Annotated in this window: 119 protein-coding genes (2 of these 119 only partly in view); 6 read left to right on the top strand and 113 right to left on the bottom strand. The window is 48.8% G+C overall.

All coding sequences use genetic code 11. From position 1 onward, the window contains the following. The 23 genes from metF to spoIIIAA all read right to left on the bottom strand — a co-directional run. Positions 1-674 carry the 5' portion of a methylenetetrahydrofolate reductase [NAD(P)H] gene (gene metF / locus HDCHBGLK_RS15595; protein WP_039909492.1) on the bottom strand. Its footprint begins 196 nt before the window's first position, so 674 of the gene's 870 nt are visible here — the first part of the coding sequence; its start codon is at positions 672-674; the stop codon falls past the left edge of the window. Between the two features lie 41 nt (positions 675-715). After that, the gene (gene glgA, locus HDCHBGLK_RS15600) at positions 716-2,152 is read right to left on the bottom strand and encodes a glycogen synthase GlgA (protein ID WP_009248492.1); all 1,437 of its coding nucleotides are present in this window, start codon (positions 2,150-2,152) and stop codon (positions 716-718) included. Between the two features lie 64 nt (positions 2,153-2,216). Continuing rightward, positions 2,217-3,008: a sporulation transcription factor Spo0A gene (gene spo0A, locus HDCHBGLK_RS15605; protein ID WP_004605987.1), complete on the bottom strand. Its 792-nt coding sequence runs from the start codon at positions 3,006-3,008 to the stop codon at positions 2,217-2,219. Between the two features lie 113 nt (positions 3,009-3,121). Continuing rightward, on the bottom strand, positions 3,122-4,192 hold the full coding sequence (spoIVB, locus tag HDCHBGLK_RS15610) for a SpoIVB peptidase (RefSeq protein WP_004605986.1): 1,071 nt from the start codon (positions 4,190-4,192) through the stop codon (positions 3,122-3,124). An 85-nt stretch (positions 4,193-4,277) separates the two neighbouring features. Further along, complete coding sequence (recN, locus tag HDCHBGLK_RS15615; protein WP_004605985.1) at positions 4,278-5,951, bottom strand: DNA repair protein RecN; 1,674 nt, start codon at positions 5,949-5,951, stop codon at positions 4,278-4,280. Between the two features lie 8 nt (positions 5,952-5,959). Beyond that, entirely contained in the window at positions 5,960-6,409 is a 450-nt protein-coding gene (gene argR / locus HDCHBGLK_RS15620) for an arginine repressor (RefSeq protein WP_004605984.1), read from the bottom strand. Positions 6,410-6,413: 4 nt separating this feature from the next. Next, positions 6,414-7,247, bottom strand: a complete 834-nt coding sequence (locus HDCHBGLK_RS15625; RefSeq protein WP_039909557.1) for an NAD(+)/NADH kinase — start codon at positions 7,245-7,247, stop codon at positions 6,414-6,416. A gap of 17 nt (positions 7,248-7,264) precedes the next feature. Continuing rightward, on the bottom strand, positions 7,265-8,074 hold the full coding sequence (locus HDCHBGLK_RS15630) for a TlyA family RNA methyltransferase (protein ID WP_004605982.1): 810 nt from the start codon (positions 8,072-8,074) through the stop codon (positions 7,265-7,267). A gap of 8 nt (positions 8,075-8,082) precedes the next feature. After that, positions 8,083-9,945, bottom strand: a complete 1,863-nt coding sequence (dxs, locus tag HDCHBGLK_RS15635; protein ID WP_004605981.1) for a 1-deoxy-D-xylulose-5-phosphate synthase — start codon at positions 9,943-9,945, stop codon at positions 8,083-8,085. Between the two features lie 14 nt (positions 9,946-9,959). Continuing rightward, a complete protein-coding gene (locus HDCHBGLK_RS15640) occupies positions 9,960-10,844 on the bottom strand; it encodes a polyprenyl synthetase family protein (RefSeq protein ID WP_050755135.1) in 885 nt (294 codons plus the stop codon). 49 nt (positions 10,845-10,893) lie between these two features. Beyond that, positions 10,894-11,118, bottom strand: a complete 225-nt coding sequence (xseB, locus tag HDCHBGLK_RS15645; protein WP_004605979.1) for an exodeoxyribonuclease VII small subunit — start codon at positions 11,116-11,118, stop codon at positions 10,894-10,896. Next, positions 11,111-12,322, bottom strand: coding sequence for an exodeoxyribonuclease VII large subunit (gene xseA / locus HDCHBGLK_RS15650; protein WP_004605978.1), 1,212 nt, complete (start codon positions 12,320-12,322; stop codon positions 11,111-11,113). The genes xseB and xseA overlap by 8 nt, the downstream gene beginning before the upstream one ends. 13 nt (positions 12,323-12,335) lie before the next feature. Continuing rightward, positions 12,336-12,734: a transcription antitermination factor NusB gene (nusB, locus tag HDCHBGLK_RS15655; protein WP_004605977.1), complete on the bottom strand. Its 399-nt coding sequence runs from the start codon at positions 12,732-12,734 to the stop codon at positions 12,336-12,338. Next, a complete protein-coding gene (locus tag HDCHBGLK_RS15660; RefSeq protein ID WP_004605976.1) occupies positions 12,735-13,118 on the bottom strand; it encodes an Asp23/Gls24 family envelope stress response protein in 384 nt (127 codons plus the stop codon). It lies immediately after the preceding gene. Between the two features lie 68 nt (positions 13,119-13,186). Beyond that, positions 13,187-14,788 carry a peptide chain release factor 3 gene (locus tag HDCHBGLK_RS15665; protein ID WP_004605975.1) on the bottom strand — a complete coding sequence of 534 codons (1,602 nt, stop codon included), beginning with the start codon at positions 14,786-14,788 and terminating at the stop codon, positions 13,187-13,189. 380 nt (positions 14,789-15,168) lie between these two features. Next, entirely contained in the window at positions 15,169-15,804 is a 636-nt protein-coding gene (locus HDCHBGLK_RS15670) for a SpoIIIAH-like family protein (RefSeq protein WP_004605974.1), read from the bottom strand. Positions 15,805-15,832: 28 nt separating this feature from the next. Further along, a complete protein-coding gene (locus tag HDCHBGLK_RS15675; RefSeq protein WP_004605973.1) occupies positions 15,833-16,435 on the bottom strand; it encodes a hypothetical protein in 603 nt (200 codons plus the stop codon). Next, complete coding sequence (locus HDCHBGLK_RS15680) at positions 16,425-16,775, bottom strand: stage III sporulation protein AF (RefSeq protein ID WP_004605972.1); 351 nt, start codon at positions 16,773-16,775, stop codon at positions 16,425-16,427. Before HDCHBGLK_RS15680 ends, HDCHBGLK_RS15675 begins: the two co-directional genes overlap by 11 nt. A 9-nt stretch (positions 16,776-16,784) precedes the next feature. After that, positions 16,785-17,969 carry a stage III sporulation protein AE gene (locus HDCHBGLK_RS15685; protein ID WP_004605971.1) on the bottom strand — a complete coding sequence of 395 codons (1,185 nt, stop codon included), beginning with the start codon at positions 17,967-17,969 and terminating at the stop codon, positions 16,785-16,787. Continuing rightward, positions 17,966-18,352 (bottom strand): SpoIIIAC/SpoIIIAD family protein, encoded by a 387-nt coding sequence (locus HDCHBGLK_RS15690; RefSeq protein ID WP_009248485.1) that lies wholly within the window; start codon positions 18,350-18,352, stop codon positions 17,966-17,968. The genes HDCHBGLK_RS15685 and HDCHBGLK_RS15690 overlap by 4 nt, the downstream gene beginning before the upstream one ends. A 15-nt stretch (positions 18,353-18,367) precedes the next feature. Further along, positions 18,368-18,562 (bottom strand): stage III sporulation protein AC, encoded by a 195-nt coding sequence (gene spoIIIAC / locus HDCHBGLK_RS15695; protein WP_004605969.1) that lies wholly within the window; start codon positions 18,560-18,562, stop codon positions 18,368-18,370. Between the two features lie 11 nt (positions 18,563-18,573). Then, positions 18,574-19,101, bottom strand: coding sequence for a stage III sporulation protein AB (locus tag HDCHBGLK_RS15700; protein ID WP_004605968.1), 528 nt, complete (start codon positions 19,099-19,101; stop codon positions 18,574-18,576). Continuing rightward, positions 19,098-20,036: a stage III sporulation protein AA gene (gene spoIIIAA, locus HDCHBGLK_RS15705; RefSeq protein WP_004605967.1), complete on the bottom strand. Its 939-nt coding sequence runs from the start codon at positions 20,034-20,036 to the stop codon at positions 19,098-19,100. Before spoIIIAA ends, HDCHBGLK_RS15700 begins: the two co-directional genes overlap by 4 nt. A 110-nt stretch (positions 20,037-20,146) precedes the next feature. Here spoIIIAA and HDCHBGLK_RS15710 point away from each other — a divergent pair, with 110 nt between their 5' ends. Beyond that, positions 20,147-21,331: a metallophosphoesterase gene (locus HDCHBGLK_RS15710; RefSeq protein WP_039909486.1), complete on the top strand. Its 1,185-nt coding sequence runs from the start codon at positions 20,147-20,149 to the stop codon at positions 21,329-21,331. A gap of 396 nt (positions 21,332-21,727) precedes the next feature. On the opposite strand, the gene HDCHBGLK_RS15715 is transcribed toward HDCHBGLK_RS15710, so the two are convergent. From HDCHBGLK_RS15715 to gpr, 17 genes are all read right to left on the bottom strand, one after another. Beyond that, positions 21,728-23,815: a polyribonucleotide nucleotidyltransferase gene (locus HDCHBGLK_RS15715; protein ID WP_004605965.1), complete on the bottom strand. Its 2,088-nt coding sequence runs from the start codon at positions 23,813-23,815 to the stop codon at positions 21,728-21,730. A gap of 223 nt (positions 23,816-24,038) precedes the next feature. Next, complete coding sequence (gene rpsO, locus HDCHBGLK_RS15720) at positions 24,039-24,305, bottom strand: 30S ribosomal protein S15 (RefSeq protein ID WP_009248481.1); 267 nt, start codon at positions 24,303-24,305, stop codon at positions 24,039-24,041. A 130-nt stretch (positions 24,306-24,435) separates the two neighbouring features. After that, positions 24,436-26,085 carry a Na/Pi cotransporter family protein gene (locus HDCHBGLK_RS15725; protein ID WP_004605963.1) on the bottom strand — a complete coding sequence of 550 codons (1,650 nt, stop codon included), beginning with the start codon at positions 26,083-26,085 and terminating at the stop codon, positions 24,436-24,438. A gap of 12 nt (positions 26,086-26,097) precedes the next feature. Next, entirely contained in the window at positions 26,098-27,024 is a 927-nt protein-coding gene (gene ribF / locus HDCHBGLK_RS15730) for a riboflavin biosynthesis protein RibF (RefSeq protein WP_004605962.1), read from the bottom strand. Positions 27,025-27,042: 18 nt separating this feature from the next. Next, positions 27,043-27,954 carry a tRNA pseudouridine(55) synthase TruB gene (gene truB, locus HDCHBGLK_RS15735; RefSeq protein WP_004605961.1) on the bottom strand — a complete coding sequence of 304 codons (912 nt, stop codon included), beginning with the start codon at positions 27,952-27,954 and terminating at the stop codon, positions 27,043-27,045. 14 nt (positions 27,955-27,968) lie between these two features. Continuing rightward, the gene (locus HDCHBGLK_RS15740; RefSeq protein ID WP_009248478.1) at positions 27,969-28,928 is read right to left on the bottom strand and encodes a DHH family phosphoesterase; all 960 of its coding nucleotides are present in this window, start codon (positions 28,926-28,928) and stop codon (positions 27,969-27,971) included. After that, positions 28,918-29,301 (bottom strand): 30S ribosome-binding factor RbfA, encoded by a 384-nt coding sequence (rbfA, locus tag HDCHBGLK_RS15745; RefSeq protein WP_004605959.1) that lies wholly within the window; start codon positions 29,299-29,301, stop codon positions 28,918-28,920. Before rbfA ends, HDCHBGLK_RS15740 begins: the two co-directional genes overlap by 11 nt. A 42-nt stretch (positions 29,302-29,343) precedes the next feature. Further along, the gene (gene infB / locus HDCHBGLK_RS15750; protein ID WP_004605958.1) at positions 29,344-32,046 is read right to left on the bottom strand and encodes a translation initiation factor IF-2; all 2,703 of its coding nucleotides are present in this window, start codon (positions 32,044-32,046) and stop codon (positions 29,344-29,346) included. A gap of 14 nt (positions 32,047-32,060) precedes the next feature. After that, positions 32,061-32,384 carry a L7Ae/L30e/S12e/Gadd45 family ribosomal protein gene (locus tag HDCHBGLK_RS15755; RefSeq protein WP_004605957.1) on the bottom strand — a complete coding sequence of 108 codons (324 nt, stop codon included), beginning with the start codon at positions 32,382-32,384 and terminating at the stop codon, positions 32,061-32,063. After that, positions 32,371-32,625 (bottom strand): RNase P modulator RnpM, encoded by a 255-nt coding sequence (gene rnpM / locus HDCHBGLK_RS15760; RefSeq protein WP_004605956.1) that lies wholly within the window; start codon positions 32,623-32,625, stop codon positions 32,371-32,373. Before rnpM ends, HDCHBGLK_RS15755 begins: the two co-directional genes overlap by 14 nt. 32 nt (positions 32,626-32,657) lie before the next feature. Next, positions 32,658-33,854 carry a transcription termination factor NusA gene (gene nusA / locus HDCHBGLK_RS15765; RefSeq protein WP_004605955.1) on the bottom strand — a complete coding sequence of 399 codons (1,197 nt, stop codon included), beginning with the start codon at positions 33,852-33,854 and terminating at the stop codon, positions 32,658-32,660. A gap of 18 nt (positions 33,855-33,872) precedes the next feature. After that, the gene (locus tag HDCHBGLK_RS15770) at positions 33,873-34,340 is read right to left on the bottom strand and encodes a ribosome maturation factor RimP (protein ID WP_004605954.1); all 468 of its coding nucleotides are present in this window, start codon (positions 34,338-34,340) and stop codon (positions 33,873-33,875) included. Between the two features lie 136 nt (positions 34,341-34,476). Next, positions 34,477-35,346 (bottom strand): NAD(+) diphosphatase, encoded by an 870-nt coding sequence (gene nudC / locus HDCHBGLK_RS15775; RefSeq protein WP_004605953.1) that lies wholly within the window; start codon positions 35,344-35,346, stop codon positions 34,477-34,479. Positions 35,347-35,369: 23 nt separating this feature from the next. Then, positions 35,370-37,607, bottom strand: coding sequence for a DNA gyrase/topoisomerase IV subunit A (locus tag HDCHBGLK_RS15780; RefSeq protein WP_004605952.1), 2,238 nt, complete (start codon positions 37,605-37,607; stop codon positions 35,370-35,372). 20 nt (positions 37,608-37,627) lie between these two features. Then, entirely contained in the window at positions 37,628-39,550 is a 1,923-nt protein-coding gene (locus HDCHBGLK_RS15785; protein ID WP_009248473.1) for a DNA gyrase/topoisomerase IV subunit B, read from the bottom strand. Between the two features lie 123 nt (positions 39,551-39,673). Beyond that, the gene (locus HDCHBGLK_RS15790) at positions 39,674-40,855 is read right to left on the bottom strand and encodes a stage II sporulation protein P (RefSeq protein WP_009248472.1); all 1,182 of its coding nucleotides are present in this window, start codon (positions 40,853-40,855) and stop codon (positions 39,674-39,676) included. A 76-nt stretch (positions 40,856-40,931) separates the two neighbouring features. Next, complete coding sequence (gpr, locus tag HDCHBGLK_RS15795) at positions 40,932-41,921, bottom strand: GPR endopeptidase (protein WP_004605949.1); 990 nt, start codon at positions 41,919-41,921, stop codon at positions 40,932-40,934. Positions 41,922-42,105: 184 nt separating this feature from the next. Between gpr and rpsT the strand changes: the two genes are divergently transcribed. Next, complete coding sequence (rpsT, locus tag HDCHBGLK_RS15800; protein WP_009248471.1) at positions 42,106-42,369, top strand: 30S ribosomal protein S20; 264 nt, start codon at positions 42,106-42,108, stop codon at positions 42,367-42,369. Positions 42,370-42,455: 86 nt separating this feature from the next. On the opposite strand, the gene HDCHBGLK_RS15805 is transcribed toward rpsT, so the two are convergent. The 8 genes from HDCHBGLK_RS15805 to HDCHBGLK_RS15840 form a co-directional block, all read right to left on the bottom strand. Beyond that, positions 42,456-43,106 carry a phosphoribosyltransferase gene (locus HDCHBGLK_RS15805; RefSeq protein ID WP_004605947.1) on the bottom strand — a complete coding sequence of 217 codons (651 nt, stop codon included), beginning with the start codon at positions 43,104-43,106 and terminating at the stop codon, positions 42,456-42,458. A gap of 56 nt (positions 43,107-43,162) precedes the next feature. Further along, complete coding sequence (locus HDCHBGLK_RS15810) at positions 43,163-43,804, bottom strand: phosphoribosyltransferase (protein ID WP_004605946.1); 642 nt, start codon at positions 43,802-43,804, stop codon at positions 43,163-43,165. A 192-nt stretch (positions 43,805-43,996) separates the two neighbouring features. Next, positions 43,997-45,016: a ketol-acid reductoisomerase gene (gene ilvC, locus HDCHBGLK_RS15815; protein WP_004605945.1), complete on the bottom strand. Its 1,020-nt coding sequence runs from the start codon at positions 45,014-45,016 to the stop codon at positions 43,997-43,999. Between the two features lie 88 nt (positions 45,017-45,104). Beyond that, positions 45,105-45,602: an acetolactate synthase small subunit gene (gene ilvN / locus HDCHBGLK_RS15820; RefSeq protein ID WP_039909481.1), complete on the bottom strand. Its 498-nt coding sequence runs from the start codon at positions 45,600-45,602 to the stop codon at positions 45,105-45,107. A 99-nt stretch (positions 45,603-45,701) separates the two neighbouring features. Continuing rightward, positions 45,702-46,352, bottom strand: a complete 651-nt coding sequence (locus HDCHBGLK_RS15825) for an HAD family hydrolase (RefSeq protein ID WP_009248468.1) — start codon at positions 46,350-46,352, stop codon at positions 45,702-45,704. A gap of 146 nt (positions 46,353-46,498) precedes the next feature. Next, positions 46,499-47,029 (bottom strand): hypothetical protein, encoded by a 531-nt coding sequence (locus HDCHBGLK_RS15830; protein ID WP_004605942.1) that lies wholly within the window; start codon positions 47,027-47,029, stop codon positions 46,499-46,501. Then, positions 47,019-47,501, bottom strand: coding sequence for an RNA polymerase sigma factor (locus HDCHBGLK_RS15835; RefSeq protein WP_230104398.1), 483 nt, complete (start codon positions 47,499-47,501; stop codon positions 47,019-47,021). The genes HDCHBGLK_RS15830 and HDCHBGLK_RS15835 overlap by 11 nt, the downstream gene beginning before the upstream one ends. A 112-nt stretch (positions 47,502-47,613) precedes the next feature. Next, positions 47,614-48,528, bottom strand: a complete 915-nt coding sequence (locus HDCHBGLK_RS15840) for a hypothetical protein (RefSeq protein ID WP_004605940.1) — start codon at positions 48,526-48,528, stop codon at positions 47,614-47,616. A gap of 46 nt (positions 48,529-48,574) precedes the next feature. Here HDCHBGLK_RS15840 and tnpA point away from each other — a divergent pair, with 46 nt between their 5' ends. After that, the gene (gene tnpA, locus HDCHBGLK_RS15845) at positions 48,575-49,003 is read left to right on the top strand and encodes an IS200/IS605 family transposase (RefSeq protein ID WP_004605464.1); all 429 of its coding nucleotides are present in this window, start codon (positions 48,575-48,577) and stop codon (positions 49,001-49,003) included. Positions 49,004-49,298: 295 nt separating this feature from the next. Here the strand turns inward: tnpA and HDCHBGLK_RS15855 are convergent, their stop codons facing one another. The 16 genes from HDCHBGLK_RS15855 to HDCHBGLK_RS15930 all read right to left on the bottom strand — a co-directional run bounded on the left by HDCHBGLK_RS15855 (position 49,299) and on the right by HDCHBGLK_RS15930 (position 65,260). Next, positions 49,299-49,769, bottom strand: coding sequence for an RNA polymerase sigma factor (locus HDCHBGLK_RS15855; RefSeq protein ID WP_004606778.1), 471 nt, complete (start codon positions 49,767-49,769; stop codon positions 49,299-49,301). Between the two features lie 138 nt (positions 49,770-49,907). Continuing rightward, positions 49,908-50,744 carry a CPBP family intramembrane glutamic endopeptidase gene (locus HDCHBGLK_RS15860; RefSeq protein ID WP_004606777.1) on the bottom strand — a complete coding sequence of 279 codons (837 nt, stop codon included), beginning with the start codon at positions 50,742-50,744 and terminating at the stop codon, positions 49,908-49,910. Between the two features lie 3 nt (positions 50,745-50,747). Continuing rightward, positions 50,748-52,811 (bottom strand): ABC transporter permease, encoded by a 2,064-nt coding sequence (locus HDCHBGLK_RS15865; protein WP_004606776.1) that lies wholly within the window; start codon positions 52,809-52,811, stop codon positions 50,748-50,750. Then, positions 52,801-53,568, bottom strand: a complete 768-nt coding sequence (locus HDCHBGLK_RS15870; protein ID WP_004606775.1) for an ABC transporter ATP-binding protein — start codon at positions 53,566-53,568, stop codon at positions 52,801-52,803. Before HDCHBGLK_RS15870 ends, HDCHBGLK_RS15865 begins: the two co-directional genes overlap by 11 nt. A gap of 82 nt (positions 53,569-53,650) precedes the next feature. Beyond that, the gene (locus tag HDCHBGLK_RS15875) at positions 53,651-54,661 is read right to left on the bottom strand and encodes a sensor histidine kinase (protein WP_004606774.1); all 1,011 of its coding nucleotides are present in this window, start codon (positions 54,659-54,661) and stop codon (positions 53,651-53,653) included. Beyond that, positions 54,658-55,326, bottom strand: a complete 669-nt coding sequence (locus HDCHBGLK_RS15880; protein ID WP_004606773.1) for a response regulator transcription factor — start codon at positions 55,324-55,326, stop codon at positions 54,658-54,660. Before HDCHBGLK_RS15880 ends, HDCHBGLK_RS15875 begins: the two co-directional genes overlap by 4 nt. A gap of 126 nt (positions 55,327-55,452) precedes the next feature. Further along, positions 55,453-56,988 carry a 2,3-bisphosphoglycerate-independent phosphoglycerate mutase gene (gene gpmI, locus HDCHBGLK_RS15885; RefSeq protein WP_004606772.1) on the bottom strand — a complete coding sequence of 512 codons (1,536 nt, stop codon included), beginning with the start codon at positions 56,986-56,988 and terminating at the stop codon, positions 55,453-55,455. A gap of 24 nt (positions 56,989-57,012) precedes the next feature. Further along, positions 57,013-57,843 carry an alpha/beta hydrolase gene (locus HDCHBGLK_RS15890; RefSeq protein WP_039909665.1) on the bottom strand — a complete coding sequence of 277 codons (831 nt, stop codon included), beginning with the start codon at positions 57,841-57,843 and terminating at the stop codon, positions 57,013-57,015. A 70-nt stretch (positions 57,844-57,913) separates the two neighbouring features. Next, positions 57,914-58,663, bottom strand: coding sequence for a triose-phosphate isomerase (tpiA, locus tag HDCHBGLK_RS15895; RefSeq protein WP_009248458.1), 750 nt, complete (start codon positions 58,661-58,663; stop codon positions 57,914-57,916). Positions 58,664-58,726: 63 nt separating this feature from the next. Next, the gene (locus tag HDCHBGLK_RS15900; protein WP_004606769.1) at positions 58,727-59,920 is read right to left on the bottom strand and encodes a phosphoglycerate kinase; all 1,194 of its coding nucleotides are present in this window, start codon (positions 59,918-59,920) and stop codon (positions 58,727-58,729) included. Between the two features lie 134 nt (positions 59,921-60,054). Then, positions 60,055-61,068, bottom strand: a complete 1,014-nt coding sequence (gene gap, locus HDCHBGLK_RS15905; protein WP_004606768.1) for a type I glyceraldehyde-3-phosphate dehydrogenase — start codon at positions 61,066-61,068, stop codon at positions 60,055-60,057. Between the two features lie 138 nt (positions 61,069-61,206). After that, positions 61,207-61,992 (bottom strand): histidinol-phosphatase HisJ family protein, encoded by a 786-nt coding sequence (locus HDCHBGLK_RS15910; protein ID WP_004606767.1) that lies wholly within the window; start codon positions 61,990-61,992, stop codon positions 61,207-61,209. A 24-nt stretch (positions 61,993-62,016) separates the two neighbouring features. Then, entirely contained in the window at positions 62,017-63,102 is a 1,086-nt protein-coding gene (gene mnmA / locus HDCHBGLK_RS15915; RefSeq protein WP_004606766.1) for a tRNA 2-thiouridine(34) synthase MnmA, read from the bottom strand. Positions 63,103-63,117: 15 nt separating this feature from the next. Continuing rightward, positions 63,118-63,561: a Fe-S cluster assembly scaffold protein NifU gene (gene nifU / locus HDCHBGLK_RS15920; protein ID WP_004606765.1), complete on the bottom strand. Its 444-nt coding sequence runs from the start codon at positions 63,559-63,561 to the stop codon at positions 63,118-63,120. 25 nt (positions 63,562-63,586) lie between these two features. Next, on the bottom strand, positions 63,587-64,771 hold the full coding sequence (nifS, locus tag HDCHBGLK_RS15925) for a cysteine desulfurase NifS (RefSeq protein ID WP_004606764.1): 1,185 nt from the start codon (positions 64,769-64,771) through the stop codon (positions 63,587-63,589). A gap of 30 nt (positions 64,772-64,801) precedes the next feature. Beyond that, positions 64,802-65,260 (bottom strand): RrF2 family transcriptional regulator, encoded by a 459-nt coding sequence (locus tag HDCHBGLK_RS15930; protein WP_009248455.1) that lies wholly within the window; start codon positions 65,258-65,260, stop codon positions 64,802-64,804. A 128-nt stretch (positions 65,261-65,388) separates the two neighbouring features. On the opposite strand from HDCHBGLK_RS15930, the gene HDCHBGLK_RS15935 reads away from it, so the two are divergent. Beyond that, positions 65,389-66,717 carry a polysaccharide biosynthesis protein gene (locus tag HDCHBGLK_RS15935; RefSeq protein WP_004606762.1) on the top strand — a complete coding sequence of 443 codons (1,329 nt, stop codon included), beginning with the start codon at positions 65,389-65,391 and terminating at the stop codon, positions 66,715-66,717. 23 nt (positions 66,718-66,740) lie between these two features. Here HDCHBGLK_RS15935 and HDCHBGLK_RS15940 read toward each other — a convergent pair whose 3' ends face one another. The 29 genes from HDCHBGLK_RS15940 to HDCHBGLK_RS16070 all read right to left on the bottom strand — a co-directional run bounded on the left by HDCHBGLK_RS15940 (position 66,741) and on the right by HDCHBGLK_RS16070 (position 93,388). After that, positions 66,741-67,280: a stage II sporulation protein M gene (locus HDCHBGLK_RS15940; RefSeq protein ID WP_230104399.1), complete on the bottom strand. Its 540-nt coding sequence runs from the start codon at positions 67,278-67,280 to the stop codon at positions 66,741-66,743. A 56-nt stretch (positions 67,281-67,336) separates the two neighbouring features. Then, complete coding sequence (locus tag HDCHBGLK_RS15945; protein WP_004606760.1) at positions 67,337-67,882, bottom strand: NUDIX domain-containing protein; 546 nt, start codon at positions 67,880-67,882, stop codon at positions 67,337-67,339. Positions 67,883-67,915: 33 nt separating this feature from the next. Continuing rightward, entirely contained in the window at positions 67,916-69,112 is a 1,197-nt protein-coding gene (locus tag HDCHBGLK_RS15950) for a pyridoxal phosphate-dependent aminotransferase (protein WP_174722018.1), read from the bottom strand. Between the two features lie 271 nt (positions 69,113-69,383). After that, on the bottom strand, positions 69,384-70,937 hold the full coding sequence (gene rny, locus HDCHBGLK_RS15955; protein ID WP_004606757.1) for a ribonuclease Y: 1,554 nt from the start codon (positions 70,935-70,937) through the stop codon (positions 69,384-69,386). Positions 70,938-71,009: 72 nt separating this feature from the next. After that, a complete protein-coding gene (locus HDCHBGLK_RS15960) occupies positions 71,010-71,624 on the bottom strand; it encodes a regulatory protein RecX (protein WP_004606756.1) in 615 nt (204 codons plus the stop codon). Between the two features lie 2 nt (positions 71,625-71,626). After that, positions 71,627-72,700 (bottom strand): recombinase RecA, encoded by a 1,074-nt coding sequence (gene recA, locus HDCHBGLK_RS15965; RefSeq protein ID WP_004606755.1) that lies wholly within the window; start codon positions 72,698-72,700, stop codon positions 71,627-71,629. A 213-nt stretch (positions 72,701-72,913) separates the two neighbouring features. Further along, positions 72,914-73,054, bottom strand: a complete 141-nt coding sequence (locus HDCHBGLK_RS19055; RefSeq protein WP_004606754.1) for a hypothetical protein — start codon at positions 73,052-73,054, stop codon at positions 72,914-72,916. 161 nt (positions 73,055-73,215) lie between these two features. Next, a complete protein-coding gene (locus HDCHBGLK_RS15970; RefSeq protein ID WP_004606753.1) occupies positions 73,216-74,436 on the bottom strand; it encodes a D-alanyl-D-alanine carboxypeptidase family protein in 1,221 nt (406 codons plus the stop codon). A 58-nt stretch (positions 74,437-74,494) separates the two neighbouring features. Beyond that, on the bottom strand, positions 74,495-75,073 hold the full coding sequence (gene scpB, locus HDCHBGLK_RS15975) for an SMC-Scp complex subunit ScpB (protein ID WP_009248450.1): 579 nt from the start codon (positions 75,071-75,073) through the stop codon (positions 74,495-74,497). A 16-nt stretch (positions 75,074-75,089) separates the two neighbouring features. Beyond that, the gene (locus tag HDCHBGLK_RS15980; RefSeq protein WP_004606751.1) at positions 75,090-75,839 is read right to left on the bottom strand and encodes a segregation and condensation protein A; all 750 of its coding nucleotides are present in this window, start codon (positions 75,837-75,839) and stop codon (positions 75,090-75,092) included. A 74-nt stretch (positions 75,840-75,913) separates the two neighbouring features. Next, the gene (locus tag HDCHBGLK_RS15985; RefSeq protein WP_004606750.1) at positions 75,914-76,813 is read right to left on the bottom strand and encodes a metallophosphoesterase; all 900 of its coding nucleotides are present in this window, start codon (positions 76,811-76,813) and stop codon (positions 75,914-75,916) included. A gap of 97 nt (positions 76,814-76,910) precedes the next feature. Further along, positions 76,911-78,218 carry a D-alanyl-D-alanine carboxypeptidase family protein gene (locus tag HDCHBGLK_RS15990; RefSeq protein ID WP_004606749.1) on the bottom strand — a complete coding sequence of 436 codons (1,308 nt, stop codon included), beginning with the start codon at positions 78,216-78,218 and terminating at the stop codon, positions 76,911-76,913. Positions 78,219-78,444: 226 nt separating this feature from the next. After that, entirely contained in the window at positions 78,445-78,651 is a 207-nt protein-coding gene (locus HDCHBGLK_RS15995) for an alpha/beta-type small acid-soluble spore protein (RefSeq protein WP_009248447.1), read from the bottom strand. 70 nt (positions 78,652-78,721) lie between these two features. Then, positions 78,722-80,752, bottom strand: a complete 2,031-nt coding sequence (gene recG, locus HDCHBGLK_RS16000) for an ATP-dependent DNA helicase RecG (protein WP_004606747.1) — start codon at positions 80,750-80,752, stop codon at positions 78,722-78,724. 106 nt (positions 80,753-80,858) lie between these two features. After that, on the bottom strand, positions 80,859-82,541 hold the full coding sequence (locus HDCHBGLK_RS16005; protein WP_004606746.1) for a DAK2 domain-containing protein: 1,683 nt from the start codon (positions 82,539-82,541) through the stop codon (positions 80,859-80,861). 19 nt (positions 82,542-82,560) lie between these two features. Continuing rightward, positions 82,561-82,920, bottom strand: a complete 360-nt coding sequence (locus HDCHBGLK_RS16010; RefSeq protein WP_004606745.1) for an Asp23/Gls24 family envelope stress response protein — start codon at positions 82,918-82,920, stop codon at positions 82,561-82,563. A 158-nt stretch (positions 82,921-83,078) separates the two neighbouring features. Then, entirely contained in the window at positions 83,079-83,267 is a 189-nt protein-coding gene (rpmB, locus tag HDCHBGLK_RS16015) for a 50S ribosomal protein L28 (RefSeq protein ID WP_009248444.1), read from the bottom strand. A 107-nt stretch (positions 83,268-83,374) separates the two neighbouring features. Beyond that, positions 83,375-83,512, bottom strand: a complete 138-nt coding sequence (locus tag HDCHBGLK_RS19060; protein ID WP_004606744.1) for a hypothetical protein — start codon at positions 83,510-83,512, stop codon at positions 83,375-83,377. 61 nt (positions 83,513-83,573) lie between these two features. Beyond that, positions 83,574-83,975, bottom strand: coding sequence for a GerW family sporulation protein (locus HDCHBGLK_RS16020; RefSeq protein WP_004606743.1), 402 nt, complete (start codon positions 83,973-83,975; stop codon positions 83,574-83,576). A 21-nt stretch (positions 83,976-83,996) separates the two neighbouring features. After that, a complete protein-coding gene (locus tag HDCHBGLK_RS16025) occupies positions 83,997-84,992 on the bottom strand; it encodes a DUF2953 domain-containing protein (RefSeq protein ID WP_004606742.1) in 996 nt (331 codons plus the stop codon). 1 nt (position 84,993) lies between these two features. Beyond that, positions 84,994-85,317, bottom strand: a complete 324-nt coding sequence (locus HDCHBGLK_RS16030; RefSeq protein ID WP_004606741.1) for a hypothetical protein — start codon at positions 85,315-85,317, stop codon at positions 84,994-84,996. Between the two features lie 17 nt (positions 85,318-85,334). Continuing rightward, entirely contained in the window at positions 85,335-86,666 is a 1,332-nt protein-coding gene (locus tag HDCHBGLK_RS16035; protein WP_004606740.1) for a peptidoglycan D,D-transpeptidase FtsI family protein, read from the bottom strand. 37 nt (positions 86,667-86,703) lie between these two features. Continuing rightward, positions 86,704-88,176 carry an FtsW/RodA/SpoVE family cell cycle protein gene (locus tag HDCHBGLK_RS16040; RefSeq protein ID WP_004606739.1) on the bottom strand — a complete coding sequence of 491 codons (1,473 nt, stop codon included), beginning with the start codon at positions 88,174-88,176 and terminating at the stop codon, positions 86,704-86,706. A gap of 8 nt (positions 88,177-88,184) precedes the next feature. Next, positions 88,185-90,350 carry a U32 family peptidase gene (locus HDCHBGLK_RS16045; protein WP_004606738.1) on the bottom strand — a complete coding sequence of 722 codons (2,166 nt, stop codon included), beginning with the start codon at positions 90,348-90,350 and terminating at the stop codon, positions 88,185-88,187. A gap of 38 nt (positions 90,351-90,388) precedes the next feature. Then, positions 90,389-90,802: a cell division protein ZapA gene (zapA, locus tag HDCHBGLK_RS16050; RefSeq protein WP_004606737.1), complete on the bottom strand. Its 414-nt coding sequence runs from the start codon at positions 90,800-90,802 to the stop codon at positions 90,389-90,391. Between the two features lie 66 nt (positions 90,803-90,868). Continuing rightward, positions 90,869-91,876: a Holliday junction branch migration DNA helicase RuvB gene (ruvB, locus tag HDCHBGLK_RS16055; RefSeq protein ID WP_004606736.1), complete on the bottom strand. Its 1,008-nt coding sequence runs from the start codon at positions 91,874-91,876 to the stop codon at positions 90,869-90,871. Positions 91,877-91,891: 15 nt separating this feature from the next. Next, complete coding sequence (gene ruvA, locus HDCHBGLK_RS16060) at positions 91,892-92,503, bottom strand: Holliday junction branch migration protein RuvA (protein WP_004606735.1); 612 nt, start codon at positions 92,501-92,503, stop codon at positions 91,892-91,894. Positions 92,504-92,511: 8 nt separating this feature from the next. Continuing rightward, on the bottom strand, positions 92,512-93,003 hold the full coding sequence (locus tag HDCHBGLK_RS16065; RefSeq protein ID WP_039909660.1) for a Gx transporter family protein: 492 nt from the start codon (positions 93,001-93,003) through the stop codon (positions 92,512-92,514). 13 nt (positions 93,004-93,016) lie between these two features. Beyond that, positions 93,017-93,388: a NusG domain II-containing protein gene (locus tag HDCHBGLK_RS16070; protein WP_004606733.1), complete on the bottom strand. Its 372-nt coding sequence runs from the start codon at positions 93,386-93,388 to the stop codon at positions 93,017-93,019. Between the two features lie 138 nt (positions 93,389-93,526). Here HDCHBGLK_RS16070 and HDCHBGLK_RS16075 point away from each other — a divergent pair, with 138 nt between their 5' ends. Continuing rightward, complete coding sequence (locus tag HDCHBGLK_RS16075; RefSeq protein WP_004606731.1) at positions 93,527-94,513, top strand: FAD:protein FMN transferase; 987 nt, start codon at positions 93,527-93,529, stop codon at positions 94,511-94,513. Positions 94,514-94,562: 49 nt separating this feature from the next. On the opposite strand, the gene HDCHBGLK_RS16080 is transcribed toward HDCHBGLK_RS16075, so the two are convergent. The 18 genes from HDCHBGLK_RS16080 to HDCHBGLK_RS16165 form a co-directional block, all read right to left on the bottom strand. Continuing rightward, positions 94,563-95,039, bottom strand: a complete 477-nt coding sequence (locus HDCHBGLK_RS16080) for a hypothetical protein (RefSeq protein WP_009249284.1) — start codon at positions 95,037-95,039, stop codon at positions 94,563-94,565. 61 nt (positions 95,040-95,100) lie between these two features. Next, positions 95,101-95,565 (bottom strand): DUF2752 domain-containing protein, encoded by a 465-nt coding sequence (locus HDCHBGLK_RS16085; RefSeq protein ID WP_004606729.1) that lies wholly within the window; start codon positions 95,563-95,565, stop codon positions 95,101-95,103. 24 nt (positions 95,566-95,589) lie between these two features. Further along, positions 95,590-96,381, bottom strand: coding sequence for an RnfABCDGE type electron transport complex subunit B (locus HDCHBGLK_RS16090; RefSeq protein ID WP_004606728.1), 792 nt, complete (start codon positions 96,379-96,381; stop codon positions 95,590-95,592). A 13-nt stretch (positions 96,382-96,394) separates the two neighbouring features. After that, a complete protein-coding gene (gene rsxA, locus HDCHBGLK_RS16095) occupies positions 96,395-96,970 on the bottom strand; it encodes an electron transport complex subunit RsxA (protein ID WP_004606727.1) in 576 nt (191 codons plus the stop codon). Between the two features lie 13 nt (positions 96,971-96,983). Beyond that, positions 96,984-97,709 carry an electron transport complex subunit RsxE gene (gene rsxE, locus HDCHBGLK_RS16100; RefSeq protein ID WP_004606726.1) on the bottom strand — a complete coding sequence of 242 codons (726 nt, stop codon included), beginning with the start codon at positions 97,707-97,709 and terminating at the stop codon, positions 96,984-96,986. Between the two features lie 12 nt (positions 97,710-97,721). Beyond that, positions 97,722-98,300 carry an RnfABCDGE type electron transport complex subunit G gene (locus HDCHBGLK_RS16105; RefSeq protein ID WP_004606725.1) on the bottom strand — a complete coding sequence of 193 codons (579 nt, stop codon included), beginning with the start codon at positions 98,298-98,300 and terminating at the stop codon, positions 97,722-97,724. Beyond that, a complete protein-coding gene (locus HDCHBGLK_RS16110) occupies positions 98,300-99,181 on the bottom strand; it encodes an RnfABCDGE type electron transport complex subunit D (protein ID WP_004606724.1) in 882 nt (293 codons plus the stop codon). The genes HDCHBGLK_RS16105 and HDCHBGLK_RS16110 overlap by 1 nt, the downstream gene beginning before the upstream one ends. A gap of 101 nt (positions 99,182-99,282) precedes the next feature. Further along, entirely contained in the window at positions 99,283-100,605 is a 1,323-nt protein-coding gene (gene rsxC, locus HDCHBGLK_RS16115; RefSeq protein ID WP_004606723.1) for an electron transport complex subunit RsxC, read from the bottom strand. Positions 100,606-100,786: 181 nt separating this feature from the next. Then, the gene (gene rpsA / locus HDCHBGLK_RS16120) at positions 100,787-101,908 is read right to left on the bottom strand and encodes a 30S ribosomal protein S1 (RefSeq protein WP_004606722.1); all 1,122 of its coding nucleotides are present in this window, start codon (positions 101,906-101,908) and stop codon (positions 100,787-100,789) included. Beyond that, positions 101,889-102,746 (bottom strand): 4-hydroxy-3-methylbut-2-enyl diphosphate reductase, encoded by an 858-nt coding sequence (gene ispH, locus HDCHBGLK_RS16125; protein ID WP_004606721.1) that lies wholly within the window; start codon positions 102,744-102,746, stop codon positions 101,889-101,891. Before ispH ends, rpsA begins: the two co-directional genes overlap by 20 nt. A gap of 31 nt (positions 102,747-102,777) precedes the next feature. Beyond that, the gene (gene cmk, locus HDCHBGLK_RS16130; RefSeq protein WP_004606720.1) at positions 102,778-103,434 is read right to left on the bottom strand and encodes a (d)CMP kinase; all 657 of its coding nucleotides are present in this window, start codon (positions 103,432-103,434) and stop codon (positions 102,778-102,780) included. A gap of 20 nt (positions 103,435-103,454) precedes the next feature. Next, complete coding sequence (locus HDCHBGLK_RS16135; protein ID WP_009249288.1) at positions 103,455-104,684, bottom strand: BaiN/RdsA family NAD(P)/FAD-dependent oxidoreductase; 1,230 nt, start codon at positions 104,682-104,684, stop codon at positions 103,455-103,457. Next, positions 104,677-105,609 carry a MurR/RpiR family transcriptional regulator gene (locus HDCHBGLK_RS16140; protein WP_004606718.1) on the bottom strand — a complete coding sequence of 311 codons (933 nt, stop codon included), beginning with the start codon at positions 105,607-105,609 and terminating at the stop codon, positions 104,677-104,679. The genes HDCHBGLK_RS16135 and HDCHBGLK_RS16140 overlap by 8 nt, the downstream gene beginning before the upstream one ends. A 159-nt stretch (positions 105,610-105,768) precedes the next feature. After that, positions 105,769-107,184 (bottom strand): oxaloacetate decarboxylase subunit alpha, encoded by a 1,416-nt coding sequence (locus HDCHBGLK_RS16145; RefSeq protein ID WP_004606717.1) that lies wholly within the window; start codon positions 107,182-107,184, stop codon positions 105,769-105,771. 30 nt (positions 107,185-107,214) lie between these two features. Beyond that, positions 107,215-108,369, bottom strand: a complete 1,155-nt coding sequence (locus HDCHBGLK_RS16150) for a sodium ion-translocating decarboxylase subunit beta (protein WP_004606716.1) — start codon at positions 108,367-108,369, stop codon at positions 107,215-107,217. A 45-nt stretch (positions 108,370-108,414) separates the two neighbouring features. Beyond that, positions 108,415-108,792, bottom strand: a complete 378-nt coding sequence (locus tag HDCHBGLK_RS16155) for a biotin/lipoyl-containing protein (RefSeq protein WP_004606715.1) — start codon at positions 108,790-108,792, stop codon at positions 108,415-108,417. 22 nt (positions 108,793-108,814) lie between these two features. Continuing rightward, positions 108,815-109,591 carry an OadG family transporter subunit gene (locus HDCHBGLK_RS16160; protein ID WP_039909659.1) on the bottom strand — a complete coding sequence of 259 codons (777 nt, stop codon included), beginning with the start codon at positions 109,589-109,591 and terminating at the stop codon, positions 108,815-108,817. Positions 109,592-109,605: 14 nt separating this feature from the next. Beyond that, complete coding sequence (locus HDCHBGLK_RS16165) at positions 109,606-111,045, bottom strand: acyl-CoA carboxylase subunit beta (protein WP_004606713.1); 1,440 nt, start codon at positions 111,043-111,045, stop codon at positions 109,606-109,608. A gap of 491 nt (positions 111,046-111,536) precedes the next feature. Here HDCHBGLK_RS16165 and HDCHBGLK_RS16170 point away from each other — a divergent pair, with 491 nt between their 5' ends. Continuing rightward, positions 111,537-111,800 carry a hypothetical protein gene (locus tag HDCHBGLK_RS16170; RefSeq protein ID WP_004606711.1) on the top strand — a complete coding sequence of 88 codons (264 nt, stop codon included), beginning with the start codon at positions 111,537-111,539 and terminating at the stop codon, positions 111,798-111,800. 56 nt (positions 111,801-111,856) lie between these two features. On the opposite strand, the gene HDCHBGLK_RS16175 is transcribed toward HDCHBGLK_RS16170, so the two are convergent. Together HDCHBGLK_RS16175 and HDCHBGLK_RS16180 are read right to left on the bottom strand one after the other, a co-directional pair. Further along, a complete protein-coding gene (locus HDCHBGLK_RS16175) occupies positions 111,857-113,845 on the bottom strand; it encodes a 2-isopropylmalate synthase (RefSeq protein WP_009249292.1) in 1,989 nt (662 codons plus the stop codon). A 156-nt stretch (positions 113,846-114,001) separates the two neighbouring features. After that, positions 114,002-115,343: the 3' portion of a sodium:solute symporter family transporter gene (locus tag HDCHBGLK_RS16180; RefSeq protein ID WP_039909671.1), read on the bottom strand. It continues 188 nt past the right edge of the window; 1,342 of the gene's 1,530 nt are visible here — the last part of the coding sequence; its start codon lies beyond the right edge, outside the window — the gene reads right to left on this strand; it ends in the stop codon at positions 114,002-114,004.

A 115,343-nucleotide genomic window follows, 5' to 3' on the forward strand; every position in this document is an offset into this window, starting at 1 on the left:
GGCAGGACGGTACCGGACAGATCGCAGATGCGCTTCATCTGCTTTGCACTGGTAACCGGCATGATGCCTGGAAGCACCGGAACCGTGATCCCTTTTTCCCGGATCCGGTATAAGAAATTATACAGGATATTATTGTCGAAAAACATCTGTGTCGTGAGGAAATCCACCCCGCAGTCCACCTTGTGCTTCAGATTCATAATATCGTCTTTCTTATGAGCCGCCTCAACATGTCCTTCCGGATAGCATGCCGCTCCAATGCAGAAATCCCCCTGGCTCTTAATATCCTCTACCAGCTCGCAGGCGTATCTGTAATGGTTTGGCAGAGGGAACTCCCCGTCCGCCGGAATATCGCCCCTAAGTGCCAGAATATTCTCAATGCCCTGCTCTTTTAACTGCCCGATCACCCCGTGCACCTCATCCTTGGTGGACGATACGCAGGTAAGATGGGCCAGGCTTGTAACGCCAAGGTCGTTCTTGATCTGCGAGGCAATCCTAACCGTATTTCTGCTGGTGCCTCCGCCCGCTCCATAAGTCACGCTTATGAAAGAGGGCCTAAGCGCCGCGATCTTCTCCGTTGCCGCTCTCACTCCTTCATAGCCGGCATCCGTCTTAGGCGGAAATACCTCGAAGGATACATGGGGAGAGTTATCTTTCAGTATATCTCTTATCTTCATGTCAATGCTCCTCTTTTCGTATCTTTCTAATCCCATACTTCTTAAATGCCATCGTATAATTCCTCATATTGCTTTGCGGAATTCTTCCATGAGAAATCCTGATTCATGCCGCGTTCCACAATCTTGTTCCAGTCACGCTTCTTATCATAGTAAATGCGCTCCGCATAGCGGATCGTTGCCAGCATCTCATGGGCATTATAGTTCATGAAACTGAATCCTGTGCCGGTCTTTTCATATTCATTGTATGGCTCTACCGTATCCTTGAGCCCGCCGGTCTCCCTGACGATCGGCACGGTGCCGTAACGAAGGCTCATCAATTGGCTTAAGCCGCAAGGCTCGAACAGAGACGGCATCAGGAATGCGTCGCAGGAAGCGTATATCTTATGGGACAAAGCCTCTGAATAATAGATATTCGCCGATACCTTGCCCGGATATTTCCATGCAAAATGCCGGAACATATTTTCGTACTTTTCATCTCCTGTTCCAAGCGCCACGATCTGAACTGCATCCTGGCAAAGTTCATCCATCACATAGGCGATCAGGTCAAACCCCTTCTGATCCGTGAGCCTGGACACGATTCCAAGCATTATAATGTGATGATCCTGCTCCAGGTTCAATTCCTTTTGAAGCGCGATCTTATTCTTTATCTTCTCCCTCCGGAAACTGTCACATGTATAGTTTTTCTCGATGTGGGTATCCGTGGCAGGGTCGTAATCTTCATAGTCAATTCCGTTCACAATGCCGGACAGGCAGTTCGAGCGGGCATTCATAAGGCCCTCCAGTTTCTCCCCGTAGAACGGAGTCTTTATCTCTTCTGCATAGGAGTTGCTCACCGTGGTGATCCGGTCCGCATACACGATGCCGCCCTTCAGGTAATTGGCATCCTTGTACGCTTCCAGCTTGTCAGGCGCAAAATAATACTGCGGAAGTCCCGTAATATCTCTTACCCTCTTGGTATCCCATGTCCCCTGGAACTTCAGGTTATGTATGGTCATGATCGTCTTGATCCCCCGGTAATACTCATCCCCATAGCGGAAATTATCCAGATATACCGGTATTAGTCCTGCCTGCCAGTCATGGCAGTGAATGATGTCCGGCCGAAAGCCGATTACCGGGAGGGCGCTCAAAACCGCTTTTGAGAAGAACGCGAACTTCTCGATATCCGCGTACATATCGCCATATGGCGCAAATCCATTAAAATAGTATTCATTATCTATAAAATAGAACGTAATTCCATCGTACTCTAATTCCAAAATTCCTACGTATTGTTTTCTCCAATTTAAATCCATATAAAAATGCGTATGGTAACTCAGTTTTTCTTTCCATTCTTCCTTCATGCACATGTACTTAGGCAGCATAACCCGTACATCATATTTTTCTTTGTCGAAATATTTTGGTAAAGAACCAACAACGTCGGCAAGTCCTCCTGTCTTTATAAACGGAACCGCCTCCGAAGCCGCAAAAAGTATTTTTTTCATTGCTTTTCCTCCCAACCCTTCAATATACACCTATTATAGCGTATTTTTTTTAAGAAGAAAAGTATTATCTGTTTTTATATTCCAATCTGATCGTATCTGCAATCAATGCGATAAACTCCGAATTCGTCGGCTTTCCTTTGCCATTGCTGACCGTGTAGCCAAACAGGTCATCCAGGGTATCCAGCTTCCCACGGCTCCAGGCCACCTCAATGGCATGCCTGATGGCCCGCTCTACCCTGCTTGCCGTAGTCTGATGCATCTTTGCCACCGTAGGATAGAGTACCTTCGTGATCGCATTGAGCACATCCATGTCCTCCACTGCCATGATAATGGCATCCCTTAGATAGTGGTATCCCTTAATGTGCGCCGGAATGCCAATCTCGTGGATCATATCCGTCACCCGGTTCTCCAGATTCACCTCGGGCGCTTCTTCCATCTTAAGCCCCTGGGCGGATTGCGTCTTCATCTCATGGCGTATCAGGTGATTGGCGTTCTTAATCCGGTTCAAGACCATCTCGTTGTTGAATGGCTTCATGATGTAATAGCTGGCGCCTTTCCTGAACGCATCTTCTGTGATCCGCTCCTGCCCGACTGCCGTGACGACAATAAAGTCCGGCTGTTTCTTCAAGTCTTTATCACCTCCTACCATTTCCATCACGCTTAATCCGTCCATCTTCGGCATAATCAGATCCAGCAGTACGACATCCGGCTGCTTTTCTTTTATCAGATGGTACGCATCCTCTCCATTGTTCGCCTTTCCGACCAGATTTAATTCTTTATCGCTGCTGATAATTTCGCCAAGCAAATCTAGAATTCTCTCATTGTCGTCGGCTATTGCTACGTTTATCTCTCCCATTTTTACGTATTGCCTCCCTTCCTTACATGAAAACCGTCGATTTAAATTATATAATTTGACATATTGCAAAGCAAGAAATTGCTGTCGTAAAAACTTGACCCGAATCGACAAATTTATGACAAAGTGACATTTTTCAACATATTTTCAATAAAAATGCCATATCCCTTCGTAGAGTCCTGGACGAAAACATGCGTAACCGCGCCCACGATTTTCCCATTCTGCATGATTGGGCTTCCGCTCATGCCTTGTACGATTCCGCCTGTAACTTCAAGGAGTTTCTTGTCCGTGACTTCTATGACGAGCCCTTTGTTGAGCTCATCTGTATGCTTGTCGACTTTTGTAATATGAATCTCATAATCCTTCACTTCTCCTTCAACGGCGCAACGAATTGTCGCAGGCCCTTCCTCGATCTCGTCTGTGGATGCCGTCTCCATAGGCGTCTGGTCTGTAAACAGTGCGTCAATGCGGTCGATCTTTCCGAAGATGCCGCAGTCCGTATTCTTGGTTATGCTTCCAAGCACATTATAATTGTTATAGACTATGATTCCTTCCATCCCTCCCGGCGTGCCGTTTACGCCCTTCTGGATATCTTTGATGCTGGTCTCGTACACGGTGCCGTCGTTAATCTCCAGCAGCGTATTGGTATCCACATCATGAATCCCATGTCCCAGCGCCCCGAACTGGCTGTCCGCATTCAGGAATGTAATGGTGCCAAGTCCCTGGGCATTGTCCCTGACCCATATGCCCAACTTGTAATCTTTGGAACTGCATCTGACCGGCTTTAGCTTGATGTCGATCAGATCCTCTGAGCGGCGCACCTTGAGTACTACTTCATCTTTGTCAATCTTCTTCATTGCATCCACTAATTGCGACTTGCTGCTGATTTCTTCCTCATCCAGGCCCACGATGTAATCCCCTGCCTTAACCAGGTGGGAGGCAGGCTCATACTCCATGCCGTCCATGGCTGTCACCGCGTCCGTGCCAAGCACCATGACGCCCTGAGTCTCCAAATATATGCCGATGGGCATGCCTCCTGGGATCACCATATTTCTGGATGATGTCCCGGCGCTTACTTCCTGTCGCAGCTGGCTGTGCTTGGCTTCAATCAGGTAGTAGCCTCCTCCCACTGCAACCGTAAATGTAACGATCATGATCAAGATTCTCCGGTACCAGTATTTCCTCATGCTTCAAAACCTCCAAGAAAAAGATAGATACCCATTCTCGGGTATCTATCTTATTATGTGGCAATTCTTTATAAATTACTCTGGTTTATTTTGTCTGTTTCGCAAGTTCCTTCATCTCCACGGCGCTTTGTACCACTGTATCCGTAATTCTTGCGCCGCCCAGTATCCTTGCCAGTTCCTCGATGGAACGCTTCTCATCCAGCAGTTCTATGCTGGTCTTTGTGTCGCCTTTCTTCGTCGACTTCTCGATCATGTAGTGATGGTCTGCCATGGCAGCGATCTGGGCAAGGTGCGTAATACAGATGACCTGATGCTTCGTTCCGATAAACGCCATCTTTTCCGAGACTTTCTGCGCGGTCCTGCCGCTGATCCCTACATCAATCTCATCAAAGATCAGCGTCTCGATTTCATCCCGCTTTGCCATCACCGCCTTGATGGCCAGCATGATTCGCGACAGTTCTCCTCCGCTTGCCACGCCTGCCAGCGGCTTCACCGGCTGACCCGGATTCAAAGAGATCATGAATTCGATATCATCCATGCCTTCAGCCGTATAGTCCTTCGTGGATTCAAACTGTATCCGGAACTTCACATTTTCAAAATTCAGGTCTTTCAGCCCCTCTTCAATCGCCTGTTCCAGTATCTTGGCCTGCTTCTTTCGAATCTTCGTAAGCCTGGCTGTTGACTGCCTTAGCGCCTCTTCGGCCTTGGCACATTGGTCTTTCAGCCGCAGGATATAATTGTCGTAATCTTCCAGTATCCCGATCCGTTCTTCCTGGCTGGCACAATAATCCAGTATTTTTTCCACTGTATCTCCATATTTTGTCTTAAGATGGTTGATTTCATTCAGACGGTTTTCCGTCTCATAGAATTCTTCATCGGAAAATTCGCAGGTCTTGCTGTAATCCGCAAGTTCCCGGTTGAAGTCGTTCAACAGGCTGTCCACTTCCACCAGCTGGTCATAAAGCTGCGCGGCCCTGTCATCATATTCGGATGCCTCGGATAACGCGCGGATGGCGCGGCTTAAGGCCTCGCTTGCATTGCCGCCTCCCTCGCTGGTATAAAGATACGCCTCGTTTACGCTGTCCGCGATCTTCTTGCTGTTCGTCATCCGGCGATACAGGGATTCCAGTTCCTCATCCTCCCCGGGAAGCAGATGAGCTTCCTGAATCTCGGACACCTCAAACTTTAAGAAGGATAATTCCTTGGCCCGCTGGGATTCATCCGCCATGGCCTCTTTCAGTTCTTTTTCGCAGGCTTTGTATGCTTTGTAAGCCTGTGCCGCCTTTTTCTTGTCTTCTGCCAGATATTCCCTTGCAAATGCGTCCACGATGCCAAGATGATTCTTCTTGTACAGCAGAGACTGATGCTCATGCTGCCCATGAATATCAATCAAAATAGATGACACCTCCTTAAGAAGCCCCATCTGCACCGTCTCTCCATTGATCCTGCTTACGCTTCTTCCGGCCATCAGCCGCCTTGAGAGCGTAACCATTCCTTCTTCCGGATAGATATCCATTTCTTTTAATTTCTTCTGCTGGCTTTCATTTTCCACCAGAAATGTCAGTTCCACGAATCCATACTCCGCGCCCTGGCGCAGAATATCCTTGGTATAGCGTCCGCCAAGGGCAAGGCTTATAGAACCCAGGATAATGGACTTACCCGCCCCGGTCTCCCCGGTCAGGATGTTAAGCCCATCCTTGAATTCCACCTCGATCTCGTCGATTAATGCCAGATTCTTCACATGTAAATTCTGTAACATACTGCCTCCTACAAGACAATCTTGCTAATCTTATCCATTACCTTTACCGTATCGTCCACGCTTCGGATGGCACACATGATCGTATCATCGCCCGCGATGCTTCCCACTACTTCATTCCACTGCATGGCATCGATCGCCGCGCAGACTGCCATTGCCATTCCCGCTACCGTCTTGATGACCAGAATGTTCTGTGCCATATCCATAGAGACATAGCCATCCCTTAACACCCGGATATACTTCTCGCTCATGCCGTTCTCTGCGCTCTGATGCACCGCATAGCGCTGCTTCCCGTTCTCATAAGGGACTTTTGTAAGCTTTAAGTCCCGGATATCCCTGGACACGGTGGCCTGGGTTACCTTGAACCCTTCCTGGTTCAGGTATTCAGCCAGTTCTTCCTGCGTCTCGATGTGGTGCTTATTGATCAGTTCAATAATCTTTGCGTGTCTGTTTACTTTCATGATGTTAATTTCCTTTCATCTTTCTACGTAGCGTTTCTAAAAAGCTGACTTTGCTTAACTTCATAATCTTGGTGGACGCCTCAGATCTGCGCACCGTTACTTTATCGCCCGTGGTCAGTACCACCGTATCCGCGCCGTCAAAGGTGGTGAATACTTCCTCCTTAGACTCATGGCGCCCCATGCCAATCTCGATCCCAATCTCATCATCCGAAGACAGGACGATGCTGCTTGTATTCAGCGCATGGGAACAGATGGGGGTAATCACGATCAAGGATGCCGTAGGCTCCACGATCGGCCCGCCTGCCGACAGATTATAAGCCGTGGATCCGGTGGGCGTGGAGATGATAATGCCATCTGCCTCATAGGAATTGAGCAGTTCCCCATTCACATACAGCTGGAAATGAATGACCCGAAGTTCTCCTTTCCTGGAAATCACGATATCATTCAGAGACACGTCCTTGGAACCGTCCTCAAAGATTCCTTCCAGCATCATCCGGTCCTCAAATGTATAGTCATTGCTTACGATCTGGCCGATGGCTTCCTCGATATTGCCGACTTCCACCTCTGTAAGATAGCCAAGGGTTCCCATATTGATTCCCAGAATAGGCACATCCCTCTCCCACAAAAGCCTTGCCACTTCGATCAGGCTTCCGTCTCCGCCGATAACGATGGCGCATTCTATATCCTCCGGTATGGATTCTTTTATGATATTCTTCTTTTCATCCTTCTGGCATAAGACGCATTTCTTTCCTTCTGTCTCCAGAAGCCCCTTTACCTTCCTGGTAATGATGTGATCTACATCTTTGCCGTCATTGGTAACGATTAAAAACCTGTCCATATTGTCCTGCATTCCTTTTAATTTTTTGCCAGCGTGCAAAATGCCTCTTCCACCGTCTTTTCTTCTTCGATTCCTTCTGCTATCCTGGCATCCTCCCCGCATTTTTCCAGATGGATCAGATATTCGATATTGCCTTCTGGTCCTTTGATTGGCGAAAACTCCAGATTCAGGATGGAAAATCCTATGGATAAGGCATATTGAATTACCATAGAGATGACTTCCATATGCGTGCGCTTATCCCGTACTACGCCTTTCTTGCCGACTTTTTCCCTGCCTGCCTCGAACTGCGGCTTGATAAGCGCCACGATCTGTCCCTTATCTTTCAGATAATTATGAATCGGCAGCAGCACTTTCGTAAGCGAGATAAAGGAGACGTCGATGGAAGAAAAATCTACCGGCTCTCCGATGTCTTCCGGCGTCACATACCGGATGTTGGTCTTTTCCATACAGACGACCCGCTCATCCTGCCTTAATTTCCAGTCCAGCTGGCCTCTTCCCACATCAATGGCATAGACCTTCCTGGCCCCATTCTGGAGCATGCAGTCTGTAAATCCCCCTGTGGATGAGCCAACGTCGGTGCACACCTTTCCATCCACCGTCACATCGAAGTTCCGAAGCGCCTTTTCCAATTTCAGCCCTCCGCGGCTTACATAAGGAAGCGTATGTCCCCTCACCTCGATTGCAGCCTTCTCCGGAAATGTGGCCCCGGCCTTGTCCTCTCTCTGCCCGTCAACAAAGACGCTGCCCGACATTATGATTGCCTTGGCCTTCTCCCGGGAAGCGGCAAGGTTTCTTTTTACCAGTAATATATCCAAACGTTCTTTCATATTAACTCCTATAATTTGCCATAAGCGTCCTTTATTCTTCTTATAATGGATTCCACGTCGATTCCGGTCTCCTTACGCAGCACGCCGATATTCCCATGCTCTACATAGTCATCCGGCAAAGCCAGCGTCAGTACTTTCACGCCCAGATCCTTCCTGCACGCATATTCCAGCACATGCTCGCCGTATCCGCCGGTCTGCACGTTTTCTTCCACCGTCACGATCAGCCGGTGATTCCGGCACAAGGACGCGATTATCGCTTCATCTATAGGCTTTACAAATCTGGCATTGACGAGAGTGCAGCTGTATCCGCTCTCCTTCAGGCGCTCTCTCGCCTGAAGGGCGCTTTCAAACATGTGGCCAACGCTCAGGATCGCGATATCCTTTTCTTCATAGAGCATCTCGCTTTTGCCGTATACGACCGGCGCGCGGAATTGCCTGTACGCATCGAACGCGCTCCCTCTTGGATAGCGGATCGCCACAGGCCCATCATAAGACAGGGCAAAGCGCAGCATATCCGCCAATTCCCATTTATGCTTCGGAGTCATAACGACCATATTCGGTATGCTGCTCAGATAAGACAGGTCAAAGATTCCTTGATGGGTCTCTCCGTCGCTTCCTACCAGGCCTGCCCGGTCTATTGCAAGCACGACCGGAAGATTCTGAAGTGCCACATCATGGATCAGCTGGTCATAGGCCCTCTGAAGGAAGGAAGAATATACCGCAAACACCGGCTTCATCCCTCCTGCCGAAAGGCCTGCCGCGAAGGTCACCCCGTGCTCTTCGGCGATTCCCACGTCAAAAAACCGGTTCGGGTACATCTGCCGGAATCTGGTAAGCCCCGTCCCGTCTGCCATGGCTGCGGTAATGGCTACAACATCAGGATTCCTTCCCGCCTCATCGCACAGGACTTTGCCGAATACATCCGTATAAGTATCCTTGTCTTTTGGCGTTTCCAGTTCGCCTGTCTCCACCTGGAACGGACCTACGCCGTGGAATTTATCCGGCTTAAGTTCCGCAGGCTCATAGCCTTTTCCCTTTTTTGTCATCACATGCAGCAGCACAGGACCATTGATCTTCCTGGCTTCTTTAAATGCCTTGCAAAGAAGCCCGATATTATGCCCCGGCACAGGTCCCAGATAAGTAATTCCCATATCCTCAAAGAACATTCCCGGAACCACCAGCTGCTTGATGCTGCTTTTGGTCCTGCGGATGTGCTCGATCAAGGAATCTCCTACTAAGGGAACCTTCTCCAGCGCATTGGTAACGCCTTTTTTCAGTCCTGTATATATGTCCGCCGTGCGAAGTTCTGCCAGATACTTAGACATGCCTCCTACATTCTCTGAGATAGACATATGGTTATCGTTCAATACGATAATAAAATTCGTCTTAAGAGAAGAAGCATTATTAAGGGCTTCATAGGCCATGCCTCCGGTTAGAGAACCGTCCCCGATTACGGAAACGACGCTGTAGTCTTCTCCTTTCAAATCTCTGGCCTGCACATATCCAAGACCGGCGGAGATGGAAGTCGAACTGTGGCCTGTATCAAACGCATCACAGGCACTCTCCTTACGCTTTGGAAATCCACTCATCCCGCCATATTTGCGAAGTTCGTCAAAGCCTGCCTTCCTGCCGGTCAGCAGTTTATGGGTATAAGCCTGATGACCCACGTCCCAGATGATCTTATCTTCCGGAAGATGGAACATCAGATGCATGGCCATGGTAAGTTCCACCACGCCCAGATTGGACGCAAGATGCCCGCCGGTCTTGCTGATCTTCTCGACCAGGAATTCCCGGATCTCCAAAGCCAGTTCCTCCAGTTCTTCCAGGTTCAGTTCCTTAATATCATTTTCCTTCTGTATACGCTCTAACATAATCAGTTACCCCGCTATTTCTCCCTGTGAATCAACTGGAGCAGCAGCTGTTCCAGGAATTCGTTTTCTTCTGATAACTGATGCAGGAGGCTTACTGCCTGATCTGATAGTTCTTCTACCATTCTCCCTGCCTCAGCAGTCCCCATCAAGGTGACATACGTAGTCTTCTCGTTCTTTTCATCGCTGTGGGTCGGCTTGCCAAGCACCTCCTTGGTGCTGGTCACATCCAGGATATCATCCTGGATCTGGAACGCGATTCCTACATATCTTGCAATCTTTTCTATGATCTTTACTTCCTCCTCGGAAGCGCCTCCAAGAATTGCCCCGACCATCATGGATGCCTCGATCAGCGCGGAAGTCTTTAATTCATAGATCGTATCCAGTACTTCCTTCGGTATGGAATGCCCGGTCTCTTTGACGTCAATGACTTGTCCCCCAATCATTCCGTAGATGCCGGCCTTTTCCCCCAGCACTCCCAACGCCCTTCCGATGAGAAGGCTCTCTTCCGGCTCCATGACAAACGCCTTGAAAGCCGTCTCAAAGGCATAGTTAAGCAGCGCGTCGCCTGCCAGGATTCCCATGTCTTCCCCATATACGATATGGGTGGTCTTACGTCCGCGGCGATACTCGTCATTATCCATTGCCGGCAGGTCATCATGGACCAGGGAGTATGTATGAATCATCTCGATGGCTGCCATGAATGGGCGGATCAGCGGGCTTTCCCCGCCAAACAGCCTGTAAGTCTCATTCATAAGCATCGGACGCAGGCGCTTTCCTCCGGCCAGAAGGCTGTAGTTCATAGCCTCCATGATGATGCTCTGGAATCCTTCTTGCCTGGGCAGGTACTCCGTAAGGATTCCTTCAATCTTTTCCACCTTATGCTTCATCTGTGCCTGCATACAATACCCATTCGCGCATCCTGTATTGCCATCATTCGATAATGTATATTTAGAATTCATGTGCATCTCCCTCTTCATCTAATACCAGCATTTTCTTCTCTACCTTATCTATCTTTTCATTGCACAGCTTCAGCATATCCATTCCCTTGTGGTACAGGCTGAAAGAATCTTCCAGGGAGATGTCTTCCTTCTCCATCTTGCGGATCGCATCTTCCAACTGTACAAACAGTTCTTCCAGGGTTGCATTCTCCTGAATCTTTTTGTCCTTATCCATGCTGCTCCTCCTTCACATCCTCCACAGTTGCCTGTAGGATCCCATCCGTCACATATATGGACAGCCTGTCCTGATTCCGGACCTGCCTGATACTCTTGATGGCCTTCTTGTCTCTTCCTTCCACGTAAGCGTATCCGTGGCTGAGTTTCTGAAGCGGCGACAGCCCCTTCATCACTTCCACGTATAACGCCATCCTATGCCTCGCATCCCTTACCTTCCCCTCCATCAGCATCTTCATCCTGTCTTCCATCTCAGATAGCCTCTGCTGCTGTTCCTGCAGTTTGAGCCGGGGATGAAGATATTTCAGGCGGGTGTGGTATTCCCGCAGTTTCAGGCGGGCTACCTGTATCTTCTGATTCAGCAGCCGGTTCATCCGCAAGCGGTACTCCTGCATACCCATCTGCACCTGCCGGTAATCATAGACGGCCAGTTCCGCGGCTGCCGACGGCGTAGGCGCCCGAAGGTCGGCTGCGTAATCGGCAATGGTGGTATCCGTCTCATGTCCCACCGCTGAGATTACCGGAACGCTGCATTCGAAAATCGCCCGGGCCACTTCTTCTTCGTTAAAGGCCCACAGGTCTTCAATGGAACCGCCTCCGCGCCCCACGATCATCACATCTACTCCGTATGCTTCCAGCATCCGGATTCCACGCACGATGCTCTCCTTCGCGCCTTCCCCCTGCACCTGGGCAGGATAAAGGATCAGCTGGACATAGGGATTGCGGCGTCCGGCGATATTCATGATGTCCCTCACCGCCGCTCCGGTGGGCGCGGTGACAACGCCGATTCTGCTTGCAAAGGATGGGATCGGCTTTTTGTATTCCGGCGCAAACATCCCCATCTCTTCCAGTTCTTTTTTCAGCATCTGGAATCTCTCATAGAGAAGTCCATCTCCATCCAGCCGTATCTCTTTGGCGTACAGCTGGTAGGAGCCGCTTCGCTCATACACATTTACAGAGCCCAGGACCACGATCTGCTGGCCCTCGCTCATACGAAAAGAGAGTCCGCCTCGCTGCCCGGCAAACATAACGCAGGCAATCGTTCCGGACTCATCTTTTAATGAAAAATATATATGTCCCGATGTGTGATACTTACAATTAGAAACCTCGCCCTTGACGTAAATGCGGTTCAGCATGTAGTCCTGGGTAAACATATTCTTAATGTAGGCATTCACCTGTTTAACCGTATATACATTCCGAGTCATAACCTACCTCTGATTAATCTACAAGTTTTGCAAGCACGCCATTGACAAATGAGGGACCGTCCTCGCTGCTGTACTTCTTCGCTAGTTCCACAGCCTCGTCGATGGCCACGCCTGTAGGAACATCCTCGTCCCATCTCATCTCATATACTGCCAGCCTCAGGATCGTCAGATCCACCTTGTTCATCCGGCTCGTCTTCCACCTGGTCGTATGCTCGTTAATCAGCGCGTCAATCTCTTCTACCTTCGACGCGATCTTCTGTACCTTTTCCCTGATATAGTCAAGGTCCTTTTCACCCGCACCCTCCAGCTGGCCGAAGTAGAGTTCCAGCTGCTCCGGCATATCCCCGCCAGCGTTGAATTCCACTCCGAACAGCATCTTGAAGATGTGCTCTCTTTGCTCTGTCCTCTTCACTTATGCTTCCTCCGGCACGTCTACTCCGGCGATTCGGATATTCACATCGGCAACATCGAGGCCTGTCATATTCTCGATTGCCGCCTTAACCTTCTCCTGCACCTTCGTAGTAATCTCTTTGATACTGTAGCCATACTTCAGATTCAGTGCCAAGGATACCGTCACGATCCCATCCAGCACATCAACTTTGACGCCTTTGGACAAAGACTTCATGCCCAGTTTGCCAATCAGTTCCCTTGTCGCGTTTCCCGCCATGGAAGAGACGCCGTCCACTTCCATAGCAGCAAGGCCTGCAATAATCGCCACTACTTCGTCCGCAATCTTCACCTCGCCGAGATTCTCATCGCCCTTTATTGTATACGTATTTCTTTCTTCTCTACTCATTACCTGAACCTCCTGTCTGGTTTTACACTTCTAGTAATTATATCAAATTTACCTACGTTTGCAAAGTCTTATCTGCCGAATTCGGATAACTCAAGCCCATCGTTGCGCTCTATGGTCATGCGGATGCTCCATTCATTGATGAACAGAAGCAGCGGACGGCCCTTCAAGTCTTTCACCTTCTTCATGTCGGATGTGCCTGTCAGTTTATCCAGGTCAATCTCCGTATTCTCGATCCAGCGGATATGCTCGTATGGAAGAGTGTCCATGCGTATCTCCACATTATACTCGTTTTCCAGCCTGTATTTGAGCACGTCAAACTGCAGGACGCCCACGACGCCCACGATGATCTCTTCCATTCCAGTGTTGTATTCCTGGAAGATCTGGATCGCGCCTTCCTGGGCAATCTGGTTGATTCCTTTAATGAACTGCTTCCGCTTCATCGTGTCTACCTGGCGCACTCTTGCAAAATGCTCCGGCGCGAATGTAGGGATGCCTTCGTAGACGAATTTATCACCGGCATTGGTAAGGGTATCTCCGATCGAGAAGATACCCGGATCAAAGACTCCGATAATGTCTCCCCCATAGGCTTTCTCTATCATCTTCCTCTCGCTTGCCATCATCTGCTGGGGCTGCGACAGGCGCACCTTCTTGCCGCCCTGTATATGGAAGACATCCATGCCTGCCTCGAATTCGCCGGAACAGATGCGCATGAAGGCGATCCGGTCCCGGTGAGCCTTATTCATGTTGGCCTGAATCTTGAACACGAAGGCAGAAAAGTCACCCTCTTCCATGGGATCGATCAGGCCCCTGTCAGATTTTCTTGGAAGCGGGGACGAGGTCATCTTAAGGAAATGTTTTAGAAACGTTTCCACACCGAAGTTCGTAAGGGCTGAGCCAAAGAATACCGGCGAGAGTTCGCCCTTGCTCACCAGTTCCTGGTCAAACTGAGCCCCGGCTCCATCCTGAAGTTCGATTTCCTCTTCCAGCTGCACTCTCTGGGAGTCTCTGATAAGCCATGCGATCTCCGGATCGGCGATATCTACCTTCTTCACCTCTCCCTGGGTAGTGCCCTTGCGGGTGTCAGAAAACAGTTCTACCTTCTTCGTCTCCCTGTCATAGACCCCTTTGAATTCCTTGCCTGAGCCGATCGGCCAGTTTATCGGGCAGGTGGCGATTCCCAGTTCATTCTCGATATCATCCAGAAGTTCAAAGGTATCCATTGCCTCCCTGTCCATCTTATTGATAAAGGTAAAGATCGGGATGTGGCGCATGGTACATACCTTGAAAAGTTTCCTGGTCTGCGCCTCCACGCCCTTGGACGCATCGATTACCATCACCGCGGAGTCCGCCGCCATCAGCGTACGGTACGTATCCTCCGAGAAATCCTGATGGCCCGGCGTATCCAGGATGTTGATGCAGTAGCCGTCAAAATTAAACTGAAGGACTGAGGAGGTGACCGAGATACCTCTTTCCTTCTCGATCTCCATCCAGTCGGACACCGCATGCTTAGCCGTGGCCTTTCCCTTGACGCTTCCCGCCTGGTTGATGGCTCCCCCGTACAGGAGGAACTTCTCCGTAAGCGTAGTCTTGCCGGCATCCGGGTGGGAGATGATGGCAAAGGTCCTTCTCTTTTTTATCTGCTCTTTTACTTGATTATTTATCTGTGACATAGATTCAAACACTCCTACAAATAGTATATCCGCATATAGACGCTATTAGACAGTATAACACACCTGGAATCAATCCTCAATTGGGAATTTTGTTTATTAGGGGACAGGTGATTGGCGTGTAACGCGCGGCGGACGGATGGGAGCGGGCTTTAGGATACGCCGTTCGCCGGAACAGATAAAAGCCAGCCTATATAAGAAGCATAATTGCCTCCTATTAGACTGGCCTGCAAACTGGTTTATGTAGTTTTATGTATAGTCTGCGGGTGATAAGCCGCTATCGGCGACTCTTTCGCGGGCTTACAGATCAGTGCAAGAGATGCAGGCGCCAAAGCGTCGCAGGAATCACCGCCCCAGCCTCGCGGGCGGGTCGCCAATCCCCCCTACTTTCCTTCGGAATACACCGGCGTAATCACGATGTTTTGTGCCGCCACGCCAGTCTTACGGGTAATGATGTCTTCGATCTGCGCCCGGTTGGCGTCGCTTAATTCTGCCGCATTCACGACTACGTCTGCCGCATCCTGGGTCAGGCTTACTACGGCCTCGCTGAAGCCTTTGGATGCCAGAAGCGTCTCGGCTGCAGCTTCTTTTTCCGCAATATCCGTCATTGCCACCATCTGGTTCACCGCGTCCTGTTTCTGCTCATCGCTTAAGTTCTCGTTGTCGATGATTTCCATCAGGGACTCTTTGTTCTTGGCTCTTACTTGTTCCCTGGTCACCTTTGCTTCTGCAACCACGGCGCTTGCCTCGCCGCTTGTTAGTACAGCCTCTCCCGGCGTCCCGTCCACGCTTCCGTCGCTGTCGGTGCCGTCCTGGCTCTTGATATCATCGGACGCGCTTGTCGTCACATCCTCCTCAGATATGTCCAGAAGTTCCTTATTTGCAAGTTCTGCATTCGTCTTTTCTGCCGTATCCTTATCCCCGAATAATTTTCCGGAGTAATTCAGATATCCTGCCGCCGCAATCATTACGGCCAATGCTGCAATAATAATCTGGTTCTTTTTAAAGATTCGTTTCACTGTTCATCCTCCTACCTTGCCACATCGTTTATGAATTCTTCTTCATTATCCTAATCTTATGCGTGTCTATCCCAAATAATGCTTGAACTGCTTCAGTAATATTCTGTTTTACCACTGCATTATCTCCTCCGGAGGCTATGACTACCACTCCTTCTACCTGAGGGCTCAGTTCCTTGCTGATATAAGGCGCCTGCCCCTGGGATCCATCTCCGTCATATACGGTGGACTCTCCATGGCTGCTGTTCTGGGTCGTGCGCGTCCCTCCCTGGCTGTCTGACTCCGTAACCGTCTCGCTTTGTGCCTCCACATCCTTCTCCACCACTTTCTCGGCTGAGGATTTTAAAGTTATCATGACGGTCACATCCCCGACCCCGGCCATCTGTGACAGCACGCCCTCAAGGTGCCCTTCCATATAAGAAGCGTAATTGCCATACGCCGCCTCTCCTCCTCCCTCTGCCGCCGTGCTGCTCCCTGCATCTTTGGAAGCAGCATCCTTCCCCTTCCCTGTGGGAATGGCGATTACGACCAGCAATATTCCCACCAGAAGCAGAATCAGCAGCTGGTCCTTTTTTAACTTTTTAATCGAAAAATTCTTCGGAATTTCAAATCGTTTCTTTTTCTTAACGTCCAATCTCTATCTCCTCCACCTCTATCCCGGTTTCCTCATCTTCCGGTTCCTGCCCGGCATCGTCCGGATAGCCTTCTGGCAGCGTCTCGCCAAGATACTTGGATTCTTCCTCTATCTTTTTCATCTGCTCCTGATACTCTTTGCTGTCATACAGACTCCCCAGCGGATGCTCCATGCCGAATATCTTAAGTAAAGGCGTGGCAAGCATGACGACCAGCACCATTCCGGTAAAGAACCGAATATACTTTTTATAATCCGAATTCGGAAGGATATGGATGACCGCCGTAATAAGCACCATATAAAACGCAATATTCTTCATCCATTCATATAAATATTCAAACATAGCCACACCTCAGACATTACTGGTTACTGCAGATACAATGGCAATGGTCAGAAGGAACAGAAGGCCCGTAGTAAATACCACCCGCATAAGAAGCTGGCATCCGTCTCCCACTGTCTCAACACAGCCTACGATACGCTTGTCGGATACCGGCTGTATGATTGCCGCCGCCAGCTTATATAAAAAGGCGATGCAGGCAATCTGAGCCAGCGGCACCACGCACAGGGCGATGCAGATGAGAGCCCCTGTCATCCCGATTCCATTCTTCACCAGCACCGCCGTGCCAAGAGCCACCTCCGCCACGCCGCCTATGGCATCCCCGATGCCAGGGATAGCTTCCGCGCCTCTGGCGATGGCGCTTCTTTTCACAGAATCAATGGCCGGGCTTATCATTCCCTGGATCACGTTCAGCCCGATGATGCAGGCCAGCAGCGTCTTTAATATCCACGACACTGAAACCTGTATCAGTTCCGCAAACTTGCTTAGATATTCCTCAGAGGAAAGGTAATTCAGCACCCGTACCATCATATAGATATGGATCACGGGCAGAAGGAAGCTGGTGATCAGAAGTTCTACAAGAAAGATTAAAAACAGCACCAGATTATAAAACGCAATGGAAGTAACGCTGCCTTTTGCAATTGCCACTGCCAGGAAATATAAGGGGCAGAATACGCCCATGAATGAGGTCAGGCTGTCTATCCCCTGGCCTACCCACTCCACCACCACCTGGAATGAACTTAATGCCAATGCAATCAGAAGCAGATACAGGGCGTAAAAACTGATTTCCGATATCTGGCGGCTCTGGAATACGTTTGAAAAATTGCTGAATACGGCCGCAATGACCGCGATCAGAAGGATATGTACCAGATTGTCCTTGCAGCTTCTAAACGCATATCCCAGCTGATCCGATACCAGCCGGTTCAGCAGCTGGGCGGAAAATGTCAGATCCCCGGAAATGACTCCCATAAGCGTTTCCTTAAAGTCCAGCTTCTCTTCCGGAAAGAGTTCCTTTAAGGAATCGTCAATCTCCCCAAAATCGAACTCCCCGATCAAATCCTCCTGCATCCCGGAACTCTCTGCCTTATCCTCATTAGTTCCCGACTGCCTGGCCTCTTTGGCCTGTGCCGGCAGCGGGGAAAATATTAGGAGCAGGATAACCCACAGGATGGCTGCCTGTACCATTTTTCGCCGCCTCATGACAGAAAGTCCTTTATGGTATTTAAAAGCGCCATCAGAACCGGCATGCTCAATACCAGAACCGCCAGCTTGCCGAATATCTCTATCTGCAGCGCGATGGTCTGATAGCCCGCGTCCTTGCAGATGCCCGCGGAAAATTCGGCCACATAGGTAATCCCCAGCATCTTTATCAGCGTCCCGATATAGGCGGTATCCATATTGATATAATTGGCGATGGTTCTCAAGGCATCGATGATCACTTCCAGCCGGCCGATAATGGCAAAGAAGATGACCAGGCTGAGTGCCACGCTGATATAGATGCCATACTCAGACTTTCCGCTTTTAAACTGTACGGCCAGCAGGGTGCCGGCGACCCCGATGATCCCGATCTGTATCATATTCATGGGCATTCCTTCTTTCTACAGCGAAAATAAATGCTGGATGGATTCAAACAGGTCATAGATGTATGGCACGATCCAGAACAGCACCAGCAGAAGCCCCGCAAGGCTTGTAAGGAACGCCTGCTCTTCCCTTCCGCTGTGCTTTAAGACCTGGCTTAAGACGGAGACCAGGATTCCCACCGCAGCTATTTTAAATATTAGATTTACACTCATGCACGCCTCCTCTATATTAACAGGACGGTAATAAATATCCCGCTCATCACACCCAGGCAGTGGCATAATCTCACCTTTGCCTTCATCCCGCCCCGCATCTCTTCCATGGAAAGGCTCATTTCCTCCAGGTAGAGGTCGAGAGTCTTTACCTGCATCTCAATATCCGCGACCCCCAGCTGGCCTCCAAGATTTATCAGTTTGTCCAGTTCCTCATCCGGAAGGCCTGATGCCCCCAGATATTCTCTTACCGTATCTTCCCATATATCCGCCAGCGTTCCCCTGTTCTTATGCTCCAGCCTGTCGTATATTTCCAGAATCCATCCTTTATACGGCTCCCTGGAAGATGTCCCAATGTGACGAAACGCTTCCCCCAGATAAGACCTGGCATACCGTATCTCGCTTCTTAACTGGTAGATCAGCTTCTTGAGATACTGCATCTGGACATACTGGTCGTTGATACGGTCTGCCGCCCGGATGCCCCATAAAGAGGTGGCTCCTATGATCAGGACAGCCCCGAAGGTCTTTACCATTGCCGTCATCTGACATCTTCCCTGTACAGAAGGCTGCCCCGGTGATCGAAGATGCCATCGATCTGCCCCACGTGCGCGCGGTTTCCCAAAAGAATGTACCGTTCAAAGCGTCCCTGGTCGATCATCCGGTCAAGGAGAGGCTTCTTTCTTAATTCTTCCATGGAACCTGCATGGACAGTGGCCAGCATCTTGCAGCCGCAGTGCATTGCGTATTCGATGGCATGTACATCTTCTGCCGATCCAATCTCATCTACGGCAATGACTTCCGGTCCCATGGAGCGTATCAGCATGATCATGCCTTCTGCCTTGGGGCACCCATCCAGCACGTCCGTGCGGATTCCGAGATGGTTCTGGGCGACCCCCATATAGCAGCCTCCAATCTCCGACCTTTCGTCCACCACCCCCACAGCCATGCCCCTCACCCAGTCATTTCCATCGGAGATCTGACGGATCATATCCCGAAGAAGCGTTGTCTTGCCGCATCTTGGCGGCGATATGACCAGCGTATGGTATAGGCTTCTGTTATAGGTAATATGGGGAAATACTTTATCTGCACAACCAAGTACTTCATGGGACATCCGCACATTGACGGATGAGATATGCTTCAGGTTCTTTACTTTGCCGTTCTCTATAATTGCCTGTCCTGTCATTCCTACTCTGTGTCCTCCTTCAATCGTGATAAATCCCTGCTTCATTTCCTGTTCGTATGCATATAAGGAATAATTGCTGATATATTCCAGCATCTCTCTTACATCTTCTTTTGTAACCATATAAGGCTTGCCGCGCTGCCCTCCCAAGATCAGTTCTTCTCCTCTGTAGATCAGAAGCAGCGGCTTTTCCACCCGCAGCTTGATCTCCTGCAGGTGCTCGTACTGCAGCTGCTCCTTATGGATCAGAATGCGTACGCTGCGCGGCAAGACATTTAAGATTCTGTTCTCCTGCATATTTGTCCACCTCTTTACACCAATATATGAGACGACTTTTAATTTATTCCCAAATATGTTACAATCCGTATATTCAAGTATCTGATTTCTACGGAAAGGATGAATTTGCTATGATCGCTGTATTTCTTGCGCCTGTCTACCTAATATTAAATGCTTATATCTTCCGCTGGCTGATCCGCTTTATGGGAGCCTGCACGCATCATTTCCAAAAGACTTGGGTCAGGCTGATCGTTCTGGCCTTCTACGGCTTTTTGGCCTTATCCATCCTGCTGGCCTTCTTCTGGCCTGCCAGATGGCTGATCTACATTTCAAATATCTGGTTTGGCACCCTCTGCTATATCCTGCTTACCATCCTGGTTGCAGATGGCATACGCCTGATCGCAAAACTGATCGTCAAGCGCATGAAGAAGCGGGAATGGAAGGAATCCCGGAGGCTCTTCGTCGCCAGCGGCACCCTCTGCATTTCCTTGATCCTCTCCCTTTCCGTCTATGGATATCTAAATGCCCGCCAAATACATACCACAGATTATTCCGTAACCATTAAGAAATCTTGCAAAGATCTGGATTCCATGAAAGTCGTCCTGGTAGCGGATCTCCACCTGGGCTACAGCGTGGGAAATGCGCAGATGTCCCAGATGGTCAGGAAGATCAATGCCCAGGATCCGGATCTGGTGGTAATCGCGGGGGACATCTTCGACAATAATTACGATGCTTTGAAAAATCCAGATAAGATCGCCCGCACGCTGCGTGGTATTAAAAGCAACTACGGCGTATATGCCTGCTACGGCAATCACGATATCCAGGAAAAGATTCTGGCCGGCTTCACCTTCAGCCACGACAAGAAAAAAATGAGTGATCCCAGAATGGATCAGTTCCTTAAGGATGCCAATATCCAGTTTCTGCACGATGAAGGGGTTCTGATCGACGACTCTTTCTATCTCTTCGGCAGGGCCGACAAGGAGCGTCCCGGACGGGGCATCTCCAAGCGCTTAAGCCCCAAGGAGCTGACCAAGGAGATGGATACGGACAAGCCTATCCTTGTCATCGACCATGAGCCGGATCAACTGCAGGAACTTGCCGATGCGGGCGTAGACATAGATCTGTGCGGGCACACCCATGATGGCCAGATGTTTCCTGGCAATCTAACGATTAAGCTGCTCTGGGAGAATCCTTGCGGCTATCTGAAAAAAGATCAGATGCACAATATCGTCACCTCCGGAGTGGGCGTATTCGGGCCTAATATGAGAGTGGGGACTAAGAGCGAGATCTGCGTGATAGATGTGGGGTTTCAGTAGAATTTTGGGGATTGGAGGATGCAAGCGGGCCGGCTGCAATCTGTTGGTAATTCTTGGATAATGCGAGCGTTATTATATTGGCTTACGGTGGAAGTTGCTTTTTAAATAAGCTATAAAAGAATGGATTCGGACTTTGTATGAGACATGTGTTGATTGTTCAGGACAACCGTATAAGCCTCACCGTATCTGTAGTCTTAAGCGGCCCCGGAGTAAGCAGCCAAACCAGACTGGTTAATCTAACAGGATAACTTTAGGAAAGTCACCTACTAAAGAAACATATTTGGTTCATTTTTACACGGGTATTTTTCAATTTTACACACCAGTTATGCAAGTTGGGCACGTAACATTTTTTAAAAATGTTACGTGCCCAACTTAAAAATGTTACGTGTTCACTTCTTATTTTGCCACGTCTTTCATGCTGAATGACAGTCTGCCCATTTTGTCCTTGCCAAGGCATACGACCTTAACCACGTCGCCCAATGTCAGCACGTCTTCTACATGGTTGATTCTTTCCTTAGAAATCTTGGAAATGTGTACCATTCCTTCTTTTCCAGGCGCGAACTCAAGAAATGCGCCGAATTCCTTGATGCTTACGACCTTTCCTTCCAGTACCTGGCCTGCCTCGAAATCGGTCACGATGATCTGAACCAGTCTCTTTGCCTCTTCCATGCTGTTAGCATCGGTTCCGCAGATAGATACGGCTCCGTCATCGGTAATGTCGATTTTAACTCCGGTCTGGTCGATGATTGCATTGATAGTCTTTCCGCGCTGTCCCACTACATCGCCGATCTTCTGTGGATCGATCTGCATCTGGATGATCTTCGGAGCATACTGGCCTACTTCCGGTCTTGGCTCTGCGATGGTCTTAGACATTACTTCATCCAGGATATAGGTTCTTGCTTTCTTCGTTGCCGCAATCGCCTCCTCAATGATCGGCCTTGTCAGGCCATGAATCTTGATATCCATCTGGATGGCTGTAATTCCCTTATGGGTTCCGGCCACCTTAAAGTCCATGTCTCCAAAGAAGTCTTCCAGGCCCTGGATGTCTGTCAGTACCAGATAGTCATCGTCTGAATCACCCGTCACCAGTCCTGCTGAGATCCCTGCCACTGCAGCCTTGATCGGCACGCCGGCTGCCATCAGGGACATTGAGGACGCGCAGATGCTGGCCTGGGAGGTAGAGCCGTTGGATTCAAATGTCTCAGATACGGTACGGATCGCATATGGGAACTCTGCCTCATTTGGAAGTACCGGTATCAGTGCGCGCTCTGCCAATGCTCCATGTCCAATCTCCCGGCGTCCCGGGCCTCTTGATGGCCTTGTCTCTCCTACGGAGTAAGATGGGAAGTTATAGTGGTGCATATATCTCTTAGAAGTCTCTGCCTCATCCAAGCCATCCAGCCTCTGGGCTTCTGCAAGCGGTGCCAGGGTGGTGATGGTGCAGATCTGAGTCTGTCCTCTTGTAAACATGGCTGAGCCGTGAACCCTTGGAATCAGGTCAATCTCTGCAGCAAGCGGCCTAATCTGGTCGATGGCTCTTCCATCCGGACGCTTCTGATCCTTTAAGATCATCTTGCGTACCGTCTTCTTCTGGTACTGGTATACAGCCTCTCCAAGCACATTCAGCCATTCTTCTTTGTCTGCAAATGCCTCTTCCAGCTTTGCCGTGATTACGCGGATATTTTCTTCTCTGGTCTGCTTGTCATCCGTAAATACGGCTTCTTCCATCTCTGACGGAGGAACAATCTCCGTGATTGCGGCAAACAGTTCTTCCGGAACCGCGCAGCTTTCATATGCATGCTTCGGCTTTCCACACTCTGCCACGATCGTCTCGATGAACGCGATGACCTTCTGGTTCAGTTCGTGGGCAGCAAAGATCGCGTCGATCATCTTCTGCTCCGGCACTTCATTGGCGCCAGCCTCGATCATGATCACCTTCTCTTTTGTAGAGGCAACCGTAAGCGCAAGATCGGATGCTTCCTTCTGCGCTGCAGTCGGATTAAATACGAACTCATCATCCACAATGCCTACCTGTGTCGTAGAGATCGGTCCGTCAAACGGAATATCGGATATGGTAGTGGCAATTGCCGCTCCGAGCATTGCCGTAAGTTCCGGAGAGCAGTCCTGGTCTACGGATAATACCAGGTTCTCTAACGTCACATCATTGCGGTAGTCCTTCGGGAATAAAGGCCTCATCGGACGATCAATGACACGGCAGGTAAGGATTGCATTCTCAGATGCCTTTCCTTCTCTCTTATTGAATCCTCCAGGAATCTTTCCTACAGAGTATAATCTCTCATTGTATTCAACGCTTAGCGGGAAAAAATCAATTCCCTCTCTCGGCTTCTCGGAAGCCGTTGCCGTGCATAACACGGTGGTGTCACCGTAATGCATCAGTACCGCTCCATTTGCCTGCTTGGCAACCCTGTCCACATCTACGCGCAGAGTCCTGCCTGCAAGTTCCATCTCAAATTTCTTATACATAGTGTTCTCCTTTAATTCTTGAAATTACCTGGGAGAGGAACACCGAAACTACTGAAAAATATACTTATCCGGCCATCTGCCAGGACAAATATGCTTTTCAGTGGTCTCGGGTGTAATTTCCCCGCCCACAGTCTTAAATATTATAACATATATGATAAAAATGTGCCACTATTAAATTAAAAGAGGCGTTCTTTTGAACGCCCCTTCCTATCACTGCCTGAAATTATTTTCTTAATCCAAGTTTTTCAATCAGTGCACGATATCTTGCGATATCAGACTTCTTAAGATATGCCAGAAGACCTCTTCTCTGTCCAACCATCTTCAGAAGACCTCTTCTTGAATGATGATCCTTCGGATTGCTCTTGAAGTGATCTGTCAGATCATTGATTCTTGCTGTCAGAATCGCAATCTGAACTTCCGGTGAGCCTGTATCTCCAGGTGTCCTTCCGAAATCTTTTACAATCTGTTCTTTCTGCTCTTTTGAAATCATTGTCATTTCCTCCTATAATTCTTTATTAAACGCCTGATATTAAGCAATGGTTGGAGATTCCATTTACCGAACACCGGCTATTCATACTTGGTTAGTATAGCACAGCGGCCTTGTCTTGTAAAGGCAAAAATTATTCCTCGTCCTCATCTTCCATGCCTTCGTCCGGCTCCAGGATAGCAAATGCGATGTTGGTGGCATGGTCCGCCACACGTTCCAGTCCGGAGATGGTATCTGAAAATATCATTCCCGCTTCCGGCGTGCATTTATTCTTCGTCAGCCTCTTAACGTGGGCGCGTTGCAGCTTCTTCTCCCTGTCATCGATCTCGTCTTCCAGATTCAGGATCTCCTGCATATGCTCCTGGTTCCTGTTAGTGAACATATCCAGCGAGTATTCCAGGATCTCAATGACCTTTTCCGTCATGTCCTGCAGCTGCTTTATTGCCTTGTCGCTGAACTCCACCTCGTCATCAATCCGCATTTTTGCCGAATCTGCAAAGTTCTCCGCATGGTCGCCAATACGCTCGATATCATTGACCACGTGGAACAATCCGCCTATCAGCCTTGCATCGGCAATCGGAAGTTCGATTTCATTGACCTTGACCAGATAATCCGTGATCTTGCGGTTCATAAAGTCTATGTATTTTTCCTTGTGATATACCGCATCGATTTCTTCCTCATTCAAGGTACAAAGCGCATCCATACCCTTTTTCAGATTGCTGATCGCGATCTTTCCCATGTGCTCGATTTCCCGGATTCCATCCAGCACTGCCGTTGTCGGTGACAGGATTGAGCCCCCGCCTATGTAGAGCAGTTCGTATTCATCCTCCAGCGTGGCGTCTTTCCCGGGAACTACCATGTAGGTTGCCTTCACGATCCATCCCATGAACGGGAACAGTACGACCACTTCGAACACCTTCATAAGCGTATGGGCATTGGCCACCGCCCGGGCCGTATTCCCTCGGGACAGGTGCAGGATGCCCTGAGTGATCGGATCCAGCGCTACCATCAGAATAATGAAGGCAATAGCCGATCCTACGACATTAAACAGAAAATGAATCATGGCCGCGCGTTTTGCATCCTTCTTTCCGCCAAGACTGGCAAGAAGCGCAGATACGCAGGACCCGATATTACATCCCAAGATCAGGAACGGGCAGATTGTAAATGCCAGCAGTCCCTGGGATGCCATCAGGATTACGATGCCGACGGTTGCCGAAGAACTCTGCAGGATCGCCGTAATCACGAATCCTACCAGGATTGCCGCAAATGGATTGCGCAACGTCCTCAGCAGTTCTATAATGTGCGGGGATTCTTTGAACGATGTCATGGCATCACCCATGATGCTCAGACCCATAAATAGGATGCCGAATCCCAGCACGACTTCTCCTGCCCTCTTGATGCTCAGTTTCTTGCAGAACATGACCATGATCACGCCCGCCATGACGAACAGCGGCGCGATATCTGACAGGTTGAATGCAATCAGCTGTCCTGTCACCGTGGTACCGATATTGGCTCCAAGTATGACCCCGGAAGCCTGAAGCAGATTCATCAACCCAGAATTCACAAAACTGACTACCATGACCGTAGTCGCGCTTGAAGACTGCACTACAGCCGTAAACAAGATACCTACCAGCATGCCGATAAAACGGTTCTTTGTGAAAAATTCCAGAATGCCGCGCATCTTGGCGCCTGCAGCTTTCTCCAGCCCCTCGCTCATTAACTTCATGCCGAACAGGAATAAGCCTAGTCCCCCAAGCAACATAAAAAATGTTGTGATACTCATTCGTATTCTCCTTTACTTATCCATCCCGAAGAAATGCTTTCCCGCCTCGATGTCCCTGTCAATACATGCCTTCATCTCTTCAATACTGTCAAACTTTTGTTCCGGCCTGCACATGGAAAGCAGTTCAATGGTCACTTCTTTTCCATAAGCGCTTCCTGCATAGCCGAATAAAAAACTCTCTATCAACAACCGATTCTCACTGGTCACCGTAGGCTTCACCCCTACATTAGCGATTCCGTGATATCTGTCTTTGTCTACAGTCACATCGCAGAGATACACGCCGTTGGGCGGCGCGATCTTCGCTTTGGGCCAGGCCACGTTAAAAGTGGGAAATCCAAGCGTCCTTCCCAGTTTCTTTCCATGCTCCACGATTCCCGTCAGGCCATAAGGATAGCCTAACAGCCGGGAAGCCAGCTTCATGTCCCCCGACCTTAACACTTCTTTTACATAGGTACTGCTGATAATGCGGTCTTCATACCGTTCTTTCTCCACTACCACCAGATCATATCCGCACTCTTTTTCATAGGCTGCAAGCATGTGAATATCTCCTTGCTTGTCATGCCCAAAGCAGAAATCTGTTCCTACTACCACATAATCCGCGTGAAAAAGTCCTTTGATGATATCCTTAATAAATTCTTCTGCCGGAATCTGGCTGAACTCCCTGGTAAAAGGACATTCGATCAGATAATCCACCTGACCCTCCAGATGCATCTGCTGCTCTTTGCCATTCATCAGTAATTGCGGATTCAGGCCCTTTTCTTCCCACAGCGGCCGCATGTCGAACGCGCATACAATGCTGTTGATCTTATTCTTTTCTCCAAATTCCCGTACCTTTTTCACCAGTTTCTGGTGGCCCTTGTGCAGGCCGTCAAACTTTCCAAACGTAACTGCTGATTTCCCGCTGTCATTATAGTTAGACAGTCCTCTAATATATTGCATACTTGTCCCTCTTAACCGTTAGATATATTCGTTAAAAAACATCTTTACGATGTGATATTCTTTTCTCTCTTCCTTCCAGGCATAGATTGCGATAAACTGTCCGGCCTCGTTATACAGCCTTACCTCTTCCCCGTCTTCTATCCCTTCCCCGCCAGTCACCGCCTTTATGGGCAGGGAGTTTCCATTTCTGGCCAGGGATATCCACGGCTCCTTTACCACAATCTTCCGATATCCGCCAAACATGGCATCTACCGGCACCAGGACTTCCCCTAGCGTTCCCTCCTGCATCCTCTTATTGATGTCCGCAAGCGTCAGACTGTCTGACAAGAGAAAACTGCTGACTTTTGTACGGAACAGTTCCTCCATACAGCCGCCGCAGCCTAACTTTTCGCCGATATCATGGCATAGTGTACGGATATAAGTCCCTTTGGAACAGGAGACTTCCATCCATACCCTGGGAAGATCCATCTTAAGCACACGGATCTGGTAAATATCCACCGGGCGTGCCTTTCGCTCCACCACCTTGCCTTCTCTTGCAAGTTCATATAATCTCTTCCCGCCTACTTTCAGCGCCGAATACATCGGCGGAACCTGGTCGTATCCGCCCACGAAGCTTTGTATCGCCTCCCGAACCTCCTTTTCGCCAAGGCCTGCCGTATCGGACGTGCCAAGAACCTCGCCCCCTGCATCCTGCGTATCGGTAGATACGCCCAGCAGAAGAACGGCTTCATAGGTCTTGTCCTTATCCGTCAGCATATCGCACAATTTTGTGGCTTTTCCCAGACATACCGGCAGGACGCCGGTAGCATCCGGGTCCAGCGTACCCGTATGCCCAATTTTCTTCTGCCCTGTGATTCCTCTGAGTTTCGCCACAACGTCATGGGATGTATACCCTTTTCCCTTATACACATTTAACACGCCGTGTATCATATAGTTCTCCCATCCTATTTATCTAATGTAGTTTCAATCTGAAGTTCAATCTGCCTTGCCAGATTGCAAAGCACATCGTGGGGCGTTCCTGTCATCGTAAGGCCTGCCGCCTTCTTGTGCCCGCCGCCGCCAAAGTACTGTGCTACTTTGCTTACATCCACGTCATACTTGGAGCGCAGGCTGACTTTATATAAGTTGGTCTCCAACTCGTACATAAAGATCGCCACTTCCACGCCTTTCGTAACACGCAGCTGGCTTACCACACCGTCCAGATCCTTGGGGTCTACGCCATAGAAGTCCATAGTGTTCTTTGTGATATAGGATGCAATGCATCTGCCTTCCATGAACAGGATGCTTTCCAGCAATGCCCTGCCAAGAATCTGGTTCTGGGCATAGGTCTTCTCATAATACGTATCCTGAATGATACGCGGCGCGTCCACGCCCTTTTCCAGCAGTTTTGCCGCTGTCAAAAACGTAGAAGGGCCCGCGCAGGAATACTGGAATACTCCCGTATCATGCACGATTCCAAGATACAAAGCCTCTGCCACCCCAAGCGTAATCTTCTCTTCATCCAGCAGATTATAGATCAGTTCCGATGTGGAACTGGCATCCGGCACGATATAATTATAGTCGGTAAATTCCGTATTGCTGATATGATGGTCGATACAGCAGGTGCGTACTGCCTGATCAAGCAGTAAAGCCGAGAATCCAAGCCGATCCTTGTCGCCGCAGTCCAGGCAGATGAACAAATCATATTTTGTATTTTCCGGCACCTCATGCTTAATGTCTTTTGTGGCCTCTATGCACCGATAGGCCTCCGGTATCTCCTCCAGATAGACGTCTACACGCCTGTCTTTATAATTCTCCTTAATGTACTGATAAAGCCCCATGCAGGAGCCTACGCAGTCCCCATCCGGACGCACGTGGCCGCCAATCGCAATACGAAAAGCCTCACCAAGAATATTATTCAGCATCTGCATCACCCTCTGATTTTAATCCCTTTGTCACTTCATCGATCTTCTTGGACATATTTACTCCATATTCAATCGACTGGTCCAGCACGAACCGGATCTCCGGCGTATTGCGCAGATTCAGCGTGCGTGCCAGTTCCCGGCGGATATATCCCTCCGCGCTCTGCAGCCCTTTGATGGTCTCTTCCTGCTCATGCGCATCGCCCAGCACGCTGATATAAGCCTTGCAGGTCTTCAGATCCGGAGCCACTTCTGCCGTGACCACGGAAGTCCAGGGCGCTACGCGGGGATCTTTGATTCCGCCTCTTATGATATTGCTCAGTTCCCGCTGCACTTCTGTGCTGACTCTTGTATTCTTTATACTTCTTTTTCTCATTTTACTCCCTCTTTTCCGCAGGGAGACGGCCAGAGCCACGAATTATCTGGGAATCTCGACCATCTTGAATGCTTCGACGATGTCGCCTTCTTTTACATCATTAAAGTTGGCGAATACAAATCCGCATTCATATCCTGCTCTAACCTCTTTTACATCATCTTTAAAGCGCTTCAGGGATGCCAGAGGGCCTTCGAATATGACGATTCCATCCCTTGTAATGCGGACAGAGCAGTCTCTTTCGAACGTGCCATCCAGGACATAGGATCCGGCTATGGTTCCCACTCCGGAAGCCTTGAATATCTGGCGGACTTCCGCATGGCCCAGAACCTTTTCTTCAAAGACTGGATCCAGCATTCCCTTCATCGCTGCTTCTACATCTTCAATCGCGTTATAGATTACGCGGTACAGGCGAAGGTCTACTCCCTCGCGGTCTGCAGTCTCTTTTGCCGTAGCGTCCGGGCGGACATTGAATCCGATAATGATGGCGTTGGATGCGGAAGCCAGGCTTACATCCGACTCATTGATCGCGCCCACGCCGCCATGGATGATCTTAACTACGACTTCATCGTTGGACAGTTTCAGAAGGCTCTGCTTGATTGCCTCTACGGAGCCTTGAACATCTGCTTTTACAACGATGCCAAGTTCTTTCAGATTGCCTTCCTGAATCTGGGTAAACAGATCATCCAGGGACAATTTGGATTTGGTATCTTCCAGCAGTCTTACCTTGCTCTGAGAAATAAATGTCTCCGCAAAGCTTCTTGCTTCTTTATCATTTGCACATCCTACGAATACTTCTCCTGCATTTGGGACGTCATTGAGGCCAAGGATTTCCACGGGCATAGATGGGCCGGCTTCCTTAACGCGCCTTCCCTTGTCATCCATCATGGCCCTTACCTTGCCGTGGGCGGAGCCTGCCGCGATGGAATCGCCGACTCTTAAGGTTCCTTTTTGTACCAGAACTGTGGCCACAGAGCCTCTTCCTTTATCCAGTTCGGCTTCCAGGACAAGTCCCCTTGCGCGGCGGTTCGGATTGGCTTTCAATTCCATAACCTCTGCAGTAAGGACGATCATTTCCATCAGATCTTCCAGGCCTTCTCCGGTCTTGGCAGATACCGGAACAAAGATGGTACTGCCGCCCCAGTCCTCCGGAATCAGCTCGTACTCGGTCAATTCCTGTTTTACACGGTCGATGTTCGCGCTTGGCTTATCAATCTTATTGACGGCAACCACGATCTCTACGCCAGCAGCCTTTGCATGGTTGATCGCCTCTACCGTCTGCGGCATCACGCCATCGTCCGCAGCAACTACAAGAATCGCGATATCCGTGGAACTTGCGCCACGCATACGCATAGCCGTGAACGCCTCATGTCCCGGCGTATCCAGGAATGTGATCTTTTCTCCGTTTACTTCTACGACATATGCTCCAATGTGCTGCGTAATTCCGCCGGCTTCCCTGTCGATCACATTGGTATGGCGAATGGCATCCAGAAGGGAAGTCTTGCCGTGGTCAACGTGGCCCATGACGCAGACTACCGGAGGACGCTTCTTCATCTTCTTCTCATCCTCTTCTTCTTCCTTCAATAGTTCTTCAATTACATCTATGACTTCTTCCTTTTCGCAGAGGACATCGAACTCCAGCGCGATCTCTTCCGCGGTCTCATAATCAATCTCCTGGTTCACCGTAACGATTTTGCCCTGTAAGAACAATTTCTTTACAATCACGGAAGGAACGATCTTCATCTTATCTGCCAATTCCTGAATCGTAAGTACTTCCGGAATGATGATCGACTTAATCTGCTCTTCCACTTTCTGCACTCTTTGCTGCGGCTTCTGAAGCGGCTGCTTTGGCTCGTTCTTTTTTTTGCCCTTTCCAAGCCCGTCTTCTTCCCCGCGGCGGTACTCCTTCTTCTTATGATCGTCTTTGCCCTTTACCTTGCTGCGCTGCGGCTTCTGTGCCGGTGCTTCAGGCGCTGGAATGGCATCATTGCTTCTCCTGTCGTTATTGCGCCTGTCCGGCCTTTCGCCTGGCTTGCGGCTCTGATTTCTGTCGCCTTGCAGACGATCCTGGCGATTTCCCTGTGGACGGCCTCCCTGCTGCGGACGGCTTCCCTGCGGGCGATCCTGGCGATTTCCCTGTGGACGACCTCCCTGCGGACGATTTCCGGAATTTCCTCTGGTATCCTGACGGCGGTCATCGCTTCTTTCCTGACGTCTTGGCGCCTGGCTTCTGTCTGATGCCGGTCTTTCTGCCTGCCTCTCCTGCGTCTGGGCTCTTTCCTGGCTTGCGGCTGCCGGACGTTTTGCCTGCTCAAAGGACTTATCTGCCGGTCTCTCCTGTGGCCTTGCCTGCTGGGTAGTCTCCTGGGCTGGCGCTGCCGGACGGGCCTGCTGTTTTGCAGGGCGTCCATTATTGACCTGCATCGGCCTTCCCTGCTGTGGTGCCTGACGGTTGTGCTGCGGGCGTCCCTGTCCTTGCGGCCTTCTGCCCTGCTTTGCGCCATTCTGGGTATTCTGGGGCCGGAACACGTGAACAATGTTCTTCTTTTTCGGCGCCTCGGCCTCCGGCTTCGGAGCCGCATCCTTATTACTTTTCGCCAATGCCTTTCTTGCCATATCGGCATCCGCATCCTCCAGGGAACTCATGTGGTTCTTTACTTCTATATTCTTTCCACCAAGGAATTCGATGACTTCCTTGCTTGGAACATCCAACTCCTTTGCTAATTCATATACTTTGATTTTTGACATACTAACTACCTCCTCTATGCAATTGTGTTCTCTTCTGTATCCATATGCTTCCTGATTCCTTTTGCAAATCCCTCATCCAATATCGCAAGGGACGCCCGGAACTGTTTTCCCATTGCATGCCCCAAGGTATCTTTATCTTTATAAAAATAGATTGGCACGTGATAAAAGTCACACATGTTTTTGAATTTTTTCTTCGTGTTATCAGACGCATCATCGGCAACGATCACCAAAGCTGCCCTGCCGGATTTTACTTCCTTTTCCGTACTGAACTCCCCGCTTACCGTCCTTCCTGCCTTTGTGGCCAGACCAATGAGCGACAGTATCTTATTCTGATTCAAGTATATCCATCTCCTTTTCCAGCGCATCATATACTTCTTCCGGAATGGACTGCTTGAATGAACGTTCCAGGCCTTTGCTCTTCCTGGCTTTTTCCAGGCATTCTTTGGCCGGACAGATGTATGCTCCGCGCCCATTCTTCCTTCCGGTGGAATCCAGAAGAAATTCGCCCTCGGCAGTCCTGATAACACGAATCATCTCTTTTTTACTCTTCATTTCCTGACAGCCCACGCACTTGCGCATGGGCACCTTTTTATTTCCGCTCAAACAATCACCTATTCCTCTGTATCATCTACTTCTTCAAATTCTATCTCATCTTCCGGATACGCGTCTTCCTCATATCCTTCCTCGTAATCTTCTTCATAAGGCTCTTCGTACATCTCTTCTTCATATACGCCTTCGCTTAATTCCATATAGTTCTCCGGAAGTTCGCCTGACTCGATGGCCTGTGTCTCGCTCTTGATGTCGATCTTATATCCTGTAAGCCTTGCAGCAAGCCTTGCGTTCTGCCCCTCCTTGCCGATTGCCAGCGATAACTGGTAATCCGGGACGATAACACTGGCCGCCTTCTCATCCGGATCGGCCATTACAGAAATGACCTTTGCCGGGCTTAACGCATTCTCAATCAAGATAGCCGGATTGTCGCTCCAGTTAATAATGTCGATCTTCTCGCCTCGCAGTTCATTGACGATGGCATTGACTCTGGCCCCGTTCATGCCGACGCATGCGCCTACCGGATCTACGTCCGGATCGTTGGACCATACGGCAATCTTCGTCCTGCTTCCTGCCTCTCGCGCAATGCTCTTAATCTCCACGATTCCTTCCTTAACCTCGATCACCTCGGATTCAAACAGACGCTTTACCAATTCCGGATGCGTGCGTGAAACCAGAATCTTTGGCCCCTTGGTCGTGTTCTTTACTTCCACTACGTATAATTTGATACGTTCGGTAGGCTTGAATACCTCGCCCTTCACCTGCTCGTTTTCTGTCAGCATCGCGTCCGCCTTGCCAAGATTGATGCTGATATTCTTGCCAACATAACGCTGAACAATACCTGTGACGATATCTTTCTCTTTCTCGAAATACTGGTCATACACGACTTTCCTCTCTTCCTCGCGGATCTTCTGCAGGATCAGGTTCTTGGCATTCTGCGTGGCAATACGGCCAAATGACTTGGACTCGATGGGGATCTGCACAATATCGCCAAGTTCATACTGGCTGTCGATCTCTTTTGCATCTTCCAGGCTGATCTGCTCTAACTTATCCTCCACATCTTCCACTACCGTCTTCTCAGCAAAGAGTTGATAGTCACAGGTGGTTCTGTCCATGATTAATTTGATATTATCAGCCTTGCCAAAATGATTCTTGCAGGCATTCAGCAGAGAATTCTCGATAGCATCCAGCAAAGTCTCTTTGCTGATATCCTTTTCCTCTTCCAAAATATTCAACGCTTCTAATAATTCTGTGTTCATTACTATTCTCCTCCTAATTTAAAAATCAAACGCCAGACGAATAAGCGCGATATCACTTTTTTCAAATGTTTTCAGTGTCCCATCCTCCATCTCGATGGTAACAGTCGCATCATCGTAATCCTTAAGCAGTCCGGTAAATTCCTTCTGCTTTTCTATCATACGGTATGTCCTCACATCTACTTCTTCTCCCAGACTTCTCTTAAAATCCTTTTCTTTCTTAAGAGGCCTTCCAAGGCCCGGGGAACTGACTTCCAGGATATATGCTTCCTCAATGTAGTCTTTCTCGTCCAAGATGTCTGACAGCCTGCGGCTTACCACCTCGCAGTCATCTACGTTGATCCCGCCCGGCTTATCAATGTAGGCCCGAAGATACCAGGTACCGCCTTCTTTTACATACTCTACATCCACCAATTCGAATCCGTGCTCCTCTACAATTGGCATCAGAATGGCTTCTGTCTTCTGTTCGTAAATTTCTCTTTTTGACAAATAAATTTCCTCCTTATCAACAAAGAAGAGTGAACTTTGCGTTCACTCTTCTGCCGATTTCTTTATGTAACTGTTGTTTAGTATAACACCATATCCTGGCAAAAGCAAGGGATTTTCATATATTTCTCTTATTCTCTTATTTCCTGCCATTCTTGAACGCGATCATCATCTCATTGGTGAGGCTTAAGTCATCCTCCTTCACTGGAATCTCCTCCCGCTCAAACCACTGGGCAAGCGCAAGTTCCTCTTGGTCAAGCGTAATCTTATCCTCTCCGTCCAGCTGGCAGAAGAATCCCATGAGCAGCGTGTCGGAAAAAGACCATGGCTGGCTCTTATAGTAGGTAATATTCTTGACCTGAAGGCCGACCTCTTCCATGACTTCTCTCTTTACCGTCTCCTCTATGGTCTCCCCGATCTCGTTGAATCCTGCCAGAAGGGCGTATTTCTTATATTCCCGCCCGGCATACTTGGACATCAGGATTCTGTTGCCATCGGTCACGGCGATGATGACCGCCGGCGATATCTTAGGATATTCCATCAGATGGCACTCGGGGCAGAACATCATCCGCTCTTTGGCGTCCTTTACCATAGGGCTTCCACATCTTCCACAGTATCTCCTGCTAGTATACCATCTGTGCAGCTGCCACCCGGTGACTCCTGCAAAGTTCAGGTACTTTGGCCCTCCCTCCCGCAGCGTCTGGGTATCCAGCATTTCGTATCCTTTGATCTTCCTGAAATCAATATCCTGATCCTCTTCTGAGATGCCCAGCGGATTTCCCAGATAGAATCTCATGCCGTCAATGGCAAAGAGATAGGTATAGTCTTCGTATAGTTTCTGTTTGCCCATATAGGCTTCCATTTCGTCAAATGTAGGGAAATGGATCTGCCGCCCTTCCATTGCGGCCAGGATAGTCCTGCCTCTGTAGGCGAGGAAGATGCTGTCTTTATCCGGCTTCAGCGGCTGGTATTCATTCCGGTATTCATGTGGTTCAATATCCTGTATCATAACTAGTGGTCTCCTTATGTTTTTTATCTGGCCTTTGTGCCGTTCCCGTCTCTTTTTGCCACTTTCAGACGGTTAAGCGTCACTTCTTTTTCGCCAAAGATGACCTTGGCCTCCGTACCTTCCTCAAACAGGTACGCATGTTCCAATTCATCATTCTTCCTCAGTTTGATCCCTCTGACGCCGATGGCTCCCTTCTTCTTCCCGGACACTTCTTGTGCCGGGAAGCGGAGGAAATAGCCCTCTTTGGTCTGCAGGACGACCTGCTGGTTGTCGGTGACCACCTGCACGCTGATCAGCTCGTCCTCCGGCTGAAGCTTAGTGGCCGCGATGGTGCGCTTAGCCACCTGGAATTCATTTCCTTCTACTTTTTTAATCATCCCCTGCTTCGTCGCAAAAAGCAGCCTTGCGTAGCGCATCTGTTCCGCGTCGCAGATATAGACGATGTTTTCCTGGGTGCTGTCGTAATTGCTTACATTATCGATGGGAAGCCCCTTGTCCCTGAACTTTCCATAAGGCAGATCCAGCACCTTGACTTGATGCATCTTCCCAGTATTTGTAAAGATGCACAGTTTCCCTGTGTTCATGCAGGAAAGCACATGCTTGTTCTCCGCATCCGCGGCTTCTTTGTTCCGCTCGTAGATATTCGTATCTACCGTCTTGGCATAGCCAAATCGGTCCATCAGGAATACGACTTCCTGCTCCTCGATCTTATTTTCCTCATAAACCGCCTCTTCGGCATTCTCAACGGCTGTGCGCCTCTTTCTGGCGAATTCTTTTTTAATCTTGTCCAGATCCGCCATGATGACTTCCGCCATAGAATCATAGTTGTTCAGGATATCTTCATACCTGGCGATGTTCTTAAGCGTCTCTTCATGCTCTTTCATTAGGGCTTCCAATTCCAGGCCGATCAATTTATATAAGCGCATCTCCAGGATCGCCGTGGCCTGTCTCTCTGTAAAGCGCAGCATGGCTGCCATCTTCTTTGATATGCTGGACTTGAACTTGATATTCTCCGTCACCCCGTTGGTCAGGCAGGCTTTGGCATCTTTTACGGACTGGCTTCCCCTTAAGATCTCGATGATCAGGTCAATCACATCGCAGGCCTTGATCAGCCCTTCCTGGATCTCTTTTCTGTCCTGCTCCTTTTTCAGAAGATTCTGGTATTTCCTGGTAGCCAGCTCGAACTGGAAGTCCACGTGGTGCTCGATAATCTTCTTAAGCCCCATCGTCTCCGGCCGCCCGTTTGCAACCGCCAGCATATTAACGCCAAAGGTGTCTTCCAGGCGGGTCTTCTTATAGAGCATGTTGGTCAGATTCTCTACATCCGCGCCCCGCTTCAGTTCGATGACGATGCGGATGCCCTCTTTGGATGACTGGTTGGATATGTCCACGATGTCGCTGGTCTTCTTGCTCTCCACCAGAGCGCAGACGTCGTTGAGGAACTTGCCGATGCCCGCGCCGATCATGGTATATGGGATCTCTGTGATGACCAGGCGGTTCTTGCCGCCTTTCATCTCCTCGACCTCTACTTTGCCGCGGATCTTGATCTTTCCGCTGCCTGCTTCGTAGATATTCAGCAATTCGTCCTTGTTGACCACGATTCCCCCTGTGGGGAAGTCTGGTCCCTTGATATATTTCATCAGCTGCTTCGTGCTGATATCGTCATTCTTCATATAGGCTTTGACCGCCTCGATCACCTCTCCCAAATTGTGGGTGGGGATGCTGGTCGCCATTCCGACTGCAATCCCTTCCGCTCCATTGACCAGAAGATTGGGAATCCTCACTGGAAGCACCTCCGGCTCCTTCTCCGTCTCGTCAAAGTTGGGCATAAAGTCCACAATGTCCTTGTCCAGATCGGCAAGATATGCGTCCTGGGTGATCTTGGCCAGGCGCGCCTCTGTATAACGCATGGCTGCAGCGCCGTCCCCTTCTATGGACCCGAAGTTTCCGTGCCCGTCCACAAGGATCATTCCTTTTTTGAATTCCTGGGCCATGACAACCAGGGATTCATAGATGGAACTGTCTCCGTGGGGGTGGTATTTACCCATGGTATCCCCCACGATACGGGCGCATTTTCTATAGGGCCTGTCATACCGGATACCCAGTTCGTACATGTCATAGAGTGTGCGCCTCTGGACCGGCTTAAGCCCGTCCCGCACATCCGGAAGGGCCCTGGCCACGATGACGCTCATGGCATAGTCGATGTATGACTTCTTCATCACATCAGAGTATTCGGTTCTTATGATTTGTGAATCCTGCATCTTTCCCTCTCCTTACCTCGCTATATATCCAGTTCTGCTTCCGTAGCATTTTCATAGATAAATGTCCTTCTTGGGGGAACCTCGCTCCCCATCAGCATCTCTGTTACGCCGGATGCCATCCTGGCGTCCTCGATTTCCACCAGTTTGAGCATCCTGGTCTCCGGATTCAAAGTGGTCTCCCAGAGCTGCTGCGCGTCCATCTCTCCAAGTCCCTTATATCTCTGGAGGGTGAATGGGCCATCGTGGGTCTTACGGTATCGCTCCAGTGCCTTGTCGTCATAGAGATACTCTTCCTCTCCCTTCTTCGGCATAGCCTTATACAGAGGAGGCATGGCTATATACACATGTCCTTCATAGATCAGTTCCGGCATAAATCGATAGAACAAAGTCAAAAGCAGCGTAGAGATATGCGCGCCGTCCACATCCGCATCGGCCATGATGATGATCTTGTCATAGCGCAACTTCGTAATATCGAAATCATTGCCATATCCTTCGGAAAAGCCGCAGCCAAAGGCATTGATCATCGTTTTGATCTCCGCGTTAGCCAGAACCTTGTCTATGCTGGCCTTTTCTACATTTAAGATTTTTCCCCGGATCGGCAGGATTGCCTGGTACATCCTGTCTCTGGCCGTCTTAGCAGAGCCTCCGGCCGAGTCTCCCTCCACGATGAATATCTCGCACTTCCCGGCATCCTTGCTCTCGCAATTTGCCAGTTTCCCGTTACTGTCAAAAGAATACTTTTGCTTTGTTAGAAGATTAGTCTTGGCCCTCTCTTCCGTCTTGCGGATCTTCGCCGCCTTCTCCGCGCAGCTGATCACCTTCTTCAGATTATCCAGATTCCGGTCAAAATAGCGGATGATCTCATCATTGGTCACCTTGCTGCACGCTTTTGCCGCGTCAGGGTTGTCCAATTTCGTCTTCGTCTGTCCTTCAAATCTGGGGTCTGGATGTTTGATGGAGATGATCGCCGTCATACCGTTTCGGATGTCCGCGCCTGTGAAGTTCGCATCCTTCTCCTTCAAGATCCCCAGTTCCCTGGAATACTGGTTAATGACTGTGGTAAAGGTAGTCTTGAACCCGGTCAGATGGGTTCCGCCTTCCGCGTTATAGATATTGTTACAGAATCCCAGGACATTTTCATGGAATTCATTGACATACTGGAACGCCACTTCCACTTCGATGCCATCGGACTCGCCTTTGAAATATACGGGTTCGTGGACGGCTTCCTTCTTGGAATTGAGGTCTTCTATGAATCCTAAGATTCCCTCCGGCTCATGATATACGATATGCTCCGTCTCGCTGCCCCGCCTGTCCTCGAATATAATCGTAAGGTCCGGATTCAGATATGCGGTCTCATGCATGCGGCTTTTGACTTCTTCGGCCCGGAACCTGGTCTTCTCAAATATGGTATCATCCGGAAGAAAGTTTACCTTCGTCCCTGTCTTACGGGTCTTGCCTATGGTGGGGAGCAGTCCGTCCTCCAGTTCGATCACCGGCTTTCCCCTCTCATACCTGTCATGATGGATATAGCCGTCACGACTGACCTCCACATCCATATACGTTGACAGCGCGTTGACTACGGAAGATCCGACACCGTGAAGCCCTCCGCTGGTCTTATAAGCCGAATCATCGAATTTACCTCCGGCATGAAGCGTCGTATATACCACGCGCTCTGCGGAAACTCCGGTTGCGTGAAGATCTACCGGAACGCCGCGCCCGTTATCCGAGATGGTGGCCGATCCATCCTTTTCAAGTGTCACCCTGATCTCGCTGCAGTAGCCTGCGAGATGCTCGTCCACCGCATTGTCCACCATCTCGTAGATCAGATGGTTCAATCCTTTGGTGGAAACGCTTCCTATATACATTCCCGGCCTTTTCCGTACCGCTTCCAGTCCTTCCAGTATGGAAATACTGTCTGCATCGTATGTATTTTTCTTAGCCATTCTCATATATCCTTTCCACTGTATATTCCTACATATTCTAGAACGTGGAAAAGTGCCCCATTGGGCACACTTTTCCATATTGCCAATATATTAGCACGAAATATTGTATTAATCAAACAATTTTTATTTTGTAAGTACATGATCTAGTGTATCTGCCAGCACTTCCATGGCATTGCGCATTTCCTCCACCGTATTCGTCTGGGCTCCAGCCTCTATCAGCAGAGTCTTCGGCTTTAAATGCATGTTATAGCGGTAGGCTCTCAGATAGATATGCCGGGTAAATCCCGGATACTTATTGGCTGCCGCAATCTGCATCTGCAAAGAGAATGCCAGGTTATCCTCTATGTATGGATTGGCCAGATAACTTATATTGCCATTGGCCTTGGTACGGCTAAGCCCATTAAAGAACATGATCTGCGCCGTAGGCCTGCCGTTGATCTCCGTCACCAGATGAGTCCCTTCTGCCACGCCGTCCCGGTGAAGGTCGATGACCACCTCGATGCTGGGATTCTCGGCAAGAATATTCTGGATCTGCGGCTCCGCCAGCTGGTATGCCATGCTTCGGTCAAGTTTTCCGTCCACCAGGTCATACACTCCTTCGTGGTGCAAGGTCTCGATCCCGTATGTATTATTTAACAGGTCTGAGAGATAGGCGCCCATCCCCATGATGGTGGTGCTGGCGTCGCCCTCTGTCGAATCCGCAAACGCCTCCTGGGAATGCGTATGGTAGATCAGCACCTTCGGACCTCCTGAAGCCTGGTCGATCTTCAGGTTTTTTCCCATTAGATTCTCTGCATTGAGCAGATCCCCGTCTGCCATCGTATTTCCATCTATCGTATAGAAGTTTCCTACCAGGTATTCAAAATTTTTCAGATTTTCCATGGAGGTATCAATTGGCGTTCCGGATGTCTGTGCGACTTCCTCTTCCTTGTCATCGCCTCCCACCAGCTGCCCGTTTTCATCCACCGCATTTTCATCATTGGCCTGTTGGGCCAGAATCATCGCGTACGTCTCCTCATCTTCCACATCCGCATGGACGGATGCCTTGCCCTCCACATAGGTTCCAAGAGGCACCAGTTTCATAGCGCTTTCTGTCACCCATTCTGAAAAGGATGCCTCTTTGCCGCCTTCCAGATAGGCGAACCCGGTCAGATACGTTTCTTCTGACTTCTCCATCAGGAAACGGTTGATTCCATCCTGCACCTTCTTTACCGGATGCAGGGATACCTGCATAAACGCATACAGAACCAGGATTCCTGCGATGGCCGCTATCATGATACGGCTGATCCGCTGTTTTTGTCCCACATTATCCACTCCGCTTTAAGAAAACGCTGCCCACTGCATAAAGCGGGCAGCACATCATATATTTTGTGTCTTAATACTATATGACGCTATTTTCCTTAATATGTGCATGTCCTTTGGAAAACAGCAGATTCAATGCCTCGGATATGGTGAAGCTGATGCGCTTTACCGTCTCGTCGATGTCCTTTGGCGTTACGAACAGGCCGTTTAGGTGCGGTGATATCAGTTCTTTGACCAGTTCATACTTTTCCGCCGCATTATAGCCCTGCATGACCACGCCCACCCCTCTTAAGGTCTCTGAACTTTCCAGTGCGGCTATCAGATTCTCCATGGTATCGTTGACGATCGTAGCTGCATCTACGACCGTGGGAACGCCGATTGCAATGACCGGGACGCCTACCGTTTCTTTAGTGATGGCATTGCGGTGATTGCCTACGCCTGATCCAGGATTGATGCCGGTATCCGCAATCTGGATGGTACGGTTTAGTCTTCTGGAACTTCTGGCCGCAAGCGCGTCAATGGCAATGATGATGTCCGGCTTCGTCTCTTTGACGATGCCCTTGATGATCTCTACCGTCTCCATGCCTGTCTGCCCCATGACTCCGGGGACGATAGCGCTGATTAAGTTGACTGCATCTTCTCCCATGGCATATCTGCCATATTCTCTGATGATGTGCCGGGTAATATTAAGATTATCCACCACGTACGGCCCAAGAGCGTCCGGGGTCACTTTCCGGTTGCCAAGCCCCACCACAAGCACGGAATATTCTTCCTTGTCGCTTTTTATGAACCGCTCCAGGAATTTTGCCAGCTCGTTTGATATCTCCTGGTGATAGTCTTCATCCGGCACCGCCATGTTCGGCGCCTCCATGGTGATGTACGTGCCGACCGGCTTTCCCATCGTCTTAGCGCCATTCTCTGTCTCGATCTTTACAGTGGTCACCTTGATCTCCCTCTCCTCGTCGTAATCTTCTTCCAGCACGACGCCTTGTACTTCTACATTGTCCGACTCGAATCTCTCTTTCTGCTCGAGAGCCAGGTCTGTTCTGATGCTATACTTCTCAATCATCCCTTACATCCTCACTTTAGTCATAATTTATTTGCTAGTTTTTGCAATATTTTGAGAAATATGTATTGACAGAATTCTTTCTGTGTCCTAAAATAAATTAGTGTGTTTCGTTAGATCGTCCGTGTCCGGCTCTAACGAACTGGAATCGAGAAAATCGAAATATAGGATATTGGAGGTGGACAAATTGGCTAATATCAAATCTGCAAAGAAAAGAATTTTAGTAAACGAAACAAAAGCTGCTAGAAACAAAGCAATCAAATCTAAGGTAAAAACTTGCGTAAAGAAAGTTGAAACAGCTATCGCAAACAAAGATGCTGAAGCTGCTAAAGCAGCATTAAAAGTTGCTATCGTTGAAATCAACAAAGCAGGAAGCAAGGGTGTTTATCACAAAAACACATGCTCTAGAAAGATTTCCCGTTTAACAAAAGCCGTTAACGGAATTGCTTAATAGATAGAGAGTTGCATGCAAAAAACAGCCATACCGTCAATGGCTGTTTTTTTTATGCGACAGGAAATCGCGTTTCCTAATATCTGCTACAGCTTGGAATATCCAAAACTGTTGACGATCGCCTCTACTCTCTGGCCTGCCTTGCACATCGGGCAGTCGCTGGGTTCATAGGCCCTGTAATCCGGAATGTCCTTGCTGGTGAATATGGTCTTAATCTCCATGCCTGCCACCTTAGTAACGGCGCTGAAGATGGCGCTGACTCCGCACACAGTTCCTCCATAGTATAGGATGGACTCTATGGCTTTACTAATCGTCTTGCCTGTAGTGACGGAAGCGGCAAGAATCAATACCTGCTGATTTTCGATCATGCGCTGCTTGTTATCCCGGAACATGATCTGTCCCAGAGTGTTGTACTCCGGCGTTATGACGGAGATATTATTGTCGGCGCTGAGTGACAGCCTGCTGGTGTCTGCCAGTTCCTCTGCCAGAAATGTTCCGATCACTTCCGTCTCATCCAGACACACGATCGTGTTCACATAAGTATTGTTCAGATACTCATTGGCCAGCACTCTGGCTGCCTCCCTGGAATTGTGATGCCTGGTCTTGACCGTAGACATATCGATATAAGTATTCAGATGCGAATTGCTTGTAGCGAAATGCCCTTTCATTACCTTGATGCGCGCTTTCGGGTTCTTATTAGAGCGTAGGTCTTCGAACCCTTCCATTGTCTTGTCCATTGCTCTTTCCTCCCTGTAAAATATGATAGTTTATTGACATAAAATGCATGCGGTGCCTATAGTTCGGAATATCCGTAACTATTGACGATGGCATCCACCTTTACTCCTGCTTTGCACAGCGGGCAGGCATGGCTTGGGTATACCTGGTAATCCGGGATATCCGCCGTAGTAAAGGCCGCATGGATATCCAGTCCTGCAACTTTTGATGCTGCGCTGAATATCGAGCATACGCCGTTCACATTCCCGCCGTAATAAAGGATGGTATCAATTGCCTGAAGCATCGTCTTTCCGGTATTTAACGAGCCCGCCAGAATCAGCACGTTCTGTCCACCAACCATGCGCTTGGTATTGTCCCGGAACATCATCTGTCCCAGCTGGTTTGATTCGGGTGCTACAATAGAGATATTCTTCCCCCGGTTTACCGACACGGACCCCGGCGCGGCAAGCAGTTCCGCCATAAAGGCTCCCACCACTTCCATGCCGTCCAGGCATACGATGGTATCCACTTCCGCCGATGACAGATATGGCTCCGTCAGCATCCTGGCCGCTTCCCTGGCATGATCGCACCTGGATTTGATGGTGGAGATATCAATGTAGGTATTCACATGGGAATGGCTCCTCGCGAAATGCCCTTGCATGATCTTGATGCGCACCTTTGGATTCCTGACTGACCGAAGATCACGTAAATTCACGTCCATAGTTCACTCTCCTTTCTCTTCTATTGTCATCCGTTCCTTATCTGTTACCTTCATTTTAGCATACTGATATCAGAAATACAGCAATATTTCTTCATTTTTCAGAATCTTCTATATCCTGGCCTGCACTCATTACAAAAGCCCCATACTCCATTGGAGTACGGGGCCAGTTCTTATATGTACCTTCTATGCTTCCTAGTTGTTGATCAGCTTCTCGGAGTCGCTCCAGCTGTAAAGGCTTCTGACTTCCTTGCCAACTTTTTCTGACGGATGCTCTGTAGCCAACTTTCTCATAGCTCTGAAGTGCGCCTGTCCGCCTGCCTGTGACATATCCAATAAGAACTCTTTTGCGAATGAGCCATCCTGGATGTCTGCAAGTATCTTCTTCATTGCCTTCTTTGTCTCATCTGTGATAATCTTTGGTCCTGTGATATAATCGCCATATTCCGCCGTATTGGAGACAGAGTATCTCATTCCTTCAAATCCGGACTCATAGATCAGGTCAACGATCAGCTTCATCTCGTGAACGCACTCGAAGTAAGCATTTCTCGGGTCATATCCTGCTTCTACCAATGTATCGAAGCCTGCCTGCATCAATGCGCAAACGCCGCCGCAAAGTACTGCCTGTTCGCCGAAAAGGTCTGTCTCTGTCTCTGTCCTGAATGTAGTCTCAAGAACGCCGGCTCTTGCTCCGCCGATTCCAAGCGCATATGCAAGCGCCTTATCAAGCGCTTTTCCTGTATAATCCTGCTCTACCGCAACAAGGCAAGGAGTTCCTTTTCCAGCCTGGTATTCGCTTCTTACCGTGTGTCCCGGAGCCTTTGGAGCGATCATTGTAACATCCACATTTGCCGGCGGAACGATCTGTCCGAAGTGGATTGCGAAGCCATGCGCGAACATCAGCATATTGCCTTCTTCCAGGTTTGGCTCGATGTCTTTTTTGTACATTACCGCCTGCTTTTCATCGTTGATCAGGATCATGATGATGTCTGCCTGCTTTGCCGCCTCGGCTGCGGTGTACACCTTCAGTCCCTGCGCCTCTGCCTTAGCCCAGGACTTGCTTCCTTCGTAAAGGCCGATGATAACGTTGCATCCGGATTCCTTTAAGTTGAGCGCATGCGCATGTCCCTGGCTTCCGTAGCCGATAATTGCGATTGTCTTACCTTCCAGTAATGATAAGTTACAATCTTCCTGATAATAAATTCTTGCTGCCATATTAGCATTCCTCCTATTTTTGATTAAATTGAATTTGTATTGTTAAATAAGGGCGGACAAATCATCTGCTCCCATTTAAAATGCGCCTCTAGTCAATGTATGTAACATCCTTGATTCCCCGGGAAAGCCCGGTAATTCCCGTCCTGGCAAGTTCCAGGATCTCATAGCCGTCCAGAAGATTTAAAAAAGCGTCCAGCTTAGACTGGATGCCGGTAAGCTCTACCATCAAAGACTCCTTCTCCACATCTACGATCTTAGCCCGGAATATGTCCGCGATAGAGATGATCTCTGATCTCTGGGCCGCATTGGCACGGATCTTGACCATGATCAGTTCCCTGTAGACAGACTCGCTTGGCTTAAGCACCTTGATCTTGATGATATCTTCCAGTTTCCTTACCTGTTTTTCAATCTGGGACAAGATCAACTCATCTCCGCTTGCAACAATGGTAATCCTTGTAAATCTCGGATCTGCCGTCACGCCCGCCGTGATACTGTCAATACTGTATCCGCGCCTGCTGAACAGTCCTGCGATACGGCTTAAGACGCCGGGATTATTGTCGACGATTAATGAATAAACTCTTTGCATATTGCACCTCTTTCCCATTTGCGTTTTCAAAAACAGAGTGCGTTCTGTTTTTTAATCATAACAACATCTTTTGGATTTGTCAATAGGATGGCGGAGATTTTAACGAAATTCCAATATTCCTTCCACATCCTCCGTGATATAGTCCGCGCCAGCTGCCTCCAATTCTTCGCGGCTTCCGAATCCATACAGCACTCCCAGGCAGTGGATATCATTTTCCTTTGCCCCAGCCACATCATGCTCCCGGTCGCCGATCATCAGCACCTTGGATCGCTCGGATGTCCGGCAGTTTGAAAGCGCATAACGGATCACCTCCGCCTTCGTACCCCGGCCGCCATCAAGCTCCATGCCTGCCACGTAGTCAAAATAAGGCGACAGCCCGAAGTGTTCTATGATCTGCCTCGCAAAGGGCTCCGGCTTTGACGTGGCCACCACCAGCGTCTTTCCATCTTCCTTCAGTTTGCTTGCCACCGCCTCGAATCCATCGTATACCCGGTTTTCAAAAATTCCTCTGTCTTTATAATACTCCCGGTAGTAGCCGATCGCCTCTAAGGTCTGTTCCTCGGAGAATCCATAGAATCTTGGGAAGGAATCCGTAAGCGGCGGACCGATAAACTTGTACAATTTGCGCCTGTCCGTCTCCACGATCCCGTATTTTTTTAATGCATACATTACGGAATTCGTGATTCCCAGGGAAGAATCTGTGATCGTCCCATCTAAATCAAAGAAAAATGTGTCATATCTTTTTTCCATCTTAACTCCTTCCTTTTGCCTGACATGTAATCTGACCTTGATTATAGTATGTTCCAGCCGCTTCTGCAAGCGGCAATTCTGCGTCCGGCTGCCGCAAAAATAGCGGGAGCCTCCGTTTGCCGGAAGGTTCCCGCTATCCCATCTTCTTACTGCGGCTCTACTTTCATCTGCGCCGTCTCTAATTCTCCCTGGATCGTAACGCCATACGTCTTGCCTTCATAAGTATATTCCGTCGTATATACGCCGTCTTCCAGCAATTCTTCCGTAATGTCGATCTCCTGGCCGCCAATCGCCAGTCCCAATGACTTGCTGTCTTCGTGGTACACCAGTTTTGGATTCCGTTCATCCTGATCAATGGTAATGTACGTCCCGTCTTCCGCCCGAAGCACCATATGATCTGGCGTTGACGCCTCTTCATCCAGCGTAAGATTCCGAAACCACAAGCTTACCTTGTCCTTCACTTCCTCTACGATCTTGCCGTCCGTAGCCGCAACCGACACGATGGATACGGATAGCGTCAGTGCCAGCACGGCTGCCAGCGTGACGAATGCCTTCTTCTTGCGCCATGGCCTTTTCCCCGGCTCTGCCATATTCACGACCTCCTGTTCTGCCTGGAAGGAGGGTTTCAGGGCGCTGCACACTCTCCTGTATTCTTCTTCTGGAAATCTATCTTCCATATATTCCTGCCTCCTCCAACGATATTTTTAAATGCTTCCTTGCCCGCATCAGCCGCGTCTGTATGGTGGAAGGATTCTTCTTTAGCAGGATGGCGATCTCCGCCGCCTGGTATCCCTCATAATAATACAGGTAGACCGGCACTCTGTATTTCCTTGGCAGAGCCATGACTGCCTGAAGAATCTCCTGATCCCTCCTTGCTTCCTCTGAATCAAAGCCCCAGGCCGCGCTTTCTTCGGGAAGGTATTCCCGGCATTCCTCATGCTTCTTCCAGGGGGAGACGTACATTCGCCTGCATTCATTCACCGTCACCCGTATCAGCCAGTTCTTCAAATGCTCCGGGCTTTCAAATGCCACCGCTGAGCGGTACAGTTTGAGAAACACGATCTGCATAATGTCTTCTGCATCGTGCCGGTTCCGACAGTCATGCAATGCAATACGGTATACCATATCCTTATTCGTTTCAACAGCCACAATATATTTTCCTTCTTCCAACAGCCACACCCCGCAAGCAGTTTCTTCTTTTTTGAAAAGCCTTTCACCTATCATACCTTGCAGAAGGAGAAAATATCTCATTTTTTAAATATTATTTTACGTCATATTCCGTATCGTTGATCATAACCTTGTCGATTTTGTCAATGTCCAGCGCTTTTCTGAATTTGACCATATATTCTATCTTCATCTTTCCGTCCCTTCCCTCGCTATAACTTCCACTGGCGCCCCCGTATGGATGTGTCCTGTCCGTCCCGGCCTCCTCATATCCCATGTTGCCTTTCATGATTTTGACGCTGGTTCCATCCTCAAGCACTGCCGTAACGGTGGGGTAATAATACTCCCATCCTCCCATGCTGCCGGAACTGTCATCCGCCTTTCTCGACTCCCCGGAGACCCTGACGCTCATCCTGCGGATCTCCACCCTGTCGAAGCCTATATGATCAGGGAATTGGTTCTTGTATGGAACGACCGCGATGGCCTTATCCTTTTTCTTATGCAGTTTAAAAGATATCTTCAGAATCTCGTCGCCATGCTCATCGAGCCAGTCCTGGCCTGGCATGGAGGGCATTCCATCCGCATACAGGATCGTACAGTTGCTGCCCGCGCTGTTCCACTCGAACATGAAGTATTTCTTCTCATCGTCCGGGTATTGGTCATATTCATATGCACCTCCTCCTGAGCCAGTGCCTTTCTTCGAATCTCCGGTAATCCGGATGACGGGGAATGTCTCGCTCTCCTTAAGCGCCTTCTGGCTGTCTGCATTCAAGGCCTCCACTGAGACGAGAATATACTTGATATCTCCATCTGCCAGCACGTCCTCCACCCGCAGACAGTAATCCTTATTCCTGGCCTCATGGTACTGCTCCTGCATCAGATCCTTTTCTATCTGTCCGTCGCCGCTGCCAAAATACGTTTTAAATGAAAATCCTAATCCCCCAGCTATGCTGGGGAGAATGGAGTAAGCAGAAGCGTGTATGATATCAATAAAAAACCTCCTATGATACAATGAGAATGGTATCGCAAGCCAAACTCAAACATAGGAGGTGGTCCTTATGGACAATAAGAGTTTATCACACACAAGATGGAAATGCCAGTACCATGTAGTTTTTATACCTAAGTATCGCAAGAAAGTGTTATATGGGAAATTGAAAGTTGATGTACGAGAAATACTTAGCATCTTATGCCGCTATAAAAATGTGGAAATAGTAGCAGGAGCAGTATGCGATGATCATGTACATTTAAGTGTAGCGATTCCACCTAAAATCAGTATATCAGATTTCATGGGATATTTGAAAGGAAAAAGTACATTAATGCTATATGATAGGCATCCCGAATTACAAAGTAAGTGGGATAAGGCATTTTGGGCAAGAGGGTATTACGTAGAAACAATTGGTAATATTACAGACGAAGCAGTACAGAAGTATATTAAAGAGCAAGCAGAGGATTCAAGAAAAGAAGATTCAAGAGGTGCCGCTTTATAGCGGACCAGTAAAAGTGCTTGCGATACCGCCCTTCGGGGCGAGCAGTAACAATAGCCCTTTGGAGGGCTAAGGCTAAACCACCACTTGAAGTGGTGGTTGTAACTTAGGTCCGGGTGCTTGATCGCCGCGTACCCTGCCGTTCCCGCAAACAGGCAGAGAAGCCCGATCACCAGGACTGCGGCCCATTTGGGAATATAGATTCCTTTCTTCCTCCCATGACCATTTCCTTTCTGAACTTCTATCTCATCCAGCAGTTCTACAGGAATATCGTCAAACAGGTCTGTAATCTTCTCTTTCATTGACATATCCCCCTTTCCCTCAGATGGATCTTAAGCTTCTTCCTTGCGCGCATCAGTTTGGTGATTTCTCTTTCATCTCTCTTCAGCATGTCCAATGCATCCTTCAAGATCTTCACCCGTTCCTCCTTCTCCAGGCCCAGACAGAAATCCGTCACTTCCACCTGATCCGTCTCCTGGATAAGAAGCGTCTGCGTCTTATGCTCCCGGAGCTTATTTTTTGCCTTGTTCCTGGCAATGGCGGCCAGGTATGCTCTAAGGCTGCCTTTATCAAGATCGATCCGTTCTGCATTTATCCACAGGCTATAGAATGTATCATTGACCACTTCCTGCAGATCTTCCCTTGCCATCGCGCTGCCGATAATGCGGAAAACGATGGCTGATATGTACGCCTCATAGACAGAAACCGCTTCTTCAAGCGCAATTTCATTCCGTCCCTTTAACTGTTCCAGTAATCGTTGCTCGTACATTCTATCACCTGCCTTCTCTTTATTATAGTATACACAACATCCGGCCTGGCGGTTGCATAGATAGAAAAAAATCGAAAACTATAGCGCGGTACCTTTTGATACCACGCCGTTTCATTGCCAAGTTTTTCTGTTCTTACGCTATATCTTTAATCTCTCTCTTCGTATCATGCTATACGCAACTGCCGCCAGCCCCGCATATGCCATCATGGCTATGACCGATGCCTCTATTCCGAAATCCCCTCCAGTGAGCAGGGGATTCTTTACCTCCAACACATAACTGAAGATGGACGATGCGTCCGCCTCCGGGCCGATACTCAAGATCCGGCTGACCATAAACAGGTTCCAGATGCCGTGTACCAGCGCGCCGCTCCAGATGCTGCCGCTTTCATAAGCGATCAGTGCAAACAGGATTCCGACTGCCGTACCGGCCAGAAGCAACTGCACGGCTGACACGAGGCTTAAACTTGCTCCCAGCATATGGACTGCCCCGAATAAGACCGACGAGGCCAGGACCGCTGCCTTTCGGTTCCATCTGCTCTCCAGGCTTTTGAGGATGGCCCCTCTGAATACGGCCTCCTCCACAACCGCCGCTGCGATCCCATAATAGGCCGCGCCGCTTAAGATCAAGACAACGTCCGCCTGCCTAGCTGTAACCGCTTCAAAGTGTCCGGGCAGCAGCAGGCAGATGCCGCATACAGCCAGCGGAAGCAGAACTGCCGCCACGCCCCATACCGGCCGGATCCTGACTGGCGAAAGCCCCAGGGAGGAAGGACGCATCTTAAGTCCCTTCCTCCCAAGCACGCGGATTCCCCACAAAGCAAGGGCTGCATAGAGCAGGGCTGCCAGGATATTTCCCGCCGGAACCGGCAGCCCTGCAGCACAGGCTGCACTTGCGATCAGCAGAGAGACAGTCTGCGCTGCGACCAGAATCAGGATGGATATCAGGATGCAAACCCAGATATTTTTCTTATGCATATCCTAGCCCTCCCTACTTTCAACATTTCGCTTGAATCCGACATAAGTCGTCAGGAAATACAGAATATAGATTCCCATAAACAACGCCAGGGAGATGGCAAAATACTGGAACACCGAGGTGCTTACGCCTGTATAGAAAATGAAGATGTTGCTGATAAATACTGCCACGATGCCGCTGATCAGCGCCGCAAAGAGCGCCGGGCATAGGTAATATCCGAACAGCTGCTTCAGGATCAGCCTGGATACCTCTCTCCTGCTTAGCCCGATCTTCTTGAGCACGCTGTACCGGAACTTATACTTTGCAGAATCGCTTAACTGGTGGACGGACAGCACCGTCAAAGCCACGCACAGGAACACCAGGCCAACATAGAACGCTGGGAATATGATGGGGGACAGCATATACTTTACTTCCGGTATCAGATTATCCCGCACCAGGTTCACGACATAGTATGTGACAATGGTATCCGTCCCGTAGCAGTTGTTTCCTTTCATCTCGGCATGGCCGCCAAAATCTGTATTGTCGCTTAAATCATCCAGCCGATTCTCCAGGCCTTCCGGCGCCTCCCCTCTAATATCTACCGCAAGTTCGCTGTAGTAGGGAGTCATGCCCACAATCACCTGATCCGGGACGATGATGACATAGTCCCCTCCATTATGGCCATCCTGGGAAAAGGCTTCCGTATAGTAGCCCGCAAAACTCAGTTTCCCATTTTCCCCATTGATGGATATGGCATCCTCAAGGCCTTTTGCCTGATCTTTCAGGCGCTGCTTGATGTGAATGGCAAACTGGCCGTCCGATAGCGTTACCTCTTTATATCCCAACATCCTTCTAAGATGGTTGTAATCCGATAGACCCATATAGGTATCATAATTGCAGTAGCATTCTTCCGGATTTTTCTCAATCTTTTTCAGATTCGGACTTCCATCGCTATTCAAGTAAGAATCCCCGAATACTTCCAGATGCGTATATAGCCACGCGTTTGCCTGATTGGTCTGGCCCGCATAGATGTGGTAGATAAAGGCATCCTCTATATCCGATTCTTTGCCAATGATCTTCAGTTCGTCCTGGAAGTCATCATTGACGTCAGCGCTGTATACCTGCACGTCAAAAGGGAATTTATCTCCCAGAACCTGATTCTGCCAGTCGCTGAACATCATGGCTATGGAGCAGCCTAAGAACGCGATGGTAAAAAGGGAGGTCAGCGTCCCCATGGTAAAACGCATGGTCTTAAGCTTGGAGGAAAACTGCCTGAGCAGAAACAGGTTCTGGCCCTTATAAATTCCTTTTCCCTTTGCCCGGACATAGCAGATGATCCAGGAGGAAAGCCCTGTATAAAACAGATAGATTACCAGGATGAGTCCCACCAGAAACAGAATTACGCTCCCGGCATTATTAATCAGGCCGCAGAACAGGAAGACTCCAAATGCCAGCATGAACAGAATGGAAACCGGAAGAAGCCATCTTTTTAACTTCTCGTTGGATTCCTTGATCTCCTCATTCTGCTTATTGGCATTCATCAAGTCATGGATGTTCATTTTCTTAAATCTTCTGCGGCATCTGAAAAGCGCCAGCAGGTAACAGCCTGCATAGCATGCGGCAGTCATCAGAATGCAGTATCTATTGAACTCCAGATGGAGGTCGTATTTCATCTGGATCATGCTGTAGAGAACGGACATGATGATCTGCTGAAGCAAAGTCCCAAGGAGCATTCCCAGAAAGAATGCGCCCGTTCCCATCAACAGATTTTCACGCATGTACAAACTTGCGATCTTCTTTTTCTTCATCCCCAGCAGCAGATAGATGCCAAATTCCTGGCTGCGCTTCTCCAGCATGAATCTTATCATATAATTGACCAGCCAGGCCACGATCAGCACGATAAAAAATGTGGCGATCCCCACCATAGCCGCCATCAGCCCTGCAACTTCGAACAGTTCCTGGACATCCCTGGAAAACAGGATGCTATTGAACGCAAACATAAGGGCCGTCACAAAGGTCATGGTGAGCACATATACCAGATAGTCTTTGACGGAACGTTTCACATTGCGAAAGGCAAGTTTACCGAGCATCGGATAACTCACCTCCCGTCAGCGCCAGGACGTCCAGAATCTCATTGAGGAACTCCCTCCTGCTTTTGGAGCCGCGCATCAGTTCGTGAAAAATCTTTCCGTCCTTTAAAAAGAGGATGCGTCCGCAGTAACTGGCAGAAAATGCATCATGGGTCACCATCAGGATGGTGGCCTTAAGCGACGCGTTCATATTAGAAAATGTCTCCAGAAGCGTCTGGGCTGATCTGGAATCCAGCGCCCCGGTAGGTTCATCCGCCAGAATCAGGCGGGGATTATTGACCAGCGCTCTGGCGCAGGCGCAGCGCTGTTTCTGCCCGCCTGACACCTGATAGGGAAAGTTATCCTTTATATCCGTGATTCCAAGTAGACGCAGCATCTGGGCGCATTTCTTCTTGATCGAATCCCTTCCCTCCTTATGAAGCGTCATGGCAAGCACGATATTTTCCTCAATCGTAAGCGTATCTAACAGATTATAGTCCTGGAATACGAATCCCAGGTTATCCTTGCGGAAATCAGACAGGCCATCTTCCGACAGTTCCGTGATGTCAACATCCCCGTAATAGATATGTCCCGCAGTCACGCGGTCTATGGTGGACATCATATTAAGCAGAGTCGTCTTTCCCGATCCGGAAGCCCCCATGACTCCCACGAATTCTCCCTTTGCCACCTGGAAACTGACCCGGTCTATGGCCTTCGTCACATTGGAGCCATTCCCGTAATATTTTTCCACGTCGCACACGCGTATATAGTCATTCATATTCCTGTCACTCCTTTTTCTTTGATACTATGACTATATCAGATACTTCCCGGCGTTTGTATCGGCCTGCCTTGCAGTTATCTTACAGTTTTGAAAGATAACTGCTTACCGGAAATTCCAGGATGATCTGCGTGCCAGCGCCCTCCCGGGATCTGGCAGAGATGTCAATACCCAGCCTGCCGCATAGTTTTCTGCAAAGATAGAGTCCCATGCCAGTAGAACGTTCATAGGTTCTTCCATTGCTTCCCGTGAATCCCTTGTCATAGATTCTCCCCAGTTCTTCTTCCTTGATCCCAATTCCATTGTCGCTTACCAGCAGGCGGACGCCATGCGCATACTCCTGCGTCTCGACCTTTATGCATGCGTTTGAGTCCCCCTTATACTTGGTAGCGTTTAATACTAACTGGTTCAGGATGAAAGAGATCCATTTCTGATCCGTAAAGGCCCGGTGCCTGCAGTCAACCTCCGCCTGTATCCCGTTCTGGATCAGATAATGCTTATTCTTCGCCAGCACCTCCCGGGCTACCTCCTGCAAGTCTGTCTCCTGTATTACATAGTCCTTATACACTTCCTCTGATCTTGCATAGTACAGCGCCATATCCACGTAATTCTCGATCTTCTGGTTCTCCAGGCTAATGCGCCTGGTAAGTTCGTCCCTGTGGTTCTCGCACATCAGCGAAATGCCGGTGATCGGCGCCTTGATCTCATGAACCCAGCTTTCAATATATTCCCGGTAGTCCTTCTGTTCTGCCTCGATCTGGCGGATCCGCTCTATCACCGACTTGTTGGACTTGCGTATCATATCCTGGTAAATGTGATCTTCCAGCCGGAAAGATTCCGGCATCAGTTCTCCCAGCAGATACCGCTGGTCTACATGCTCCAGCACCTCCGCCATCTGCTTGAAATAACGTTTCCGCCTGTAGTATTCCACTGCCAGATAAGCCAACAGCAGAAGGAGCCAGCACAGGAAAATTACCGCGCCATACGCGGTCGGATATCCGGTGGCATAGAGGAACCCCGCCAGGAGGAACATGGCGAATCCCTGAAGCAAAAGGAGCATCACCCGATCTTTGATAAAATCTATAAACTTCATATCCGATACCCCATTCCCCGCCGGGTCTCTATGAAGCCCTCCACTCCAATCTCCTCTAACTTGCTTCGGATGCGGGTCATGTTGACGCTCAGCGTATTGTCATCAATAAATACCTGATTATCCCACAGGTATTCTATAATCTCTACTCTGGGGACGATCTCCCCCTTCTTCTTAAAAAGACAATGCAGGATCTTCAATTCATTTTTGGATAATTCCGTCTGCCTGCCCTGGAAACTTATGTATCCTCTGGCAACATCCAGTTCCACGCCTTTATGGCTGAGCCTAGCCGCCTCCCCTTCCGTTTCTTTCCGGGTGCGCTTCAGCACCGCCGCAATGCGGGCCAGAAGGATCGGAGGCTGGAATGGCTTGGTAATATAGTCATCCCCGCCTTTGAGCATTCCGGTCAGTTCGTCCATAGAATCCGTACGGCTAGTCAGGAAAATAATGGGCACCTCCGATACCGCCCGCACCTTGGTGCAGATATCAAACCCGGACTCCTCCGGCAGATTCAAGTCCAGAAGGACGATGTCCGGATCCGCCTTCAATATATCGCCTGCCGCGTCCCCGAAGGCGTCAAGCGCCGTTACCTGATAAAGCGCATTTTCCAGCAATTGCTTCAATTCCTGGCAGATGGCAGCGTCATCCTCCACAATCAAAATATGCATTGATTTCACCTCTTTTTCAATTTTGCACAGGGGTTTGAACAATTTTACACATAGCAAAATGCACTTTGACACGTAACACTTTTCAAAAGTGTTACGTGTCAAAGTGAAAAATGTTACGTGTTAAGTTTACACCAGCAATGATTTTCCTGCCATTTCTTTTGGCTGTTCCAAGCCCATCAGTTCGATCAATGTGGGGGCGATATCCGCCAGGCATCCGCCTTCTCTTAACTTGTAAGACGGATCTGCGTTTACGAGGATGAACGGCACCGGGTTGGTGGTGTGTGCCGTAAATGGCTCGCCTGTCTCGCCGTCAATCAGCTGTTCCGCATTGCCGTGATCGGCGCAGATAAACATCTGTCCGTCCACTTCCTTGATAGCATCCACTGCCTTGCCCACGCATTCGTCCACGGCCTCGATGGCTTTTATCGCCGCGGCTTCCACGCCGGTATGGCCTACCATATCCGGGTTGGCGAAGTTGATGATGATGACATCGTATTTTCCTGACCGGATGGCTTCCGTAAGTTTGTCGCATACTTCATAGGCGCTCATCTCCGGCTTCAAGTCATAGGTTGCTACCTTCGGGGATTTTACAAGGATCCTGTCTTCTCCTTCGTTTGGCTCTTCAACTCCGCCGTTGAAGAAGAAGGTTACATGCGCGTATTTCTCTGTCTCTGCGATACGCGCCTGCTTCTTGCCGTTCTTTGCCAGGAATTCTCCGAAGGTATTGGTGATCTCATCTTTTACAAAGGCAACCAGTTTGTTTTCAATAGTGATATCATATTCAGTAAAGCATACAAAGGTGGTCTTGATCCGCTCGCCTCTGTCAAAACCTTCAAACTTCTCATCACAGAAGGTTCTGGTAATCTCTCTGGCACGGTCCGGGCGGAAGTTAAAGAAGATGATGGAATCATCGTCCTTTACCTTTGCCATCGGAACGCCGTCCTTTTCTACCACCGTCGGAAGCACGAACTCATCCGTGGTATCCTTATCGTAGGAAGCCTGGATCCCTGCCGGGCCGCTCGCTGCCCGCTCGCCTTCGCCGAATACCAGCGCCCGGTAGGCCTTTTCCACGCGGTCCCAGCGATTGTCACGGTCCATGGCATAGTAGCGTCCCATAACGGTCGCCACCTGTCCCACGCCGATCTCCTGCATCTTCGCTGCCAGCTGCTCTACATATTCCTTTCCGGAAGCCGGAGGCGTATCACGGCCGTCCAGGAAGCAGTGTACGTATACGTTCTCGATTCCCTGTCTCTTAGCCAGTTCCAGCAGCCCGTAAATGTGCTCGTTATGGCTGTGGACGCCGCCATCTGACACAAGTCCCATCAGGTGGAGGGAAGAATGATTCTTTTTTACATTCTCACATGCGGCAAGAAGAGCCGGATTCTCGAAGAAGTCCCCGTCCTTGATTGCCTTTGTGATCTTGGTAAGGTCCTGGTATACGATGCGCCCGGCGCCCATATTCAGGTGTCCTACCTCGGAGTTTCCCATCTGTCCATCCGGAAGGCCTACCGCCATCCCGCTGGCATTGCCTTTTACAAACGGGCACTCTGCCATCAATTTATCCATAACCGGCGTTTTGCCTTCTGCTACGGCATTTCCGGTAGTATTCTCATTTAACCCATATCCGTCTAAAATCATAAGTACTGTTGGTTTTTTACTCATCTTTAATCTCCTTCAATCCAAAATCTATTGCGCGCCTTTGCACAAGCGACTAAGCCAGGCATCTGCCAGCCCGATCCATTGTTGGCATTCTTCCTGAACGCCGGAGCCGTCCACCCTTTCTACCAGCTTGCTCGCAAGACTCAGTCCATGCTCTCCATCTGGAAATACATGCAGTTCCACCGGCACGCCGGCCTTTCTAAGCGCCATTGCCATTAACAGGGAATTTTCTACAGGAACCGCATCATCTGTGGCCGTATGCCACAGAAAGCATGGCGGCGTTTCTCCTGTTACCTGCTTTTCCAGGGACATCTCTTCTAGTTTCTCCTCATATCTGTCTCCCAGAAGATTGGAAAAACTTGGCAAATGTCCTGTGACAGCATCAGATGTGATTACCGGATAACTGAGCATCAGTCCTGCGGGCCGAAGCGTCTCCGGCGCCACTTTCAGCATCTCCCCGAGCCATTTCTGATGCCAGAATACGCCCAGGCTTGCAACCAAATGGCCGCCTGCAGATGCACCGTGCAGGATGATTTTATCCGTATCTACATGCCAGTCCTGGGCATGCTCATGGATTAGCTTCATGGCCATTCCCAGTTCCAGAAGCGCCGCCGGGTATCTGGACGGCACCACGGAATATCGAAGCACGCATGCATGATATCCCTGGTTCATAAAATGGATGGCCAGAGGTTCCCCCTCCCGGTAGCTTAACTTCTCATATCCGCCGCCGGGGCAGATGATCACCATAGGCCTTCTGGCAATCCTGATCTTGTCGGCAGGCGTATCCAGTATATAGGTTTCTAATCTTGCATAAGGCTGCGAACAATCTGTCCGAACCGGAATTTCCATATATCTCATAATCAGACCTCTAAGCATAAGGACCGCTGCAAAGTTACCAGCGGTCCTTATGTTATTGCACTCTTCCTGCCTATTTATAGTTTACGATCTTGCCAAAGTCAGCCTTCAAAGAAGCGCCTCCTACAAGGCCTCCGTCAATGTCAGCCTGCGCAAATAATTCTGCTGCATTTCCTGCGTTTACAGAGCCGCCGTACTGGATGCGGATTGCCTCTGCAGTCGCCTCGTCATAGATCTCAGCGATGCATGCGCGGATCCCTGCACATACCTCTTCTGCCTGCTCTGTCGTAGCAGTCTTGCCTGTTCCGATAGCCCAGATAGGCTCATAAGCGATTACAGATGCCTTTGCCTGGTCAGCGGTTACTCCCATGAACCCAACCTTAACCTGCTGGCGGATGAAGTCCATGGTCACGCCCTGCTCCCTCTGCTCCAGCGTCTCGCCGCAGCACATGATTGGCGTAATGCCGTGCTCGAATGCCTTGAGCATCTTCTTATTTACAGTCTCATTGGTCTCTGCGAAATATTCTCTTCTCTCAGAATGTCCAAGAACTACGTATTTTATTCCTGCATCGGTAAGCATGGCCGGAGAAATCTCTCCCGTATAGGCTCCGCTCTCTTCAAAATACATGTTCTCAGCTCCAACCTGGATATTGGTTCCCTTGCATGCTTCTACTACAGGAATAATATCAATTGCAGGTACGCAGAATACCACGTCGACATCCTCGCTTGCTACTAATGGTTTTAACTCTTCCACCAGGGCAACCGCCTCGCTTGGAGTCTTGTTCATTTTCCAGTTTCCTGCTACAATTTTCCTTCTTGCCATCTTCTTTTCTCCTATTCCATTCATAATCCTCGCACTAGGCTCGCTAATACCTCGCCAAGCTTTTTACTTGTCGTTTGCTGCTGCTACGCCTGGGAGTTCTTTTCCTTCCAGGAATTCCAGGGAAGCGCCGCCGCCTGTGGAAATATGTGTCATCTTATCGCCGTATCCCAGCTGGTTTACCGCCGCCGCGGAATCTCCGCCGCCGATGATCGTGGTCGCATCCGTATCTGCCAGGGCTTTTGCCACTGCCTCTGTTCCGTGTGCAAAGTTTGGCATCTCAAAGCATCCCATCGGTCCGTTCCATACCACCGTCTTCGCGTCCTGCACGGCATCACAGAAGATCTTCTCTGTCTCAGGACCGATGTCCAGTCCTTCCCAGCCATCCGGGATCTCGCCGCGCAGCACGACCTGGGTATTGGCGTCATTCGAGAAATCGTCTGCAATCACATTGTCTACAGGCAGTAACAGTTTTACGCCCTTTTCCTCTGCCTTTTTAAGCATATCCAGCGCATACTGGCAATAGTCTTCTTCCAGGAGGGACTTTCCTACATTTCCGCCCATAGCCTTGCTGAACGTATAGGACATTCCGCCTCCGATAATCAAGGTGTCTACCTTATCAAGCAGGTTCTCGATCACGGAAATCTTGCTGGATACCTTTGCGCCTCCAAGGATAGCTACAAAAGGCCGCTCCGGATTATTGACTGCATTTCCAAGGAAATCGATCTCCTTCTGCATCAGATATCCTACGACTGCCGTATCTACAAACTGCGTAACGCCTACGTTTGAGCAATGAGCCCTGTGCGCGGTACCGAAAGCATCATTCACGAATACGTCGCACAGGGAAGCAAGGTCTTTACTGAAGGCTTCTCCGTTCTTCGTCTCCTCGATTCTGTATCTGGTATTTTCAAGAAGGATAACCTCTCCGTCCTTCATCACGTCTACAGCTGCCTTCGCATTTGGCCCTACTACTTCTCTGTCAGCCGCAAACTTCACTTCCTGTCCGAGAAGTTCTGAAAGGCGCGCCGCAACCGGCGCTAAAGACAGTTCCGGAACCGGCTCTCCCTTCGGCTTTCCAAGATGGGAGCAGAGGATTACTTTTCCTCCGTCCGCAATCAACTTCTTAATGGTCGGAAGCGCTGCGACAAGACGGTTTTCATCTGTAATCTTGCCATCGATAAGAGGAACGTTAAAGTCGCATCTTACCAGCACCTTTTTTCCTTTTACGTTGATATCGTCTACTGATTTTTTATTAAGCATATGGCTGCCTCCTCAGTTATATTTTTAAGGGCATGTCCCTTATCATCCAAGAACTGGTTCTCAATTATAAAAAGGGTCCGGTCCAATAAGACCGGACCCTGCGTGAGTCTTAATATATTGCTAAGCGCTCTGTGTTAAGCCAGTTCAGAGAAGTATTTGATTGTACGAACCATCTGGCTTGTGTAAGAATTCTCATTGTCATACCAAGATACAACCTGAACCTCTGTAGTTCCGTTATCTAATGGCAGTGCCAGTGTCTGAGTAGCATCGAATAATGAGCCGTATTTCATACCGATGATGTCGCTGGATACGATCTCGTCTGTGTTGTATCCGAAGGACTCTGTCTCTGCTGCTTTCATTGCTGCATTGATCTCGTCAACCGTAACGGTTCCGTCAACAACTGCCGTAAGGATTGTCGTAGATCCTGTTGGCGTTGGAACACGCTGAGCAGCGCCGATTAATTTTCCATTTAACTCTGGAATAACAAGTCCGATCGCTTTTGCAGCACCTGTGCTGTTTGGCACGATGTTAAGCGCAGCTGCGCGAGATCTTCTTAAGTCGCCTTTTCTCTGTGGTCCGTCAAGAGTCATCTGATCGCCTGTGTAAGCGTGGATCGTACACATGATTCCTGATTTGATCTTAGCAAGGTCGTTAAGAGCCTTAGCCATTGGCGCTAAGCAGTTTGTCGTGCAGGAAGCTGCGGAGATAACGGTATCTTCCGGCTTCAGTGTTTCGTGGTTTACATTATATACGATAGTTGGCAGGTCGTTTCCAGCTGGTGCTGAGATAACGACTTTTCTTGCTCCTGCTTTTACATGTGCAGATGCTTTTTCTTTTGATGTGTAGAATCCTGTACATTCAAGAACAACGTCAACGCCGATCTCTCCCCATGGAAGTTCTTCAGCATTAGCCTTTGCGTAGATTTTGATCTCTTTTCCGTCTACGATGATAGAATCTTCTGTAGCTTCTACTTTGTCAGCCAAAGCATATTTACCCTGAGAAGAGTCATATTTTAACAAGTGGGCAAGCATCTTAGGAGATGTCAAGTCGTTGATCGCTACAACTTCATATCCTTCTGCTCCAAACATCTGTCTGAACGCAAGACGTCCAATACGTCCGAATCCATTAATCGCTACTTTTACTGCCATGATTAATTCCTCCTAAAGTTTGTATTAACTGGTTGCACAGTCTTATATTTTTGAAATCCCTCAACCTTCGTTAAAGAATCATCAACCGTATTTTATTGTACTAAATTTGATACAAAAATTCAAGGACTTTTCCCATTTTTATGGAAGTTGCTTAAAATGCGGCTTCCGTCTGGAAAATTCTGTATAATATTTAAAGCCGCAGCCCTTCAGGATGTCCGATGCCTTCTGAAAATCATAGGCAATATGCTCCGGCCTGTGGGCATCCGCGCCAATGGTTATAATCTCGCCGCCCATTTCCTTGTAACGCTTCAGCACATCCTGCCGCGGATGCGCAAAAGGAAGGCCGTATTTCAGGCCCGCCGTATTTAATTCCAGTCCCTTCCCCTTTTCAATCAAGGCTTTCAGAATCCGGTCTATCATATCCGCGTATTTTTGATAGGAATACTGCTTCTCTCTTTCTTTTCCATATCTGACCACATAGTCCAGGTGTCCCAGCACGTCGAATCCGTCGAATCTTTGGATATCCGTCAATGTTTCTTCAAACGCTATACGATAGGCTTCTTCATCCGTCTTGTCCTGGAACAGTTTCCCGGATGCCGGGTCCGTAGACTGGATGCTGTGCACGGATCCGATAATGAATTCAAACGGATAGGTTTCCGCGAACTCCCGGTAATAATCTCCCAGATAGGGACGCAGTCCTAATTCCACGCCTATCCTGACATCAATCTTATCCTGGTATTTTTCCTTAAGAGGCTTAAGGACCCTGAAGTATTCTTGCGGATCAAAGATGCTTTCCGGACCCCATTCCACATCATCCTTATCATAATGATCGGTAAAGCAGATCATCTCAAGCCCTTTCCCAATGGCCCCCTCAATCATCTCCTTTGGCGTGGCCTCTGAATCATGGGAAAATAATGTGTGCATATGCACGTCAGATTTTATCACTTTCTACTCATCTCCTATAATTGTTCCTCCGCCCAGCACATACTCTCCGTCATACAGGACGACTGCCTGCCCCGGAGCGACTGCCCTCTGCGGCTCTTCAAATATACACAGGATCTCGTCTTCTCCTGTCTTCTCCACCGTGCACCATGCGCCCCGGTGATTATATCTTATCTTGGCCCAGACTCTCTTCTTATCAGCAAGGTCCTCTATAGCCATAAAATTAATCCTGTCTGCCCTGACATGGCATGTCAGGGACTCTTCATTGGTGCCTACGATGATCTCGTTCGTCTCCGGTCGGATGTCAAGCACGAATACGGGGTGCCCAAGAGACAGCCCCAGTCCTTTCCGCTGGCCAACGGTGTAATGAACGATTCCCTTATGCCGCCCCACCACCGTTCCGTCGGAAAGCACAAAATTCCCAGGCAGGATCCTGGCCCCGGAATTGGCTTCTATATAAGAAGCATAGTCTCCATCCGGCACAAAGCAGATGTCCTGGCTGTCTGGCTTATCCGCCACGTTAAGGCCGATTTTCCCTGCCAGCTTGCGAATCTCATCTTTCGTATATTCTCCTACTGGCATAAGGGTCCTTTTCAACTGTTCCTGGGTTAGACTATACAGCGCGTAAGTCTGATCCTTCGCGCTGGCGGCCGACGTACGCAGGGAGCAACGCCCGTTACCGAGCCTCTCGATACGGGCGTAATGTCCGGTGGCAATATAGTCCGCTCCAATCTCCATACTCCTCTTAAGAAGAGACTCCCACTTTACATAGCGGTTGCAGGCGATACATGGATTCGGAGTTCTTCCATGCAGATACTCGTCCATGAAATAGTCTATGACATAGGTTTTAAATTCCTGCTTAAAATTCATAACATAATAGGGGATTCCAAGAGATGCCGCCACGCGCCTCGCGTCATCCACCGCGCTCAGTCCGCAGCAGCCCCCCTGCTCTTCCTCTACGATGCGTTCTTCATCCTGCCAGATCTGCATTGTAACTCCGATCACATCATATCCTTGTTCTTTTAATAGCCAGGCGGCCACGGAAGAGTCCACGCCCCCGGACATCCCGACTACGACTTTCTTCTTTTCCATAAACTCTTCTCCGGATTAATATTCCTCTTCTTCCTCTTCCTCGCCTTCATGGATATCTGACTTTGGCTTCTCGAGGCCTTCTATCTTTATATCATGCCTCTCGGCATAATCCCACAGCGCCGCATGAATTGCCTCTTCCGCCAGAAGAGAGCAGTGCACTTTCACCGGCGGCAGGCCATCCAGCGCTTCCATGACCGCCTTGTTTGTCACTTCCATCGCTTCCTGGATCGACTTGCCTTTTACCAGTTCCGTAGCCATGCTGCTGGTAGCAACCGCTGCGCCGCAGCCGAACGTCTTGAACTTCACGTCGCGGATAATCTGATCATCGTCAATGTCCAGGTAAATGCGCATGATATCTCCACATTTGGCATTTCCTACCGTTCCTACGCCGCTGGCGTTCTCTATCTCCCCAACATTCCTGGGATGCTCAAAATGATCCATTACCTTCTCTGAATACATAATTCTTCCTCCAATCTATCTACTACTATTTCTTCTGCTTGTTTATAAAGTCTTCATACAGCGGAGACATTTCCCTTAAGTGGCCTACGATCTCTTTTAAGGAGTCTACCACATAATCGATATCTTCCTTTGTTATCTCCTCATTCAGCGTTAGCCTCAAAGACCCATGGGCAATCTCATGCGGCAGCCCGATGGCCAGAAGCACATGGGATGGATCCAAGGATCCTGATGTACAGGCAGAGCCGCTGGATCCACAGATCCCTTTCATATCCAGCTTGATCAGAAGAGACTCGCCTTCTATGAACCGGAAGCTGAAGTTGGCATTGTTCGGAAGCCTCTTCGTCCTGTGCCCGTTAAGCCGGCAATGCGGGATCTCGTCAAGCACCCGGTTAATGAGATAATCCCGCAGTTCCGTCTCCTTGCCGGTCCGCTCCGCCATTGTATCCGCGGCACGCTTTACGGCTGCCCCAAGACCTACAATTCCAGGAACATTTTCCGTTCCCGCCCGGCGCTTTCTTTCCTGTCCGCCTCCGTGCACGAAGGAGCGGATTTTAACGCCAGTGCGGATGTATAGGAATCCGATTCCTTTTGGACCGTTTAACTTATGGCCGCTGGCGCTGAGCATGTCAATATGGCATTCGTCTACATGGATGGGAACCTGGCCGAATGCCTGCACAGCGTCCGTATGGAACAGGATTCCATGCTCATGGGCGATCTCTCCGATTTCCCTGATCGGCTGTATAGTTCCAATCTCATTGTTGGCATACATGACGGAGATCAGGATCGTCGTCGGCCTGATGGCGGCTTTTAATTCGTCCAGCTTTACTACGCCGTCCTCGTCTACATCCAGATAGGTCACTTCAAATCCTTTCTTCTCAAGGTATTCGCAGGTATGAAGGATAGCGTGATGCTCTATCTTCGTGGTGATGATGTGATTGCCCTTGCCCTCGTAGGCTTCTGCCGTGGCCTTTAATGCCCAGTTGTCGGCTTCCGATCCTCCCGCGGTAAAATAGATCTCATTGCCCTTAGCCCCCAGCACTTGCGCGATAACATCCCTCTGCTGGCTGATTACTTCCTTGTTCGCCGCGGCAAATCCATAGACGCTGGATGGGTTTCCATACCTTTCTGTAAAATATGGCAGCATTGCCTCCACTACCTCCGGCGCCGTCTTGGTTGTCGCTGCATTGTCTAAATATATGAGTCTTTCCATGTTCGTACCTCCTTGTCTTCTCTTAGTATTCTATTGATTGCATCTGGGATTCTCACAGTCGCCCTCCGGATTAATCATCTTGCTTTCCCGTACCAACTCGTCCAGCATGATCTCATCCACCGTCTTGTTGATGCTGTCATTTATTTTCTGCCATACATATTTGGTCACGCAGCCATCTGAGGCCATGCAGCCTTCATCTGAATAAAAAGCGGCGCATTTCACCGGCTCCAGGCTCCCTTCCAGGGCCCTTAGCACATCGCCTACCGAGATCTCCTCCGCCCTTTTCGCAAGCACGTATCCTCCAGTTGCCCCGCGGATGCTCTTGACCAGCCCCGCCTTCTTAAGCAAGGCCACCAGCTGTTCCAGATACCGTTCGGAAATATCCTGCCTTATGGAAATATTATTGATGGACACAGGCTCTTCCTCGCTATATCTAGCCAAATCTATGATCGCGCGCAGCCCATATCTTCCTTTGGTCGAAAGTTTCATTATGCTCACCTTCTTTTTAATTCCTAGCAATTTGCTAGGATTTCTCTTCCTGTAGAATAGCACTGCTTTTTGGTTCTGTCAAGTATCTATTTTGAATATGTTATAACAATATCTTTAAGGAGTCTGCCATGTCTCGAAAACGCGCCATAATCAAAGGCACTTTCATATTGACCATTACCGGTTTCGCCACTAGGTTCATGGGATTTTTTTACCGTATTTTTCTAAGCCATACCTTTGGGGAGGAAGGCGTGGGCCTGTACCAGCTTGTCTTTCCAATCTATGCCCTCTGCTTCTCCCTTACCTCTGCAGGAATCCAGCTGGCACTGTCCCGCTGCGTGGCAAGATGCATGACCCAGGGCAAAAAGAAGGAAGCCCGGGAACTGTTGTGCACCAGCCTGGTTCTGACGGTTGCCGTCTCCTGTATTGTGACGGTAATTCTTCAGAAATATTCGGTGTTTATTGCCGATACCTTCTTAAAAGACGCGAGATGCGCCCAGCTGCTGGTGATCCTTTCCTATGCATTTCCATTTGCCTCCATCCACAGCTGCATCTGCGGATATTATTTCGGGCTAAAGCAGACCGGCATCCCCGCAACCTCCCAGATGATCGAGCAGATAGCAAGAATCTTAAGCGTGTATCTGATCTACATATATGGTTTGAGGCATGGCGTCCGCTTCGGCGTATCCATCGCCGTCGCGGGTCTGATCGCCGGAGAAATTCTTTCCTCCCTGTTCTGCCTGCGCTCCATCCTTGGCAAAGGAGGCTTTGGGAAATGGCCCAGAATACGCCTCTCCTCCTGCATGAAGCATGGGCGCGAGCTGATAGCGCTGTCCATCCCGCTGACCGCAAGCCGGGTACTATTAAATCTCCTTCAAAGCATAGAGGCAATCTCCATCCCCCTGAAGCTCCAGACCTATGGAATGTCGGTTGCCGAGGCGCTGAGCATCTACGGGGTTCTGACCGGAATGGCCCTCCCCTGCATACTCTTCCCTTCCGCGATCACCAATTCCGTATCCACCATGCTGCTTCCCGCGGTGGCTGAGATACAGGCCATGGAGAACCATAAGGAGCTGTCCGCGTTGGTGAAAAAGGTCACTTACTCCTGCATTTTTCTGGGGAGCATCTGCTGCGTGCTGCTGCTTACGTTCGGCAATTGGATTGGAACCGTGCTGTTCCACAGTTCCATGGCCGGAGGGTACATCGTCACTCTGTCCTGGATGTGTCCGTTCTTATACACCAACAATACCCTGATCAGCATCGTGAACGGGATTGGCAAGACCACCCTGTCCTTTGTGATCAATTCAGCCAGCCTCAGTGTCCGTATCGCCAGCGTTCTGCTCTTCATCCCCGTCTTTGGGATCCAGGGATATCTCTGGGGCATGCTTGCAAGCCAGCTGTGCATCTTCCTATTCTGCCTGATCTATCTCAATTATTATCTGAAAAGGGAAAGGGAGTGAATTGGCCTTCGCCAATCACTCCCTCATAACGTCTTCAAGAACATCTGCATAATTACCGGATTCACATAGCACTCCAGCAGAATCCCTACGGCAATAAAGAGCAGGAAACTGACCGTCTTGGACAGATTCCATCTGGATTCCGGATAAGAGAAGAAATACCACAGAAGGATCATATACCCCGCTATGTAGAAAATAAAATGTGGAGTCAGCGCGATCAGGCACAGGATGATTCCCTTTACTCCCATCTTAAGCACCGACGAGGTCATGATCATCCCGCTGGAAAAGCCTGTCCATAACAGAAACAGCACAACCACAAGTTTCCTCAGCCTGGTACATCCCAGCGCGCAGATTACGGCTACCGGAGCTACCCTTATCCGTACCACATACCAGATATATTCCGCAACATCCACATCTGCCTGCATATACTGGCTTAAAAAAAATTCATTGAAGATCCCCATGCTTGTAATATAGTCTTTGGACATCAGATTCGCATAGACGATTCCAATAAAAAAGCCCAGCATATAAAACAAGATGAAATGCTTCTTGTTCTCACGTATCCTCACAAATGTTCCCCCTTTGCCAAGATACTTCATTATATGCCGGGCATTCTGATATATTCTTATTTCTGTTTTAAATATTTGGACTCATAGGCAAGGATTGCCGCAATAGTCTTGGAATCCTCAATCGTTCCGCCAAATATCATCTCCTTAAGTTCCTCTATGGTATAGGCCTTTACGTCCACGTATTCATCCTCGTCCAGTTGCTGGCTGGCAGCTGCCAGGTTCCTTGCCACATAGATCTCAATCTTCTCGTCGCAGAAAGCAACGGTGGTGCGAAGGGTAATCAGCCATTCCAAACTGTCTGACCGGTAGCCGGTCTCTTCTTCCAGTTCCCTTCCTGCACACAGTTTTCCTGGCTCATCCGGCCTGTCCAGTTTTCCGGCCGGTATTTCCAGGGTATGCCGCTCCAACGCATTCCTGTACTGGGACACCATCAGTATCCTGCCATCAGGAAGCACGGGGACGACCGCGGCCGCCCCGTCATGGTGGATATAATCCCAATCCGCGTGGTTGCCATTGGCAAATTCCATATGGTCTTTATAGACTTCAAGGATTGCTCCTTTATACACTAACTCTCTGCCTACGCGTCTGACTTCTTCACTCATTGTTCTTAGATCCCTGCTCTTTCCTATAGCCTTTTACAAAGAAGATACGAATTCCTCGATGCGATCCAGGCCTTTCTTAATGTTTTCCATAGAAATAGCATAAGACAGCCTTACGAAATTGTCAAATCCAAAATCCTGGCAGGGAACAACCGCAACTTTGTAGTCCTCAATCAAGATCTCCGCAACGCGGCTTGCAGTTCCTATGCGCACGCCTTTATAGGATTTTTCCAGTACATCAGTAAAATCTACGAAGGTATAGAAAGCACCCTCCGGCTCAAGCGCATCTACAAGCGGCATCTGGCTGACACGCTCATACATGTATTTTCTTCTCTGGTCAAATTCTTCCCTCATGGCCGTCACTACATCCTGAGGTCCCCGAAGCGCTTCCAGGGCAGCCTTCTGGGCGATGGAGTTGGGGTTGGAAGTTTGATGGCTCTGGATGCTTCCCATCAGTTTCGCAATCTCTACGCTGGAGCCTGTATATCCGATTCTCCATCCAGTCATAGAGTAGCTCTTTGACAAGCCGCTGCAGGTAATCGTTCTCTTATAGATCTCTTCTCCAAGGGATGCAATGCTTACATGCTTCTTATCCCCATAGATCAGGTTCTCATACATTTCATCCGCAACCACATAGATGTCCTTTTTGACTGCAACGTCCGCAATGGCTCTTAGTTCTCCCTCAGAATACACCATTCCGGTAGGGTTATTTGGCGTATTGAGGATCACCGCCTTCGTCTTGTCCGTGACCACATTCTCGATCTGCCTTGCAGTTACCTTGTACCCAAAGTCTTTGGTACCATAGACATATACCGGAACACCATCGCAGAGTTTTACGATCTCCGGATAAGTCAGCCAATAAGGCGCCGGTATAATCACTTCGTCTCCAGGGTTCATAATAGCCTGGAATATATTCGTCAAAGAATGTTTTCCGCCGTTGCTGATTACGATCTGATCCGTTCCATAATGCAGTCCGTTAAACTCTTCGAACTTCCTGCTGACTGCTTTCTTAAGTTCCGCGATTCCTGATGCCGGCGTATATTTTGTAAATCCGGACTTGATCGCGGCAATCGCAGCCTCATTAATATTTTCCGGCGTATTAAAATCTGGCTCTCCTGCCCCAAACCCTACTACATCAATTCCTTCTGCTTTTAGTTCCTTTGCCTTCGCAGTAATTGCTAATGTTGAAGACGGCTTTACCTGAGCCGCTTTTCTTGATAATGTCAACGCCATAGTTTCATCCATCCTATCTTTCATATTCTTGAATTTGCATTCTGATTACATAGTATAATATAGAACGGTCATTTTTGCAAGTTTTATTTTTCTCAAATTCTCATTCCTCTTTTGCTTCCTCGTTTTTCGTTAATGTTATGTCCGTTTTTGCAAGTTTCAATTTCATTTCCTGCATTGCGGTCAAATCAGCCGATAACAGTCTTGATTCAATGCCGGGTAGAACAAAAAAACAGAGCCGGCTATACTGCCGGCCCTGCCACACATTTATCTTCTACTTGGCATAGTCAGTAACTCGTGACTCACGTATTACATTGACTTTGATCTGCCCCGGATATTCCAACTCATACTCGATTTGCTTCGCAATATCCCTGGCCATCAATACCATGTCTGCGTCAGATACTTGTTCTGGAACTACCATAACACGAATCTCTCTACCTGCTTGAATCGCAAAAGATTTATCAACACCCTTGAATTGGTTGGTGATATCTTCTAATTGTTTTAACCTGTTTGTATATGTTTCTAATGTTTCTCTTCTTGCTCCCGGCCTTGCCGCGGATATCGTATCCGCCGCCTGTACAACGCACGCAATCAGAGTCTCCGGTTCTACATCGCCGTGATGAGCTTCAACCGCATTAATGACCGTCGCGGATTCCTTATACTTTCTACAGAGATCCACGCCAATCTGAATATGTGATCCTTCTACATCATGATCTATAGATTTGCCTATGTCGTGCAAAAGTCCGGCACGTTTGGCTATTCTGACGTCCAGGCCAATCTCGCCTGCCAGAAGTCCCGCCAACTGAGCCACTTCTATAGAATGCTTCAATGCATTCTGCCCGTAACTGGTTCTGAACTTCATACGTCCGAGAAGTTTGATAAGTTCCGGATGGATTCCGTGAACTCCTACTTCAAGAGCCGCCGCCTCGCCTTCTTCACGAATCATGGCGTCTACTTCTTTCTGCGCCTTCTCAACCATCTCCTCGATTCTTGCCGGATGGATACGCCCGTCAACAATCAATTTTTCCAGCGCAATTCTCGCGACTTCTCGTCTTATTGGATCAAAGCCTGATAATACAACGGCTTCCGGAGTATCATCGATAATCAGCTCTACGCCTGTCATCGTCTCCAGAGTGCGGATATTCCGCCCTTCCCGTCCAATAATCCTTCCTTTCATTTCATCACTTGGAAGCTGTACAACCGAAATTGTAGTCTCCGCAACATGATCTGCCGCGCATCTCTGGATTGCAGTGACAACATATTCTTTTGCCTTCTTGTCTGCATCTTCCTTCGCCTGCGCTTCCATTTCTTTAATCATCTTCGCAGTATCATGCTTTACATCTTCTTCAACAGTTTTTAACAAATATTCTTTTGCTTGTTCGGAGGTAAGTCCTGAGATTCTTTCTAGTTCCTGTACTCTCTGCTTACTCAGCTCTTCAACTTTCGCCTCGCGCTGCCTAAGCTGTTCTTCTTTCGCTGTAAACCCTGCTTCACGCTTCTCAATTGCATCTGCCTTTTTTTCTAAAGCCTCTTCTTTGGAAAGAACGCGTTTCTCGTATCTCTGCAATTCTGCCCTACGTTCCTTAGTCTCTTTCTCAAGTTCATTCTTGTTCTTGATAGACTCTTCCTTAATTTCCAAGAGAGACTCCTTTTTCTTGGCCTCAGCTGTCTTTACCGCATCATCAATAATCTCTCTGGCTTTGCTATCTGCATTTCCAATCTTAGATTCTGCATTCTTCTTCAGATTAGAAACCGTCACAAAGTGGCTGATCACCGCTGCAGCTATGATAGATACAATGATTACAGCAATCGCTATTCCTATCGGCACAGGAGCACCTCCTTATTTAATTTTCATTGTACAAATACAACACTTAAATTTTATACTGTTTTCACAAAGATGTCAAGCATTCCACTCAGAAACTTGTATCACTTGACGGATGTCTTCGTAATGGAAGCCTTTGCGTACCAGATATCCCAGTATTTTCTGGGTTTGCGCATGGTCTGCCGTATGCGGATCATACTTTTTCTTCTGTAAAATTGCCTCAATTGCCGCCCGGGAATCCTCATTTCCATAACATTCCTCAAAGGCCTGCTCGATCAATTCCTTCTCCACGCCCTTCTGGCTCAAGGCTGCATACAGTTCTTTCCGGCTCTTCTTATCCTTCCGGCTCTCGATAAAACTTCTCGCATATTCCATATCATCGATATACCCAAAGGATTTTACATACTCCACGGCCTCTCCTACAATGTCTTCCGGATATCCGCCAAGCGCAAGCTTGCTCCTTAACTGGGATTCAGTACGCCCCATATCGGTCAGCAGATGCATGGCCCGTAGTTTGGCCCGCTTAAGCACGATATCATTACGTATCCTTTGATACTGCGCTTCCTCAAGAAGGCCGTCTTCCTCTATCTGATAGCGGGACAGTTCGCCTTTGTATAATACAAAGGCGAACTGTCCGTCCAGATATATCTTATATTTTGACTTCGTCACCGGCTCTATCTTCGTCACCGTCATCCTTATGCTTCCTCTTTCGCCTTTCTGCCTGTTGCCTTCTTCTCTTCCGACTTCTCTTCTCCTGCAGCAGATGCCGGATCCCGGTCAAGGTCATAGTGTTCCCGAATCTTCTTCTCCAGTTCTTCCATCACTTCCGGATGCTCAGCCAGATATGACTTGGCGTTCTCCCGGCCCTGGCCGATCTTATTGCCATTATATGCAAACCAGGCTCCGCTTTTGTTGACCAGGTCAATGCTTACTGCCAGATCCAGGATGTCACCCTCCTTGGATATGCCTTTTCCGAACATGATATCAAATTCTGCTTCCTTAAACGGAGGCGCGATCTTATTCTTCACGATCTTGACACGGGTCCTGTTCCCCACCATCTCGCCGCTCTGCTTCAGAGTCTCTATCCTTCTGACATCCATACGGATGGAAGCATAGAACTTCAGCGCCCGGCCTCCCGTGGTTGTCTCAGGATTGCCAAACATAACCCCTACTTTCTCTCTTAACTGGTTAATGAAGATAACGACGCAGTTAGACTTGCTGATAACCGGAGTCAGTTTGCGGAGTGCCTGGGACATCAGCCTTGCCTGGAGTCCTACGTGGCTGTCCCCCATATCTCCCTCGATCTCCTGCCTTGGAACCAGGGCAGCAACCGAGTCTACCACTATGATATCCATAGCGCCGGATCTTACCATGGTCTCAGCAATCTCAAGCGCCTGATCCCCGCTGTCAGGCTGCGAAATATATAGTTCATCTATATCAACGCCGATATTCTTGGCATAGGCCGGATCCAGGGCATGCTCTGCGTCAATGAATCCTGCGATTCCTCCGCGCTTCTGGACCTCTGCAATCATATGTAATGCAACCGTCGTCTTACCACTGGATTCCGGGCCATATACCTCGACCACGCGCCCCTTCGGAACGCCGCCAAGCCCCAGCGCCAGATCAAGGCTTAAGGAACCTGTGGGAATCGTCTCCACTGCCACTTGAGCCGCCGGATCGCCCAGTTTCATAACCGTGCCTTTTCCAAAATCCTTCTCCAACTTTGCTATCGCTGCATCCAATGCCCGCTTCTTATCATCACTTGCCATAACATATTCTCCTTCTCGCTTATCGAACGAACGTTCGTTCTATGATTAATATACTATTATAATTGCTTCAAAATGTCAATATAAAATTCCTTAAAACCTTGGAAACGCCCATACAGAATTGCACGGGGCAGAAAACACGAATATCATCCGAAATCACTATTAAAATATCATACCTCTCCCCTATCCGTCAACAGGCAGCCGCAAATTACGAAATTACGGCTGCCCGCTTCTCTGATAGTATTTTTCTCTTTCCTTCTCCCAGTATATTTTGTCTTCTTCGTTAATCTTTCTTAAGACTCTGCACTCCTTGCAATGGCTGTAATCTTCCAGTTCTTTGATATTCAGTTCGATCATACGGCAGCGTTGGATTCCTCAACCTCGCGCACCCTGTCTTCTATGCCATACTGCCGGAAATACGCTCTTACTTTTTCTATAGACATGTTCTTATCTTCCTTATAAATCATGCTACCACTATAAGATTACAGAAGAAGAAAAGCAGCCTTGCGGCTGCTTTTCTACAGGCATACTCTTTGAAGCGCCTGATTCAGGCACCACAACACGCTTCTCTTTTCTACTTTTCTATCCGTCACCACATCAAAGGATGCAATCTCCTTTCCTTCCAGAAGATATTGAATCTCCCCTACCTTCTGCCCCTTCTTTAGCGGGGCTTTGAGGTGGTCTTTTACCTTCCTTTTGACCTCTGCCTTTTCATCTGCCTTCAGAAGGGCATTAACTTCTTTTTCTCCCCCCTTGACTACGGCCTGCACCTTGGATTCCCTCTTATAAGGATTCCCGGCCGATACTCCTTCCTGAACTCTAATCTGGGAAAGGGCGGGTTCCTCCCATACATTCCGGTACTCATAATTGGCAAGCCCATATTCCATCAAGGCCTTGGTATCCTTCCACTTATAGTCCTTATTATTGGGCCATCCGCAGGCCAGCAGCGCCACGATAAACGTCTTGCCGTCCTTCCTCAGCGCGCCTACATAGCAGTATCCCGCATCGCCGGTAAATCCTGTCTTTCCCGTCAGCGCGCCATCCATCATATCCAGGAAAGCATTGTGGTTATTGCAGGAGAATTCACGGTCTCCTGCCACATTGGTAAAATGATAATTCTTAGTGCCTGTGATCTCAAGGAATTCATCCTTTTTTGGAGATTCCATGATGCAGTAGCGCATAATAGAGGCCAGATCCCTGGCCGTTGTAGAGTGGGTTCCTCCATCATCGTAAGCGTCAAGCCCGTTGGGCGTCACAAAATATGTATCCTTGCATCCGATTTCCTCCGCCTTCTGGTTCATCAGTCCTGCAAATGCCTCCACGGAGCCTGCGATTCCTTCCGCAACCACTACTGCGCTGTCGTTGTGGGATTCCAGCATCAGGGAATACAGAATATCCTTCAGATAGTACTCTTCTTTTCCCCTGACCCCCAGCCTGACTTTGGGCTGGCTGGCCGCATAATCGGAGGCCGCCACGATCTGTCCCTCTTCCATATTCTCCAGGGCCATTATGCACGTCATTATCTTTGTCGTGCTGGCCATAGGCTTTGCCTCGTTTTCATTCTTTCCAAATAAAACACGCCCACTGTCAGCATCCATCAATACTGCTGACTGGGCGTACAGATTATCCGGCTCGTCCGCGGCATCCGACTCTTTCGCCTGGGCGCTAAAAGGCTGGATCAACAAAATACAAGCAAGGAGAATTCCTAATAATCGGTTCTTTCTCATCTGCCACACCATACATCACCATGTTATTGCAATATATGTAGGCCGGGTTAAGACTATTCTTAAAGAAGTATCAGATATCCAATTTTAACTGGATCTCTTCTTCCGCCTCTTCCTTAAAACTTTCCATCTGCTCAGGATTCAGGCTTGGCAGATCCTCTACCGACTGGATGCTGAACCTTCGAAGGAACTCTTCCGTCGTGCCAAACAAGATCGGCTTGCCAGGAGCCTCCATCCTGCCTTTCTCGCACACCAGGTTATACTCCACCAGCTTGTTAACGGCATGGTCTGATTTCACGCCCCGGATCTTCTCGATCTCCAGTTTCGTAACTGGCTGCTTATAGGCGATAATGGACAGCGTCTCCAGCAGGACGTCTGTCAGCACGTACTTCTTGGGCTGCTTCGCCACCCGGATCAGATACTCGTACATCTGCGTCTTCGTACACATCTGAAACGCATCTTCAAGTTCGATAATCCTGACGCCCCTGTCTTCTGCCTCATACTTGTCCATCATTCTATGTATGATCTTTCTGGTCGTCTCTTCGTCATGCTCGATAGCGGCCGCAATCTTATTCAGTTCCACCGACTCGCCCATGGTGAAAAGAATCGCCTCTATCACGCCTTCTAATTTGTTGATTTCCACTTCTTCCATACTACCTTTCCCACACTTAAGATTCACGTTTCGGCAGAATCATAATATCATCAAATGGCTGTTCCTGCCGGATCATGATCACGCCTTCCTTCATTAACTGCAAAATGGCAAGGAACGTTACCACGATCTGCGTTTTGGAACTCTGCTTCTTCAGCAGTTCCCGGAAACTGAATCTGCCATGGCTTTTCGCATATTCCGTGACATAATCAAGCTTATCCGGTAATGTGACTTCTTCCTTTTCAATCTTGCCAAATTTGCTGCGGACAGGGTCGATCTTATCCACCTGCTTCTTCATCACATCCTTAAAGATGCGGTTCAGTTTGGAAAGGGTCAGATCCCCCAGCAGGGCATCCAGATCTACCGGCTCTACATAGCCCAGCACTTCCTGTGGAATCGTAGGCGCCTTATACATCACCTGCTCGCCCTCTACCTGCCTGTCCCGCAGTTCATAGGACATATACTTGTACATCTTGTACTCCAGCAGCTGCTCCACCAGTTCCTGCCTGGGATCCTCTTCTTCTCCCTCCTCATTGACTTCCTTCGGAAGAAGCATTCTGCATTTAATATCCAGAAGTGTCGCAGCCATCACAAGAAACTCGCTCATGATGTTCAAATCTTCCTTGTCCATGGCCTTGATGTAGTCCATATACTGGCTCGTGATCTCCACAATCGGAATATCATAGATATCGATCTTATTTTTATCTATCAAATGTAGAAGCAGGTCCAGCGGTCCTTCGAAGACCTGCAGTTTTACCGGAATTCCCATAGATATCCCTCACACCCTATCTTTTATCGTCACAATTGTATTATTATACAGGATTTTCCTTCTTTTCACAAGTTTTAATCCTCATTCAGCACAAGAACTACCATTTCCGCCGGATTTAACAGACGGATGGGGACGGAGTGGGCGCCTAAGCCCTTGCTTACGACAACCGTAGCATCCTCTTCCCTGTATATGTCTCCCGAATATTTGGGAAACAAGGTGAGGTCCGGAGCAATCACGCCGCCGATTCCCGGAATCCTTACGATTCCGCCATGGAGATGTCCGGAAAGTATCAGATCTGCTCCCCATTTCCTGTATGCCTCCACATAGGCAGGATTATGGGCCAGCAGTATCTGGTAGGAGGAATCCGCCGCCCCTACCCTGGACTCGATCTCTTCTTCTTCCATCGGCCGCCTTCCAAACTTTCTGTAGCCGTCAAGTCCGATCTCAAGTCCGGTAATGCAGATGCCGGCGCCATCCCATGGAATCCTTACGGACTCATTTTCAAGAAATACGATCCCCGCGCTGCAAAGCCGGCTCTGATAGTCCTTATAGGACTGGCTATATGCTTCTGGCCTTTCTTTTAACTTCTGCTCATGGTTTCCATTGGCATAGTATACCTTGCAGATGGACGGAAGGCGGCAAAGAAAGCGAAGCGTGTCTTCATAGGAATTTCCGTCCTTTCTTACCAGCATGTCCCCGCCAATCAGGATCAGATCCGGCCGGGCGCTGATAATTGCCTGAAACAGCCTCCCATTCTCCTCTCCATAACTGTAGTTATGCAGATCGCTCAAGAATACGATCCGCTTCTCTTCCTGTAGCCCCATTAACTTAGGGGATGCAATTTTATATACCGTTGTTCTGAATCCATGCAGTTCCCGGATATTCTCAACGATCATTCCCAAGATGATGATTACAATAGCAATGATTAGAATATTCAACCTATCTTCTCCTTTAACTCCCGAAGCGGCCACCATCCTTACGGCATGTCCGCCTTAATCATTATATAATTAATCTTTGGAATTTGCAATCTTCTATATGGACAGCAAAGATAGGGGGATAGCCCCCTATCTTCTACAGCAGGAATTTTTTGACGGTGTCGCCCATCGCGCTTTTATAACTGATCTCATCCACCGATTCAGCAGCCACGATGTCTATGCTGCCGATCTCTTTTCCACTTAAGAAATATTTTGCTTTTCCCACCTTGTCGCCTTTCTTCACGGGTGCCTTGATCTTCTTGTTCAAGGCCTCTTTACGCTCAATGGTCTTAAGGTCCGCTCCAGTAATGTCTACATAGGCAAAGGGCGTCTTCTGCCGTACCTTTACCGTCTCCGCTACCCCCCGTGATACTTTTGCAGGCTGAATGGATTTTGCCTTCTCTTCCTCATACTTATTGCATTTCCCAAACCCGTAATTGAGCAGCGTGGTAGCGTCCGTAAACCGCTGCTTGTGATCCGGAGCCGCCATAATTACTGCGATCAATTCCATCCCGTCTTTCTTGGCGGTTGCTGACACGCAGTATTTGGCCTTATCCGTGGAACCTGTTTTCAGGCCGGTAGCATATTCATACTGCCTTACCAGCTTGTTCGTGTTAGTCAGGCCGAACTCTGTGGTTCCTTTTTTCGTCGTATGCGTGATATTCTCCATCCATATCATAGAGTAGTCGTGAATCTGCGGATATGTAGTGATCAATTCTCTTGACATCAGCGCTATGTCGCGGGCAGTGGTCAGATGTCCATCCGTATCCAGCCCATTGCAGTTTACGAAATGCGTATTTTCCATTCCCAGGCCTTTCGCCCTCTGATTCATCTGCTTTACAAATTCTTCTTCATTGCCGCAGATGTACTCGGCCATTGCCACGCAGGCATCATTTGCGCTGGCAACGGCGATGCATTTGATCATCGTATCTACCGTCTGCGTCTCACCCGGTTCCAGGAACACCTGGGAGCCTCCCATGGAGGCGGCATATTCGGATGTGGAGACTTCATCTTTCAGGCTGATCTTTCCGGAATCCAGAGCGTCAAAGATCAGAAGCAGCGTCATGATCTTGGTCACGCTGGCCGGAGGTCTCTGCTCATCTGCATCCTTTTCATATATGATCTGACCGGTGGACGCTTCCATCAGGATTGCGGATGGAGCGCCGACCTGGGGGCCAGCCTCATTCCCTGTGCTGCCGGCGGCCTGCCCCCCGGCAGAGTCTTTGGTATCGGCGGCCTCCTGCCCTTCGGCGGGTTCCTGCGTATTGGAGTTCTTTTGCGTTTCATCGTTATCTTCTGCTTCCCCCTGTGCATCCGTATACAGGACTGGTTCCTTGACCGGCATTGCAAATACGGGCTGTACACAGAGCAAGGCGCTTAAAATTGCTGCCAGAATCTGTTTCATGCGACAACTCCTCGTAGGTATCAATCTATTATTACCATTGTAATGGGCAGCCTCCAAAAATATGCCAATAGTCGAAGAAGTAATTCCATAAATCGGCAAAAAGGGTTCGCCAACCTGGCTTCCATCCAGATATTGAAGTCTGCATATAGAAAAAAGCACCCGACAGGTCTTATTTCATCCTGCCTGGTGCTTTTTCTAATCAGTTGTTGCTAAAATATGATCCTGCTTATTTGCCAGCCATCTGTTTCTCTTGCTGTTCGATCATTTTCTTAACCATATATCCGCCGACAGAACCATTCTGTCTAGATGTCAGGTCTCCGTTGTATCCGTCTGTTAACGGTACTCCTAATTCGTTTGCAACCTCATATTTGAATTTGTCCAATGCACCCTTTGCTTCAGGTACGGCTGCTCTGTTTGATGAACGACTTGCCATTGTCATACTCCTCCTTCTTGTAACTTTGTAACTTTTTGCTTTGTTGTTACAACCATAGTATATGGAGGAATCAGATTATTACACTAGAAGTTCCTTCATGTTTTGGAAGATTTTTCAACCAGCCGTTTTCATCATTTAAAAGCAGATCCGCGGCCTCATTTGCCATTTGGAGCACCTTCGCATCCTGGAATACGTCGCCCAGCTTAAAGTCCATCATGCCGCTTTGGCGGATTCCAAAGAGATCTCCCGGGCCGCGCAGCCTCAAGTCTTCGCTGGCAATCTTGAAACCGTCGTTGGATTCATTCAGGATATTCAGCCGTTCTCTGGTTTCTTTTGCCTTGGAGCCGCTCATGAAGATACAGTAGGACTGATGCTTTCCTCTTCCCACCCGGCCTCTTAGCTGATGAAGCTGGGCCAGTCCGAACCGCTCGGCATTCTCGATCATCATGACCGTGGCATTGGGCACATCGATTCCTACCTCGATCACCGTGGTAGATACCAGTATCTGTATCTCGCAGCGTCCGAACCGCTCCATGATATCATCCTTCTCGGCCTGCCGCATCCTCCCATGGAGACAGGAAACTACGATGCCTTTTCCCATCTCTTCCTGCAGCATGGCCGCATAGTCCAATACATTCTCCACTTCCAGCTGCTCGCTTTCTTCCACCATCGGACAGATCACATAGCATTGCCTGCCTTCTCCTACCTGCTTTTTCATAAACGCATAGGCCGTCTTCCGGTAACCGGTTTCCACCACGCAGTTCTTGATCGGCAGACGGTTTGCCGGAAGTTCGTCAATCACGGAGATGTCCAAGTCGCCATATAGGATGATCGCCAGCGTTCTGGGGATTGGCGTCGCGCTCATGACCAGCACATGGGGCATTCCGCCTTTCCTTGCAAACGCCTCCCTTTGCTTGACTCCGAACCGATGCTGCTCATCCGTGACTACCAGCGCCAGGCAATCATAATAGACCCGATCCTGGATCAGCGCGTGGGTTCCTATGATGATCCTGGCATATCCGCATTCGATCCGATCATAGGCTCGTCTCTTTTCTTTTGCCGTCATGGATCCGGTGAGAAGTTCTACTTTAATCTTTATCCCGTATTCTTCCAGCAGCCGGGTAATCGAATCATAGTGCTGCCGTGCCAGGACTTCCGTCGGCGCCATCATGGCTCCCTGATATCCATTTAGCGCAACGCTGATAAGAGCCAGTACCGCCACGATCGTCTTCCCGGATCCTACATCTCCTTGTACCAGCCTTGACATGGCGGTATCTGATGCCATGTCATGGGCAATCTCATCCCATACTTTCTTCTGGGCTTTCGTAAGCTCATATGGCAGCCTTCCAATCAATTCATCCACTTCCGGCTTCCTTTGGACAATGTATTCATTCTCTATCCTTTCATTTTTATCCTTCATCTTTCGGATAGACAGGATGAACTCTAAGAATTCCTCGAATACAAGCCGCTCCCTGGCATGATAGAACACTTCCTTGTCCTCCGGGAAATGAATGCCCCGGATGGCATAGTTATATTCAGCAAGCCCATACTTGAGACGAAGCTCGTCCGGAAGCGTTTCACGGGTCAGGTCCAGCTGGGACAGCGCCTGATGCATAGCCTTGGCCACCACATTGTTGGACAGGCCTGCAGTCAGCCCATAGACCGGCTGCAGCGTGTGAATCTTCTCCTCATACTTCCCGGCCGGATAGAAGATTTCCGGGTGCTCCATCGCAAGGCCGCCCTTGCGGCTTGTAACCCTGCCTCTAAGTATGATCTTTCCGCCCCCCGCGAGCGTGTTCCGCAGAAAAGGCATCCGAAACCAGACTGCCTTGATGGTACCGGTCAGATCTTTGACATGGATGGTCGTCACCTGCATATTACGGTTTCCCGATACCTGGACTCTTCCGAAGATAGCCCCGGCCACCGTCTGGACCTTTCCTTCCTCCACTTCGCTGATCGGTACAGGATCTTCATAGACATCATAGCCTCTGGGATAATACCTGATTAAGTCTCCCACCGTAGAGACTCCTACCTTTTCAAATAGTTTCTGGGTCTTTTCGCCTATTCCTTTTAATTCTTTTATGCTTGTGTTTTCTATCATATCCGCTCCATCATAAAAAGAAGCCAGCCCCCCGCTCCAAAGGGACAATACCCTATGGCCTTAAGAGGTCTGGCCCTATCTTATATTCTGCCTGAAAATAATTCGTTTATTCAACCGCCAGCACATAATAGTAGATCGGCTGGCCTCCAAAATGGGCATCCACGTCTACGTCAGGATACAGGCTCTCCACTTCTTCGGTAAATCTCTGCGCGTCCTCTTCCCTTACTTCTTCTCCGTAGTAAAGGCTGATGAGTTCTGAATCCTCGTCTACCAGCTGGGACAGCATCTCCTTCGTCGTCTCTTCGATTCCCTTGCCCACTGCCAGAATGCCGCTGTCGCCGATGCCCATGATATCTCCCTCATGGATCTCCTTGTCGTCAATCTTCGTATCCCTGACAGCATAAGTCACCTGCCCGGATTTGACATTCTTGATCTCTTCCAGCATCGTCTCTTCATTCGTCTTTGCATCCGCATCCGGAACAAAATTAATAATCGCAGTAATTCCCTGAGGAACCGTCTTGGTTGGAATGACGATAATCTCCTTGTCCTTCACGAGCGCCTTTGCCTGATTCGCAGCAAGTACGATATTCTTGTTGTTAGGCAGGATGAAAATACTGTCGGCATTCACCTGATCAATGGCATTGAGCATATCCTCGGTACTCGGATTCATAGTCTGCCCGCCCTCGATAATATAGTCTGCGCCTAATTCCTTGAATATCTCATTCAACCCTTCTCCGATGGAGACCGTGATGAATCCCATCGCTTTTCTCGGCTCATCAGGCTTCTTCGGCGTTTCCTTTGCCGCGTCCTGCGCTGCCAGTTTTTCTGCGTCCTTAATCAATTTTTCCTGATGCTCTTCCCGCATATTGTCTATCTTCATGCGGGACAGCTGGCCGAATGTCAGGGCCTTCTGGATCGCAAGCCCCGGATCATTGGTGTGCACATGCACCTTTACCACGTCATCATCCGCTACGCAGACGATGGAATCACCGATGGAGCTTAAGTATGCCTTGAACTCCTGCTCATTGTCTTCCGTAAATTCCTTCTCTGTCAGAATAATGAATTCTGTACAGTAGCCAAACTTGATATCTACCGGCTCCTGTGAATTGATCTTCACTGCTCCCGCAGATGCTGACGCATTCTTTGGCGCAATGGCGCTGTAGTCAATCTCCTTGCCCTGGAAGGCATCGTATGCGCCTTTAATTACTTCAAGAAGTCCCTGGCCGCCGGAATCCACTACCCCCGCTTCCTTCAGTACCGGAAGCATATCCGGAGTCTTCTCAAGCACCGCCTTAGCATGCTCGATGACTGCAGGGATGAACTCTTCCAAGTCTTCCGTCTCCCCTGCCATCTCCGCCGCTTTTTCAGCAATTCCGCTGGCAACGGTAAGGATGGTTCCCTCCTTTGGCTTCATGACTGCCTTATAAGCCGTATCTCTTGCCCTGGCGCAGGCAGCTGCTAATGACAGCACGTCTATCTCTTTCTCTTCACGGATCGACTTGGTGAATCCTCTGAGCAGCTGGGATAGGATTACGCCCGAATTCCCTCGTGCCCCGCGCAGGGAGCCTGATGATATGGCCTTCGCCAAATCCTTCATGTCCGGCTTCTCAAGCGCCATCACTTCCTTCGCCGCTGATATGATCGTCAGAGACATATTGGTTCCCGTATCCCCGTCTGGTACGGGGAATACATTTAATTCATTGATAAATTCCTTCTGTGCTTCGATATTCTGCGCGCCTGCCAGAAACATCTTAGCAAGCATATCCACATTTATAGTTTTTGTAGCCACTTTTAATGCTCCTCCTTAACTAATCGATGACTCTGACGCCTTCAATGTAGATATTGATCTTATCTACCGGCATACCGGAAAATTCTTCTACCTTATATTTTACGTTACTAATCAGATTCTCAGTAACTGCCGAGATGCTTACGCCATATGCAACAATAATATGGAAGTTAATACTAATATGATTATCGTCGGATATTCCTACCTGGATTCCTCTTGTCAGGCTTTCTCTCTTTAACAGATGGACAAATCCATCCTTCATATTCACTGCAGCCATGCCTACGATGCCAAAGCATTCAACGGCTACGGTTCCTGCATATTTTGCAATCACTTCAGGATCAATCGTAATAATGCCAAGATCTGTACTCATACATCCCTTCATATCTAAAAACCTCCAATTCTTGTATCCTTATTTCCACAATATTAATACATAATAATAAGAGTATTATACTCTGTTTTCCTCTATATTACAACAAAAAAGCCCTTGTGAGGACAACAAAAAACCCAGATTCCATAGCGAAATCTGAGTTTTAATTTTCCTTACGCACGCTCAACTCTGCCTGATTTTAAACAAGAAGTACAAACATACATCTTCTTTGTGGCTCCGCCCTCTGTTTTCACGCGAACTGATTTTACATTTGATTTCCACATCTTTGGTGATTTTCTATGAGAGTGGCTTACGTTGTTTCCAAAGTGAGCACCCTTTTCGCAAATAGCACATTTAGCCATGACTGCACCTCCTAACGCTCATAATAAGTTCTTTTCCGAACTCGCAACAATAGTTATTTTACCAGAAGAGCAATCAAATTGCAAGTACTATTTCTCATTTTCTTATACTAGCAGCAAAACAAGTTATATCCAGCCAGTATGCATAAAGCGATGCACAGCACTTCCACGAACATGTTTGGCAGTATCATCGCCAGAATGATGCCAACCGCCACCCAGAACAGGGCAAATCCGACTACCCGCTTCATAATTATTGCCACCCCTGCCCTTGTTTTGTAATATTATATGTGCATAGGGGGAAATACATGACTATTCTTTGGAAGAATCAGCCTCATCAAGGATATTTTTTACGTCATCTTCCGTCATCTTGCCTTCCTTTGAAGAACTGAACTTTTCTACCACATCCGGTATCATATCAAGGATCTTGGTCATCGTATCCTGATTCTTGATGTTCACAAGCCTGGTATGCCCATTCTGAATTACAAGCACGGCGCTTGGCGTCATCTTGCCTCCGATACCTCCGGCTCCTTTTTCCTTTTTGTCTCCGTTAAACGCGCCAGCCCCTACTGCGAATGAGACGTCCACCAGAGGGAGAATGATCGTATCTCCTATATGGATTGCATCTCCTACCACCGTCTTGGATGAGACAACTCCGTCCATCCCATGAAACAGGGCTTCCACCGTTCCTTTAAAATTGTTATTCTCTGCCATATTTTTGCTCCTCCTACCCGCTTATAATTCAAATTCTTTCACATGACGGTATGTCATACGCACTTCTTTGCACCATGCCAGGTTCCACATAAGCCTGACAAAATGGATGATGCGGATCCTGCCCTTGATGTACAGGCTGCCCTCCAGGACCTTGTGCTCAAAATCCGGGATAATGCTTACATGCTCGCCCCAGAATGGATACAGCATGCTAAGCCCCGCCAGTACCTGCCCGGTCGTGCAGGGATCCTCAAATCCATAATGGAGATCTGCCGCAAGCTTCTTAGGCTTCAGGCGGCGAAGCAGCTTGAATGCCTCGTCCTTAGCCTTAAAGAATGCCTTCTTGTGGACTTCGTCAGTAATAAACTCTGCCAGTCTTTCCTTTTTCTCCAGCAATAATTTTATTCTATCACAGAACGCAAGGAATGTACATTTTATCTTCCGATACAGAGCCTTTGCCTTTTCCCACAGGCCTTTTGCCTTCCGTCCTATGCCCTTTTTGCCTTTCGTATCTTTGCTGTCGCGTTCCCTATCTTCCGGGACAGCGACGGCTTCTGCCTTTTCCATATCTTCTTCAGTTTTTTGAAACTGCGTTTCAGTTCTTTCAGGTAATCCGGGTTCTTCCTCATCTTCCTTCGGATGGCCTTTACGCTCCTTCGGAGGCTCTTCCACCTCTTCTTCCAGCGCTTCCCACTCTTTTTCCAGTTCTTCTTCATATCCTCCCACCTCTTTTTCTACTGTCTTCTTATCATCCTGTCCGCTCTTCATCGTCTTCCACGCTGTCCGGACGCTCCATGACAGTTCCTGGCCTTCATACCCGGCTATTGCCTTAAAAAGGCGCGCAAGCCATGTCACTTTCACCCTGGCCTTTACTCCCTTAAGCGTGCCGTCAAACTCCGCCCCTGCCTCGTACCGGATTGGCACAAAAAGAATAACGCAAACTAACAATACCAGTATCCCCAGTATTGCTGCTATTATGATCCCTATGATTTTCAAGATTAGCAATAGAATATGTAGCATCTTACTCTTCCTGTTCTTTTTTTAATATATAAGAGCGGATGTCAGCTCCTTTTGTCTCATTATACACTTCCTGGACAATTTGTTCTACCAATTCTACCGCATCTTCATATCCTTTTGCGATCCCCACCACAAAGAAGTCCTCATGGGGATAATCCGGCTGCAAAAGCAGCACGGAATTATAGATCTCCAAATGGTTCTTCTCGTTCTGGGACAGCGTAATGATATGGATATTTACCTGGAACTTATTTTCTTCCAGTTTCCGGATGATTCGGTCTTTCTTCTTCTCCAGCCCTTCCATCAGGTAGAGATGCTTATAGTACCTCATTCGCATTTCCCTCTTTTCTAATAGTAATAGGCATCAAATACCTGTTTCGCCACATCGACTGCTTTGGCGGTCCCGTCGGATGACTCAATGATCACGCTGATGACTAGTTCCGGGTTGTCCACGTTGGTCATTCCGATAAACCAGGAGTGATCCTTTTCCTTATCCGAACTGTATTCTGCGGTTCCCGTCTTTCCGGCGGCCGTATAACTCTGCCCGCTCAAGACGGATGCGGTCCCATAGTCCACTACGGCTGACATGTACTGCTTAAGCTTGGCCGCGTCCTCAGAAGTCATCAGGCTTTTATACTTTTCCGGCTTATTCTTGTCGATGACCGCACCGGTATAATTGGTGACGGAATCTACCAGATACGGCTTCATCAGGGTTCCTCCGTTGGCGATAGCAGAAGTGATGAGAGCCATATGGTACGGGCTGACCTGGGTTTTTCCCTGCCCCATGGCGGTCATCATCTTATCAGCGCTTCCAGCCCCCGGCTCCAGCGAGAAGGAACTCTTACTGTAAGGCAGCACGGAAGGAAGTTTGGAATTAAACAGCAGTTCTTTGGATGTCTCTCTAAAATTCTTAATGTCCAATGACAGACCGATGTTGGAAAAAGAGGTATTGCAGGAGTAGGCCAGACTGTCCTGGAAGCCTACCTGGCCGTGTACATGTCCGTTGTAGCAGCGGATGGTCACCCCATCCTTCTCGATGGCCCCGGTACAGTTGTAGCCATAATTTTCATAATCCGGATTCTCTCTCATATACTCAAGGGCCGTAACCACTTTGAATGTAGATCCCGGCGCATACTGGCCCTGTGTAGCACGATTCAAAAGCACGCTGTCCTGATCAGTATTCAGGAAATCCCAATTCTCAGCTACGGTATTGGGATCAAAGTCCGGCTTGGAGACCATGGCCAGGATCTTTCCTGTGCTCGGCTCCATCACCACCACGGCTCCCTTGTAATTGCCGAGGGCATCATAGGCAGCCTCCTGAAGTTCCAGATTCAAAGTGGTCACCACGCTATCGCCCATATTCTTCTTATCCTGGAATTCATTCTTTATCTTTTCCAGGAAAAACGCATTGGAAGTCAGAAGTTCAAAGTTCTCCACAGATTCCAGGCCTGATTTGCCCTGCACGCTGTATCCTACTACATGGGCAAACATGTTTCCGTAAGGATACTCCCTCGTCTCCGTGCCGTCTTCTGATACGTTCGTCTGAGCCAGCACGTTGCCTTCCTTATCTAGGATCTTCCCCCTTACTACCCGGTCAGCATAAGAATCCTGTCTTGCATTATAAGGGCTTCGGATGATATCCCGGCTTCTTGCCACCTGGAAATAGGTGATATAGCCCATAAGTACCAGGAATAAGGCGACGAAGATGTAGGTTACCCTAGCGAATTCTTTGTTCCTTGCGCGCTTTGCCTTGGCCTTTTGCTTGTCCTTTCGGTTGGCTTCTTTGCGCTCTTTCCGGGACATCTCCCGTCTTTCTTGGTCTCTTTTTATTCTCTTGTCCGCTTCTCTTTGCTCGTAGCCTTTCCTTTTTCTTTCTTTCAATATCTTCTTCCTCGTCTTCCCTTAATATATACAGTCCTTGAATAATCGCAAACATGATCAGCGTACTAAGCAGGGAACTTCCTCCGTAGCTGACCAGCGGAAGTGTTACTCCCGTAGAAGGGATGAACTTGGTCACGCCGCCTATGGTAAGGAATACCTGGAATATGTAGCAGGTTCCAAGTCCCAACGCCACCATTTTATAAAACATGTTGTGAAGCTGCATGGCAATATTCAGGAACATGACATAGCAGCTGACGCAGACCAGTATCATGCACAGCGCGAATATCAATCCCAGTTCTTCCGATATGGCTGAGAAAATAAAGTCTTCATCCGCTACGGGGATGGTATCCGGCTCGCCCTGAAAGAGTCCCATTCCAAACCAGCCGCCTGTGCCGATAGCAAATAAGGATTGGGCAACCTGATATCCGCCATTGTCATAGGACGCAAAGGGATCTTTCCACACGATGACACGCGTCCGTACATGTCCAAAAAGATAATAGGCCGCCACTGACGCCACGCTTCCCGCGCCAAGCCCGGCCGCCAGATACAGCGGCTGGCGGGTAGCCACATAGAGCATTGCCAGATATACGACAAAGATGATCAGCGCTGCCCCAAGGTCCTTGGATGCTACCAGAATCAGCACATGGAATGCCGCCAAAGCCGTCGTGATCACAATATCCCGGAATTCCAGCGACCGCTTGAAACTTGCCGCCACAAAAAATACGAAGATGATCTTCACCAATTCTGAAGGCTGGATGCTGATGCCGCCTACCGTAAAACCTAGTTTCGCGCCATAGGACACCTGGCCTACCACGGCCACGATCGCAAGGGATACGATGCCTGCAATGGCATACAAGTTCCTCCATTCCGACAGTTTCTTAAACTTGCGGATGATAACCGGAATCACGAAGCTCGCCGCGATGGCTCCCGCCGCGATGACATACTGCTTGACCGCCTTTTCATAGTTCAGCCTGGTCAGCATGATCATGCCAATGCAAAGAAGCATGCACATATTATTTACGACCAGCCTGGATACCTTTGGATAAATAAACGTATATAGCAAGATAGTAGTACCAAAAAGTACCACTTGCATCAAATAGAAGGCAAGCAGCTTGACATCCTGCTTCTCCAGATACATCACCAGAAATGCGATGATATGTATCGTGAACATCAGTACATTCTGCCTCCTAAGCATCCGCTTCTTCTTATCCGGATCATAGTAGCCAAAGATGCTGAAGCAAAGGTACGTATACATCGTCATTAATATGATGATCAGATATTTGGATAGTTCAACAATTATATTAACCACTTCTTCACCTACTTTACTCCCCTTTTGAAATGTCCCCGGGTATACTCCATATCCGGCGCCTGCACCTCTTCCCGCCAGATGATTCCCCTGACATAGTCCAGAATGATCCTGCGCATCTGCTCCGTGCCTTCCGTAGAAAAATCAAGACGGATTTCCGCCGGCTCAAGGCTCAGGAGTTCTTGCGCCTTATCCGCCAGATAAAGCGGCGAGGAATTATAAATTATATTATAACAGTATGCGCAGCATTTTTTAACCGCAAACTTCTTTTTATATCGATCCCGGATATGCAGCCAGCCTTCTTTTGCATCGCATCTATCCATGGTCTTTCCAATGCAGCCAGCTGTAACCATGACAGGCTGATAACCATAGGCGATCAACGACTGTCCCCGAATATCCAGTTCTTTCAGTTCTCTGGCGTTTAACTCTACCGGCGCAGTGAACCGTTTGATCCCGCCCTCCTGCATGAACCGCTTGGAAAAGCGATTGCAGGCATAAAGATTATAATCTCCACGTATCTCCTTATTATATGCATGCTCCAAAAGCCATTGGAGACTCTCCCAGTTCCGTACCAGTATGCCGTCAAAGGATAACCGGATCATCCCGTAAGCCTTTTCAAGCCTAAGAGCCGCATCTTCCCGAAATATATAAGGCATGGCAAGATAATGCTTTTTCCCGGATTGAACGGACTGGATCATTCTGGCTGCCTCTTTTATCTCCTGCGGCGGCAGATCTATATAAATACATTCTGCTTCCTTGCATTCCACTGCCGCCTTCAGCTGGCTCAGGGAGCGGACTAAAAGAGCAAGCTGCGGGTCTTTTGATGCCTTTCCTGGCCTGGCGTCCCCGCAAGCCATCCTTTTTTCTCTAGACGACGCTGCCTCTTCCTTTGCTTCTTGCGTCCTCTCTGCCTTTCTACGGTAATCCGACAGCACGCGGTCTGTCAAGGCCGCAAGCCCGTCTCTTCGCAGCTCGTTGAGTGCCTGCATAGGCAGGAACAGATCCCCCTCCATGCACACTTCCATCCGCTCAAACGCAAACTGCGTATTCCCGGTCTTTCTCATCTGCTGCTCCACCCTGGACGCTTGAAGCGGCTGACGCATGGCAGGCTCTGGCTTAGGGCCTTCGCATTCTATGCGGTATGTCCCATATTCCAGTAATAGTCTAGCACTCTGACCCAAAGAAAGTATTAATTTCCCATTAATTTTTTCTTGTATTTTATAATCTGGATATGCTGCTGTCTCTTCTTCCCGACCCGGCGGGCGTCTGAAAGATATCATTTCCTTTCCATTGTGCTGGCGATAGTATCCTTCGCTGTATCCCCTTCTCTGGTACGCGCCAAGCAGTTTTTCCCTATCCTCTCTTGATACCTGGTATCCTGCTCTTCCTTTCTGGCAGTACAGGTCTGCATATTTCCGGTATAATCTTGTTACCGTATACACATAATCCGGCTGCTTCATCCGCCCTTCTATCTTAAAGGAATCGATTCCCGCCTCCATCAGTTCCGGAAGCAGATCAATGGTACATAGATCCTTCAGGCTCATAAGATCGCAAGGCCTGCCTCCCTCCACACTGTAGGGAAGCCTGCATGGCTGGGCGCACTGGCCACGGTTGCCGCTTCTGCCTCCAGTCATGCTGCTTAAAAGGCACTGGCCTGAATAGCAGTAGCAAAGCGCCCCGTGTACGAAGCATTCTACCTCAAGCCCTGTCTCCTCTTTCATGATCCGGATTTCTTCCAGAGACAGTTCCCTGGCGGGAACCACGCGTGTGATGCCCCGGCTCTTCATAAAAGATGCTCCTCTTCTGCCGGTTATGGTCATCTGGGTGCTTGCGTGGAGCGCAAGGCCGGGAAAGTGCTCCCGGATATAGGATGCCGCTCCTACATCCTGGACGATAACGCCGTCTAGTCCTCTTTCATAGTAGGGCTTCAGGTATTCATAGAGCTGATCGATCTCCTTGTCCTTTAACAGGGTATTGACCGTCAGATAGACTTTCCTTCCATGGATGTGCACATAGTCAATGGCTTCTTCCAGTTCTTCCTGTGTCAGATTCTTGGCATAGGCCCTCGCCCCAAACTGCATGCCGCCGATATAGACTGCATCGGCTCCGGCGCACACCGCGGCCCTGAGGCTTTCATATGAGCCGGCTGGCGCCAATATTTCAACGTGTCTGTTCATATCATTCTTTCCTTTAAAAAAGGCTGTCCACAGACAGCCTATTTCTTACGATTATTCTTTATCTCTGTTTCCAGCTGGACAATCTTCATCTGAAGATCCTTGTTCTCTTCCTTCAGCTTGTCCATCGCCTTTTCTGCATTCTCCAGCTTGATCTGAACAGATATCAATTCATGCTTCAGATCATACATCTCTTTATCCTTCGCTTCTATATCGCTTTCCAAAGTGCCGCCCTGCTTCTTTGCCTTGAAATAATCATCGGCGATATTCAGCGCAAGCAAGATGCTTCTTGTCTCCGCGCTCTGCTTCCTGTATCCTTCGCTGTTGCTGCACTCTTCAATCTTATGATTCAGATAAGTGGATACCTTCTGCAGGTAGTCTTCGCTTTCGAAGCCGCTGAGGGTGAACACCTTTCCCCCTATTAATACTTCTGTATAGTTTTTTGATGATGCCATTAGAAGCCTCCTCGAAATTTCATAATATCTGTAAACTATTATAAACTAAACTGATGTAAAAACCAACTACTTTTCTTCATTTTCATGTGAAATTCCAAGATGACGGTACGCGCTGTCTGTCACCACGCGGCCTCTCGGCGTCCGCTGGATGAATCCGTTCTTCAAAAGATAGGGCTCATACACATCCTCGATCGTCCCCGCATCCTCGCCGATTGCCGCAGCCAGCGTATCAAGTCCAACCGGGCCTCCCTGAAACTTTTCGATCATGATCAGAAGCAGGCCCCTGTCCGTCTGATCCAGCCCCTCCTTATCCACATCCAGGAGATCCAGGGCATAATTCGCCACCTCTTCTGTGATATATCCGTCATATTTTACCTGGGCAAAGTCCCGCACCCTCTTAAGAAGACGGTTGGCAAGCCTTGGCGTGCCTCTGGACCTTCTTGCCAGCGCATAAGCGCCCCGCTCATCTATTCCAACCTCCAGCACTCTGGCTGAGCGCAGGATGATGGTCTTTAATTCCCCTACCGTGTAGAACTCCATCCGGTTGACGACGCCGAAGCGGTCCCGAAGAGGCGCCGTCAGCATCCCTGCCCTGGTCGTTGCGCCCACCAGGGTAAACTTAGGCAGATCCAGCCGTATGGAGCGCGCGCTGGCCCCTTTGCCGATCATGATATCGATGGCATAGTCCTCCATCGCCGGATACAGCACTTCTTCCACTTGACGGTTTAAGCGGTGGATCTCGTCCACGAACAGGACGTCTCCCTCCTGCAGGTTATTGAGAATCGCCGCCATCTCTCCCGGCTTCTCGATTGCAGGGCCTGAAGTAATCTTGATATTCACGTTCATCTCATTTGCAATAATACCGGCCAGCGTCGTCTTTCCCAGGCCAGGCGGCCCGTAGAACAGTACATGGTCCAGCGCCTCGCCTCTTGCCTTGGCCGCTTCAATATAGATCTTAAGCGTCTCCTTTGCCTTCTCCTGGCCGATATAATCTTCCAGCATCTGCGGCCGCAGATGGTTCTCGATCTTGATGTCCTCTTCCAGGTTTTCTGTTGTAATAATTCGTCTGCTCATCTATCTCACCCCGCATTAAAACATCATCAGCTTCAACGCCTGCTTTAACACTTCTTCTACTTCCATATTCTCTGTTATGTCCACCTGCCTTACAGCCTTAAGGGCCTCCGTGCTTCCGTATCCCAGCGCTGCCAGAGCCTGGACGGCATTGCTTTGTACTTCTCCCTGGTAAGCAGCCGCGCCTTGCACCTCATTTTCGGAAGCCAGATGCTCCAATGCATCCTCAAGGCGCAGTTTGTCTCTGAGTTCCAATATCAATTTTTCTGCCGTCTTCTTCCCTATGCCTGGTGCCTGGCAGATTGCCTTGACGTCGTTGGACATAACCGCGAATCTTAGTTCGTCCGGGCTCAGTGCCGACAGCACGCCCAGGCCTCCCTTGGGGCCGATCCCGTTGACTCCGATCAGCAGTTTGAAGACTTCCAGGTCATCCTTCGTCAGAAATCCATACAGCTGCATGGCATCTTCCTTTATATTCAGATAGGTATGGATCTTTACCTCCTTGCCAATTGATGGAAGAAGGCCCATAGCCTGTCCTGACATGAACACCCCATAGCCGATTCCCCCTACATCGATCACTACTTTATCCTCTTCCAGCGCTTCCAGCGTCCCCTTAAGATAAGATATCATAACTCCTCCTATAATTGTATATTCACAAGCCTTTTCAGCATCTCGTTCGACACGATCCCAATGAGGAGCCCGGTAAGCATCCCCGCGATCAAAAGCACCGGGACATAATAGATGACGCTGAACGTCTCCACCACCAGCATGGCCACCGCCAGCTGCCCGATATTATGGAAGACTCCGCCCGCTATGCTGACTCCCATAATGCTGAATCCGCCTTTCTTCTTCATGAAGGCCATAATCGTCAGGCTCAGGATCCCTCCAGCTAGACTGTAGATGATGCTGAAATAATTGCCAAATATAAATCCCGCAAGCAAGACCCTGACTACCGACAGCAGATAAGCCTCCCTTAAGCTCATCTTGTAAAGGGCAATCACGATGATCAGATTTGCCAGCCCCAGCTTCACGCCGGGTATCCCAAAGTTAAAAGGGATCAAAGTCTCCACATAACTGAAGATCAGCGCCAGCGCCGTAAACACGCCGAAATATGCCACTTTGCTTCTCACCTGTGCTTCCTCCTTAGTTCGTCACGGCATCATACTTGCTGTTCTCGCTGCTTTCCACCTCGACAACCACCTTGTTGGGCAGGCAGATGATGCTCTCATGGTTCTTGGATACCGCTTTCTGATGCATACACAGTTTATCCGGGCAGTCGGCCTCGATCATCTTGGCCTTGCCGTTCTTTATCTGGAGGACGTTGCTGCCGTCATTAATCTTAATCTCCCTGTCCTCTGACAGGCTGTAAGTCCCTTCTATCTCGCCATTTACCTTGATCGTCACCTGGCTTGCGCCCTTGCCTCCGATAAATTCATGGGCCAAGAATGCCAGTCCTGCGACGCATATGATGATAATGACCAGAATCCAGTCTTTTTTCTTTAAATGAATCTTCATACTCTCCTACCTTCTTCATTTCTATACGCTCTATTCTAACACAACAAATCTTTTGCTTCAACCACATGTTCGATTGCATATCCTGTTTTTCATGTTATAATAACAGAGACTGAAATTATATAGAATAAGAGGTGCTTTATGAAATATAAAAGATTAACCGCATTGCTTTCGGCATCCATTCTTCTCTTATCCGGATGCTCAGGGCTTCCCAGAGAAAGGAGCCAGACCTATACGGACACTCTGTTCGATACCGTCATCAGCGTCCAGATCTTTGATTCCGTGGATGAAGACGTGCTGAAAGGCTGCGAGAAACTTTGCAAGAAGTATGATTCCATGTTCTCCAATAAGATTGAAGACAGCGAAATCTCCCGAATCAATTCTGCCGGCGGGAATCCCGTAGAAGTGTCGAAGGAGACGATCAAGCTGATTAAGAAGGGCATCTATTACAGCGAGATGTCGGACGGCGTTTTCGATATCACCATCGCCCCGGTATCCAACCTCTGGGACTTCAAGGCCGAGACTCCTTTAGTCCCTTCTCCGGAAGCCATCGCAGAGGCGGTAAGCCATGTGAATTATGAAAACATCATCATCCGGGATAATACGGTAAAACTCACCGACCCGCATGCGGGCATTGATCTGGGAGCTATCGCCAAAGGATATATTGCCGACAGGATCAAAGATTACCTGGAAGAGGAAGGCGTCAGGCACGCCATGATCAATCTGGGAGGAAATGTGCTGGCCATGGGCAGCAAGCTGGACGGATCCGATTATAACATCGGCATCCAGAAGCCCTTTGATGAGACCGGAGAGCCTATAACCTCCGTCAAGATCTCGGACAAATCCGTGGTTACTTCCGGCATATACCAGCGCTACTTTAAAGCGGACGGCAAGATCTACCACCATATCCTGGATCCCAATACCGGCTATCCCTGCGAGAACAACCTATACAGCGTGACCATCCTGACGGACTCGTCGCTGACGGCTGACGCGCTGAGCACTACCTGTTTTCTTCTCGGCTACGATAGAGGCATGAAGCTGATCAATCAGCTGGATAATGTAGATGCCGTATTTATCACGAACGACAATCAGATCCACTATTCAAAGAATTTTCAGAACAATCAGTAAAGACGTTAAAAATCCCCTCTGTTCAAACGAACCGAGGGGATTTGATTATTTAGTAGTAACCCACTGAACTGAAGGCGGCAACACCAAATATCACCATGAATATGATATAAATGACCATTACTACGCCTGTAATGATTAAGGAGGCGCGGCAATAGTTTCTACGGTTCACATTGCCGTTCTTGCCAAACGCCCATACAAAATAAAGCACGATGCCCGCGCAAGGTATGCACAAGGCAAGAATGGTAAGTACCCAGTCTCCCAGAGACATCGGGCTGGTATCCATGCCCGTGTCATAGGTCCTGTTATACCCTGTATTATTACCCACATTATAGTTGTAATTATCCTGATAGTTATAACCGCCCTGCTGGTAGTTATACTGCTGATTCTGATTCGCATTGCCGTAATATTGCTGGCCTGCGTTCGGGTCCGTATAGGACTGGCCTGCGTCAGTGCCTGCATTTGGATCGCTGTATGCGTCTTTTGGCATATCATTATTATCTGACGTGTTGTCAAAGTTGTTTTCCATTGTAATATCCTCCTTATTGCTATTCATTGATATTCTACCACGGCAGATTGCGAATTGCAATCTATTCATGCGTAAGGAGGCTTCGGGCTATGGACAGAAGATTTCGGGAATAGTAGCTCATCGGAGGTTCCCCCGGAAAATATAGGATCATTCTCCATAGATAGTAGACAATCATGCCTGCCATGATCCCTGCCAGCGCCAGTTTAAGAATCTTGCCCATTTTTCTTTGCAGAATATACCGGTTTACCGCAAAGACTGCCACGTACGCCGCCACCGCATAGATAAAAGGGTGGATGGAAAAAGCCCCTTTAAAATCCATCCTAAACAGGCAGAAGGCCGCCCGGGTCATGCCGCACGCAGGGCAGGGATATCCTGTCAGCAGCACGGATGGGCACGTACTGTATAAAAAGTTTTTCATGAACGCAAAATAGGCGATCATAAAAATAATCACCCATTTTGCCTGCTTGATATCGTTCCACAGCAATGCATACGCATCGCGCATTATTTGCTTTAGAGTACGTTTCATCCAATATACGCCTTTATATATGTCTTATAATATGATCTTCTTAGGACATTTCTGCGCGCACGCGCCGCAGTTCGTACATTTCTCAGGATCAATATGCGCAATATTGTCTACCACTTTGACCGCGTCAAACTCGCAGACCTTCTCGCACATCTTGCATCCGATGCATCCCACTGAGCATGCCTTCATGACATCCTTGCCCTTATCCTTGGAACTGCACTGTACCAGATGCTTCTGGTCGTACGGAACCAGTTCGATCAGATGCTTCGGACATACGGCGATACACTTGCCGCAGGCCTTGCACGCTTCTTTATCTACCACGGCAACGCCGTCTACCACATGAATCGCATCGAACGGACATGCCTTTACGCAGCTTCCTTCTCCAAGACATCCATAATTACAAGCCTTCGGTCCGCCGTCCTGCATCATGTTTGCCATAATACAGTCTCCCAGCCCGTGATACTCGTATTCCTGCTGTGCCTTGTCACAAGTACCCGCGCATTTAACGAATGCAACCTGGTGAACCTGTTCTCCTGCTTCCTGGCCCATAATCTCGCCAATCTTTGCAGCCACCGGAGCGCCTCCTACCGGACATCCGCCAATCTCTGCCTCGCCTTTGACGATCGCCGCAGCCAGTCCGGAGCATCCTGCGTAGCCGCAGCCGCCGCAGTTATTCCCTGGAAGAACGCCGAGGATTGCCTCTTCTCTTTCATCTACTTCTACTGCAAATTTCTTACCTGCAATTCCAAGGAACACACCAATGAATAATCCGGTGCCGCCTACGATTGCAGCAGCAATAATAATACCTGTTATACTCATAGCCTGCTCCCTCCTATATCAGTCCTGAGAATCCAAAGAACGCGATAGCCATAAGGCTTGCCGTGATCAGCACAATCGGGGTTCCCTGGAAAGACTCAGTCACATCGTTGTATTCCATCTTCTCGCGAAGACCTGCCAGGATAACGATCGCAAGCGCGAATCCGGCAGATGTTCCAATACCGTTGATTACGCCCTGGGCAATCGAATATTCCTTCTGTACATTTGTAAGCGCAACGCCGAGTACCGCGCAGTTGGTCGTGATCAAAGGCAGATACACGCCCAGCGCATTATATAAGGCCGGCATGGCTTTCTTTAAAAACATTTCTACAAACTGAACCAGCGCCGCAATAACCAGAATAAATACGATAGTCTGCAGATATTCGAAATGCAGCGGTATCAGTATAAACTTATAAATCAGTCCTGCAATAAAGGACGCGATCGTAATAACGAAGATAACTGCGCCACCCATGCCGGATGCAGTCTCAACCTTTTTGGAAACGCCAAGGAATGGACAGATACCCAGGAACTGGCTGAGTACGACGTTATTAACAAGAGCTGATCCTATTGCAATAATCAATAATTCTTTCATCTATGTACTCCTCCTACTCTTCGTTTCCTGTCGGGAAGACCTTCCCACTGCATGCGCCGTTGCTGCATGAAGCGCATCCTTCTGCACATGACGCTGCCTCTGTAACTTTCTTACCCTTCTTGGCCGCGTTATTCTTCACCTTGTTCTGAAGGGCTGTCAGTCCTGCAAGCACAAGGAAAGCGCCAGGCGCAAGGATAAAGATCGTAACCGGGACATAGCCGGCCTTGCCAGCCGCTTCGTCAGCCAGTGGAATCAGCTGGTATCCGAAGATCTTGCCGGATCCGATCAATTCACGCACGATACCGATCGCTGTAAGGCCTACCGTGAATCCAAGGCCCATGCCAATGCCGTCAAAGATGGACGGCAGAACCGGATTCTTGGAAGCGTAGCTCTCCGCACGTCCCAGGATAATACAGTTAACAACAATCAAAGGAATGTAGATTCCCAAAGCATCATAAAGGCTTGGAACAAAACCTTCCAGCAAGAATTGTACAATTGTTACGAATGATGCCACGACTACGATGAACGCCGGGATTCTCAGGGAATCCGGTATAATCTTGCGCAGCATGGCGATCAGCATATTAGATAATACTAATACGACTGTTGTAGAAAGACCCATACCCAGGCCATTGATAGCGGATGTTGTTACGGCAAGCGTAGGACACATGCCCAGCATCAGGACGAAGGTAGGATTCTCTTTTACTAAACCGTTATAAACTCTTTCGGTACATCTATTCATCTTAACTACCTCCTAAAACGCATTCTGGTAATAGCCTAAGGCAGCGTTTACCGCTCCGGTTACCGCTCTTGATGTGATCGTCGCTCCGCTCAACGCATCAATCGGCTCTCCGTCCCCGCCGTCTTTGGATACTACAAATTTTTCAGCCTGTTTTCCCTGGTACTGCTCATAGAAAGCCGGCTCCGTCGCTCTCATTCCAAGGCCTGCGGTCTCACTGATAGACAGAATGGAGATTCCGTTGATCGTGCCATCGGCTGTTATGCCGACCGTGATCTTGATGTCGCCGCCATAGCCTTCTTTATCTGTAGCGGTTACGACATAGCCTTCCTCTCCTACTGTGCAGACTTCATCAATGGTCGCCTTGACGCCCAGATCTTTGATTGCCTTGTCGGCAGCCTTCTGATCTACGTCAACAAGCTCGAAATCATTTACATCTGCATCCGGAAATACTTGCTGCCATGCTTCTTTCTTGGCAGCATCCTGTGCCTGAGCGATAGGCTCCTTCGTGATCTCATAGACCGCGCCCAGGCAGATTCCTGCAATTAAAGTAATTAAAGTCAGAATGACTGTATTCTTAATAATCTTATTCATTATTTCTCTCCTCCTTTACCAAATGGTTTTGGAAGAGTAACCCTTTCAATCAACGGTACAAAAAGGTTACTGATGATGATTGCGTAAGATACGCCTTCCGCAGAGCCGCCAAAGAGACGGAACAATCCTGTCAGAATACCCAGCAGAACTCCGTATACATACTGCCCTTTCTTCGTAATCGGCGATGTGACATAATCAGTAGCCATGAACCATGCGCCAAGCATCAGTCCGCCTCCGCACAGGTGAGCGGTAATGTACTGAGGATCGAAGAATCCCACGCCAGCCTTAGTGAAGTGGCCAAAAATGCCTACGAAGATCACGAATGTGACAATATAGGTTCCCGGAATCCGAAGATCGATGACTCCCATAAGGATCAGGAAGATTGCTCCGATAATAATAGCAATGACAGAAGTCTCGCCGATGGTTCCTGGAATCTTTCCTATCAGCATATTCATCGTATCAACGGTCTCGCCGTCTTTCAGAAGCGCTAATGGAGTCGGCCCGCTGACGCCGTCATAGATAAACTTCGTCATTGGTCCTGTAAATGAAATCAGCAGGAAGCATCTTGCTCCAAGAGCCGGGTTCATGAAGTTCTGTCCCAGTCCTCCGAAAAGCTGCTTTACGATCAGGATGCCGAATACGCTTCCTAATGCGCCCATCCACCATGGCGCGGATGCAGGCATATTAAGTCCCAGCAGCAAGCCGGTTACGACAGCACTGAAATCATTGATCGTAACCTTCTTATGCATTAATTTTTCATATATGTATTCAGTCAGAACTGCGGATATGGTCGTGCTAAGCAGCATGACAAGGGCCGGCAGTCCAAAGTTCCATACACCAAAGGCAGAAGCCGGCAGCAGTGCAATGGTTACCATAAGCATGATATTGCCTGTGGTAACTTTGGAACGTATGTGTGGTGAAGATGACACTTTCAATTTGTTTTCACTCACGTTTGTTCACCTCTTCCTCTTTTCTCTCTTATTTATTTTTTCTTCTTGCGGTTTGCCATCGCAATCTTTCTCATTGAGCCAATTGCTTGTTTCAACTGACGTTTTGCAGGACATACGAAACTGCAAGAACCACATTCCATACATTCCAGGCCTTCATGCGAAGTAAACGCCTCCTCATCGTGGTGTTCCGCGTAATCTGCAAGCCTTGACGGAATCAGCCTGCTCGGACAGGCATCTACGCAGCGTCCGCAGTTGATACATGCGGAAGGCTCGAACTGTGCCACTTCATCTTTGGTAAATCCAAGAATGGATGACGAAGTCTTTGTAACCGGCACATCCAGCGTAAACATGGCAAAGCCCATCATTGGTCCGCCTGAAATCAGTTTTTCCGGCTCAGTCTTGAATCCGCCTGCAGCCTCTACCAATTCTGCCTGGTTCATTCCGAACGGAACCCTGAAGTTGCCTGGCTCATTCACTGCATCGCCGCTGACGGTAACCACACGCTCCATAGACGGCTTTCCTTCTACTACTGCCTGATAGATGCTCACCATCGTCGCAACGTTGTCTACAACGCATCCTGCGTCTGCCGGAAGCATGGCTGAGTTAATTGCCCTGCCTGTAGTTGCATAGATGAGCTGACGCTCGCCGCCCTGCGGATACTTGGTTTTAAGCGCAAGTACTTCCATGCGCGGCTCGTCTTTCGTCAATTCTTTTAATTTTTCAATACAATCTGGTTTATTATCTTCTACGCCAAAAATGCCCTTCGCATTATCAAATAGCTTCAGGACAATCTTCATTCCGCCCACAAGCTTCTCGGGCGTTTCCATAATAGTTCTGTAGTCTGCCGTGATATACGGCTCGCATTCCGCGCAGTTTGCAATAATATAATCAATCTTCTCTGGTTCTTTTGGTGACAGTTTTACTCTTGTCGGGAAGCCTGCGCCACCCATGCCAACAACTCCGGCATTTCCGATGATATTAAGTATCTCTTCCTTGCTCATCTCATCCAGAGGTTTAACGGCAGGATACTCAACTTCCTCATATTCACCGTCATTCTCGATTACGATACTGTTAACGGTTCCTCCTGTCGGATTCAAATGTGGTGCGATCGCTTTCACTGTACCTGAAACCGATGCATAGATAGGTGCGGACACGAATCCTCCGGCTTCTGCTATCATCTGGCCCTTTAAGACACGTTCGCCAACAGCCACAACCGGGTTCGCCGGTGCACCGATGTGCTGGGAAACTGGATACACCAAATCCCCTTTGGGTTTTACTTCGACAATCGCCTTGTCTTTTGCCAGGCTTTTGCCGTCATCCGGGTGGATGCCACCCTTAAATGTTAACAATGCCATCCCTTTTTCCTTCCTTCCTTTTTACTCTTTATATACTATACATGAAAATGCCCAGTTTATCCAGTGGATATCGGGCAAATTTTTGTATATTTCCACGAACATCTTGTCGAATTTTTAACACATAAAAGATAGAGGCCACCGGGCCTCTATCTCCTATCTTCTATTATGTTCGACCTTTTGCCTATTCTGCTGAATCCTCTTCTGCAACTTCTTCCACGCTTTCTGTGCCCGGCTGTGCCTTCTCTTCATTCGCCGGCTCTAACGCTTTCATGCTCAGGCTGATTTTTTTCTCAGACTCGTTCAGATCTACGATCTTCGCCGTGATCACCTGGCCTACGGACAATACGTCTGATGGCTTATCTACATGAGCCTTGGAAATCTGAGAAACATGTAGCAGGGCGTCCACGCCTGGCGCTAACTCTACAAACGCGCCAAAGTCTGTCATCCTTGCTACCTTTCCTTCGATGACTTTGCCTACCGCGAAATCATCCGCAGCATTCGCCCACGGATTCGTCTCCGGGAACTTCAGGCTCAAAGCGATCTTCGTATCATTGATATCCTTGATCAGAACCTCTACCTTCTCGCCAACCTGGAATACCTTCTTTGGATTCTCAACGCGTCCCCAGGACATCTCAGAGATATGAAGCAGTCCGTCAACTCCGCCAAGATCAATAAACGCTCCGAAGTCTGTTACATTCTTAACAGTCCCTTCCATTCTGTCTCCAACCTGAAGCCTTGCAAATAACTCTTTCTGTTTCTCAGCGCGCTCAGCCACAAGAAGCTGTCTTCTATCGCCGATTACCCGGTTTCTTCTAGGGTTAAATTCGCTGATGACAAACTCAATCTCCTGATCCTGGTATTTGCTCAAATCCTTCTCATAAGTATCTGACACAAGGCTCGCAGGGATAAATACTCTTGCTTCATCAATCACTACGCTCAATCCGCCGCCAAGAATCTGCGCAACAGGCGCTTTGAGCACCTCGTGATTCTCATACGCCTCTTTCAGCCTCTCATTGCCTTTTTCAGCCGCAAGTCTCTTATACGTCAACAGCACCTGACCTTCGCCATCGTTAACTTTCAGGACTTTGGCAGTCATCTCATCGCCTACGGAAACCATTGTGGTCAAATCTGCATTGGCCTCATTGGTGTATTCGCTTCTTGTGATGATGCCATCTGCCTTGTACCCTATATTTAAGATGATTTCATCGGGCTTTACATCGATGACCGTACCATCTACGACCTCTCCATTCCTTATTGTCTTAAAAGACTCTTCTAACATTTGTTCAAAAGTTAATTCTGACATTATTTTGAACCTCCTCAATTATATTGTTGGGCGTGGATGCCCCTGCTGTAATACCTACTGTTTCCACGGACCTTAATTGATTCATATCAAAATCGTCAAGTGTCTGTATATAGTACGTATTCAAACATGCCTTTCCGCAAATTTCAAATAACTTCTGAGTATTTGAACTACGCTTATCTCCGATGACAATCATAGCATCTACTCTCTCTGCAATCTGACGGGCTTCTTGCTGCCTTTCTTTGGTCGCATTGCAAATCGTATTTAAAACAATTATATCATACTCTTTTTTTGTGATTATTTCAACTAATTCTTTGAATTTATTGTAATTAAATGTCGTCTGGGAAACTACGCATATCCTCCGGGCTGTATCCGGGGGCCGAAAATGCTGCGCCTCTTCTGCTGTCTGGATAACCGTCACGTCATCTCCTGCCCAGCCTTTGATGCCTTCCACCTCCGGGTGCTCGCTATTACCGATGATGACAATGTGCGATCCTTTCTGACTTTCTTCAGCCACGATATTATGGATTTTCTTTACGAAGGGGCAGGTAGCATCCACGCAGTCTAAACCCTTCTCTTCCAGTTTGTCGTATATGGCCTTGGGGACTCCGTGGGAGCGGATGATCACGACTCCTTCTTCGAGTTTTTCCAGCTCTTCTTCCGAATTGATGACTTCCACGCCTTGGCGTCTCAGATCCTTGATTACCTCTTCATTATGGATGATCGGTCCATAGGTGTATATCTTCTCGCCCTGATGGTGTTTCACCTGTTCATATACCGTCTCAACTGCCCGCCTTACGCCGAAGCAGAATCCTGCGGTCTTTGCCAACTCAATCTTCATCCTTCATCCTTCATCCTCTTCTCATCTATGCTTATCTGCACAACTTAACGATGGCCGCAACCACTTCATCTATCGTCATATGGGAACTGTCGACCAGCACCGCATCCTCTGCCTGCTTAAGCGGAGCGATTTCCCTGGTGGAATCTCTCTCATCCCGCTCCTTGATGTCGCGCTCGATCTCATCCAGATCGCAGGCAATGCCTTTTTCTGTCAACTCGTCATAACGACGCTTTGCCCTTGTCTCCACGCTGGCAGTCAGGTATATCTTTACATCCGCATCCGGAAGCACGCAGGTACCAATATCCCTGCCATCCATGATCACATCCTGCGTACGGGCAAGGCCTTTCTGCAGTTCCAGCAGTTTCTGTCGGACCTGGGGGATCGCCGAGGTCAGGGAAGCCATCTTGCCAACCTCTTCCTCCCTAAGCCTGTCCGTAATATTCCTGCCGTTCAGGTAGACTTGCTGGAGGCCCTCTTCATAACGGATCGTAACCTCTGCGTCTTTTAAGGCACTTATGATCTTATCCGTCTCTTTTGCCCGGATGCCCTTATCAAGAAAATGAATCGCCATTCCCCGGTACATAGCCCCCGTATCTACATAGATATAACCCTTCTCCTTTGCCACAAGTTTGGCGATAGTGCTCTTTCCTGCTCCAGCCGGACCATCAATCGCAACATTATAACCCATTGTATCTCTCCTCGCTTCTTTTACTCTATACTGCTTCCTGCCGCATATGCGGTAGACCATGCGATCTGCAGGTTGAACCCTCCGGTGAGCGCATCCAGATCCAGTACCTCGCCTGCAAAGTACAGGCCTTTTACCTGCTTTGACTCCATAGTTCCAGGATCAATCTCCCTTGTGCGGATGCCGCCTTTCGTAATAATCGCCTCATTGTAGCCGCGAAGCCCGGTCACCGTCATCGGCAGATGCTTGATTAGATGCACGAAGGCTCGCCGTTCTTCTTTGGAAATGACGTTTACCTTTTTCTCCGGGTCAATTCCGCTTAATTGTATCATAACAGGAATCAATTTGGACGGAAACAGCCTGCCTAACGCGTTCTTAAACTGTTTATTGGCATTAGCCTCAAAGTCCCTGAGCAATCTGTGATCCAGCTGTTCTTCATCTAGCGCCGGCTTTAAGTCTATCTCCAGGCGCATTTCCTGTTCCTTTAGCTTCTTGCCAACATAGCTGCTGGCGCTGATGATAATGGGACCGCTGACCCCGTAATGGGTGAACAGCATCTCGCCGAATTCCCGGTAGACTTCCTTCCTGCCCTGATATAAGGTGGCCGTAACATTTCTGAGGGATAGGCCCTGTAGACTGGATACCCACGGCTCCTTTATCTCCATTGGCACGAGGGAAGGCATGCGCTCCGTAATCCCGTGGCCGTTCTCCTCGGCAAAACGGTAGCCGTCTCCCGTCGATCCGGTGGACTGGTAGGACAGGCCTCCTGTGGCAACGATGCAGGCATCTCCTGTCACCTTCCTGCCTCCGGACAGTTCGATATGGTCAAACCTCCCTTTCCCGGACCGGACGGCTGTCACTTCGGCATGCAGTTCTGCCTTCACGCCAAGGCGCCTCATCTCCTTCTCCATGGCCCTGATGACATCGGAAGAATGGTCGGACGCAGGAAAGACCCTCTCGCCGCGCTCAATCTTAGTCCGAACGCCCAGTCCTTCAAAGAAATCGATGACATCCTGGTTGCTATATCCATAGAAACTGCTGTACAGGAACTTGGAATTGCTGACAATCGATGAAAACAGAGTATCCATATCGCATGCATTGGTAATATTGCATCTTCCCTTCCCCGTAATGAAGAGTTTCTTGCCCAACTTCTCATTTTTCTCAAAGACCAGCACTTCATGGCCGCCTCTTGCAGCCGCAATGGAAGCAAACATGCCGGCTGCGCCTCCTCCTACAATCAAGACCTTACTCATCTTCTTCATCCTCCTGCTCGCCGGGGACGGATAATTCAACCTTATCATTCACCATATTAAGTTCATCCTTGCTGTAAACCTGATATTCATCCCATATCTGCTCAAGGGTCTCAAGCGTAGAGATGACTTCCTTCTGCTTTTTCATGCACAGCGCGACTACCAGGGCATTCACCACACTCAGTGGCGCAACCAGAGAGTCTACGATGGACGCCATATCGCTTCTGGCGATCAGGTTGCAGGAAGAATACAAAGTGATGGGAGAATGCACGCTGTCCGTCAAGGTAATGACCTTGGCCTTGCGGTTGCTGGCAAATTCCAGTGCTTTCAGCGTCCGCATGGAATATCTTGGAAAACTGATTCCGATAATAACATCCTCTTCGCTGATCCGGATGATCTGCTCGAATATCTCGCTGGATCCATTGGTATTGACTACCGTCACGTTCCCGCACACCAGATTCAGGTAAAAACACAGAAAATTAGCCAGCGGGGCGCAGCTTCTGATGCCGATCACATAGATCCTTCCGGCATTGAGAATGGTATCCACCGCAAGTTCAAACACTTCATGATCAATGGAGGCCATGGTCATCTTGATCTTCTCAATATCAGACTGCAGGACGGATGTAAGGATCTCTCCCTGGCTGATCCTGCCATAAGTAACTTCCATGCGCTGGATGGAATTCAGCTTGGTGCGGACCAGTTCTCCCAGGGCCTTCTGAAAGCCCGGATACCCATCATATCCAAGGGCAGTGGCAAAACGGACTACGGTAGATTCGCTGACGCCTACTTCCTCTCCCATCCTGGCCGCCGTCAAAAAAGCCGCCTTGTCGTAGTCTTCCCGAATAAAGTCTGCCAGTTTTTTCTGGCCCTTGCTGAACTTCGGATAGCCTTCATCTATTTTCTTCAACAACTCATTCTTGCTTCCCATATAGCATATTCCTCTTCTCAAATTAACATTGTTTCCATTATATATCCTAATTCCGGGATATTCAAGTAAATTCATGAGTTGTCCATCCTGCAATAATATAAGCCCGGGAGGTAGGGACTGTTATCAGTGACTATCTCCCGGGCCCGGCTTTACGCTTGTCTAAACCGGATAGCTGCCATTCTTCGTATCCGCTATGGTCTGATCCACTTTTGTCTGCTGTGCTTCTCTGTATTTAAAGAAGTCTGTCGCCACCTGCGGGAACAGCGCGTAGGTCAGCACGTCCTCATCCTGCTGGATCCACTGCTCGCACTCTTTGCGCAAGGTGTCTAATTCATCCGGAATCAGGTCTGCCGGACGGCAGGTAATGATTTCCGCATCTTTGCCAAGTACCTTCTCTCTGACCTCTTCATTGAACGGCTTGGCTGTCGCGCCATATTTTCCGCTTAATACGTCTTTTGTCTCTTTGGTTGCCATCTTATATCTCTCGCCCATCAGCACATTGAATACGGCCTGCGTTCCGACGATCTGGGATGACGGGGTAACAAGCGGCGGCTCGCCCAGGTCCTTCCTTACTCTCGGCACTTCTTCCAGAACATCGTAGAACTTGTCTTCCGCACCTTGCTCCTTCAACTGAGAAGTCAGGTTGGAGAGCATTCCTCCAGGAACCTGATAAAGTAATGTCTTGATATTAACGCCCAGGTTCTTTGGATTCAGAAGGCCGCTTTCCAGCGCCTCATCACGGATCGGACGGAAGTAGTCCGCGATCTCTGACAGCAGATTCTGATCAAGGCCTGTATCGTATGGCGTTCCCTTGAAGGTCTCTACCATAACTTCCGTTGCCGGCTGGCTCGTTCCCATTGCAAATGGAGACATGGCCGTATCGATGATATCTGCGCCCGCCTCGATTGCTTTCATGTATGTCATTGCCCCTACGCCTGACGTATAGTGGGTATGCATCTCGATCGGAATATCCACCGCTCCCTTAAGCGCTGTTACCAGCTCGGTTGCCTGGTATGGACACAGGAGGCCTGCCATATCTTTTACACAGATAGAATTGGCACCCATATCCTCTATTCTCTTGGCAAGGTCAACCCAGTACTCCAGCGTATAAGCGTCGCCGAGAGTATAGGACATGGCCACCTGGGCATCTGCCTTCTCTTTATTGGCCGCGCTGACCGCAGTCTGGAGGTTGCGGATATCATTCATACAGTCAAAGATACGGATGATATCAATTCCGTTCGCTACGGATTTCTGAACAAAATATTCTACCACGTCATCCGCGTATGGACGGTAGCCCAGAATATTCTGCCCACGGAAAAGCATCTGCAGCTTCGTATTCTTGAATCCGTCGCGGAACTTGCGGAGTCTGTCCCATGGATCTTCCTTCAGGAAGCGAAGGGATGCGTCAAAAGTAGCGCCGCCCCAGCACTCTACCGCATGATATCCTACCTTATCCATCTTTTCTACGATGGGCAGCATCTGCTCAGTGGTCATACGTGTGGCGATCAATGACTGATGCGCGTCACGCAGGACGGTTTCTGTAATCTTTACCGGTTTTTTCTCTATTTCTGCCATTTTATATCCTCCTAATATTCAACTTTACATTTATATGCCTACGCCAAAGATCGCCATGAATGTACCGGCCGCAACTGCCGTGCCGATAACGCCTGCCACATTTGGCCCCATCGCATGCATCAGAAGGAAGTTGGTCGGATCTGCCTCCGCTCCCACCTTCTGGGATACCCTGGCTGCCATCGGAACCGCAGATACGCCTGCTGAGCCGATCAGCGGGTTTACCTTTCCATGAGTAAAGAAACACATCAGTTTTCCGAACAATACCCCGGCAGCTGTTCCGAATATGAAGGCCGCAAGTCCCAGGGCCACGATCTTGAGCGTATCCCAATTCAGGAATGCCTCCGCGCTCGTGGTAGCGCCCACAGACGTTCCCAGCAGGATTACTACGATGTACATCAATGCATTGGATGCCGTCTCTGTAAGCTGTCTTACCACTCCGGACTCGCGGAACAGGTTGCCAAGCATCAGCATGCCCACCAGCGGAGCCGTCGTAGGAAGGATCGAGCATACCACGATCGTAACGATGATCGGGAAGAGGATTCTCTCCAGTTTGGAAACCGGCCTTAACTGCTCCATCTTTATCTTTCGTTCTTTTTCCGTCGTCAGAAGCTTCATGATCGGCGGCTGAATGATCGGTACCAATGACATATAAGAATATGCCGCAACCGCAATCGGCCCTAATATGGCCGTCTGCTGAAGTTTTCCGGCCAGGAAGATGGATGTCGGCCCGTCCGCTCCTCCTATGATGGAGATTGCCGCTGCCGCTTTATCTGAGAATCCCATTGCCATAGCTCCAAGGTATGCGGCAAAGATTCCAAACTGCGCAGCCGCCCCCAGAAGGAAACTCTTAGGATTCGCAATCAGAGGCCCGAAGTCTGTCATAGCGCCTACGCCAAGGAAGATCAAGGACGGAAGGATCGACCACTCATCCAGAAGATAGAAGTAGTAGAGAAGTCCGCCGGTTCCGTTGGCTGCATCTTCCGCATGCAGCATAATATCCGGATAGATATTAACGAGCAGCATACCAAACGCGATCGGTACCAGGAGCAGAGGTTCAAACCCATGTCTGATTGCCAGGTATAGGAAAAAGCATGCAACCGCAATCATAATTACATTGCCCCATGTAAGACTGAAAAATGCTGTCTGATGCACGAGGTTTCCTAATGTCGTTGTTATATATTCCATTTTTTAACCTCCAGTCGTGTTAGATAGACATAGCCAGACTATGTCCTAGTTTAAAGTAGCCAATATCGCGCCTGATTCTACTGCATCTCCTACAGCTACGTCAATACTTGCTACTGTTCCGTCTTCCGGTGCCACAACTGGGATTTCCATTTTCATTGCTTCAATAATTACGACTGCGTCGCCCTTCTTTACGCTCTGTCCAACGCTTGCTTCCAACTTGAATACTTTGCCGGCTGCTCCTGCCTTTACCTGGATGGAGCCTGCCCCTGCCGCTGGCGCCGCCGCTTTTGGAGCCGCCGGAGCTGCCTTAGGAGCCGCTGCAGGCGCTGCCGCTCTTGGAGCTGCTGGTGCTGCTCCCGCTGCGTTTTCTTCTACTGTTACGTCGTATACGTTGCCATTTACTGTGATTGTATAGTTTTTCATCTTTCTAATCCTCCTGTTTGCTTTATGAATTCCATTTATTCGATGGACGGCGTCTGATGCTGCGCACAATAAATCCATCCGTGCTGGTGCCTTCCGCCGCTGCGATCGCCGCTGAAATTACCGCAATCAACTCTGTATCATCTGTTTCAGAAACCTGGACTTCCGGTACGGCCGCGTCAGCTGCCGGAATGCTTTCCTTCTTAACTTCCGCTGCAGGCTTCTTCTTGAATGCATTTTCAATCGCAGGGATAAATCTGAATAAGGAGATAATCAGTGAAATGAAAATCAATACCACAAACACTGTTCCCATTCCAAGCACCGTATTAAGTCCCGCTTTTTCCAATATCTCGCCTGTCGTATATTCGGCATCGACGGTCATGCTGTCCAGATACAGCCTATCGTCAAATATAAACGTGATCATTGCGTCACGGTCTTTGAACTCTGCCTCTGTCGATACCTTTACTTCCTTGCCGGAAGCTTCATAGGTATAGTCGCCATGGCTCACATAATTGCCGCATTCCTTCACAGCAGCCTTCCATGCATCCATAGCGGAGATAAAACTCCCCGGCTCGATCGGAAGGCCTGCCTGCGTCAGCTGCAGGTTCATGTTGAACTCAGACATGTCGCTCCACTGCTCCATCATGGCATCATCGGCATTGGAGCAATATTCAATCAAGAATTCTGTCACTTGTTCCATGCTGGCTTCATCATATTCAACCGCCTCTTTGCTGCTTCCGCATGCGGTAAAGCAGAGCATCGCTGCAAGTACACAGAGTAATAAGCTAATTTTTTTCCTCACTTTGCCTCACCTCTCTAAACCGTACCATGCTTTTTCATCGGACGGTCTTCTCTTTTTGTGAACAACATCTCGAATGCTCCGATTACATATTTTCTCGTATCCGCCGGCTCGATGATGGTATCCACATATCCTCTTCTTGCTGCAGATAATGGGCTTGACTGCAATTCTTTATATTCTGCCGCTTTTTCCTTAATCGTGTCTGAATCGGAATCAGCGTACATGATCTTGGCCGCAAGAGCGGCTTCCATCATGCCAATCTCGGCATTCGGCCATGCATATACCATATCCGCTCCAATAGATTTGCTATTCATGGCTACATAGGCGCTTCCATAGGATTTTCCGATGATGACATTTACCTTTGGAACTGTCGCATTGGCAAACGCGTACGCAAGTCTTGCCGTATCTTTGGCCAGGTGCTTTTCTTCGTATTTGCCTGCCTTGAATCCAGACACGTTGGTAAGAGTAAGTACGGGAATATTGAAGGCATCGCAGAATGTAATAAAGTCAGCAGCCTTTTCTGCTCCTTTCGCGGACAGGGATCCGTCAAACTCTTCTACGACTTCTGCCTCTTCGTTATATACTTTTGAACGGTTTGCCACCGCGCCTACCGTCATGCCGTTCAGACGGATGAAGCCGGTAACCATATCTTTTGCATAGTGCTTCTTTGCCTCAAAGAAGATCTGGCAGTCGGATATCTGTGTCAAGGCAATAGCCGTATCCTCAGCTGCATTCTCGATTCCTTCGCAGACACGGTTCAAGTCATCCGCGCATTCATCATAAGAAGCATCTTCTTCATTATTACATGGCAGCATGCAGACCAGGGAGCGGATACTCTCAAGAATCTCTTCCTCTGATCCGATATCATCTACAAGGCCAGACTTCTCGCTCTGGAATTCTGCGGAAGACGTGTCCAGTTTAGCAGCCGTATTGCCAGGAATCGCATTGGGCGAATTCACGAATAACTTTCCTGCGTCTTTTTCCATGAACGTAAAATCCGTCAGTGCCGGAATAACAGAGAGTCCTCCTCCACAGGTTCCAAAAATCGCTGTAATCTGCGGAATCACGCCTGAAGCCATGGCCTGCTTCAGATAGAGGCTTCCAAAAGCATCCAGCGCATCCGTTGCTTCCTGGAGCCTTAAGCCGGCACAATCAACAAGGCCTATCACTGGCGCACCCATCTTCATTGCCATATCGTAGATATTCGCAATCTTCTTAGCATGCATCTCGCCGATCGCACCGCCTAATACGGATGCATCCTGGCTGTACACATACACCAAATTCCCATCAATCACTCCATAGCCGGTTATTACGCCGTCAGCCGGAGTTTCTTTTTGTTGCATGTTGAAATCAGTATTTCTGGCAGTTACTGCCCCGCCGATCTCAACAAAGCTGCCTGCATCAAGCAAAGAACTGATTCTTGCGCCTGCTGCATTTTCTGTTGCCATGTTGCCCATAGTCTAGCCCTCCATTTTCTTACATATTTTAAATAGGTTTTTACCAAATATTTTAAAAGTAAAACCAAATTTTTGCCAATTATATTATATCTATTTTTATAAGAAACTGCAATAGTTATTGCTTATTTTTTGTTAAAAAATTGACGTTCCTCTTTCTCCACAACTTTTCGTCAGAACCGTATATATAGCCCTCCTTTATCCCCAAATATATTAGACCCACAAAAACACTTACAGATTTGGAGGATAATAATGGAAACTGCAGTTAGCAAAAAGAAACGGCCCCTTGGCATCTACGTATGTGCCATAGGCTTTACATTCGAACGCTGCGCGTTCTATACAGTCAAATATCTCCTGGCAATCTAGATTGCCACCAATGCCGCTGGAGGCGGCCTGGGACTTACAGATGCAGATGCCTCCCTTGTGGCTGCACTCTTCGTGGCCTTCACTTAGGCCAGTGCTCCCTTCTGTGGATCGTTCTGGTATCCCTTCTGATGTCCATCGGTGAGATGGTATTCTCGCCACTTGGGAATTCCTTTATCACCATGCTGGCGCCGGCCAAAGTCATAGGCGCGCTTCTCGGATTCTGGCCAATTGCCGTATTTTTCGCGACGCTGATCTATCCGAAGCTCTATGCGTACCTTAAGACCGTTCCCTTCCAGATCGGATATGGGATCGTGGCTGCCATCGTCATTGTGATGGGAATCATCCTCTGGCTATTAAGCGGCAGGCTCGATCAGCTGGCTAAGGCAGAATAAAGCGTTATCCATTGACTACACAGAAAAAAGGCCGTTAAGCGGCCTTTTTATTTTCGCTATTTCTGGTTTCGAAACTGCATAGGAGTCATATTGTATGCTTTCTTAAACAGGCGGTTAAAATGTTCCACGTTCTGGTAGCCCACGGACAGCGCGATATTTTCTACCGTCATGTTGCTGCTCTTTAACAACGCTTTCGCCTTCTTCATCCGGATCTTCTTTACCAATTCGCCAAATGTCATTCCTGATTTTTCCTTGATGTATTTTGACAGATATGGCTTTGACAGGAAGAACTTCTCCGCAAGGTCATCCAGGGTAATGTCAATATAATTTGCCTGGATATAGTTCATGATCTCAATCATTCTCGCATCCTTGCAGGCATCTGCATTTCCAATCTCCTCGATCTTATTCACCGCCACGATCAGCGCTTCAATAGATGCCCGAATGATATCGGCATCTATTCCTACTCCCCAGAAGGTCTTGCCTTTGCAGATAATGCCCACATAGGCCACTGCCTTGGAGGAAGAGCCTTTTGTCAAGGAGTGTTCCTCGTAGAATGTCAGTTCATAACTGATATTAAAGTACTGCTTGATGGCGTTGCTTACTGCGTCCAGGCGTCCATTTCCCATGGCAGTAATGGCTCTGCTCTCCCCTCCATGGTTGATCGTAACTTCCGCCGTAATGCCATCCAGCTGCTGGAAGTGACATTCATCAATATGGAACACCGGCTTTGTATTAATGTAATTATCAGAGAATATCTGGTATACCCATTCTGGGGCAAGTTCCTTATGCGCCTTGTCGGATACATCTTTTACAAGATATCCTACCTCCTCGCGCATCTGCTGCGGGAGATTGATTCCATGGCTCTGCTTCAGGATGTAGTTCACGCCGCCTTTTCCAGACTGGCTATTAATACGGATGACGTCGGAATCGTATTTTCTCCCCACATCCTGCGGATCGATCGGAAGATACGGAACCGTCCATTTGTCACGCCGCTTATCCTCTCTCCATGCCATTCCCTTGGCGATGGCATCCTGGTGGGAGCCGGAGAATGCGGTAAATACCAAGTCTCCCGCATAAGGCTGCCGTTCATATACATGCATGCGGGTCAGCCGTTCATAGGTCTCCCGGATGCGTTTCATATCCGAGAAATCGAGTCCGGGATCCACGCCGTGGGAATACATATTAAGAGCCAGCGTTACGATATCCACGTTTCCGGTCCGTTCGCCGTTGCCGAACAAGGTCCCTTCGATCCGGTCCGCTCCTGCCAGAATACCAAGTTCCGCAGTCGCGACGCCGCAGCCCCTGTCATTATGCGGATGCAGGCAGAGAATCACGTTGTCGCGGTAATTCAGATTCTTATCCACATATTCCAGCTGGCAGGCAAACACATGCGGCATCGCATTCTCGACCGTCGTCGGAATATTGATGATCGCCTTATTATCTGCCGTAGGCTTCCATACATCCAGCACCGCATTGCAGACATCCACCGCATAGTCGACTTCCGTACCCGGAAAACTCTCCGGGCTGTACTGGAAGGTGAAGTTCCCATCCGTCTCGGATGCAAGTTCCAGCAGCAGTTTTGCGCCGTCCACCGCGATCTTCTTAATCTCTTCTTTGCTCTTTTTAAATACCTGCTCTCTCTGAGCTACGGACGTGGAGTTATATAAATGGATGACCGCATGGGGCGCTCCCTTGACCGCTTCAAAGGTTTTCTTGATAATATGCTCTCTCGCCTGCGTAAGTACCTGTACCGTCACATCATCCGGTATCATGTTCTTTTCAATCAACGTACGCATAAACTGGTACTCCGTCTCGGATGCAGCCGGGAATCCCACCTCGATCTCCTTAAATCCGATATCCACCAGCAGCTGGAAAAACTCCAATTTTTCTTCCAAACTCATTGGCTCTATCAAAGCCTGGTTGCCATCCCGCAAGTCTACGCTGCACCAGATCGGCGGCTTCTCTATAGAGTCCTTCCTTGCCCAATCGTAAGTAGCAACCGGAGGCATAAAATACGATTTCTCATACTTCTGATAATTTTTCATGTGATTTTCCTCTCCTTCTATCATTATTTTGAATAATAATCATCAATTTTATTGTCGTTTTTTAATACCCCCTTATCCTAACATATGAATAAGAAAAAGGAAAGTGACATTTTTAATCACTTTCCTTGATCTATTTTATTCCGTTTTCTCTGCTGCTTAATTGGCTTCCAGCGAACGTTTCTTTGTAATGGTTACCTTCTCCTCGTAGCAGCTGAAGATATCCTCTACCCGATCCTTCTTAAGTTTTGGCGTTACTACGCTGACCACCGGCACTACCACCAGTCCTGCGATCATAGCGATGGCCCCTGCATTGATTGGGGATGCAATATAGTGCAGGAACATATTGGATACGGTAATGCCTACGCCGGCAATAAAACTGGCCCATACCGCAGCCCTTGTCACACCCCTCCAGTACAGCCCATACAGGAACGGCGCAAGGAACGCGCCAGCCAAAGCCCCCCATGAGATCCCCATCAGCTGGGCGATAAAGGTTGGCGGATCCAATGCGATCACTACGGAAACCACAATGAAGAATACGATCAGCACCTGCATGGTCCGCACTTGCTTCTTCTCGCTTATATCCTTGATCACATTATCCTTCAGGAAGTCCAGCGTAAGCGTAGAGCTGGACGTCAGTACCAGGGATGCCAGCGTGGACATCGAAGCCGACAGCACCAGCACCACGACGATGCCGATCAGAATATCCGGCAGGGATGACAGCATATGTGGGATAATCCTGTCAAACACCACATTCCCTGTCTCATCATAGATCGCCTTGCCGTCAAACAGGCGTCCAAATCCTCCCAGAAAGTAACTTCCACCGGCAACCACACAGGCAAATAGAGTCGAGATCACCGTTCCTGTATTGATCGCCTTCTCGTCCTTAATGGCATAGAATTTCCCGATCATCTGAGGAAGTCCCCAGGTACCCAGGGAAGTAAGTATCACCACGCCCAGCAGGTTCAGAGGATCTGGTCCGAAAAAAGAAGTAAATGCGCCCGGCTGTCCCATGGTGACCGGAACATCGCTGGGAAGTTCCGCCATCTTCCTTACCGCATCGATGAAGCCTCCCTGCCCGCTAAGCACGGCGGCAATCACAGCCACAATGCCAATCAGCATAATGATTCCTTGTATAAAATCGTTGATCGCCGTTGCCATGTATCCTCCAAGAATTACATAAATCCCTGTAAATACGGCCATTACTACTACGCAGTATGTATAAGGTATGTCAAAGGCCATCTCAAACAATCTGGAGAGCCCGTTATAGATAGATGCCGTGTAAGGCACCAGGAACACGAATACGATGGCGGACGCCATAATTTTAAGCGCCTTGCTTCCATATCTTTCACCAAAGAAGTCCGGCATCGTCTTAGACTTCAGGTGCTGGCTCATAACCTTAGTACGGCGCCCCAGCACGACCCACGCCAGCAGACTCCCCAGCACGGCATTCCCAATCCCAATCCAGGTAGATGCCAAGCCATACTTCCATCCAAACTGT

The organism is [Clostridium] scindens ATCC 35704, assembly GCF_004295125.1.
GTDB classification, from domain to species: Bacteria; Bacillota; Clostridia; order Lachnospirales; family Lachnospiraceae; genus Clostridium_AP; species Clostridium_AP scindens.

Excerpts from the sequence above, each read along its gene's own strand:
- HDCHBGLK_RS15950 (WP_174722018.1), bottom strand. The coding sequence starts at position 69,112 with ATGGCGTTGACATTATCAAGAAAAGCGGCTCAGGTAAAGCCGTCTTCA.
- truB (WP_004605961.1), bottom strand. The coding sequence starts at position 27,954 with ATGATACACGGCGTGTTAAATGTGTATAAGGGAAAAGGGTATACATCC.
- xseB (WP_004605979.1), bottom strand. The coding sequence starts at position 11,118 with ATGGATAAGGACAAAAAGATTCAGGAGAATGCAACCCTGGAAGAACTG.
- HDCHBGLK_RS16080 (WP_009249284.1), bottom strand. The coding sequence starts at position 95,039 with ATGGAAAACAACTTTGACAACACGTCAGATAATAATGATATGCCAAAA.
- HDCHBGLK_RS15625 (WP_039909557.1), bottom strand. The coding sequence starts at position 7,247 with ATGGACAGGTTTTTAATCGTTACCAATGACGGCAAAGATGTAGATCAC.
- HDCHBGLK_RS16145 (WP_004606717.1), bottom strand. The coding sequence starts at position 107,184 with ATGGCAGAAATAGAGAAAAAACCGGTAAAGATTACAGAAACCGTCCTG.
- nusA (WP_004605955.1), bottom strand. The coding sequence starts at position 33,854 with ATGAACACAGAATTATTAGAAGCGTTGAATATTTTGGAAGAGGAAAAG.
- HDCHBGLK_RS16110 (WP_004606724.1), bottom strand. The coding sequence starts at position 99,181 with ATGCTTATGGTAACCATTGCACTGCTGCCGGCTTCTGCCTTTGGTGTA.
- recN (WP_004605985.1), bottom strand. The coding sequence starts at position 5,951 with ATGTTACAGAATTTACATGTGAAGAATCTGGCATTAATCGACGAGATC.
- HDCHBGLK_RS16135 (WP_009249288.1), bottom strand. The coding sequence starts at position 104,684 with ATGAGTAAGGTCTTGATTGTAGGAGGAGGCGCAGCCGGCATGTTTGCT.
- ruvB (WP_004606736.1), bottom strand. The coding sequence starts at position 91,876 with ATGAGCAGACGAATTATTACAACAGAAAACCTGGAAGAGGACATCAAG.
- HDCHBGLK_RS15825 (WP_009248468.1), bottom strand. The coding sequence starts at position 46,352 with ATGGAAAAAAGATATGACACATTTTTCTTTGATTTAGATGGGACGATC.
- HDCHBGLK_RS15630 (WP_004605982.1), bottom strand. The coding sequence starts at position 8,074 with ATGAAAGAACGTTTGGATATATTACTGGTAAAAAGAAACCTTGCCGCT.
- HDCHBGLK_RS15740 (WP_009248478.1), bottom strand. The coding sequence starts at position 28,928 with ATGCTGAATAATATTCTTGGTGAGGCTTTTCGTATTGCGATTGGCGGC.
- gap (WP_004606768.1), bottom strand. The coding sequence starts at position 61,068 with ATGGCAGTAAAAGTAGCGATTAATGGATTCGGACGTATTGGACGTCTT.
- HDCHBGLK_RS15780 (WP_004605952.1), bottom strand. The coding sequence starts at position 37,607 with ATGCAGGATTCACAAATCATAAGAACCGAATACTCTGATGTGATGAAG.
- HDCHBGLK_RS16070 (WP_004606733.1), bottom strand. The coding sequence starts at position 93,388 with ATGAAGATTCATTTAAAGAAAAAAGACTGGATTCTGGTCATTATCATC.
- HDCHBGLK_RS15785 (WP_009248473.1), bottom strand. The coding sequence starts at position 39,550 with ATGGCTAAGAAAAATACATACGATGCAGACAGTATTTCCATACTGGAA.
- HDCHBGLK_RS15640 (WP_050755135.1), bottom strand. The coding sequence starts at position 10,844 with ATGCAGGCACAGATGAAGCATAAGGTGGAAAAGATTGAAGGAATCCTT.
- HDCHBGLK_RS15865 (WP_004606776.1), bottom strand. The coding sequence starts at position 52,811 with ATGCTCGGTAAACTTGCCTTTCGCAATGTGAAACGTTCCGTCAAAGAC.
- HDCHBGLK_RS15930 (WP_009248455.1), bottom strand. The coding sequence starts at position 65,260 with ATGAAACTTTCGACCAAAGGAAGATATGGGCTGCGCGCGATCATAGAT.
- recA (WP_004606755.1), bottom strand. The coding sequence starts at position 72,700 with ATGGCAAGTGATGATAAGAAGCGGGCATTGGATGCAGCGATAGCAAAG.
- HDCHBGLK_RS15855 (WP_004606778.1), bottom strand. The coding sequence starts at position 49,769 with ATGTACGAGCAACGATTACTGGAACAGTTAAAGGGACGGAATGAAATT.
- HDCHBGLK_RS15685 (WP_004605971.1), bottom strand. The coding sequence starts at position 17,969 with ATGAGGCGGCGAAAAATGGTACAGGCAGCCATCCTGTGGGTTATCCTG.
- HDCHBGLK_RS16105 (WP_004606725.1), bottom strand. The coding sequence starts at position 98,300 with ATGAATAAGATTATTAAGAATACAGTCATTCTGACTTTAATTACTTTA.
- spoIIIAC (WP_004605969.1), bottom strand. The coding sequence starts at position 18,562 with ATGAGTGTAAATCTAATATTTAAAATAGCTGCGGTGGGAATCCTGGTC.
- HDCHBGLK_RS15980 (WP_004606751.1), bottom strand. The coding sequence starts at position 75,839 with ATGGGAATTCCGGTAAAACTGCAGGTCTTCGAAGGACCGCTGGACCTG.
- ispH (WP_004606721.1), bottom strand. The coding sequence starts at position 102,746 with ATGAAGATTGAGTTGGCAAAGACCGCAGGATTCTGCTTCGGCGTAAGG.
- gpr (WP_004605949.1), bottom strand. The coding sequence starts at position 41,921 with ATGATTGAGAAGTATAGCATCAGAACAGACCTGGCTCTCGAGCAGAAA.
- HDCHBGLK_RS16175 (WP_009249292.1), bottom strand. The coding sequence starts at position 113,845 with ATGAAAAATTATCAGAAGTATGAGAAATCGTATTTTATGCCTCCGGTT.
- HDCHBGLK_RS15830 (WP_004605942.1), bottom strand. The coding sequence starts at position 47,029 with ATGGAAGATAGATTTCCAGAAGAAGAATACAGGAGAGTGTGCAGCGCC.
- tpiA (WP_009248458.1), bottom strand. The coding sequence starts at position 58,663 with ATGGCAAGAAGGAAAATTGTAGCAGGAAACTGGAAAATGAACAAGACT.
- HDCHBGLK_RS15870 (WP_004606775.1), bottom strand. The coding sequence starts at position 53,568 with ATGAATGACTATATACGCGTGTGCGACGTGGAAAAATATTACGGGAAT.
- rsxE (WP_004606726.1), bottom strand. The coding sequence starts at position 97,709 with ATGAATAGATGTACCGAAAGAGTTTATAACGGTTTAGTAAAAGAGAAT.
- HDCHBGLK_RS16165 (WP_004606713.1), bottom strand. The coding sequence starts at position 111,045 with ATGGGCAACATGGCAACAGAAAATGCAGCAGGCGCAAGAATCAGTTCT.
- HDCHBGLK_RS16045 (WP_004606738.1), bottom strand. The coding sequence starts at position 90,350 with ATGAACAGACACGTTGAAATATTGGCGCCAGCCGGCTCATATGAAAGC.
- mnmA (WP_004606766.1), bottom strand. The coding sequence starts at position 63,102 with ATGGAAAAGAAGAAAGTCGTAGTCGGGATGTCCGGGGGCGTGGACTCT.
- zapA (WP_004606737.1), bottom strand. The coding sequence starts at position 90,802 with ATGGCATCATCAAAAAACTATACAGAAGTATTAATAGGGGGAAAGGTG.
- nudC (WP_004605953.1), bottom strand. The coding sequence starts at position 35,346 with ATGATACAGGATATTGAACCACATGAATACCGGAATGAATACCAGCCG.
- HDCHBGLK_RS16025 (WP_004606742.1), bottom strand. The coding sequence starts at position 84,992 with ATGCTACATATTCTATTGCTAATCTTGAAAATCATAGGGATCATAATA.
- HDCHBGLK_RS16020 (WP_004606743.1), bottom strand. The coding sequence starts at position 83,975 with ATGGCAGAGAATAACAATTTTAAAGGAACGGTGGAAGCCCTGTTTCAT.
- rsxA (WP_004606727.1), bottom strand. The coding sequence starts at position 96,970 with ATGAAAGAATTATTGATTATTGCAATAGGATCAGCTCTTGTTAATAAC.
- xseA (WP_004605978.1), bottom strand. The coding sequence starts at position 12,322 with ATGACTCGGAATGTATATACGGTTAAACAGGTGAATGCCTACATTAAG.
- HDCHBGLK_RS16010 (WP_004606745.1), bottom strand. The coding sequence starts at position 82,920 with ATGAAGGGATGTATGAGTACAGATCTTGGCATTATTACGATTGATCCT.
- HDCHBGLK_RS15805 (WP_004605947.1), bottom strand. The coding sequence starts at position 43,106 with ATGGACAAGACAATGGAAGGGTTCGAAGACCTACGCTCTAATAAGAAC.
- tnpA (WP_004605464.1), top strand. The coding sequence starts at position 48,575 with ATGGACAATAAGAGTTTATCACACACAAGATGGAAATGCCAGTACCAT.
- HDCHBGLK_RS16140 (WP_004606718.1), bottom strand. The coding sequence starts at position 105,609 with ATGGGAAGCAAGAATGAGTTGTTGAAGAAAATAGATGAAGGCTATCCG.
- HDCHBGLK_RS16035 (WP_004606740.1), bottom strand. The coding sequence starts at position 86,666 with ATGGGCTATATCACCTATTTCCAGGTGGCAAGAAGCCGGGATATCATC.
- HDCHBGLK_RS15935 (WP_004606762.1), top strand. The coding sequence starts at position 65,389 with ATGTCTCGAAAACGCGCCATAATCAAAGGCACTTTCATATTGACCATT.
- HDCHBGLK_RS15700 (WP_004605968.1), bottom strand. The coding sequence starts at position 19,101 with ATGACGGCAATGGTAAAGACCTTCGGGGCTGTCCTGATCATAGGAGCC.
- dxs (WP_004605981.1), bottom strand. The coding sequence starts at position 9,945 with ATGTTAGAGCGTATACAGAAGGAAAATGATATTAAGGAACTGAACCTG.
- HDCHBGLK_RS15985 (WP_004606750.1), bottom strand. The coding sequence starts at position 76,813 with ATGGTGGCCGCTTCGGGAGTTAAAGGAGAAGATAGGTTGAATATTCTA.
- HDCHBGLK_RS15710 (WP_039909486.1), top strand. The coding sequence starts at position 20,147 with ATGATCGCTGTATTTCTTGCGCCTGTCTACCTAATATTAAATGCTTAT.
- HDCHBGLK_RS16090 (WP_004606728.1), bottom strand. The coding sequence starts at position 96,381 with ATGAGTATAACAGGTATTATTATTGCTGCTGCAATCGTAGGCGGCACC.
- rpsA (WP_004606722.1), bottom strand. The coding sequence starts at position 101,908 with ATGTCAGAATTAACTTTTGAACAAATGTTAGAAGAGTCTTTTAAGACA.
- spoIVB (WP_004605986.1), bottom strand. The coding sequence starts at position 4,192 with ATGAGGAAATACTGGTACCGGAGAATCTTGATCATGATCGTTACATTT.
- rbfA (WP_004605959.1), bottom strand. The coding sequence starts at position 29,301 with ATGAGAAAAAGAAGTATAAAGAATACAAGAGTCAGCACAGAAGTGCAG.
- infB (WP_004605958.1), bottom strand. The coding sequence starts at position 32,046 with ATGTCAAAAATCAAAGTATATGAATTAGCAAAGGAGTTGGATGTTCCA.
- HDCHBGLK_RS16155 (WP_004606715.1), bottom strand. The coding sequence starts at position 108,792 with ATGAAAAACTATACAATCACAGTAAATGGCAACGTATACGACGTAACA.
- ilvN (WP_039909481.1), bottom strand. The coding sequence starts at position 45,602 with ATGCAAAGAGTTTATTCATTAATCGTCGACAATAATCCCGGCGTCTTA.
- HDCHBGLK_RS15900 (WP_004606769.1), bottom strand. The coding sequence starts at position 59,920 with ATGCTTAATAAAAAATCAGTAGACGATATCAACGTAAAAGGAAAAAAG.
- HDCHBGLK_RS15960 (WP_004606756.1), bottom strand. The coding sequence starts at position 71,624 with ATGACGGTGACGAAGATAGAGCCGGTGACGAAGTCAAAATATAAGATA.
- nifU (WP_004606765.1), bottom strand. The coding sequence starts at position 63,561 with ATGTATTCAGAGAAGGTAATGGATCATTTTGAGCATCCCAGGAATGTT.
- HDCHBGLK_RS15680 (WP_004605972.1), bottom strand. The coding sequence starts at position 16,775 with ATGTTTGAATATTTATATGAATGGATGAAGAATATTGCGTTTTATATG.
- ruvA (WP_004606735.1), bottom strand. The coding sequence starts at position 92,503 with ATGATATCTTATCTTAAGGGGACGCTGGAAGCGCTGGAAGAGGATAAA.
- HDCHBGLK_RS15880 (WP_004606773.1), bottom strand. The coding sequence starts at position 55,326 with ATGCATATTTTGATTGTGGAGGATGACGCTGCCATCTGCCAGGAATTG.
- HDCHBGLK_RS15810 (WP_004605946.1), bottom strand. The coding sequence starts at position 43,804 with ATGGACGTGAATTTACGTGATCTTCGGTCAGTCAGGAATCCAAAGGTG.
- HDCHBGLK_RS15990 (WP_004606749.1), bottom strand. The coding sequence starts at position 78,218 with ATGAAACAGATTCTGGCAGCAATTTTAAGCGCCTTGCTCTGTGTACAG.
- HDCHBGLK_RS15875 (WP_004606774.1), bottom strand. The coding sequence starts at position 54,661 with ATGAAGTTTATAGATTTTATCAAAGATCGGGTGATGCTCCTTTTGCTT.
- glgA (WP_009248492.1), bottom strand. The coding sequence starts at position 2,152 with ATGAAAAAAATACTTTTTGCGGCTTCGGAGGCGGTTCCGTTTATAAAG.
- spo0A (WP_004605987.1), bottom strand. The coding sequence starts at position 3,008 with ATGGGAGAGATAAACGTAGCAATAGCCGACGACAATGAGAGAATTCTA.
- recG (WP_004606747.1), bottom strand. The coding sequence starts at position 80,752 with ATGATAGAAAACACAAGCATAAAAGAATTAAAAGGAATAGGCGAAAAG.
- HDCHBGLK_RS19060 (WP_004606744.1), bottom strand. The coding sequence starts at position 83,512 with ATGAAGCGGGTAGTCGGATTTGCCCTGTTCTGGGTGGCGGTTGGCATC.
- scpB (WP_009248450.1), bottom strand. The coding sequence starts at position 75,073 with ATGGAAGAAGTGGAAATCAACAAATTAGAAGGCGTGATAGAGGCGATT.
- HDCHBGLK_RS19055 (WP_004606754.1), bottom strand. The coding sequence starts at position 73,054 with ATGATCGAACTGAATATCAAAGAACTGGAAGATTACAGCCATTGCAAG.
- HDCHBGLK_RS16170 (WP_004606711.1), top strand. The coding sequence starts at position 111,537 with ATGTCCATCGGTGAGATGGTATTCTCGCCACTTGGGAATTCCTTTATC.
- HDCHBGLK_RS15995 (WP_009248447.1), bottom strand. The coding sequence starts at position 78,651 with ATGGCAAGTCGTTCATCAAACAGAGCAGCCGTACCTGAAGCAAAGGGT.
- HDCHBGLK_RS15725 (WP_004605963.1), bottom strand. The coding sequence starts at position 26,085 with ATGAGTATCACAACATTTTTTATGTTGCTTGGGGGACTAGGCTTATTC.
- gpmI (WP_004606772.1), bottom strand. The coding sequence starts at position 56,988 with ATGAGTAAAAAACCAACAGTACTTATGATTTTAGACGGATATGGGTTA.
- HDCHBGLK_RS16085 (WP_004606729.1), bottom strand. The coding sequence starts at position 95,565 with ATGAAACGTACTCTAAAGCAAATAATGCGCGATGCGTATGCATTGCTG.
- spoIIIAA (WP_004605967.1), bottom strand. The coding sequence starts at position 20,036 with ATGCAGGAGAACAGAATCTTAAATGTCTTGCCGCGCAGCGTACGCATT.
- HDCHBGLK_RS15665 (WP_004605975.1), bottom strand. The coding sequence starts at position 14,788 with ATGTCACAGATAAATAATCAAGTAAAAGAGCAGATAAAAAAGAGAAGG.
- rpmB (WP_009248444.1), bottom strand. The coding sequence starts at position 83,267 with ATGGCTAAATGTGCTATTTGCGAAAAGGGTGCTCACTTTGGAAACAAC.
- rsxC (WP_004606723.1), bottom strand. The coding sequence starts at position 100,605 with ATGGCATTGTTAACATTTAAGGGTGGCATCCACCCGGATGACGGCAAA.
- HDCHBGLK_RS16030 (WP_004606741.1), bottom strand. The coding sequence starts at position 85,317 with ATGAGGTACTATAAGCATCTCTACCTGATGGAAGGGCTGGAGAAGAAG.
- HDCHBGLK_RS15860 (WP_004606777.1), bottom strand. The coding sequence starts at position 50,744 with ATGCATAAGAAAAATATCTGGGTTTGCATCCTGATATCCATCCTGATT.
- HDCHBGLK_RS16150 (WP_004606716.1), bottom strand. The coding sequence starts at position 108,369 with ATGGAATATATAACAACGACATTAGGAAACCTCGTGCATCAGACAGCA.
- nifS (WP_004606764.1), bottom strand. The coding sequence starts at position 64,771 with ATGGAAAGACTCATATATTTAGACAATGCAGCGACAACCAAGACGGCG.
- HDCHBGLK_RS15715 (WP_004605965.1), bottom strand. The coding sequence starts at position 23,815 with ATGTATAAGAAATTTGAGATGGAACTTGCAGGCAGGACTCTGCGCGTA.
- HDCHBGLK_RS15890 (WP_039909665.1), bottom strand. The coding sequence starts at position 57,843 with ATGAGATATATGGAAATTCCGGTTCGGACAGATTGTTCGCAGCCTTAT.
- ilvC (WP_004605945.1), bottom strand. The coding sequence starts at position 45,016 with ATGGCAGCAAGAATTTATTATCAGGAAGATTGTAACTTATCATTACTG.
- rnpM (WP_004605956.1), bottom strand. The coding sequence starts at position 32,625 with ATGCGCAAGTGCGTGGGCTGTCAGGAAATGAAGAGTAAAAAAGAGATG.
- HDCHBGLK_RS15910 (WP_004606767.1), bottom strand. The coding sequence starts at position 61,992 with ATGCACACATTATTTTCCCATGATTCAGAGGCCACGCCAAAGGAGATG.
- HDCHBGLK_RS15945 (WP_004606760.1), bottom strand. The coding sequence starts at position 67,882 with ATGAGTGAAGAAGTCAGACGCGTAGGCAGAGAGTTAGTGTATAAAGGA.
- HDCHBGLK_RS15970 (WP_004606753.1), bottom strand. The coding sequence starts at position 74,436 with ATGGTGTGGCAGATGAGAAAGAACCGATTATTAGGAATTCTCCTTGCT.
- rpsO (WP_009248481.1), bottom strand. The coding sequence starts at position 24,305 with ATGATTTCAAAAGAGCAGAAAGAACAGATTGTAAAAGATTTCGGAAGG.
- ribF (WP_004605962.1), bottom strand. The coding sequence starts at position 27,024 with ATGCAATATATTAGAGGACTGTCTAACTATAATGACAGCGGGAAATCA.
- cmk (WP_004606720.1), bottom strand. The coding sequence starts at position 103,434 with ATGGGTTATAATGTTGCGATTGATGGTCCGGCTGGAGCAGGAAAGAGC.
- HDCHBGLK_RS15690 (WP_009248485.1), bottom strand. The coding sequence starts at position 18,352 with ATGAATATGATACAGATCGGGATCATCGGGGTCGCCGGCACCCTGCTG.
- HDCHBGLK_RS16075 (WP_004606731.1), top strand. The coding sequence starts at position 93,527 with ATGAAATATAAAAGATTAACCGCATTGCTTTCGGCATCCATTCTTCTC.
- HDCHBGLK_RS15660 (WP_004605976.1), bottom strand. The coding sequence starts at position 13,118 with ATGAGTAGAGAAGAAAGAAATACGTATACAATAAAGGGCGATGAGAAT.
- argR (WP_004605984.1), bottom strand. The coding sequence starts at position 6,409 with ATGAAAGTAAACAGACACGCAAAGATTATTGAACTGATCAATAAGCAC.